Consider the following 103,740-nt stretch of genomic DNA (forward strand, 5'->3'; position numbering starts at 1 on the left):
CAAAAAAGAGTGAATAAAGTTACGGCGGCCATAGCGGCAGGGAAACGCCCGGTCCCATCCCGAACCCGGAAGCTAAGCCTACCAGCGCCGATGATACTACCCAACAGGGTGGAAAAGTAGGACACCGCCGAACACAATTTAAGTCCTGTGCCCCCTAATTTCGATTAGGGGGCACAGGCATTTTTGTATTCGTATATCAGTCGAATAGCGACAGATCGGCCGGCATTCGGCTTTTCTCCAGCGCCAATAGTGCGCGCTTGCGATCAATTCCTCCGCCATATCCGGTCAATCCCCCGGTCGAACCGATAACGCGATGACACGGCACGATGATGCCGATCGGATTTCGGCCATTCGCCAATCCCACCGCACGCGACGCCCCCGGAGATCCGATTTGCATCGCGATTTCTCCATAGGACCGTGTCTCGCCGTACGGAATGGTGCGCAGGGCTGACCAGACTTTGCGTTGGAATTCGGTTCCGCCGAGATCCAGATCGAGGTCGAATTCGGTGAGTTCGCCGGCGAAATAGGCCGCCAGCTGCTCGACGGCGTCGGCGAATATTTCATCGTCAGATTGCGCCCAGTCGGACCGATCCGGCTCGTGCGTCTGGTCCACCATCCGCAAATGCCGCAGGGTCGATCCCGTGCCGGCCAGGGTGAGTGGGCCTACCGGGCTGTCGATTATTCGGTACCGCATGGTCGTCGTCACGGTGTCTCCTTCGGTGGCCAGTGATTCACGGAATGGTCCAGAGTCGTCCACAGGTGCTGTACGGCATAGGACCGCCATGGTCGCCACTGTGCACTGTGTGCGGTCAGCGCCCGCACGTCGGCCGGCAGGCCGAGCTGTTCGGCCGCGAGTCGCACCCCGAGATCGCTGGCCGGAAAGGCGTCGGGATCACCAAGCCCCCGCATCGCGACGATCTCCGCCGTCCACGGTCCGATTCCGGGTAGCGCCAGCAGCTGCTCACGGGCCTGCTGCCAGTCGCAGCCGGGATTGAGTGTCAGCTCGCCGTCGCCCAGGGCCGCGATCAGCGCGGTCACCGAGCGCCGCCGGGCGGCCGGCACGGCAAGGTGCGCCGGGTCGATATCGGCCAGCTGAGCGGTGCTGGGAAACGTGTGCGTCAGCCCCCCGTGCGGATCGGCCGCCGGCGTGCCGTAGGCGGCGACGAGCCGCCCGGCGTGGGTGCGTGCCGCTTTGGTCGACACCTGCTGGCCGAGTACGGCCCGCACCGTCAGTTCTTCTTCGTCGACCGTGCGCGGGATCCGCTGCCCCGGCGCTTTGCTCACCACGGCACTCAGGTCGGCGTCGGCGCCCAGCACATCGAGAACGGCTTCCGGGTCGGCGTCGAGATCCAATAACCGCCGGCAGCGAGCGATCGCCGTGGCGAGGTCGCGAACGTGCTCGAGCACCAGCGTGCACCGGACGTGGTCGGGCTGCGGGGTCAGACTCACCACACCGCAACCCGACGGTAGGCGCAGTGTGCGGCGGAACGCGCCGTCGCGCACCTCTTCACAGCCTGGCACCGCACTGGCCGCCAGGTGCCCGAACACGCCCTCATAGGCGAACGGGGTGCGCACCGGCAGCCGCAGTGACAACGCTTGCCCGTCGGGTGCGCTTGCCGCCCAATCTCGGCGGGCAGCCTTGGCCCGCAATGCCGTCGGCGTGGTGTCGCAGGCGGCTCGCAGGGTGTCGTTGAACTGGCGGATGCTCGCGAAACCCGCTGCGAATGCGATATCGCTGAACGCCATGTCGGTGGTCTCGATGAGCACCCGCGCCGTCTGGACCCGCTGCGCCCGGGCCAGTGCCAGCGGCCCGGCACCGACCTCGGCCTGCAACATTCGCTCCAGCTGGCGGGCGGTATAGCCGACCCGTCTCGCCAGTCCCGTCACGCCTTCGCGGTCTACCGCACCGTCACCGATCAACCGCATCGCCCGGGCCACCGCGTCACCGCGGACGTTCCACTCCGGCGAACCCGGTGAGGCATCCGGACGGCAGCGTTTGCAGGCCCGAAAGCCCGCTCGCTGTGCAGCCGCCGAGCTGGGGTAGAAGCGCACGTTACGGGCCAGCGGCAGCCGCACGGGGCAGCTGGGCCGGCAGTAGATACCGGTGGTCTTGACAGCGGTGACGAACCAACCGTCGAACCGCGAGTCCTTGGACTGAACGGCGCGGTAGCAGCGGTCGAAATCGTCATGCACGTCTTGAACTTTTACACGTCGGCACCGACAGCACTAGCGGAAAACCGACATCGTGGTCGAGCGCTATCAGCCGACCGTCTCGGGTACCGGGCGATCGCCCCAGCCCGATGTACCGATCAGGTCGAAGAAGGTCGGTGACGGTGCCCCGTTGATCAGGTGGTGCAGGTGCGCGGGGAAGGACAGCGGCGGAGCCTTCATCGGATTGGCGCGGGTGTCGGCAGCGATCGCCTCGGCGATGGCATAGCCCAGATCATGACGCGGCCACGCGGCGTGCACCCGCTCGGCGAATCCGGCGGACAGCCGCTTCTTGTCGAACCCGTTGATGTCCAATGCGATTCCGAGATGAGAGATCGCGTGGACCGGTCCGAACCGGTGGGCCAGCCCGACGCTGGTGTGCAGCGCGATCGATTCCCACACCGTACGCACCGCAACGTCGTCGACTCCGTGGTCAGTCAAGAAGCGCGCCGCGGCGTCGGCCCCGTCGACTTCGAAGCGCTGGTCTCCGCTGCCGTACTCGGTCACGCCCAGGTCGTGCAGCAGACAGCTGAGGAAGACCAGCTCGTCGTCGTAATCGACCCCGGCCCGCAAGCCGTCGGCGGCGGCCAGTTCGCGACCGAACAGATAACCGCGGACGCAGTGGTTGGTCAGAAACGCAGGGGAGACTTCGGCCACCAATTGCAGTGCGGCTGAACAGATATCGGAGTCCGGGAAGTCCCAGGCGGCCACGTCGTCGAGGGTCATGCCGCTACCTTGCCCGACCTCGACCCGTCAGTCGAGTGGCCCGAAGGTCCGGTACCCCACAAATCAGGACATCGCGAGACCGGCCACGATGAGCCAGATTGCGACGTAATGGCATGTCGCGGCGGCGGCGGTGAACGCGTGAAAGAACTCGTGATAGCCGAAAGACGCGGGCCACGGGTTGGGCCAGCGCAGCCCGTAAAGCACTGCGCCGATGTTGTACAGCACGCCACCGGCGACGAGGAGGCCGACGACGGTCAATCCGGCGCCGTCGAGAATTGTTCGGGCGAAGGCGATTGCGGCATAGCCGAGCATCAAATACAGCGGCACGCCGATCCACCGCGGCGCCGAGGGCCACAACATCTTGAGTGCAATGCCCGCCGCCGCACCGACACAGACGATGGTCAGCACCCGGGTGGCGGTCTGCGGTGGCATCGCCAGGACGGCGATGGGGAAGTAGGTGCCGACGATGAAGACGAAGATCATCGAGTGGTCCGCGCGCTTCATCCACTTCAACGTCTTCGGTGAACGCCACCGTACGAGGTGGTATGTCGCGCTCACGCCGAACATGGCGACGATGGTGGTGGTGTAAATCGCGGTCACCCAACCCGCATTCGGGGACGCTGCCGCGAAGGCCGCCCGCACCAGCGCTGCACTGGCGACGATGGCGACAACGGCCGAGGACAGATGAATCCAGCCGCGGACCCTGGGCGTGCCGAGTACGTCGGCGATGATCTCGATTCCGGCCGGGGCTGAAGGCAGTGGTGTTGGCGAGGCTTCCTCGAATGTCACGCGGGCACGGCCAGGCGGGTCGGCTCTTCGTGGCCGCGCAGCGTCACCGGGTCGGCCAAGACCCAGTGGGCCCGCTCGGAATCGCCGGCCCGCTCGACGGTCGATGCCGTCACCAGAAGTCGGCTCGCGGTGGACTTCGCGAGCTCGGACAGGCGCGCGGCCTCATTGACCGGTGGGCCGATCACCGTGTATTCGAATCGCTCGTTGGCGCCGACGTTGCCGGCGACGACCTCACCGGCGGCGACGCCGAGGCCGGCTGGGCATTCGGGTACCTCCTGCTCGAGACGCCGCATGATCGTGCGGGCCGCGGCGAGCGCATCGTCTTCGGGATTGTCGAGCGTGACCGGCGCACCGAACACCGCGAGCGTGGCATCGCCTTCGAACTTGTTGAGCAGACCGTTGTGCCGGTTGACCTCTTCGACGATCACGGCGAAGAACCGGTTGAGCAGGTCGACCACCTCGATCGGGGGCAGGGTGCCGACCAATTGCGTGGAGCCGACGATGTCGACGAAAAGCACTGCCACGTGGCGCTCTTCGCCACCGAGCTGCGGCTTCTGCAGCTCGGCGGCTGCGGCGACCTCTCGGCCGACGTGGCGGCCGAACAAGTCGCGCACCCGTTCGCGCTCCCGCAGCCCCGCGACCATCGAGTTGAATCCCCGTTGCAACTCACCGAGTTCGGTGCCGTCGAAGACCACGACGCTGGCCTTGAGATCACCGTCCTCGACGCGTTTGAGCGCCGAGCGCACCACCCGCACGGGAGTCGCGGTGATCCAGGCCAGCACCCACATCAAGGTGAACCCGAACACCAGCGTGGCCGTCGAGGTGATCAGGACGGCCACTTCCAACTGGGTCTTGGTCATGTTGTCCAAGACCAGCGAGATCAGTGCGCTGAGCCCGATGCCGATGACCGGCACGCCCGAGCCCAGCATCCAGACCGTCATCGTGCGGCCCATGATCCCCGGCGCCAGCCGGTGCGGCGGCGGTCCGGCCGCCAGCGCCAATGCCGCGACGGGGCGCAGCGCGAACTCGGTGGCCAGGTAGGCGCCGGTGGAGACCATCACTCCGGCGAAACCCGTAACGAGCAGGATCCGCGGAATGAAGTCGGTGTCGAACAGCCCGTAGAGGACCGTGAAGACGACCGTGCCCACCACCCAGAGCGACAGCTGGGCCAGCGCGACGCGCCACGGGGTGAAGAACGCGTTGCGCTGGTCGACGCGGGTCGGCGCTCGTCCCTCGGCTGCCCACCGGAGGTCTTTGACCGTGCGGGCGGTGATCCACCAGCTGCCGAAGGCGAGCGCGGCGGCCGCATACGCGGGGGCCAAACCAAAGGTGAGCCAAGCCGGCACGTCGGTGAACACACTGGGTACCGGATAGGCCACGCTGACCAACAGGGCCGCGACCACGATGCCGAGGAGGTTCACCGCCAGCAGCGATACCGTGACCAGCGTCTGGATCCGGACCCGGCGGCGGGCCGGACTCTCGTTGACCCGCCCCAGGATCAACGAGCCGTAGGCCGGTGGGCCGGCCAACCGGCCGCTCTGCCGGGTCACCCGTTCCAGAACCCGGCCCAAGCGCTGCGCGAGGCTCGGAGGGGACGTCATGGTGGTGTCAGCCTAATTCGCCGGAGGGCGCAGACCCTAAGCTTGTGCAGTGCGCCTCGTGATCGCCCAATGCACCGTCGACTACCTCGGTCGTCTCACCGCCCACCTGCCCTCGGCTCGTCGGCTGCTGCTGATCAAGGCCGACGGCTCAGTCAGCATCCATGCCGACGACCGGGCCTACAAGCCGCTGAACTGGATGAGCCCGCCGTGCTGGCTGACCGAGGAGGCCAAGGATGACTCGTTGCCGGTGTGGGTGGTGGAGAACAAGGCCGGCGAACAGTTGCGGATCACGATCGAAAGCGTCGAGCACGACTCCAGCCACGAGCTCGGGATCGATCCCGGACTGGTGAAGGACGGTGTCGAAGCGCACCTGCAGAAGCTGCTGGCCGAGCACATCGAGCTGCTGGGCGACGGCTACACCCTGGTCCGCCGGGAGTTCATGACCGCCATCGGCCCGGTGGACATCCTCTGCCGCGATGACGAGGGCCGCACGGTCGCGGTGGAGATCAAGCGCCGCGGTGAGATCGACGGTGTGGAGCAGCTGACGCGCTACCTGGAGTTGCTCAACCGGGACAGTCTGCTGGCGCCGGTGACCGGAGTGTTCGCCGCCCAGCAGATCAAGCCGCAAGCCAGAACGCTGGCCACCGATCGCGGAATTCGTTGCCTGACTTTAGATTACGACGTCATGCGGGGGATGGATAGCGACGAGTTCCGGCTTTTCTGATGCCGCGTCGCCGGCCACCTCGCCCTAAAGGCAGCGGTGTTCCGCCGCTACCCCTGCAGCGCCGCGTCGAGTCGGGCGCCGACGGATTCGACTACGAAGTGCGATCGATACCGGCTGCGCGAGCGGTCAAGACCTACCGCTGCCCCGGCTGCGATCACGAAATCCGTTCAGGGGTGGCGCATGTCGCGGTGTGGCGCGCGGACGATGGTGACGCTGCGCTGGAGGATCGACGGCACTGGCACACCGCCTGCTGGGCGAACCGCGCCAACCGCGGGCCGACCCGGAAGTGGTCGTGAAACCTAGTGAGATGAAGCCGGCTCGACGAGTTCCACCAGGACGCCACCAGCGTCCTTCGGGTGGATGAAGTTGATCCGTGAGTTCGCGGTTCCGCGGCGCGGTGCGTCGTAGATCAACCGGACACCCTGGTTGCGCAGCTGTTCGGAGATGGCGTCCAGGTCGCTGACCCGGTAGGCCATCTGCTGGATGCCGGGGCCGCGCTTGTCGATGAACTTGGCGATCGTCGAGGTCTCATCCAACGGCGCCATCAACTGGATCTGGGCGCAATCGGGGGCCGCGTTCTTCAGCGACAACATGGCCTCACGAATGCCCTGGTCGGTGTTGATTTCCTCGTGCACCAGGATCATTCCGAGGTGCTCGTGGTACCACTGGATGGCCGCATCGAGATCCGGCACCGCGATGCCGACATGGTCTACGGCCGTGACGAGCGCACTGGCCAGAACTGGACGGGCGTCAACTTGCTCAGCGGTCATAACGCAAAGGTAACCTAACCACATCGGATTCAACACTGGGGGATCCGTGGATAGCCGCATCGGGGCGGCGTGAAACGCTCTTGGAGGTAGGTATGACGACGTCGGTGATCGTTGCTGGAGCACGGACTCCCATCGGCAAACTGATGGGTTCACTCAAAGATTTTTCCGGCAGCGATCTGGGCGCGTTGGCAATCAAGGGCGCGCTGGAGAAGGCCGGAGTCCCGGCGTCGCTGGTCGACTACGTGATCATGGGCCAGGTGCTGACCGCCGGCGCCGGCCAGATGCCGGCCCGCCAGGCCGCCGTGGCTGCCGGTATCGGGTGGGATGTGCCTGCCCTGAGCATCAACAAGATGTGCCTGTCCGGGATCGATTCGATCGCCCTGGCCGATCAGCTGATCCGTGCCGGTGAATTCGAGGTCGTGGTCGCCGGCGGCCAGGAGTCGATGACCAAGGCCCCGCACCTGCTGATCAACAGCCGCGAGGGCTACAAGTACGGCGACGTCACGGTGCTCGACTCGATGGCGTACGACGGCCTGCACGACGTTTTCACCGACCAGCCGATGGGTGCGCTCACCGAGCAGCGCAACGACACCGACAAGTTCACCCGCCAAGAGCAGGACGAGTTCGCCGCCACCTCGCATCAGAAGGCGGCCGCGGCCTGGAAGGACGGCGTGTTCGCCGACGAGGTCGTGCCGGTGAAGATCCCACAGCGCAAGGGCGACCCGATCGAGTTCAGCGAGGACGAGGGCATCCGCGCCAACACCACGGCCGAATCGCTGTCCGGACTCAAGCCCGCGTTCCGCAAGGACGGCACGATCACGGCGGGTTCGGCCTCCCAAATCTCTGACGGCGGCTGCGCCGTCGTGGTGATGAGCAAGGCCAAGGCCCAGGAGCTCGGGCTGAGCTGGCTGTGTGAGATCGGTGCCCACGGTGTGGTCGCCGGCCCGGACTCCACACTGCAGTCGCAGCCGGCCAATGCGATCAAGAAGGCCATCTCTCGCGAGGGCATCACGCTCGACGACCTGGACGTTATCGAGATCAACGAGGCGTTCTCCGCCGTCGCGCTGGCCTCGACCAAGGAACTGGGCGTGGATCCCGAGCGGGTCAACCGCAACGGCGGCGCGATCGCGGTCGGCCACCCGATCGGTATGTCGGGTGCGCGGATCACGCTGCACGCGGCGCTGGAGCTCTCGCGGCGCGGATCGGGCTACGCGGTGGCCGCGCTCTGCGGAGCGGGCGGCCAGGGCGACGCGCTGGTCCTGCGGGCGGGGTAACTCGCCGGGTAACCAGCACGGTCAACGACGAGGCGTAGTAGCTGGCGCGCCGCTGCGGCACAATGGCTGCATGACGAGCACCTTTGACATCCGAAGCACGGCCGGCCGATTCCGGTTGGTGGCGCTGGCCGAAGCGGTGACGTGGGTCGGACTGCTGGTCGGGATGTACTTCAAGTACCTGGGCAGTCCGCGCACCGAGATCGGCGTCAAGGTTTTCGGCATGGCCCACGGGCTGGTGTTCATCGCGTTTGTGATCACTGCTCTCATGGCCGGCATCGCCTACAAGTGGGGCGTCCTGACGTGGTTGCTGGCGTTGCTGGGCAGCATCGTGCCCCTCGCCAGTGTGATTTTCCTCATATGGGCTGATCGGACAGAGAAATTGGGACCGGCAGCAGCTCCTGCTGCGTCTGGTCAGCCACTCGATTCGGCGCCGTCGACGACGTGACAGACTTGGGAACGTGACGCGTCCACGCCCCCAGATCGGTCCGGCCCTGGCCGCCGGCGCCGTCGACCTGTCCGGCCTCAAGCAGCGAGCTCAGCAGCCCGCGGACGCTGCGACCGCCCCCAGCGGCGGTGTCGAGGTCACCGAGGCCAATTTCGAAGCTGAAGTCCTGGTCCGCTCCGGCCAGCTGCCGGTCGTCGTGGTGCTGTGGTCGCCGCGCAGCGACGCCTCGGTGCAATTGGGTGAAGTGCTCGCCGCGCTGGCCGCCGACGACAACGGAAAGTGGTCGTTGGCGACGGTCAACGTCGACGTGGTCCCGCGGGTCGCCCAGATGTTCGGCATCGAAGCGGTGCCGACCGTGGTGGCCTTGGCCGGCGGGCAGCCGCTGGCCAGCTTCCAGGGCATGCAACCGCCCGAGCAGTTGCGGCGGTGGGTCGATTCGTTGCTGCAGGCGACCGCTGGAAAGCTCTCCGGCTCAGGCGATTCCGAGGAAGGGGCAGCCGTCGACCCGGCCTTGGAGCAGGCACGCGAATTGTTGGAGTCCGGCGATTTCGCGGCCGCGGCCGCGGCTTACCAGGCCATTCTCGACGCCGATCCGCAGCACGCCGAAGCCAAGGGTGCGTTGCGGCAGATGACCTTCCTGCAGCGCGCCACCGAGCAGCGCCCCGACGCGGTGGCCGTAGCTGATGCCGCTCCCGACGACATCGAGGCGGCCTTTGCCGCCGCCGACGTGCAGATCCTGAATCAGGACGTCGTCCCCGCCTTCGATCGCCTGATCGCGCTGGTCCGCAAGACTTCCGACGATGAGCGCACCAAGGTGCGCACCCGCCTGATCGAACTGTTCGAACTGTTCGATCCCGCCGACCCCGATGTCATCACTGGCCGGCGCAACCTGGCCAACGCGCTCTACTAGCCGGCGGCCGGCGCGGGTTCCAGCCAGATCGCCGAGTTCGGCGGCAGCACCAGCGTCGCCGATGCCGGCCGGCCGTGCCAGGGTTCATCGGTGGCCTCGACCGCGCCGAAGTTGCCCGCCCCCGCACCGTTGTAGACCGTCGCGTCGCTGTTGAGCACCTCGCGCCAGGTGCCGGTGTGCGGCAGCCCAAGCCGATAACGGCTGTGCTCCGCGCCGGAGAAGTTGAACACGCACGCCAGCACCGAGCCGTCGCTGCCGTATCGCAAAAAGCTCAGCACGTTGTTGGCCGAGTCGTTGGCGTCGATCCAGGAGTAGCCCTCCGGCTTGGTGTCCTGGCTCCACAACGACGGGCGGCCGCGGTAGAGCTCGTTGAGATCGGCGACGAAACGCTGGATCCCGGTGGAGTAGCTGTTCTCGTCGAGCTGGTACCAGTCGACCCCGCGTTCCTCGGACCATTCCGCGCGCTGACCGAATTCCTGGCCCATGAACAACAGCTGCTTACCGGGGTGGGCCCACTGGTAGGCCAGCAGGCTGCGCAGCCCGGCCGCCTTGACGTGGTCGTTGCCCGGCATCCGGCCCCACAGCGTGCCCTTGCCGTGCACCACCTCGTCGTGGCTGATCGGCAACACGAAGTTCTCGCTGAACGCATAGAGCAACGAGAACGTCAGCTCGCCGTGGTGGTAGGTGCGGTAGATCGGATCCCGGCTGATGTAATCCAGGGTGTCGTGCATCCAGCCCATGTTCCACTTCATCGAAAAGCCAAGTCCGCCAAGGTTGGTGGCCCGGGTAACGCCCGGCCATGAGGTGGACTCCTCGGCGATCGTGACGATGCCGGGGTGGCTCTTGTGGACGGTGGCGTTCATCTCCTGCAGGAACTGCACCGCCTCGAGGTTCTCCCGGCCGCCGTAGATGTTGGGCGTCCAGCCGCCGTCGGGCCGCGAATAGTCCAGGTAGAGCATGGATGCGACGGCATCCACCCGCAGGCCGTCGATGTGGAACTCCTGCAACCAGTACAGCGCGTTGGCCACCAGGAAGTTGCGCACCTCGGCGCGGCCGAAATCGAAGACGTAGGTGCCCCAGTCGAGCTGTTCACCTCGGCGCGGGTCGGAATGCTCGTAGAGCGGGGTGCCGTCGAAGCGGCCCAGCGCCCAGGCGTCTTTGGGGAAGTGTGCGGGCACCCAGTCGACGATCACTCCGATACCGGCCCGGTGCAAGGTGTCCACCAGGAAGCGGAATTCGTCGGGGGTGCCGAACCGGGATGTCGGCGCGTAGTAGGACGTCACCTGATAGCCCCACGAGCCGCCGAACGGGTGCTCGGCGACCGGGAGGAATTCGATGTGGGTGAATCCTTGGGCCACAACGTATTCGGTGAGTTGCTCAGCCAGCTCGCGGTAGCTCAGGCCGGGCCGCCAGGAGCCCAGGTGCACCTCGAGGGTGCTCATCGGCTGGAACACCGGGTTCTGTGCGGCCCGCTGCGTCAGCCACTCGGCGTCGTCCCAGGTGTAGTCCGAGGTGAACACACGTGAGGCGGTGTGTGGCGGGACCTCGGTTGCAAACGCGAACGGGTCAGCGCGGTCGGTGACCGACCCGTCGACGCCGTGGACGCGGAACTTGTAGAGCCCGTCCGTGGGGAACCCGGGCCAGAACAGCTCCCACACGCCGGAGGAGCCCAGCACCCGCATCGGGGCGTCGTTGCCGTCCCAGTGGTTGAACTCGCCGATCAGATTGATGCCCTTGGCGTTCGGGGCCCAGACCGCGAACGACACACCCTCGACCACGCCGTCGGCGGTCTCGAACGACCGCGGATGCGCGCCCAGGATCTCCCACAACTGCTCGTGGCGTCCCTCGCCGAACAGATAGAGGTCCATCTCACCGAGCGTGGGCAGGAAGCGGTAGCCGTCGGCGACGGTGATGGTGTGTCCGCCCGGGTAGCTGACCTCGAGCCGGTAGTCGACCAAGTTGGTGAACGGCAACGCCACCGCGAACACCCCGGACTCGATGTGCTCCATCGGGTGCCGCTCGCCCCCGACGAGGGCGACCACCTGCTCCGCGTGCGGTTTGAGCACCCGGATCACCGTATGGTCGTCGTACTCGTGGGCGCCCAGGATGCTGTGCGGGCTGTGATGGACTCCGGACACCAACCGGGCCAGCTCACCAGGATCTGGCGCCAGGTGCGGGCTGGCGAGCTTCTTGGTTCTCGTCATAGCGAAGGCTCCTTCGTCGTTCCCGTCATTCCCGGCGCAGCAGAACTGCTCTCTGCTCCTGCGGGATCAACGGCATGTTCAGGACGTGCGCGACGGCCCGGGCCGGTTCCAGTCGCACGTAGTTCGACTGGCCCCATTGATATTCCTCCCCGGTGATCTCGTCGCGCACCCAGAAACGGTCATAGGGCTGCATACCCAAAGCGGCCATGTCTAGCCACAGGGTGCCTTCCTCAGGGCCGAATGGGTTCAACGTCACCACCACCAGCACGGTGTCACCGGATACCGGGTCGAACTTGCTGTATGACAGCAGCGCGTCGTTGTCGATGTGGTGGAACGTGATGGTGCGCATCTCGCACAGGGCGGGGTGGAGGTGGCGAATCTCGTTGAGCCGCCGCAGGAATGGCTCCAGGGACTGGCCCTGTGCCAGTGCGCCTTCGAAGTCGCGCGGTCGCAGCTCGTATTTCTCGGAGTCCAGGTACTCCTCGCTGCCCTCCCGCACCGGCAGATGCTCGTAGAGTTCGAAGCCGGAGTACACGCCCCACGAGCTGCCCATCGTCGACGCCAGCACGGCCCGGATTGCGAACATGCCCGGCCCGCCGTGTTGCAGGCTCTCGTGCAGGATGTCGGGCGTGTTCACGAACAGGTTCGGCCGGGTGTAGTCGGCGTGCTCCGCGATCTGGCGGCCGAACTCCTCGATCTCCCATTTGGCGGTACGCCAGGTGAAGTAGGAATACGACTGTGTGAAGCCAAGTTTCGCGAGCCCGTTCAGCCGCGCCGGGCGGGTGAACGCCTCGGCGAGGAACAGCACGTCGGGATCGACGGCCTTGACCTGGCTGATCAGCCACGCCCAGAAGTTCGGCGGCTTGGTGTGCGGGTTGTCGACCCGAAAGATCTTGATGCCGTGGTCCATCCAGTGCCGCACCACCCGCAGCACCTCGTCGTAGAGGCCGCCGGGATCGTTGTCGAAGTTCAGCGGGTAGATGTCCTGGTACTTCTTCGGCGGGTTCTCCGCGTAGGCGATGGAGCCGTCCGGCAATTCGGTGAACCATTCCCGGTGATTCTTGGCCCAGGGGTGATCCGGAGCGCATTGCAGCGCCAGGTCGAGTGCGACCTCCAGCCCGTTGTCGCGTGCCGCATCGACGAACCGGTCGAAGTCGTCGATCGTTCCGAGATCGGGGTGGACGGCGTCGTGCCCGCCCTCGTCGCTGCCGATCGCCCAGGGTGATCCGACATCGCCCGGCTCGGCCGTCACGGTGTTGTTGCGGCCCTTGCGGTGCACCTTGCCGATCGGGTGGATCGGCGGCAGGTAGACGACGTTGAAGCCCATCGATGCGACCCGCGGGAGCGCCGCGGCGGCGGTCTCGAACGTGCCGTGCACGGGCCGGCCTGCCTCGTCGCGGCCACCGGTGGATCGGGGGAACAGTTCGTACCAGGCGCTGCACCGCGCCATCGGCCGATCCACCCAGATGCCGTAGGTGCTGCCCCGGGTGACCAGCTCGCGCAGCGGGTACTGGGCGAGCAGATCAGTGACCTCGTGGGACAGCGCCAGGGCCGCTCGGGTGAGCGGATCCCCGGACTCGCGCAGTGCCGCGGCGGCCGCCAACAGCGGCGCGCGGCGGTCGCGAGGCACGCCGGTGGCGGCGCGGGCCAGCAGGTTGCCGCCGACGATCAGATCGTTGTTGAGCTCCGACTCGCCCTGTCCGGCGTTGAGTTTGACGGTGACGTTGTGCCGCCACGTGGTGAGCGGATCGCCCCAGCCGTCGATCCGGAACGTCCACAGGCCCACCCGGTCGGGCACGAACTGGCCGTGGAAGACATCGGGGGTGCGGCCCATTGCCATCGGGTACAGCTGGGGCTTCACCCGGCTCACCGCGGGGGAGGCCTCGGTCAGCTCAGCGCCCTCGAGGGCTTTGACCCGCCGGGCTGGATTCTGCCCGAGCTGGGGGTGGGCAGTTCCGAGGTAGCGCACCACCAACGTCGCCGCCACCGCGTCGTGCCCCTCGCGCCACACCGTCCCGGCAACCGGCACGACTTCGCCGACGACCGCCTTGGCCGGATAGGTACCGCAGGACACAACGGGCGCGACGTCATCGATCTCGATACGACCGGGCACCCAACCACTCCATTCCTGACCTGTGCGACGTGGTCTGCTCCGCGCCGGCTCGAGTCGGTTTCTCGTTGTCGTGGCGCAGCAACCCTGGTCGCTGCACCGGTCGTGAGTCTTCTTGACCCTCGGGGTAACCGCATCGCGCCCTCTTCACACCGTAGTGCGAAGAATGACCGGCTGGGGAAGAAGCGCACGCTCGCGCCAACCGCACCAGGGTTCTCAGTAAGGTGGGAACGCGTGAAGGCCCTCCGCAGGTTCACGGTCCGTGCCCATTTGCCCGAGCGGCTCGCAGCCCTCGGCCGGTTGTCCACCAACCTGCGTTGGTCGTGGGACAAGCCGACACAAGATCTCTTCGCCTCGATAGACCCGCGGCTGTGGCTGCAGACCGGTCAGGATCCGGTGGCGCTGCTGGGCGCGGTCGCCCCGGCGCGGCTTGACGAATTGGCCGAGGACGAGCAGTTCCTCACCGGTCTGGATCAGCTTGCGGCGGATCTGGACGACTACCTGAGCCGGCCGATGTGGTACCAGGAGCAAGACGTCGCGTCGATGCCGACGGGCATCGCGTACTTCTCGATGGAGTTCGGTGTCGCCGAAGTGCTGCCGAACTATTCGGGCGGTCTGGGCATTCTTGCCGGCGACCATTTGAAGTCGGCGTCGGATCTGGGTCTGCCGCTGATCGCTGTCGGCTTGTACTACCGGTCCGGGTATTTCCGGCAGTCGCTGACTGCCGACGGCTGGCAGCACGAGAACTATCCGTCGCTGGATCCACAGGGGCTCCCGCTTCGGCTGCTCACCGACGCCGCGGGCGCGCCGGTGCTCGTCGAGCTGGCGATGCCGGACGCGAAGGTGCTGCGCGCCCGGGTGTGGGTGGCGCAGGTCGGCCGGATCCCGCTGCTGCTCTTGGATTCTGACATCCCCGAAAACGAGCACGATTTGCGCAACGTCACCGACCGGCTCTACGGCGGCGATCAGGAGCACCGCATCAAGCAGGAGTTGCTCGCCGGGATCGGCGGCATTCGGGCGATCCGTGCGTTCACCGCCATCGAGGGTCGGCCTGCCCCGGACGTGTACCACATGAACGAGGGCCACGCGGGCTTCCTGGGGGTCGAGCGGATCCGCGAATACATCTCCGAGCAGAAGCTCGATTTCGATACCGCGCTGACGCTCGTGCGGGCCAGCACGGTGTTCACCACCCACACTCCGGTGCCGGCGGGAATCGACCGCTTCCCGGTGGACATGGTGCAGATGTATTTCGGCGATGACGGGAAAGATGGCCTGCTGCCGGAGGTTCCGGTCGGGCGGGTCTTGGCGTTCGGTGCCGAGGACGACCCGTCGAAGTTCAACATGGCGCACATGGGCCTGCGGTTGGCGCAGCGCGCGAACGGGGTGTCCCTGCTGCACGGGCGGGTCAGCCGCACGATGTTCGACGAGCTGTGGCCCGGTTTCGACCCGGCTGAGGTGCCGATCGGCTCGATCACCAACGGTGTGCACGGCCCCACCTGGGCGGCCCCGCAGTGGTTGGAGCTCGGGCGGGAACTCGCCGGTTCCACCGAGGCGCTGCGCGAACCCAACGTCTGGGCGCGGCTGCAACAGGTCGACACCGGTCACATCTGGTGGATCCGCTCGCAGCTGCGCGCGCTGCTGGTCGAGGATGTACGCCAGCGGCTACGCCGGTCGTGGCTGGAGCGCGGCGCATCCGAGGCCGAACTCGGCTGGATTGCAACGGCTTTCGACCCTGAGGTGCTGACCATAGGCTTCGCCCGCCGGGTGCCCACCTATAAGCGTCTGACGCTGATGCTGCGTGATCCGCAGCGCCTCGAGGCGCTGCTGCTCGACAAGGACAAGCCCCTGCAGCTGATCGTCGCAGGCAAGTCACACCCGGCGGACGATGCGGGCAAGGCGCTGATCCAGCAGATCGTGCGGTTCGCCGACCGGCCGGAAGTGCGCCACCGCATCGCTTTCCTGCCCGACTACGACATGTCGATGGCCCGTCAGTTGTACTGGGGCTGCGACGTGTGGCTGAACAACCCGCTGCGTCCGCTGGAGGCCTGCGGCACGTCGGGGATGAAGAGCGCGCTGAACGGCGGGCTCAACCTGTCCATCCGCGACGGCTGGTGGGACGAGTGGTACGACGGCGAAAACGGCTGGGAGATACCGACAGCCGACGGCCTGGCCGACGAGAACCGCCGCGACGACATCGAGTCGGCCGCGCTCTACAACCTGCTCGAGCAGTCGGTGACGCCGACGTTCTACGACCGCGACGACAAGGGTGTGCCGACCCGCTGGGTGGAGATGGTCCGACACACCTTGCAGGGCCTCGGGCCCAAGGTGCTGGCGTCCCGCATGGTGCGCGACTACACCGAGAAGTACTACGCGCCCGCCGCCGCGTCGTTCCGCCGCACCAGTGCGCCGATCGACGGCCTGCCGTTCGGGGCGGCACGCGATTTGTCGGCCTACCGACAGCGTGTCCGGGAGGCCTGGCCGCACATCGAGGTCACCGATGTCGACAGCACCGGGCTGCCCGACACCCCGCTGCTGGGGTCGGAGCTGACCCTCACCGCGACCGTCGCGCTGGCCGGGCTGAAACCCGATGAGGTCGACGTGCAGGCGGTGCTCGGCCGGGTCGACGCCGCCGACGCCCTGCAGGACCCCGTCACCGTCGACATGGTGCACTCGGGTTCCGGTGACGGCGGCACCGACATCTTCTCGACGACGACCCCGTTGCCGGTGGCCGGTTCGGTGGGCTACACCGTCCGGGTGCTACCGCATCATCCGCTGCTGGCCGGTGACAACGAGCTCGGTCTCGTCACGCTGGCGTAACGCCGGCAGTTGCCGAACCGGTTAGCAGGGCAGGGGAGCCACCTGTAGGTTCCCAACAGGATGTCGAGGGGTGCCGCATCGGGGCGGACCATCGGCATCCGGGAAGGTGTTCGGGGCAGTGTTTGTTCGTCGCGCAGCGCTGATGGCGCTGGTGGGCACCTTTTTGTTGGCCGCGCCGGTGCCGGCATCGGCCGATCCCGATCCCGGCGGCCCCGAGCTGGGTCAGCCCGTCGCCGCCGACCAGGCCGCCCCGCCGGTCGATGACGGGAAGGTGGCCTCGACGCCGCCGGCGATCACGACATCACCGGATGGATGGACGCTGACGATCTCGGCCAAGGACGAGGTGCAGATGCCGATCGCACCGTTGACGACCGCCATCTCCTCACGGGAGTACTCCGTCAGCGGTGTATTCAATGGTGCACTCGACGGACCCGGCGACAACCCGAGGGGTGTGTTCGAGGTGGGCTACCAGATCGGTTGCGGCATCGACATGAGCACCTCCAACGGCGTTGCCCTGGGCGGCACGATCGGGGTGAACTCGTCGATCGGAATCATCGGGCTGGACTTCCCCAACAACGCGGCCGAGGGGTTGCTGCCCGGTGTCGGCGGCAATATCGGCGGGGCGATCACCGTCGGCCTCAAGCCCGGCATCATCAACATCGTCCCGGTGACCAAGAAGCAGTACAAGGGTGACCGGCCGTGGGTGTCGATCAGCAACTTCCACGTGAAAATCGATGGCTGCGTGGGGGAGTCGTTCATCCGCTCGTACGCGACGCTGAGCAAGTCCACCGACGAAGGCGACGCGATCCTGTCCTGGTACGGGGTGACCAAAAAGATCTGAGCGTCGATCCAGAACTCAGAGCGAAGAATCCGGGAGAAATGTCGCCCTCAGTTCTGAATCGCCGGTTCACTTACGGGAAGCGCTTGATGCAGCGGTCCTGATCGCCGAGCACTCCGATGCGGAACGCGTCGATGCGATTGAAGCCGGCGGGCACCGACTCGCCGTTGACGTCGCCGGCGGCCAGGCCGTTGGTCAGCAGACCCGACACCGCCTCGTCGATGTCGCCGGCCGTCAGCGCGACGGTGTTGCCGTCGGGGGTGGTGACCTCTTTGGACAGCTTGGTGGTCGCGACGCCGGTCAGGCACGCGGTGCGCAAGCCGGCTTCGGCGTTGTCGAGGACCAGTCCGCCGCGCTCGTGCTGTAGCGCCAGCATGTAGCGCGACACCAGCACGGAGTAGGCGGTGTTGTCGCCGGTGACCAGGACGTTGTCCTGGCCTTCGTTGGAGGCGCCCATCTTCTCCAGCCCAGGCAGGTCGACCGCGATGGTGTTGGTGGCCGGGCAGTACGACACCGGCGGGCTGGGCCGGGCGTCAGGGCATTTCGACGCCGACGCGGCGTCCAGGCTCAGGGTGGGCGGGTTTTTCGGCGTGAACAGGATGTTCATCGCTTCGATGATCGAGCGGGTCGAGTCCGCGGTGACCGGCCACTCACCGGTCTGGTCGCGCTGCAGTTCGATCGGCAAGTCTCCGCGGCGCTGGCCGATCTCCTGGGCGTCGATGGCCGCACACGACGACGGTCCGTCGGTGAAGCCGGTCTGGAACGCCGAGATCCGCTCGAACGCCGACCCGTGCTCGTCGCCACTGTCGGCGTAGTCGTCCTGGCTCAGCAGCGGGTCGCGGAACGAGATCATCGCGGCCAGAAGGTTGTTCAGCCCGTCACCGGTGCTCAGCGTGAACCGTTTCGAGTTGCCTTCGGCGACCCACCGCATATAGACGCCTGCGAGGCAGTCGGCCTGCTGCTCGGCCACGAGCGTGGGGGTGCCCTTTTTGTTGAGCTTGGCCATTTTCTGAATCGCATGCCCGTATTCGTGCGCCAGCACCATCGTGATCGCCATGTCGCCGTTGGCTTGTCGCAGTGCGGGCAGCAGCACGCCGCGATCCCAGCCGATGGTGTTGTCGTCTTCGCAGAAGCCGGCGTTGATCAGGTCGGAGGTGGTGTCGCCGCAGAATTCACCGTCGTAAGAGTTGGAGTCCCAGGAGATCAGGTCCTTGACGGGTCGGAATTGCCCGTCGAAAGAGCCCGTGTAGTTGTCCTTCCAGAACTCCTCGAGATCGCTGACCGACTGGGCGCCGATCTCGTCGTCCTCGCCACCGTCACTGTGCGAGACCCTTCGCGTCGGCTTCTCCGGATCCGAGCGCAAGCCGCTGGCGCCGTCCACCGCCTGCAGGCCGCCGACCTTGAACGGATCGTCGAAGACCGACACGGCCTTTCCGGAAATCGTCGTGCCGCAGCCGGCGAGCACCACCGCGACGCTCGCGACGGCGAGCAGGCGTGCGAGGAATCGGCGCTGCATGACGGTCACTTTAGTGCCGCGCCAGGGCTCTACCGATCCCAATTCAGGAGGCCCCGTCGCGGAGCCGCTGAAGTGCCTGCTTGACGCGCTCGGGATCGGTGGTCGGCCAAAATGGCGGCAACGACGCGCGCAGGTAACCGCCGTAGCGAGCGGTCGCCATCCGGGAGTCCAGCACCGCGACGACGCCCCGGTCGTCGGCGCGACGCAGCAACCGGCCCGCTCCCTGAGCAAGGAGCAGGGCGGCATGGGCGGCGGCGACCGTCATGAATCCGTTGCCGCCGCGCGCGGCGACGGCTCGCTGGCGTGCCGTCAGCAGCGGATCGTCCGGGCGGGGGAACGGAATCCGGTCGATGAGCACCAGCGACAGTGACGGCCCTGGCACGTCGACGCCCTGCCACAGCGACAGCGTGCCGAACAGCGAGGTTTCGGGGTCGGCGGCGAACTTTTCGACCAGCGCCGCGGTGTTGTCGTCCCCCTGGCAGAGGATCGGGGTGTCGATCCGGGCGCGCAGCGCCTCGGTCGCCGCCTTGGCGGCGCGCATCGACGAGAACAGCCCCAGGGTGCGTCCGCCGGCGGCCTCGATGAGCCCGGCGATCTCGTCGACCTGTTCGGGGGAGCCTGCGGAGTCCCGGCCCGGGGGCGGCAGATGCGCGGCGACGTAGAGGATCCCGGACTTGGCGTGCTCGAACGGGGAGCCGACGTCCAATCCGGTCCACTTCGGCCCGCCGCCGAGCCCCCAGGCGCCCGCCATCGCGTCGAACGAACCGCCGACGGTCAGGGTCGCTGAGGTCAAAATCGTTGTCGCGCTGTCGAACAGGCGGGTGCGCAGCAAACCGGCGACCGACAGCGGCGCCACCCGCAACACAGGCCGTCGGTTTCCACTACCCGATCCCCGAGTCGCTGCGCTCCTGCCCGCCGATCCCTCTTCCTGATCCAGCCACACCACCTCCGTGCGGTCCGGGATGGCCGGGACGAAGGAGTCGAGCACGCGTGACGCGGCGTCGCCGATCTCGGTCAGCGCCGCGATCGCCTCGTTGCGGGCCGCGGCGGCCTTGGGGTCTTTCGGCGCCGGATCGATGTCTCCGCGGGCGGCGGTGGCCGCGTCCCGCAATGCCGTCAGGTAGGTTGCCAGCTCCTCGTCGAGGTAATCGAGTCGGCCCGGCTGCGCGTCGTGGATCGCCGAGGAGAACGTCGCCACCGCCGCCTCCATCCGCTGAACCAGCGCCGGGCTGACCAGGCGGGAGATCCGCCGGACGGCCACCCCCAGCGGGGCGGGGGTCAGTTCACCGGTCGCCACCGACGTCACCCGGTCCACCAGTTCGTGGGCCTCGTCGACCACCAGATACTCGTGTTCGGGCAGCACCGCGGCGTCGGCGATCGCGTCGATCGCCAGCAGCGCATGGTTGGTGACGATGACCTCGGCGCGGCCCGCCTCGCCGCGCGCCCGTTCGGAGAAGCAGTCGGTGCCGTACGGGCAGCGCGCCATGCCGAGGCATTCCCGGGCCGAGACGCTGACCTGCGACCAGGACCGGTCGGGCACACCCGGCGTCAGCTCGTCACGATCGCCGGTCTCGGTGGACGACGCCCACGCCGTCAACCGCGCGACGTCACGGCCCAGCGCGCTCGCCGCGACGGGCTCGAACAGTTCCTCCTGTGAAGCGTCACCGGGCTCGTCTGCGCTTCCGTTGTGGATCTTGTTCAGGCACAGATAATTTCGCCGCCCTTTCAGCAGCGCGAACTTGGGCCGCCGAGGCAGTGCGGGTGCCAGCGCGTCGACCAGCCTGGGCAGATCGCGATCGACGAGCTGGCGTTGCAGCGCGATCGTCGCGGTAGACACCACAACCGGCGACCCCTCCGACACCGCGCGGGCGATGGACGGGATCAGGTAGGCCAGCGACTTGCCGGTTCCGGTGCCGGCCTGCACAGCAAGATGCTCGCCCTCGGCAAAAGCGTTCGCGACCGCCTCGGCCATCTGCACCTGGCCGGGACGCTCGGCACCGCCCAGCGCGGACACCGCCAGCGCCAGTAATTCGGTGACCGGCGGCACGTCGCTGTCGTCGCTCACCGTGACCGCACCGGCACCTGTCGGGTCGGGATCGCCGGCTCGCCCTGCGACAGGGCCAGGCCTTCCCAGGGCAGGCTGCGCAGCCCGCGCACCACCAGCTCACGCGCGGCGGGCAGATCGGCCGGCGCCAGCGGCTGCCCGGCGCGCACCAGCGGCACGGTCAGCACCCGCGCCGGCTCGGTCACCTCGGGTGCGGCCGCCACCGGGTAGATGACCTCCTCGGTGATCGTGCCCGTGGGCCGGGACAGCCGCAGTGCCGCCTTGCGTCCGCCGTGAGATTCCTTGCGGCTGCTGCGTTTCTGAACGGGAATGCCGTCGACCTCGACGAGCTTGTAGACCATGCTCGCGGTCGGGGCGCCCGAGCCGGTGGCCACCGAGGTTCCGACACCGTAGGTGTTGACCGGGTCGGCGCGCAGCGCTGCGATCGAGAATTCGTCGAGGTCACCCGACACCACGATCTCGGTGCCGGTGGCGCCCAGGTCGTCGAGCTGGCCGCGCACCCGCCGGGCCAGCACCCCGAGGTCGCCGGAGTCGATGCGCACCGCGCCGAGGCCGGTTCCGGCGACCTCGACCGCGTTGGCAACGCCCGCCGTCACGTCGTAGGTGTCGACCAGCAGGGTTGTCCCGACGCCCAGTGCGTCGACCTGCGCACGGAAGGCCGCCTGTTCGTCTGGTCCCGCCGCGGTGGTGTGCAGCATCGTGAACGCATGCGCGCTGGTGCCCATCGCCGGGATGCCGTAGCGGCGGTTGGCTTCGAGGTTGGACGTGCCGGCAAAGCCGGCGATATAGGCCGCGCGGGCCGCCGCCACCGCCGCCTGCTCGTGGGTGCGGCGCGAGCCCATCTCGATCAGCGGCCGGCCGGCCGCCGCGCTGACCATCCGCGCGGCCGCCGAGGCGATCGCGGTGTCGTGGTTGAAGATCGACAGCGCCAGCGTCTCCAGCAACACGCACTCGGCGAAGGTGCCGGTGACCGAGAGAACCGGGGAGCCGGGGAAGTACAGCTCACCCTCGGCGTAGCCGTCGACATCACCGGTGAACCGGAAGTCACGCAGATAATCCAGCGTCGCGCGGTCGAGGAAGGACCGTAGGGGAGCCAGGGCGTCGTCGTCGAAGATGAACTCGCCCAACGCTTCCAGGAACCGCCCGGTTCCTGCTACTACACCGTAGCGGCGGCCGTCGGGCAGCCGGCGGGCAAACACCTCGAAGGTGGTCCGGCGCTCGGCGGACCCGTCACGCAGCGCGGCGGCGAGCATCGTCAACTCGTACTTGTCCGTCAGCAGGGCGGCGGTCACAGCGCAACCGTATCGGCCCCCCGGCGGGCTGGATAGCCGGATAGGCGGCTCGCTATCCTTGGTCCCATGGGTTCGCAAGCAGCTCCGACCCGCCCGGACGCCAGCGGACAGCAACGCACTGAATCCGTCGCTGCTGTCGACACCCCGTGGGTCACGATCGTGTGGGATGACCCGGTGAATCTGATGAACTACGTGACCTACGTCTTCCAGAAGCTGTTCGGCTACAGCGAACCGCATGCCACCAAGCTCATGCTGCAGGTTCACAACGAGGGCAAGGCGGTGGTCTCCGCCGGGAGCCGCGAATCCATGGAGGTCGACGTGTCCAAACTGCATGCCGCCGGTTTGTGGGCGACCATGCAGCAGGACCGCTGACCGCGTGCGCAAGTGGAAGCGGGTCGACACCGCTGAGGGTCCGCGGTTCCGCTCGGCGCTGGCCCCGCATGAGGCTGCGCTGCTGAAGAACATGGTCGCCTCGGTGCAGGGCATGCTCGACGAGCGGGAGGCTGCGACGCCGTCGGATCCGTTGGAGCAGATCACCGGGATCCGGGCCGGCAACCCGCAGGCGCCCGACGACACGACGATGCGACGCTTGCTGCCCGACTTCTTCAAGCCTCAGCGGGATCATCCGGCCGGCTCCGCGGCCGCCGAGAGCCTCAACGGTGCGCTGCGCAGTCTGCACGAGCCGGACATCATCGATGCCAAAAGGTCTGCGGCGCAACGTCTTTTGGACACCCTTCCGGATGGTGGTGGCAGGTTCGAGATCACCGAAGACGACGCCAACGCCTGGGTCTCCGCGGTGAACGACGTCCGGCTGGCGCTGGGCGCGATGCTCGAGATCGGCCCGGAGGGCCCCGACCGGCTGCCGACCGACCATCCGCTGGCGGGTCACCTCGACGTCTATCAGTGGCTGACGGTGTTGCAGGAGTATCTGGTGCTCGGCCTGATGGGCAAGCCGATCCGATGAAGACCGGGTCGATCACCGACGTCGCAGGCATCCTGGTCGGTCACCACCACCGCCTCGACGACGATGCGAGCCTCGGCTCCGGCTGGGCCTGCGGCACCACCGTGATCGTTGCGCCACCCGGCACGGTCGGCGCCGTCGACGTACGCGGCGGCGCGCCCGGCAGCCGCGAGACCGACCTGCTCGACCCGGCCAACAGCGTCCGCCACGTCGACGCCGTCGTGCTGACCGGCGGCAGTGCCTACGGCCTCGCCGCCGCCGACGGTGTGATGACCTGGCTGGAGGAGCAAGGCCGCGGGGTGGCGATGGACGGCGGCGTCGTCCCGATCGTTCCGGCCGCGGTGATCTTCGATCTGCCGGTCGGCGGCTGGGCGTGCAGACCCACTGCCGAGTTCGGCTATGTGGCGGCGAGCTCAGCCGGTGCGGAGGTGGCGGTGGGGACCGTCGGAGCCGGTGTCGGTGCCCGTGCCGCCGTCCTCAAGGGTGGCGTCGGCACCGCATCGATCACCCTCGAATCCGGGGTGACGGTCGGGGCGATCGTCGTCGTCAACAGCGCAGGCAACGTCGTCGACCCCGCCACCGGCCTGCCGTGGATGAGCCACCTCGTCGCGGAATTCGGGCTGGCCGCGCCGCCCGCCGACCAGATCGCCGCACTCACCGCGCTCGACAAGGAGTCCAGCCCGCTCAACACCACCATCGCGGTCGTCGCCACCGACGCCGCGCTGTCGCCGGCGGGGTGCCGGCGGTTCGCGGTCGCGGCCCAGGACGGCCTGGCCCACACCATCCGTCCCGCACACACCCCGCTGGACGGTGACACCGTGTTCGCGCTGGCCACCGGCGCCGTCGATCTGCAGCCCGATCCCGATACGCCGGTGGCGATGGTGCCGGAGACCAAGGCGCTCGCGGCGCTCGGCGCGGCCGGGGCGGATTGTCTGGCGCGGGCCGTACTGGTCGCGGTGCTGGCAGCGCAGTCGGCCGCCGGGGTTCCGACCTACCGGGACGTGGTTCCGGGGGCGTTCGGCGCCGGTGCCTGACCCGAGCTGGCACCCCGCCGAGGTGCTCCACCGGTAGCCTGGACGAAGCCGAGGAGGGGCTGGCAAGGCCGGCTCCGGGCGTAGAAGAGGTATGAGGCACAGATGAACCAGCCGTTGGGTTATCCGGCGACTCCGCCGCAACCCAAGAAGCCCCCGGCGTGGAAGGTCGGCGGCGCCACCATCCTGTCGTTCGTCGCGCTGCTGTACGTGATCGAGATCGTCGACCAGCTCTCGGGGCATTCGCTGGACCGCAACGGCATCCGGCCACTGGAAACCGACGGCCTGTGGGGCATCGTGTTCTCGCCGCTGCTGCACGCCAGCTGGCAGCACCTGGCCGCAAACACCGTGCCGGCCCTGGTGCTCGGCTTCCTGGTGACACTGACCGGCATGGCCCGGTTCGTCTGGGCCACCGCGATCATCTGGATCGTCGGCGGATTCGGCACCTGGCTGATCGGAAACGTCGGCTGCGGGCTTGAGACCAACCACATCGGCGCCTCCGGGCTGATCTTCGGCTGGCTGACCTTCCTGTTGGTCTTCGGCTTCTTCACCAGGCACCTCTGGTGGATCGTCACCGGGATCGTGGTGCTGTTCGTCTACGGCGGCGTGCTGTGGGGGGCCATGCCCGAACTGAGCACCTGCGGCGGGGTGTCCTGGCAAGGCCACCTGTGCGGGGCGATTGCCGGCGTGCTGGCCGCCTACTGGCTGTCCGGTCCGGAACGCAAAGCGCGGGAACGCAAGAATGCCGGCCAATTTCCCGGCCTGACGTCATGAGCGACCGCTTCGCGCCGGTCGGCATCTTCGATTCCGGCGTGGGTGGGCTGACCGTCGCCCGCTCGATCATCGACCAGCTGCCCGACGAGGACATCATCTATGTCGGCGACACCGGCAACGGACCCTACGGTCCGCTGACCATTCCCGAGGTTCGGGCGCACGCATTGGCGATCGGCGACGACCTCGTCGAGCGCGGGGTCAAAGCCCTCGTCATCGCCTGCAACACCGCGTCGTCGGCCTGCCTGCGCGATGCGCGCGAACGCTACGACGTGCCCGTCGTCGAGGTGATTCTGCCCGCCGTGCGGCGCGCGGTGGCCACCACGCGCACGGGACGCATCGGGGTCATCGGCACCCAGGCGACCATCGCGTCCGGGGCCTACCAGGACGCGTTCGCGGCGGCGCGCGACGTCGACGTCGCGGCGGTGGCATGCCCGCGGTTCGTCGACTTCGTCGAGCGCGGCGTCACCAGCGGTCGCCAGGTGCTCAATCTGGCCGAGGGGTATCTGGAGCCGCTCCAGCGTGCACAGGTCGACACTTTGGTGTTGGGCTGCACGCACTACCCGTTGCTGTCCGGGCTGATCCAGCTGGCGATGGGGGATTCGGTCACGCTGGTGTCCAGTGCCGAGGAGACGGCCAAAGACTTGCTGAAGGTTCTGACCGAGCGCGATCTGCTGCGCCCGCACGAGGCACCGGCGGCGACCCGGCTGTTCGAGGCGACGGGTGATCCCGAGGCGTTCACCGCTCTGGCGGCGCGCTTCCTGGGTCCGGCGATCACCGGCGTCCATCCTGTGCACCGTCACGTCTCGGCGACAACGTGATTCTCTCTGACAAACCCGTCATGTTTTCCTCGTGTGGCAACCGGGCATGGCAAGCTGGTGGCTGTGCGAATCACCGTTCTCGGTTGCTCCGGCAGTGTTGTCGGGCCTGATTCGCCGGCGTCCGGCTACCTGCTGACGGCACCGGATACACCGCCTCTCGTCCTCGATTTCGGTGGCGGAGTGCTCGGCGCGCTGCAGCGCTACGCCGATCCCAACGAGGTGCACGTTCTGCTGTCGCACCTGCACGCCGACCACTGCCTGGATCTGCCCGGCCTGTTCGTGTGGCGTCGCTACCACCCGAGTCCGGCTCAGGGCCGCGGCATCATGTACGGCCCCAGCGATACCTGGACTCGGCTGGCGGCGGCGTCGTCGCCGCTCGGGGGCGAGCTCGACGACTTCTCCGACATCTTCGACATCCGCCACTGGCAGGACAACCAGCCCGTGCAATTCGGTGCCCTGACCGTGCTGCCGCGGCTGGTGACCCATCCGACCGAGTCGTTCGGTATGCGCATCACCGACCCGTCCGGCGCCACCCTGGTCTACAGCGGCGACACCGGCGTGTGCGAGTCACTGGTCGAATTGGCAAGGGGTGCGGACGTTTTCCTGTGCGAGGCATCGTGGACGCACGCACCGGAGCGGCCGCCCCACCTCCATCTGTCCGGCACCGAAGCCGGCCGGATGGCCAAGCGTGCCGGCGTCGGCGAACTGTTGCTCACCCACATCCCGCCCTGGACGTCGCGGGAGGACGTGATCTCCGAGGCCAAGGCGGAGTTCGACGGTCCGGTACACGCCGTGGTGTGCGGGGAGGCCATCGAGGTGCGTCGGCACTGACGCCCTCGGGCCCGGGTCTGATTGCCCGAACTCCTCCTCGGCTCGTGCCTCGCCGCATCGTCGCTCGGCTAGTGTTTCCCACGTGTCCCGACGACAAGACGGCAGGCTTGACGACGAGCTGCGCCCGGTCACGATCACCCGTGGCTTCACCTCCCATCCGGCCGGCTCGGTGCTTGTCGCCTTCGGCGAGACCCGGGTCATGTGCACGGCGAGCGTCACCGACGGGGTGCCGCGCTGGCGCAAGGGCTCCGGACTGGGCTGGCTGACCGCCGAGTACGCGATGTTGCCCGGCGCTACGCACACCCGGTCCGATCGCGAATCGGTGAAGGGCCGCGTGGGCGGACGCACCCAGGAGATCAGCCGCCTGGTCGGGCGCTCGCTGCGGGCGTGTATCGATCTGGCCGCGCTCGGCGAGAACACCATCGCCATCGACTGCGACGTGTTGCAGGCCGACGGCGGAACCCGCACCGCCGCGATCACCGGCGCCTACGTTGCGCTCTCCGATGCCGTCACGTACCTGGCGGCGGCAGGCAAACTGTCCGACCCGCGCCCGCTGTCGTGTGCCATCGCGGCGGTCAGCGTCGGGGTGGTCGACGGCCGCGTTCGCGTCGACCTTCCCTACGAGGAGGACTCGCGCGCCGAGGTCGACATGAACATCGTCGCCACCGACACCGGAACACTGGTCGAGGTCCAGGGGACCGGCGAAGGTGCGACGTTCCCGCGCTCGACGCTCGACAAGATGCTCGATGCCGCCCTCGGTGCCTGCGAAACCTTGTTTGCCGTGCAGCGTGAAGCCTTGGCACTGCCGTATCCCGGTGTGCTGCCCGACGGTGCGCCGTCGAAGAAGGCGTTCGGGAGCTGAGCTGAACCGCGTACTCGTCGCCAGCCGCAACGCCAAGAAGCTGGCCGAACTGCGTCGCGTCCTCGACGCCGCCGGGCTGACCGGGCTGACCCTGGTCTCGCTCGACGATGTGCCGCCCTTCGACGAGGCGCCCGAAACCGGCGCCACCTTCGAGGAGAATGCGCTGGCGAAGGCCCGGGACGGCTACACGGCGACCGGGTTGCCCACCGTCGCCGACGACTCGGGGCTGGCGGTGGCCGCCCTCAACGGGATGCCGGGGGTGCTCTCGGCGCGATGGGCCGGAACGCACGGCGAGGACGCCGCGAACAACGCGTTGCTCCTGGCGCAGCTGCGTGACGTGCCCGACGAGCGGCGTTCGGCGGCGTTCGTGTCGGCGTGCGCGCTCGTGTACGGACCCGGCGACGCCGACAGTGCGGTGGTGCGCGGCGAGTGGAACGGGGCGATCGCCCGGGAGCCGCGCGGTGCGGGCGGTTTCGGTTACGACCCGCTGTTCATCCCTGAGGGGGAGAGCCGCAGCGCTGCCGAGCTCAGCCCGGCGGAGAAGGACGCGGCGTCGCATCGCGGCCGCGCGCTTTCGTTGCTGATCCCGGCACTGAGTGCGCTGCTCAGGTGAGTGGAACGAGATTTTCCTAGCGCATCTAACCTGTGTCATGATGCTCGGGTGGGTCGTCACTCGGTCCGGGCGGCGCACCCCGGTGTTCTGATCGCCGTCCTGGCGGCGGCCGGCATCAGCGTGTCGCTGACGCAGACCCTGATGATCCCGCTCATTCCCGAGCTCCCAATGCTGTTGCACACCAACCCGTCCAACGCGTCGTGGACGATCACCGTCACCTTGCTGACCGCGGCGGTGGCGACGCCGGTGTTCGGGCGCCTCGGCGATATGCACGGCCCCAAGCCGATGTTGATGATCTGCGCGGGTGCGATGGCCGTCGGCTCGCTGCTGGCCGCGGTCACCAGCTCTCTGGTGCCGTTCATCATCGGGCGTGGGCTGCAAGGGCTGGCCTTGCCGATCATTCCGCTGGCCATCAGCGTGCTGCGCTCGGCGCTGCCCGCCGAGCGGGTCGGCCCGGCGATGGGGCTGATCAGTTCGTCACTGGGTGTCGGCGGCGCGATGGGCCTTCCGCTGTCGGCGGTGATCGCGCAAAAGGCGGACTGGCACACATTGTTCTGGGGCGCAGGCGTTCTCGGCATCCTGGCGATGCTGCTGTTCGCATTCCTGGTGCCCAATGTGCCGGCCAGCTCGGCCGACCGGTTCGACCCGCTCGGCACCCTGCTGCTGGCGGCGGGGTTGGTGACCCTGCTTCTGCCGATCTCCAAGGGTTCGACGTGGGGCTGGACGAGTTCGACGACGCTGTCGCTGTTCGTGCTCTCGGTCGCGGTGTTCGCGATCTTCGCCCGCTGGCAGTTCCGGACCGCGTCCCCGATCGTGGATCTGCGCACCACGCTGCGGCGGCCGGTCCTGACCACCAACATCGCCGCGGTCCTGGTGTGCTTCTCGATGTTCGCGCTGTCGCTGGTCGGTCCCCAGGTGCTCGAGTTGCCGACGGGAACCGGGTTCGGCCTGGGGCAGTCGATGCTGCAGGCCGGTCTGTGGATGGCCCCCGGCGGGCTGGCGATGATGTTCGCGGCCCCGCTCGCCGCACGTACCGCGGGCCGCCGCGGTCCCAAGTTCACGTTGGTCTGCGGTTCGGCGATCATCGCGGCCGCCTACCTGGGTGCGCTGTGGCTACTCGGCAGCCCCGCGGCGGTGCTGGTGGTCAACATTGTCGTGAGCTTCGGTGTCGGGTTCGCGTATTCGTCGCTGCCCGCGCTCATCAACGCCGCGGTGCCGGTGTCCGAAACGGCTGCCGCCAACGGGATCAACGCGCTCGCCCGGTCGTTGGGCACCTCGGTGTCCAGCGCCGTGATCGGTGTCGTGCTCGCGACGATGACGATCACCTATGCCGGGCACGTCGTCCCGTCCGTGCACGGTCTGCGAACGGCGCTGTTGATCGCTGCGGGTGTCGCCGCGCTCGCGGCTGTTGTCGCAGTGACGATCCCGACTCGGGCGGAGATCGTCGTCGCCGAGTGGTCGGCGGACGACATCGAGCTGTCCGACGACCCGCTGATCAAAGGTTGAAGCGGGTCTTCAGCTCCCGGGTCTGCACCTGCTCGACGATGATGCCCAGCAGCGGGATGGTGCCGGCCAACAGCACACCGATGGTCTTGGCGATCGGCCAGCGCACCTTCACCGCGAGGTTCGCGGTGAAAAGCAGATAGATGAAGTACACCCAGCCGTGCACCACGCCGATCCAGGTGGGCGGGTTGTCGACCTTGACGACGTAGCGCAGCACGATCTCGTAGCACAGCGCGATCAGCCAGATGCCAGTCGTCCAGGCCAGGACGCGGTACCCGAGAAGGGCTTTGCGGATCGTCTCGTTCGGGACGCCCGTCGGGGTGTGGGCTTCGGGCGACTCGGGTGCGGTCATGCGGTGGTCCTGTTCTGATCGTCGTGGGCCTTGTCGGCCGCGGCCAGTTCGGCCAGATAGGCGTTGTATTCGCGCATTGCGGGGTCGGCCTCATCGGCCGCGGTGCCGGCCGTGGGCCGCGCGGGCAGCAGTCCGGCGGGGATCTCGGTGGCGGAGTCGGCGTCCGTCGGCGGCTCGGGCACGCCTTCTTCTTCGTAGCGGATGAACTTGCGGTAGGCGTACACGCAGAATCCGGCGAACATCGGCCACTGCAGGGCGTAACCGAGGTTCTGGAAGGTGCCCGACGTCGACTCGAATCTGCTCCACTGCCACCAGCCCAGTGCCAGGCAGCCGCACGCGGCGATGATCACCAAAAGGATCAACGCGAACCTGCGGCGGCGGGTCGTGGACACACCACGACGGTACCCTGCCAGCGGTTATGGGTTCACCGGTGAGTGGCGCTCAGCACTTCGGGCCGATGAATTCGTCGAGGCGGGCGGTTGCCGCCTTCCGATAGATCGAGACGACGTACTTGGTCGACCGTGTCCATGGAATTCCGAGGTGGTCGAGGGCGCTGGTGAATAGGCCGAGGATGTCCTCTGAGTGATTGGTGAAGTGATACCGAATGCTCTTGACGCCGCGATCGTTGGCGACGACACGGCAGCCGTCGCTGTGGATCAGACCGCGGACGAAGTCTTCGGGCGCGCGCTCGACAAGATCTTGCTGCCAAGGCTCGAGGCGGATCGGCCTGGTGTGCTTTTTACCCGGACCGTGCTGTGGAAAAAGGCACGGCCAGTGTTTGGAGTAAAGGGAGACCGATACGCACCCCTGGGGATATGTGGCGATCGAGGCGTGCTGACCCGGCATCACTGTGTCGATTGCCGCGCAACAGTTATCGATGATGCCGGGGTACTTCTTGTCCAATGCGATCCGGAGCCGCCACACGCGCCGGTCTTTCGATATGCAGCCATCCCCGAGGTAGAGGCCGAGTAGATAACAGTAGGCACTCACTGGGAGTTCGGTGAAGTCATGGACAACGCCGCACGGCGCGCCTGGAACAGGACGGCGCATCGTCGCTGGGGGCCGGCGGCGCCAGTCCTTGACGGTGGGCCGCGGTACACCCGTTCGGCGAGCGATGTCGCAGTCGTTCAGGCCAGCGGCTATCAGTCGCTGTACGTTCGCAAACTCTTCGTCGGAACGGATGGTGTCGGCCTCTCTGCGTCGAGTCGACGCTAACGCCCCCCACCGACACATCCCCGGGGGGTTTCGCCGGGTAGACTCCGGAGTTCTGCGGGCGTGGCGGAATGGAAGACGCGATGGCTTTAGGTGCCATTGCTCGAAAGAGCGTGTGGGTTCGAGTCCCTCCGCCCGCACAATTGGCCCTCGTGGCGCGCATCACAACGCCTTAAGTCTCAAACGGATCTCACGCCGGTCACAAAGCTAATCTGCTAGCTAGACTAACTTTTGAACTCTAAGCTCGGTCTCAGGTACTTGATGACGAACGGAGCTACGGTGATCGAGTTGGGCAAAGTCGGAGATGTCGTTTTCTTCGCGGCGGCGACACCGCAGCTCTGCCTGACAACCGATAAGAAAATGGCACCGAGAGTGGAGTACCGGTGAGCGATCCCATGATGACGTCTGTCGATCTGATCCGTTATGCGATCGCCGACCAGGTGCGTGAACTTGGCGGAGACACCGACAAGATCGATCAGATCGCCATGTCTGCTGCCTACGCTATTTTCATCGGCATGGCCGCCGACGCATCTCGCCAATCCCGCTGATCTGACGTTCGCCACGACCGTGGCTGACTAGGTCGCCACGTCCTTTTTCCTCCGGCCACTGATGGCCACAATTTTCGCTCCTCCGATCGCGCCGTCATCCGATCGGGAAGTGGTCTGACCCTGCATTGCCGCCCGGGATCACCGGGATGACGACAGCCGACGGATGGGCGGCGTCGTGCAGGATGGTCTGCCGTGCCTGCTGCGTCGCGGCGCTCTGCCCGAACGGCTCACCGGTGTTCGGGTTCGGTGCGAACTGCGGATAGTCGCTGCTGGAGATCTCCAGTCGGATCCGGTCGCCGGCACCGAACTCATAGCTCGTCGGCCAGATCGCGATGTGGTACTCGTAGGGCTGGTTCGCCACACCGGGTCGCGGGTCGGACAACGAGTCGCGGAACGCCGTCCGCACGATCCCGTTGTTGAGGTTGATGGCATCGCCGTCCGGCTTGACCACGATCAGCTTTGCGGTGAAGTCGGTGTCGACGGCCGACGACGACGCCCACAGGTCGACCGTCACCGGTCCGGTCACCTCGGTGTCGGCTGACAACGGATCGCTGCTGTAGACCAGCACATCGGAGCGCTGTTCGACCGGTATCTGGTCGTAGGGCCCCTGCGGTCCTGACCGCGCACCGCAACAGGAATGGCCGCCGACGCTGGGAGCCGGATCGGTCGGATCGTAGACGTAGTGGTCCGGTGTCTGACCCACGGCAGTTGCTGTCGTAGTCAATGTGCCGGTGCGCGAATCCATCTCGCCGTCGCCGGACAGGAAGTAACGGGTCCACTGGGTCTGGGGCAGCGGCCAACTCGGCGCCGACTTCCATCGGTTGGCGCCCATCAGGAAGTAGTCAACCCGCGGGGTGTCGCCAGAGGTCCCGTTGACGCCGTTGTTCATACCCTTGAGGAAATGGTCGTACCACTTCAGCATCAGCTCGTTGATCGGACTGGCGCCGACGGGCCCGATGTCCTTGAGCAGCGGCGCCGGTTCCGAACCTGGCCGGCCCCAGTCCAGATGGTCCCAGGGGCCGATGACGAGCCGTTGATTCGCCCGGGCTTCGGGCGTGGCCGCCGACTTCACCATCCCGGTGAAGTTCTCCACGCCGCCGGCGAGGAATGCGTCGTACCAGCCCTCGACGTCGAGAACCGGTACCCGAACCGACGGATAGCGATCGCGGATGCTCCACTGTCGCCAGAAGTCATCCCGAGTCGAATGCGCGATCCAGTCGAAATACCACGGCGCCACAGCAGGATTCGCGGGCTGCAGCGGCGGCAGGGCACGGTACGGCAGGAAGTTCAGCCACCGGGTCGAGTTCGCCGCCGCAGCCTTCAGGGCGGCGGCAGTCGGGTCGTCACGCCTGTTCTCGGCTGCGGTGGTGGCCAAACCGAGCGCCCAGGGCTGCACGAACGCCAGCCGGAACTCGCCACCCTCGTACATCCAGCCGTCGTAATAGTCCGATGCGGTGTTCGCCGGGACGATGGTGACCAGGTGTGGCGGCGACGCCGTGGCGGCCAGCCACTGGGTCGCGCCGACATACGATGAGCCGTACATGCCCACTTTGCCGTTCGACCCTGGCAGCGCGGCCGCCCACTCGACCGAGTCGTAGCCGTCGTCGCGATCATGGGTGAACTCGCTGAACGTGCCGCCGGACGAGCCCTGTCCCCGAACATCTTGGATGACAACGAGATAGCAGTGCGACGCGAACCAGTCGGGTGTCTGGTAGCGCGACGGCTGGACCTGGGCGCCAGACTTCCCGTACTGGGTGCGCATCAGGATCACCGGAACCGGGCCGGAATGCTCCGGCCGGTACACGTCGGCGCGCAGTACGGTTCCGTCGCGCATCCGGGCCGGCACGTCGGTCTGCTTGCTCACCGCACACGGGCCGCGGCCGGTCGAGGGCGGCCACGCCGAGTCGGTGACGCGTCGACTCGAGGCGCCGCACGCCGACAACACCAAGGCCAGCGCCAACATCACCGCGAGGGCACGCGTCGTTCGCACGTCTCCACGCTACGCAGTTGCGCTCAGATCATCTCTCGCGCGGTGAGCCACCGCATGATGGGCCAGCCCGCGAACACCGGCAGCCAGCACGTCAGAACGCGATACAGCAAAACAGCGGGCACACCGACGGCGGCGGGTACGCCGAAGGCGGCGAGTCCACCGATGAGGGCGGCCTCCACCGCGCCGACACCTCCGGGGGTGGGCGCCGCCGACGCCAGCGTGCCGCCGACCATCGTGACGATCGTGACGGTGACGAACGTGGTGTCACCGCCGAACGCCGAGATGCTGGCCCACAGCACCAGCGCCATTCCCAGAGTGGTTGTGGCACAACCGAGCACGATGATGGCCAATCGCTTGGGTTCGCGCATCAGGTCCAGCAGCTCACGGCCGACTTCTTGGAGCCGCGGCCGCAGCGCGGTGCCGAGCCACCGGCGCGCCTTGGGCACCAACAGGAATGTGCCCACGATGCCGAGCGCGACACCGCCGATCAGATACAGCAATGTGGTGCTCGGCACGAAATGGGACAGGTCGGCGGTCGCGCCGGCGGCGACGCTGAACAGAATCAGCAGGGTCACATGGGTGATCACCTGCACCGCCTGCTGAAGGGCCACCGCGGCGGTGGCACGCAGCGCGCCCAGCCCACCCTTCTGCAGGAATCGGGTGCTCAGCGCCAGCCCGCCGACACCCGCCGGGGTGGTGGTGGCGGCGAAGGTGTTGGCGAACTGCATGATGACCAGGTTCCGGAAGCTGACGAGCCCGGATGCGCACGCCCACAGCGCCGCTGCCGCACCGACATACGTCAGTGCGGAGACGGCCAGCCCGAGCAGGGCCCACCACCAGTTCGCATTGCGCAGCTCACTGAAGAAGGTGGGCACCGTGCTGATGAACGGGTAGGCGACGTAAACCAGTGCGACCAGCAGGACCAGCTGAATGACCTGCTTGCGGGTGAACCGGGTGATGGTCTCGGTCTTGATCTCGTCGGCGCCGGTCTGCCGCTTCACTTCGTCGCGGGCGGCGGCCATGACGGCCTTGGGATCGTTGACGGACTTGCGAATTCGGGCCGGGACCGCAGCTCGGGTCAGGCGCCGCGACGCCGTCAGTACGGTGTCCTTGCCCAGCGTGTGGACGGCAGCTTGCACGGCGGCTTCGGGACTGAACCGGTCGGACGTCGTCACCAGCAGTGCCGCGATGTCTGACTGGAGTTGCTCGTCGGTCGCGCCGTACTCGGAATTGCCGAATCCGCCGAACAACACCTTCCCGGAGTCGATCGTCATCTCCTTGAAACGCAAGTCGCCGTGCGCGATCTGGTGGCGGTGCAGCACTGCGAGTGAACCCCAGACCGAGGTCACCAGGGCCTCGTCACAGGCCGATTCGATCGGGGTGCCGAGCGGCGGGGTGTGGGCGTACAACGTCCACCCGCGTTCGAGCGCCGCGACCACCATCGTGGTGGTGTTGGACACCCCGAGGTCGCCGACCGCGATCGTCATCAGCGCGCGGTGCTCGACCGCGCGGCGCATCGAGGCCTGCAACGGCGCGGTTTCGGAGTCACGCAGAATGAGCCAGCGCCAGAACTGGCGCAGTGCACCGCCACTGCGCTGATTGGGCCCATACATCTCCAGGACCATCTGCGAACCGGCGTCGTCGGTCGCCGCCAACTCCAGCGGTCCGGACCCGGCCGGCCGCACCACCGTCAGGGACGTCACCAGAAATCCACGGCGGGCCAGCGCGCGCACGGTTCCATCGAGCGGCACTTCGAGTGCGGGGGTGCCGACCACCCACACTGTCAGGGCACCGACGAACCAGCCGACCGACAGTCCGAGTAGCGAGCGGGCCGGCACCACCGCGCTGACGACCAGGTGGATCGGCACGAACGCCAGGAGCAGCGTCCACCACCATCGCCGCCAGCGGCCCGGCAGCCACGGCCCGGAGACGGTCAGGACCGCGGCCAGCATGGCGATCCAGCGAGGATCGTCGAGGAATTGCGACAGGGTGGTCGACAGTCGCTCGGAAAGGTCGAAATGCCAGCGGGGCGCGGCGATCCCGTTGCCGGTGATCGACAGTGAGATCACGGCGAGGAATCCGGCGGCCACGTACGCCGCGAACAGCTTCCACTGCCGCGCACCGATCAGCCCGATCAGGATCACGAACGGCAACGCCAAGATCGCGACGCCGTAGCCCAGGTACACCAGGTTGGACTGGGTGGGGGTGAGGACACCCACGATCATCGAGACGGATTTCTCGAGTCCGACCCAGTCGTTGCGGGTGATCAGCGAGCTGGTGATCACGATCACCAGGACGACGGTCGCCACCGCGAGTCGGACGATGTCGTTGGTCCGGCGGGTCAGCGGCAGCAGTACGTCGCCGGAGATGGCAACATCGCGTCCGTCAACTCGCACCGCTGCAACCTATCCCGACTTTCACCGGGGAGGTCTCATTGACCGCCCTCAGACGAAGCCGACGTAGCCCAGCAGTGCCGCGGCACCCACCACGATCAGCGGATTGGTCTTGGTCCGAACAAAGATGAGGGTGGCGACGCCGGTGATCAGGTACGCCCGCCAGTCGTGGTCGGCGGCTCTGCTCATGACCAGCGAGCTGGCCAGGATCAGTCCCACGGTCAGCGGAGCGAAGCCCTTCTCCACCGCGTAGCGCAGCTTGGACTTCTGGGCCTTCTGCCACGAGACGGTGATCAGGTACATCAGGCCCGCCGCGGGGACCACCATCGCGATCGTGGCCAGCACGCCGCCGACGATGCCGCCGGCGACGCCGAAGGTGCCGAGACCGGCCGCGTACCCGACCAGCGCAACGATCAGGATGCTCGGGCCCGGTGCGGCTTGCGAGATCGAGAAGATGTCGGCGAACTGGGAGTTGGTCAGCCAGTGGTGCCCGGTCACCGCCTGCAGGTGCATATCGGGCAGCACCGTGTTGCCACCGCCGATCGACAGCAGCGACAGCGAGCCGAACATGCCGATCAGCGCCAGGAAGGTCTTCATGCGTCGACCGGTTCCGGCTTCTTGCGGGGCCAGGCCCAGATCAGACTGAGCGGCGCCAGGATTCCCAACGTCAGCAGCAGGGGCCAGCGGAGCACCCCGTTGAGGACGAAGCTGGCCAAGAAGAAGGCAACCGGCATCAGGCCTTTGAGGCATTTCTGACCGGTCTGGATGACCATCGCGAGGGTCAGCGCGACGGCGGCCGCCGAGGCGCCGTGCAGGGCGCCCTTGATCGCGGGCACTTCCTTGAACGTGAAGTAGACGAAGCCGAGCGTCAGCACGATCGCGACGGGCATCAGGCACAGCCCGATCACGGCCGCGACGGCGCCGGCCAGACCTTTCATCTTGGTTCCGACGAATACCGCCAGGTTCACCTGATTGGCGCCGGGAACGATCCGGCACATCGTCATCGCGCTGAGGAACTCCTCTTCACCCAGCCACTGCTTCTCGACGACGATGACCTCGCGCGACCAGGCGCCCAGGCCGCCGCCGAACGAGGCCAGCGCGATGTGGTTGAAGGTCCGCGCGACCTCGAAGAGTGAGACCTTCTCCCGGGTCGAACCGGAATCACTCATGGACCAGGTCGTGGTCGTGTGGAAACTCGTCCTCGACGGGATGGTTCTTCTCGAGCGGGTCGGGTGGCTCGTAGTGGCTGGAGACCTGCCAGTCGCTTTTGAAGACCTCTTTGAGTCGAGCCACCACGTCCGGGTCATCGGTGGTGACGCCGAGTTCGCGGCGAAGGTCGAAGGCGCTGCGATCGATGTTCATCGACCCGACCAGAACTTCTCTGCCGTCGATGATCAGCAGCTTGGCGTGCACTCTGAGGTTCTTCTGCTTGCGCACCTCGACGCCGAACCGGCGCAGCGTGCGCAGCGAGGCGAACGTGTCGAGGATGTCCCATTCGCTGATGCCGTGCTTGCCCCCGCACAGGACTCTGACCCTGACGCCGCGGTGGGCGGCCGCCGCGATGTGGTCGAGGATCACCGCGTCCACGTACTTGGGGTGCTGGATGTACAGCTTGCGCTCAGCGGAGTCGATGAACCGGGCCATGTGGTATCGGGAATTGGAGTTACTCCACAGCAGTCCTTCGTATCTGGGTGGCGTGAAGTCTCGATGTTCCCAGTCGGCGTTGAACACCTCGACGATCTGGGCGATGTGCAGAGGATCGTGGGTGATGATGCCGTAGTCGCGGGTGAGCGTGAAGTACTTGATCATGAGGTTGTAGGTCGCGACCATTGCCGCGCTCTCGTCGACGACGATTGACTTCTCGTGCGTCACATAGAATTTCGGGCTGGACCATTGCACGTCGATGCCGGCGCTCTTGAACGCCTCGTAGCTTTCGTCGTTGGCCCGGTCGCCACCCGAGCGCTGCGGGTTGAGCATGATCCGCACGTCGACCCCGGCCTTCTTCCGGTCGATGGCAGCCTCGATCAGGCTGGGCTCGGTGAAGGTGAATTGCTTTATCAGAAGCGACTTTTGCGCGCTCAGGATGAAGTCGCGGACCGGTTCCAAACCGTCGTCTGGCTCGACGATCACGCGCGGGGCGTTAGCAGGCATAGGTTTCGGATGCTAGCACCAGAACTGCCCCGGCACTTTGCCGTTGGGTGAATGTCGGGGGCGCGTCGCGCTCGGTCGGCACCGTCGTGACTCAGGGTGCGGGTGCCGGAACAGTCGGATCTGCCAGCGCAAAGCCGAGTCCGGGTGGCACGTTGACGTCCGCGCCGGGCGCGGTGCCGGGCAGCGGCTCGCCAAGTTGCTCGTAGGGGACCTGGCCGAGCAGTGCGCCGTCCAGGGCGCCCTCGGAATACATCGCGTGCAGCCGGCGCAGGAAGGCCAGTCGGCCGGTTCCGGGCTGCTCGGCAGACGGGCCGATGCCGATGTCGGGCTCGCCCTGCCCCGGCGCGGCGGGAGCGACGTTCTGCGGCAGCAGGTAGTGGTTGTTCAGGGCGTGCAGATCCGGGGGTGCTGCGGCAGCCGGCGCACCGGGTGCCGACGGAACCGGGTTCTGCCCCAGCAGAAGTCCCGGTGCGTACGCCGACAGATCGGGCAGCCCGAGTGGCCCGGCGGCGGGCTCACCGCTCTGGGCGAGAACGCTGCCCACCGACGCGTTGGGCGGCACCGGCGCCGGCACCCCAGGATCGGCCGGCACAGGATCTGCCGCTGCCGTTGGCGAACCGATGAGGATGGCACAGGCAGCGGCGGCAAGCGCCAACGTCGACACCAGCGTCCGGTCGCCCGTGCTCATCCCGCTCTGCCCTCCCGGCCTCGATCCTCGTCACACCGTAGTCGGCATTCGCCGCAACGATGCCGCGAACGGCGTCGACGACGCGATCAGGGGATCGGGGGCGGTGGGGGAGGCAGTACCGGGTCCGCCGGCGCGGGCGGAGCGACCGGGGCCGCAGGATCTCCGGGCGGCGGGGGCGCCGCCGGATCGGGCAGGAATTGTTCAGGCCCGGCCGGGATGTTGATGTCCGGTGGCGGAGCGGTTCCCGGCAGCGGTTGCCCGAGTTGGTCGGCGGGCATGCGCCCGAGCGCCCCGTGGAGGAAGGCGTGCACGCCCTTCCACTGATTGACCCGGGCGAACGGGCCGTCCGCGCCCGGTCCCAGCTGATACGGGGACTGCTGGTCCGGGGTGGGCATGCTGTTGTTCTGCGCCATCAACAACTGCGCGCCGTTGAGGATGTCGGCATTCGGCGGCGCCGCGGGTGCGGTCCCCGCCAGCGCCGGAGCGGGGGTTTGGCCGAGCAGCAACTGGTTGCCTGCCGGGCCGCCGAGGATGCCCGCGAATCCGTTGACCGAATCCTGGATGGTCCCCGGCGACGGGATGAATCCTTGCGGGGCGGGCGGTGGCGGCGGGGCCGCCGGGTCGACCGGCAACGGCTCGTCGGCGGCGGCGGTCGCCATGGGTGCGACCGCCGCTCCGACAGCGAGCGCGGCCACGACCACGCCCTTGACGAACATCCTGTGCATCTGGCGAACCGCTGTCAGAAGACTTTGGTGACGCCGTAGTAGGCGACGATGTCGTCGGCATCGGTGCCCGAGCTGGTCAGCACCGCGTACGAGCGGAGTGACGATGCGCCGACGCAGTTGTCGATCTTGATGTGAATGTCCTTCAGCGTCACTCGGGCTGAGGTGCCCTTGAAGGACTTCTTGTCGACGACGACGTTGGTGATGGTGCCCGGGCGGGGATCGACCTCGATCTGTCCCTGGACGGGGAAGCTGATGGAGCCGGGCAGCGAGAGACCGCCGGTGCCGAGGCTGGCGTTGCCCAGGCTGGCGCCGACCGAGCCGATCAGTTTGACCTTGTCCATCTCGACGCCGCAGCCGACCTGGTAGCCGGCCTCGAGTGTGCCGCCCGACACCGACCCGGTGGTGGTGCCGGTGAACGTGCCACCGACGATCCAGTCGCGCGAGGACAGCGACGTCGTCAGCGGTGCCACCGGCAGCTGCGTCTCGTCTTTGGCGACCACCGTGAGCGTGCGGCCGTCGGGCGTCTTGGCGATGCCGGGAACCTCGGAGGCGACGGCACCGTTGTCCGGTGGTGGGGGAGGAGCACCTGCGTCAGCGACGGGCGGCGCCGCCGGATCGGCCGGGTCGGCCAACGCGAGCGGGGTCGCTCCCATCGGGATCAGCATGCAAACTGCAGCCGCGGTGGCAAAGCGATGCAACATAACCTGTCGGCGCCTTCCGTCTGTCACTGGTGAATTTCTTTGGGAAATCATGGATTTGTGGGGTGTCCAGTCGGTGAACGAGGCGTCAACACTCAGCGCCCCGGATACATCTACTGGGCGTTCTCGCGGGTGGTGCCTGGTGCTGCATTTCGGCTGCCCACCACCGCGTCGTGACGGGCAGCCGAGTGCGAGAACGACAATGTGAAGTTGTTAAACGGCTTTCGTGACGCCGAGGTAGGTGACAACGTCGTCGGTGTTGTCGGTCGAGCTGGTCAGCGTGGCGTACGAGCGGATGAAGGACTGCCCTGCGCAACCGTCGATCTTGATACGGAACCCGGTGATGGAGATTCGCGGCGCGGTGCCCTTGAACGACTTCTTGCCCACCGGAACGATGTTCACGACGCCGGGCTTGAGGTCGATCTTCATCTGGTAGGCCGCCGACAGGCCGAGGGTGACGGGCAACAGCGAGCCGTTCACGATCGGAATGCCGACGCCCGGGGTGATGCCGCCGGTGGCGATCGACTCGATGTCGTCCTGGATGATGCCGCAGCCGATCTGGTAGCCGGCCTCCAGGGTGCCGCCCGAAAGCTTGGTGCTGCCGCCGCCGGTCACCGATCCGGTGAAGGTGCCGTCGACCAGGTACTCCCGGGACCACGGCGAATTGGTCAGGGAGGAAACCGGTTCCATGGACTCGTCCTTGCCCGACACGTTGAGCACCCAGCCGTCGGGCGTCTTGAGAACCCCGGGCGCGGCGGAGGGCATCGGTCCCGCGGGCCCGCCGGGCGCGGGGGCTGCGTTGGCAACAGGTGCCACGTTGGGATCGGCCGGCGGGTCGGCCAGCGCCAGCGGCGCCGCCCCGATGGGAGCCAGCAGGCAGACTCCAGCCAATGCGGCAAAGCGTTTCAACATGTCGTGTTGGCGCCTCTCGTAGTTGATAACCACTGTGTCGTTCGGAGGAATCATTGAGTTGGCGGGTGACTGGCCGGTTAACGCCGCCCCAACAATTCCCGCCCGATTACCGTCTACCGAGCGTCATTTCGGGCCGCCGATCGCCGAAGAGGTGCGATCCGGTCTCGAGGTGGTTCCAACTCGGTGTGTCGCCGGTGATGCAGACACCCGATGGATCCTTCAGCGGCCCCGGCTGTTGGTCACCTGTTAACCATCCCGACAGGTATTACGTCGATCATCGCTGTCGTCCTGACCCTACGGAACTCTGACGCAACGGATTCCGGGTTGGGCTGGTTTGGGACTTCCAGCCGGACGTTTCGGGGGAGCCCACGATCCAGGAGGAAGCAATGAGATCACCGCAATACGGCCGCATTCTGACTGCCACAGTGCTGGTGTCGGCCTCGGCGTTGTTGAATGCACCTGCCGCGCTTGCCGACCCGGATCCGCAGACCGACCAGCCGGCACCGGGGCCGGGCGTCGTCGCGGCGGTCGTCGCCGCTCCGCCTCTGGACGCACCGCCGGATGCGGCTCCGTCCAGTGCGGTACCCGACGCCTGCAAGCAGTTCGGGATGGCGCTGGACCATGCGTCGTCGTACTACGAGGACTTTGCCTACGACTCGGCGGGCGGCGGGAACAGCGTGAACTACAACGATCCGAACGTTGCCAATGCAAATGTCTACGGCCGTACCGCATTACGTGAGTCCGCCGCTGCCGCCATGTCGGCAGCGTCGGCGCCCGGTCTGCCCAATGACATCGCCGCCCCCATGCGGTCATGGTCGTTGCGGGCCACAAAGCTGTTGATAATCATGGGGATTCGTGGTGGCGGTGACTCGCTGAACTCGACCGCAAATGACATGAACACCGACGCCAACAATGTGCAGATGGCGTGTGCGATGAATGGCGCGCGCGCCTGACCCGAAAATCAAACGCGCTGAGTCGAAATCGGCCCCCTCCTCTCGGAGGGGGCCGATTTCTTGATCGTGACGGGTTATCCGCCTGCGCCGCCGCTGCCACCCTTGCCGCCGGTCGGGCCGAGGCCGCCGGAGCCGAGGTGGCCACTTGCGCCGGAGGTGGCGCCGCCCTTGCCGCCGTTGCCGCCGTTGCCACCCTTTCCGCCGGTGATCACGCTGCCACCGCCGGTGGCCCCGGTGCCGCCGGCGCCGCCGGTACCCGTGGTCGCGCCGTTACCGCCGTTGCCGCCGGCACCGCCGGAGCCACCACTGAAGCCGCCGAAGCCGCCGAGGCCGCCGTTGGCGCCCTTGCCGCCGGTGGCGCCGCCGCCGCCCTTACCGCCGGCACCGCCTGCGCCACCGTTGTTGCCGGCCATGCCGCCCTTGCCGCCGGTGCCGCCGGTGCCGCCCGCCCCCGTCGTGCTGGTGCCGCCGTCGCCGCCGGTCGCACCCGCGCCACCATTGCCGGCCACGCCACCTGCGCCACCGCTGCCACCGGTGCCGCCGTTACCGGCAGCGCCGGTTCCGCCTGCGCCGCCCGCACCGCCGGTGCCGCCGGCGCCACCGCTGCCCGACCCGAGGCCGCCGGCACCGCCGGTGCCGCCGGTGCCGCCGTTACCACCGGTCGCGGTGCCCGCACCGCCTGCGCCGCCTGCGCCGCCGGCGCCGCCGGCCGCGGAGCCGTAGAAGCCACCCTTGCCACCGTTACCGCCTGCGCCGCCGTCGGTTCCGGCCGCGCCGCCGCCGTAGCCCGCGCCACCCGCGCCGCCCGCACCCGCGGAGCCGCTGCCGAGGACGGGCATGCTCGCGGCGTTGCCGCCGTTGCCACCCTTGCCGCCGGCCACCCCGGCGGTCGTGCTGGCGCCGCCTGCGCCGCCGGTGCCGCCGCTACCGGCGAACGGGCCGGCGTTGCCGCCGTTGCCGCCCGCACCGCCGGCGATGCCCTTGCCGCCGTTGCCGCCGCCGCCGCCGAACAGCGCGCCGCTGGAGGAGCTTCCGGCGATCAGGCCGCCGTTACCACCGTTGCCGCCCGCGCCGCCGTTGATGCTGGCGCTGGTGGCGTCGCCGCCGTTGCCGCCGTTGCCGTACAGCCCGGCGCTACCGCCGTTGCCGCCGTTGTATCCATTGCCACCGTTGCCCATCAGCAGGCCGCCGCGGCCGCCATTGCAGGAGGCGCTGGCGCACTGCGTGTCGGCGGCGCTGTAGCTGTAGCCGTTACCGATGAGCAGGCCACCGTTCGGGTGCTCGGCGGTGCCGTTGCCGATGAACTGGCCGACCAGGTTGTTGGCAGCGTTCGCCGAGGCGGCGGCCGTCGGGGTGGACGCCTTGGAGTTGTTGCCGGCAAGGCTGTTACCGAACAGCAGTAGGTCCGACTCGCTTGACGTCAGTTTGTACGCCGGCGACGCCACCGTTGTGGTGGCATCGGTGGTGGCGAACAAGACGGCCGCACCCACCATCGCCGCACCGGCGACGCCCGTGGTGACGAAGGCTGGCGCAGCCACCCGGAGCGATTTCTTGCGGTGTTTGGACAAGGTCGAATTCCCTTCGAAGAAGACGTTCAGTCCGGCAAATGCGCCGAGTGGTCCCTGACAAAGGAATCCAAGGAGACAACCCTTACCTCGGACTGGACCCCACTTGGCGCGCCGCCGAACTTCGTGCAAACGCCAGCTGAACTCAACCTGTAAAAGCCGTCGTAATGGCTACTTGCAGAGTTCGGCGATCTTGCTGTTCGTCTTCTCCGCGTTGCTCAGCCGCTCGGCCTGCTTCGGGTCGGTGTTGGGCACACCGGCTAACGCGTTCATCGAAATATCCTGCAACCCGGTCGCGAAGCCGCGAATCGCATCGGCCAGATCGCCCGGGGTGGCCGGGCTCAGGTGGGCGAGAAGGTATGTCGCGCCGCCCGCCATGGCCAGCCGTGCGTTGGCGGCCACGCCCTGAACTTCGGCGCCCGGGTCGGCGTGGGTCTGCAATGACACCGCTGCGCTGACCGTGCGGTAAGCGTCGCAGGCGTTGGTCTTCGGGTCACCGGTCTGCGGTGCGGTGGCCGGCGCCGGATTCGACGGAGTCGGCCGGAACAACGCCCAACCGGCGAGTGCCACCGCGATCACTGCGATCACCAACGCGACGGGCGCGAGCCAGCCGGCCGAGGATCGGGATTGGCGGGTGGGACGGTGCGATGTTGACGTCGTGGCGTCAATATCGTCGGTCGGCTCCGGCATGCCAACGATCCTAATCACGTGCCGTGGCAGAGCCGTAAACGCGTACTCTGGCTGCGGAAAGGCGTAGGGGGTATGGCGATGACGATGCGCTGGGGGCGACGGCTCGGGTGCCTGGTGGCCGGCGCCGGTGTGGTGGCCGGTGTGGTGGCCGGGGTGCCTGCAGCGGTGGCGCAGGGCTGCCCGGCCGGGCACGTCAATAACGAGTACACCGGCCAGTGCTATCTCGAGGGCAGTGCGCCCACCATCAACGGCGTGCCGTGTGTGGCGAGCAATCTTGGTTTGTGCCAATCGTTTCGGCAGAATCAGCAGCCGCCGAAGAAGCCGTATACCGCAATCGGCTAACTGCGGGTCAACGTCTTGGTCATCAGCCGCTGCATCCAGTTCGGCGACACCTGCGACAGTGCGGCCAGCACGGTGGTCTGGCGGCCCACCGGATAGTGCACTTTGGCCAGTCGCCCGCGGCGGTGCGTGGCCGAGTAGACCGCGGCGGCGACGTCGTCGGGCTTCAGGTTGACGCCCAGCGATTTGGTGCTGCCGGTCTCGACGCCGTCGGTCATCGCGGTTTTGACGAACAGCGGCCACATCGCCAGCACCCGGATTCCGTACCGGCGCCATTCGAGTTCCAGCGCTTCGGTCAACGCACGCAGCGCGAACTTGGTTGCCGAGTAGGTGGCGAGTTCGGGCTGGCCGTACAGCGCGGAGGCCGAACACATATTGACCACCTGGGCGCCCGGGGTGTCGCGCAGGTAGGGGAATGCGGCATGCAACCCGGTCAGCGCACCGGTGAAGTTGATGTCCACCATCTGCCGGTGAACACCGAGCGGGACGTCGGCGAACGGGCCTGTGGTCAGAACTCCGGCATTGTTCACCAGGACATCGAGTTTTCCTGTGCTGCCGGTGAATTCACGCAGTCGAGCCGACCATTGATCGGCGTTCGTGACGTCGAGCTCGCCGATCTTGACGTCACCTCCGAGCGCGACGATCTCCTCGCGCAGCCCGGCGAGCCCGTCGAGGTCGATGTCGTATGCGCCCACCCGGTAGCCGTTTCGGGCGAAGGTCAGTGCGGTCGCCCGCCCGATACCCGCGGCGGCTCCGGTGATGAAGACGCCGGGTGCGCTCATGTCATACGACTTTCAGGTGTGGGATGTGTACCTCGGGTTCCGAGGCGATGCGGTCGTTGGCTGCGGCCATCGCGGTGTCGACCCGCACGGCTGCGGTCTGGCAGGCCGCGGTGGCCTTGCGGCCCAGCCCTCCCACGTCGTCGGCGGCGTTGCGCAGATACGCCGTCAGTGTGACGCGCAGCCGGTCACCGACCAGGGCCAGACGATTGCGGAACCGATCGTCGACCGTCACGGTGACGTAGGGCAGTTCGAGTTTGATCATGAGCGCCTCCAGAGCCGTTCTTGTCGAATGTAGACGACATCGGCGGCGAGTCGGCCCGTGCGGTCAGGGCCGCACGCCGATCGTCTTGGAGTTCAGGTACTCCCGGTAACCCTCATCGCCGTTGCGGTGCCCGAGACCGCTCTGTTTGGTGCCGCCGAACGGGCTGGTGATCCCGAAGAACGAGTGACCGTTGGTGGTGACGCTGCCGGTGCGCAGCCGCAGTGCGATGTTCAACGCGCGGTCGTCGTCGCCGCTGGTGACGTCGCCGGACAGTCCGTAGATGGTGTTGTTGGAGATCTCGACGGCCTCGTCATCGCTGTCGTAGGGGGTCACGGTGATCACCGGCCCGAAGATCTCGGTCTGCGCGATCTCCGACGTCGGATCGACGTCGGCGAGCAACGTCGGCTGCACGTAGTAGCCGGTCGGCAGATTCTCCGGGATCCCGCCACCGGTGATCAGCCTGGCGCCGTCGGCGATCCCGGACCGGATCAGGCGCAGCGTCTTCTGCCGCTGCATGGCGCTGATCTGTGGGCCCTGCATGATGCCCGGCGTCCACGGGTCACCGACCGGGAACTGCTCCATCATGGCCTTGAGGATCTCGAGACCTTCGTCATAGCGGCTGCGCGGCAACAGGACTCGGCTGCTCAGGATGCAGCTCTGACCGGACATCACGCAGGCGAACATCGCCGCCATCGGCAGGCAGGCGGTGAAGTCCGCGTCGTCGCAGACGATGTGAGTCGACTTGCCGCCGAGTTCCAGCAGGGTCTTCTTGACCGTCGAGGCGCCGGCGGCCAGGATCGCCCGCCCGGTGGCGGTGGACCCGGTGAAGGTGATCATGTCCACCCGCGGATCGGCCGACAGGGCCGCGCCCACCTCGTTGGCGTTGGAGGTGACGACATTGAACACCCCGGCGGGGATGTCGGTCTTCTCGGCGATGATGCGGCCGAGCTCGGTGCCTGACCACGGCGTCAGCTGCGCGGGTTTGAGGACCACGGTGTTGCCGGCCATCAGCGCCGGGACGGTCTCGGCGATGTTCAGGTAGAACGGCACGTTCCACGGGGTGATCGCGCCGACGACGCCGACCGCGTCGTACTGGATCTTGCGCCGCGCCGGGCCGAGTTGGGTCTCGTGGATGCCGGTGTCGACCAGATAGTCGAAGTTGCGGCCGTGGTCGGCCCAGTGCTTCACCTCGGCGATCGGGCTCTCGATCTGGGAGCCGCTGACCGAGACCGGACAGCCGACCTCGGTGATCACGATGCGCCGCAACCGTTCCTGTTCGTCGGTCAGCGCCTCGTGCAGCTGAGTGAGGCAGTGGTAGCGGAAGTCCAGATCGCGGGACCAGTCGCCCTCGTCGAACGCCCGGCGTGCGGCGGCGGTCGCCCGCTCGATGTCGGTGACCGTCCCGTCGGTGGCCTGGCCCACCACCTCCTCGGAGGCGGGATGCTCGACGTCGAACAAGGCCCCGGAGTCGGTGAGCCGAAGCTCCCCGTCGATGAGCATTCGCTGCTCGCCGGCCAGCACACCCGTGTCAGCGTCGACATTGGTCATTGCATTTACCCCTCGTGCCGTGGAAATCTGTCACCCGAAATACGAGAACCTGATTCTCACACGAGAGGAACGCCGTGGCTATGGCTTCTAAGGGATATGTCATCTTGACCGAGGAAATCCACGACCCGGAGGGGATGAAGGCCTACGGAAAAGCCGCGGGCGCCGCGATGGGCGGGGTCAAAGTGCTCGCCGTCGACGCCAAACCGCAAGTGCTCGAAGGTGATTGGCACGGACACCAGACCGTTGTGCTGGAATTCGAGTCAGTCGAAGCCGCGCAGTCCTGGTACGACTCGGATGCCTACCGCGCCGCGCGGGAGCTTCGGCACGCCGCCGCCACCACCAATGCGGTGATCCTGTCGGGGTTCTAACCCCAGTCGTGCTCGGCGCCCCTCTCGCGATACCAGTCGATCAGATCCGGGTCGTCGATCGAGCGCGGGTCCAGTGACACGTCGGTGTGCCCGGCCATGATCGCGGTCACCGGTACCTCCAGTTTCTTGCCGGTGCGGGTGTGCGGGATCCCGGGCGCGGAAATGATGTCGTCGGGTACGTGGCGCGGAGAGAGTTTGGTGCGGATCGCCGAACGGATGGTGTCGACCAGTTCGTCGTCGAGCACCCGCCCCGGTGCCAGCGTGACGAACAATGGCATCCAGTAGGCGCCGTCCGGTCCGTCGATGCCCAGTACGAACCCCTCGGTCACCGCGTCGATGGCCTCGACGACCTCGTAGATGTCGGCCGAGCCCATCCGTATCCCATGCCGGTTGAGGGTGGCGTCGCTGCGCCCGTGGATGATCAGTGCGCCGCTCTCGGTGACGGTCACCCAGTCGCCATGCCGCCACACGTGCGGCGCCGGTCCGTCTGCCCATTCGTGATCGAAATAGGCTGCGCGGTAACGGGACCCGTCGTCGTCGTTCCAGAATCCCACCGGCATCGACGGCATCGGCACGGTGATCACCATCTCGCCCACCTCGTTGACCAGCGGCTCTCGCTGCGGTGACCAGCTGTAGAGAGCCACCCCGAGGTAACGCGTGGTCAGCTCTCCCGGCACCACCGGCAGGCCGGCGGTGCCGCCGGCGAAGGCGGTCACCACGTCGGTGCCACCGCTGATCGAGGAGACCGCCACGTGCTCACCGACGTGCTCACGCACCCAGTCGAACAGGTCGGCCGGCAGCGGCGAGCCCGTGCTGCCGATCGTCGTCAAGAGGCGCAGATCATGTTGGGCGCCCGGATGCAGGTCGGCCTTGCGCGACGCCAGCAGATGGCCGGGGCTGGTGCCGAAGTAGGTGACCTTCTCGTCTTCGAGCAGCTGCCAGAGTCGGTCGGCGTCCGGACACAGGGGGTGTCCGCTGTAGCAGACCACGGTCGAGCCGCACAGCAGTCCGGCGATGCGGAAATTCCACATCATCCAGCTCAACGCGGTCTGCCAGAAGAAGACGTCACCGGGGCCCAGATCTCCATGTAGCGCAGCCGCTTTCAGATGTTCGAGCACCACACCGCCGTGACCGTGCACGATGCCCTTCGGGCGGCCGGTGGTGCCGGAGCTGAACAGCACCCACAGGGGGTGGGCGAACGGGACGGCGGTGACCTCGGGGTCGACCGGGTGGGCCACGAGCGCGCGGTAGTCGTCGCTGTCGAGCACCACCAGATGCGGCCGGCCGGGCAGCAGGGTCAGTAATTCGTCGGTGTCGCTGCGCTTGTCGAACCAGCGCCCGTTGAGCCGGTAGCCGTCTGCGCTGAACAACACCTTGGGTTCCAGTTGCGCCAGTCGTGATGCGGCACCCTGGGGTGCGTAGTCCTGTCCGCATGCCGACCAGACCGCCCCGAGCGTGGCGGTCGCCAGGAACGCGATCATCGCCTCGGCCACGTCGGGCAGGTATCCCGCCACGCAGTCCCCGGTTTGTACCCCGAGCCTGCGCAGTTCGGCGGCCACCGCGCCGACCCGGCCGGCAAGCTCGGCCCAGCCGATCTCGGTTCGGGTGCCGTCCTCGTCGATGCCGACGATCGCCGCACCGGGGCGCCCGGCATGCCGAAGGATCTGGTCGACGTAGTTGAGCCGGACGCCGGGAAACCAGACGGCGCCGGGCATCGTGGCGTCGGCGAGCACCGCCTCGTCACCCGACCCGGGACCAACCTCGGCGCGTATGTCACAGTGCTCCCACAGTGCGCGCCAGAACCGAGCGGGATGGTCGACCGACCACTGCCACAGGTCGGCGTAGCCGCCGCTGGGGGCGCCGTGGCGTGCCGCCGTGGTCGCGGCGAACTGCTTCCACTGGGGTTCTGGGCCCGGCATTGTGATCCTCGCGTCCGCTGGGTAAACGTCACTCGCTGTCGCGCTCACTCAACAAGTACCGCCCTGAGCAGTCAACCCTGCGACGCAAACCCTCTCGAAGGTGTTCGCAGTGCGGTAATCGGACGATCAGGTGTTCACTCATTGAACGCTAGGATCCCGATCTGTGACCGACAGACCCAATGTGGTGGCACGTGTCGCCGCGTTGCTGGGTGCGGTCGGGTCCGCGGAACCCGCCGGCGCATCGACGACGGAGGTGGGCAAGGCTGCCGCGCTTGCCCGCCCGACCGCCCATCGGCTGCTCACCTCGCTGGCCGACGTCGGGCTGATCGACCGGGACAGCAAGACCGGGCGATGGCTGCTCGGCCCGGAGATGTATCTGCTGGGCGCCGTTGCCGCCAACCGTTACGACGTCACCGACAAGGCCCGCGAGGTGGTCGCCCGCCTGGCCGCCGAGACCGGCGAGAGCGCCTTCTTCTCGGCCCGGCGCGGCGACGAGACGGTCTGCCTGCTGAGCGTCGAGGGCAGTTTCCCGCTGCGGTCCCACGTCCTGCGCGAGGGCATCAGGTTTCCCCTCGGGGTGGCCTCGGCCGGGCTGGCGATCCTGAGCCATCTGCCCGCCGACGAGGTCGACGACTACTTCTCGCGGGCGCTGCCTGCGGCCGACTGGGGTGACGAGCACACCGAGGAGTCGATCCGGGCGAGGATCGAGGCGACCCGTCTCACGGGATACGCGGTCAACCCGGCGTTGATCGTGGAGGGCAGCTGGGGGATCGCGGCGGCGGTGTTCGACCAGAACGGCCGGCCGGCGTGGGCGCTGAGCCTCACCGGGGTGGAAACCCGCTTCAAAGCCGACCGGCGCCAGGAACTCGGAACGCTGCTGCTCGAGCAGGCGCACGTGCTCTCCGGACGGCTCAGCTCGTAGAGCTGGAAGCCTCACCAGCGCTTTCGGCGGATTCTGCACACGACTTGCCCAAAGCGGTATTGGCATTCTCATAAACTGCAAGTACGGTATCCACCGATGGACCACCTATCCCACACGTCGTCGGGGATCCCACTGAACCCGGTGTACGGACCGGCCGACCGCAGTGGCGATCCTCCCGCGCCGGGCGCGTTTCCGTTTACCCGGGGCAACTTCTCCAGCGGATACCGCGGACGGTTGTGGACCTTCCGCCAGTATTCCGGCTTCGGCACCGCGGAGGAGTCGAACGAGCGCTATCGCTACCTGCTCGAGCAGGGCGGTACCGGATTGTCGGTCGCCCTGGACCTGCCGACCCAATGTGGCTACGACTCCGACGATCCGGAGTACGGGGAAGAGGTGGGCCGGGTCGGCGTCGCGGTCGACACCCTCGCCGATGCCGAGATCCTGTTCGACGGCATCCCGCTGGACAAGATCAGCACCAGCTTCACGATCAACGGGACGGCGGCGATCCTGTTGGCGTTTTATGTCGCCGCCGCGGAGAAGACGGGGGTGCCGCGCGAGAAGCTCACCGGCACCATCCAGAACGACATTCTCAAGGAGTACGCCTCCCGAGGCACCTGGATCTGGCCGCCGGAGCCGTCGCTGCGCCTGATCGCCGACACCATCGAGTTCTGTGCGGCCGAGGTGCCCCGGTTCAACGCGATCTCGGTCGCCGGAGCGCACTTCCGCGACGCCGGCGCCAACGCCGTGCAGGAGATGGCGTTCACCCTCGCCGACGGCATGACCTACTGTGACACCGTCGTCGAGCGCGGCCGAATGACCATCGACCAGTTCGCGCCGCAGATCTCCTTCTTCTTCTACACCCACGGCGACTTCTTCGAGGAGATCGCCAAATACCGTGCGGGACGCCGTCGTTGGGCGACGATCGTCCGGGAGCGGTGGGGAGCCAAGACCGACAAGGCCGCGATGTTCCGGTTCGGCTGTGTGTCCGGCGGTGCGTCGCTGTACGCGCCGCAGGCGCAGAACAACCTGGTCCGGGTGGCCTACGAGGCGTTGGCCTCGGTGCTCGGCGGCGTCCAGTCGATGTTCACCGCCGCCTGGGACGAGCCGTTCGCGCTGCCCAGCGAGGAGTCCGCGACGCTGGCACTGCGCACCCAGCAGATCCTGGCCTACGAGACCGGGGTGGCCCGGGTGGCCGACCCGCTCGGTGGCTCCTACTTCGTCGAGGCGCTCACCGATGCCACCGAGGAACGCATCATCGAGATCATGTCCGACCTCGAAAAGCACGGTGGCATGGTGCAATCCATCGAGGACGGCTACCTGCAGGGGCTGATCGCCGACGAGGCCTACAAGATCCATCAGGACGTGGAATCGGGCGTCCGCCCGGTGGTCGGGGTGAACAAATTCGTCGTCGACGAGCCTGCCCCGGACCTGGCCACGTACGAACTCGACGCCGCGGGCCGCGACAAGCAACTGCGGCGCCTGGCGAAGGTGAAGGCCGAACGCAGTGAGCTCGCCGTGAAAGAAGCGTTGGCAGCCCTTTCCAGAGCGGCGGAAGGTGATGACAATTTGATGCACAAGCTGATCGACTGCGCCAACGCGTACTGCACCGTGGGCGAGATGGTCTCCACGCTGAAGTCGGTGTGGGGCGAATTCCAGCAGCCGGTGGTCTTCTAGTGAGCGCTCGCATCCTGGTCGCCAAGCCAGGTCTGGACGGCCACGACCGCGGGGCCAAGATCGTGGCCCGCGCACTGCGTGACGCCGGCTTCGAGGTCATCTACACCGGTATCCGCCAGCGCATCGAGGACATCGTGTCGATCGCGCTGCAGGAAGATGTTGCGGTGGTGGGGCTTTCGATCCTGTCGGGTGCGCACCTGGCCCTGACCAAGCGGACGGTCGACGCGCTGCGCGACGCCGACGCCGGCGACATCGCGGTGATCGTCGGCGGCACGATCCCGCAAAGTGACGTGTCCAAGCTACTGGAAGTCGGAGCCGCGGCGGTGTTCCCGACCGGGACATCGCTGGACACCCTGGTGACCGACGTCCGCGCGCTGACTTCAGAACAGGTGGCCGACTAATGCGTCTTGGCGTGATGATCGGTGCCGAGCGGGGCGATATGGCCCGCAAGGTGAAGAAACTCCTCGAGGACATCGAATGGGCTGAGGGCGCCGGCTTCGACACCGCGTGGATGCCGCAGGTGCCCAACGACTATGACGCGCTGACGATGGTCGCGCAGATGGGTGCACGCACTTCGCGCATCGAGCTGGGCACCGCGGTGGTCCCGCTGCAGGCGCAACACCCGATCGCGCTGGCCCGCCAGGCGCTGTCGGTCCATGCCGGCAGCGGCAACCGGCTGGCGTTGGGCGTGGGACCGTCGCACCACTGGATCATCCGCGACATGCTGGGGCTGCCCTACGAGAAACCGGCGTCCTACACCCGCGACTACCTCGAGGTGCTCAACGCGGCGCTGGCCGGCCCCGGCGACGTGGACGTCGAGAACGACTCCTTCACCGTGCACAATCCGACTGTGCTGCAGGCAGATTCACCGCTTCCGGTATTGCTCGCCGCGCTGGGACCGGTGATGCTGCAGATCGCGGGTGAGCTCACCGACGGCACCGTGCTGTGGATGGCCGACGAGCGCGCGATCGGCGACCACATCGCGCCGCGGATCAACAAGGCCGCCGACAACGCCGGCCGGCCGGCCCCGCGCATCGTCGCCGGAATCCCGGTGTGCTTGTGCGCCAACTCGGAGATCGAGGCAGCCAAGGACCGGGCCAACCGGATCCTTGCCGAGGCCGAGACGTCGCCCAACTATCAGAAGCTGCTCGACCGCGGCGACGCGCGCGACGTCGGCGACCTGTGCGCGGCCGGCGACGAAGAGGCCATCCTGGCCCGGTTCCGCGCCTTCGCCGACGCCGGGGTCACCGACCTGTCGGTGCGGCTGTTGCCGATCGGGGAGACCCGTGACGAGCTGGTGGCATCGAAATACCGGACGCGCGAGGTGATTGCGCAGCTCGGCGCCGAGGTTCGATGAGCTCCGCGGCCCCACTGTCGGGCGTTCGCATCCTCGAGGTCGGCACCATGCTGGCCGGCCCGTACGCCACCATGCTGCTCGCCGATCTCGGTGCGCAGGTCATCAAGATCGAGCCGCCCGGCGGCGAGATCTCCCGACAGGTCGGGGACAGCTATTTCGCCAGCCTGAACCGCAACAAGCGCAGCATATGCCTGGACCTGGCCTCCGACGCCGGGCAGCAGCGCCTCGGTGAGCTGGTCGCGGAATCCGATGCGCTGCTGGTCAATATGAAGCCGTCGGTGATCCGGCGCTTCGGGCTCACCTATGAGGCGCTGCGAACGCACAACGAGAAGATTGTGTGTGTCGCGCTGACCGGCTACGGCCTGGACGGCGGCGACGACCCCGCCTTCGACTACGTGATCCAGGCGGCCACCGGGGTGGCCGCGATGACCGGTGACCCGGATGCGCCGCCGACGCTGCCGGGCTACTCGTCGGCCGACAACTCCACCGGGTTGACCGCGGCGCTGGGACTTCTGGCGATGATCGTCTCCGGGCAGGGTGGGCAGGTGGATGTCTCGCTGCGCGACGTGATGTTCTCGCAGCTGAACTACCGGGCCGCGGCCTATCTCAATGACGGTGTACATCCGCGCAGACATCCGTTCGGTGCGCACTCGTTTTACGTTCCCGCGCAGCTGTTTCCGACCGCGGACGGATATCTGGCGCTGTTCGTCACGCACGACGGCTTCTGGAAGATCTTCGCCGCCGAGGCCGGTATCGACGGCTTCCCGACGATGGCCGAACGATCGGCGCGCCGCGACGAGGTGCTGGCGATCGTGACCGCAGCGCTGGCCGCCGACACCGCGGTGGGCTGGGAAGAGCGGTTGCGTCCGTTGGGGATCCCGGCTGCCGCGGTGCGATCGCTACCCGACGCCCTCGAGGCGACCCCGGAGGTCATCGTCACCGCCGGGGATTACCGCCTGGTCGGCAGTCCGGTGCGGGTGGTGGGCTATGAGCCCGACTATCTGCCGCCCCCGGTGCTCGACGAGTTTCAGTCGTCGTAGGTCACGGTCACATCGGACTCGGGCACGCCCTGGCAGGTCAGGATCAGGCCGTCGTCGATCTCGCTGTCGTCGAGCACCTCGTTCACCCGCATCTTGACCTGTCCATCGGTGAGCGTGGCGATGCAGGTTCCGCAGTTGCCGGCTTCGCAGCTGTAGGGCGGGGTCAGTCCGGCGCGGCGGGCGGTTTCCAGCACCGTCTCGCCCTCGTTGACCGGCATGGTCACCGTCTTACCGTCCAGCGTGATCGTCGCCGTGCTCACTTCTCTCCTCAGCGTTTGCGCAGTATCATTCTACCCAGATGAGAATACAGTTCTCTACTGACGATAGTATGTTCTCGTTTGTTGACCTGTTGATGGGATTGTCACTGACCATGTGCGAGCGGACCGCGCCGTGAGCGACGTGCGAGTGCTTGCCTTCGAGGACCGCATCTACACACGATCTCAGGTCGATGCGCTGTCCGCCGGATTGGCCCGCACTCTCGCGAGCCGTGGCGTGCGGGCCGGTCAGCGGGTCGCGCTGATGTCGTCCAACCGGCCCGAGTTCATCTTCGCCGTGCACGCCATCTGGCGCCTCGGTGCGTCCGCGGTCCTGATCAGCCCGGCCTGGAAAGCAGCCGACATCGGCCATGCGCTCGAGGTGTCCCGCGCCGACCATGCCGTCGGGGACAGCCCGCTGCTGGCCGACCTGATGCCGATGCTCAGCCTCGACGATCCGATCAGCCCGGCGGAGCCCACCCCCGTGGAGTACGCGGCTGACTCCGATGCCGTGCTGGTGTTCAGCTCGGGGACCACGGGTATGCCCAAAGCGGTTCGGCACACTCATGGTTCGCTGGCCGCGAGCATCCGGCACTGGCGCCACGCCCTGGGCCTCACGGCCGTCGATCGCATGCAGATCGTCACACCGCCGTCGCACATCCTCGGCCTGCTCAACATCGCCACCGTGCTCGACGCGGGCGCGTGGATGCGCCTGCATCGCCGATTCGACATCGACACCATGCTGCAGTGCATCCAGGACGACCGCATCACCGTCGAAATGGCCGTCGCGCCAATCGCATTGGCAATCGCATCCCATCCGAAGCTCGACACGTTCGACCTGTCGTCGCTGCGCTACATCATGTGGTGCGCCACCCCGGTCACCACCAGCGTCGCCGAGGCCGTGACCGAACGGACCGGGATCGGGTGGATCTCGGCGTACGGCACCAGCGAGGTACCGGTGATCGCCTGTTGCCCGCGCGACGCGGCCCGACTCGACACCGTCGGGCGACCGATCCCGCCGGTGCGCATCGTGTCGACGGAGACCGGCGAACCGGTCGAGCCGGGCACGGTCGGCGAGATCCAGGTGCGCTCGGATTCGGCGATGGCCGGCTACCTGCCCGCCGACGCCACCGCCGCGGCATTCGACGACGGCTGGTATCGCACCGGGGACCTCGGCTACCTGGACGACGGCTGGCTGCGAATCACCGATCGGCTCAAGGAAATGGTCAAGGTGCGGGGCTTCCAAGTCGCTCCCGCCGAGGTCGAGTCGGTGCTGCACGGCCATCCCGCGGTGGCCGACTGCGCGGTGTTCGGTGTGCCCGACGAGGTGGACGGTGAGGCCGTGATCGCTGCGGTCGCCGTCGCCGAGCCGGTCGGCGCCGAGGAGCTGGACGGGCTGATCGCCGAGAAGCTGGCGTCCTACAAACGTCCCCGCGACATCGTTTTCGTGCCCGAAATCCCGCGCCTGCCATCGGGCAAGGCGTTGCGGCGAGTTCTCAAGGAGCAGTATGGATGCACGCCTGACCAGTGAGCAGCAGCAGCTGCGCGATGCCGCCGCCCGGCTGGCCGACGACTTCGGACCGGGCTCCGTCGCGGACCTGGACGACCAGTCGCGCCGGGCGCGGCTGGCCAAGACCGTCGACGCGACCGGCTGGCGGTCGCTTCGTTCCGACGGCGCCAGCGGCGTCGAAGTGGCCTTGGTGGCAGAGGAATTCGCGCGTGGTCTGGTCGACGTGCCGTTCCTCGGTCCGGTGCTCGCCGACGATCTGTACTGCCTGCTGGCGGCCGACCCGGTGCCGGCGACCATCGCGGTCGGTGACACCGTCATCGACGCCGACGGTTCCTCCGCTGCGCTACGACTCGCCGGAACGACCGTCGAATCGGTCGGTGTCGGCGCGGCCCGTGACGCCGCGGATCTGACCCGCATCACCGCAGCCGTCTCCGGCTCAGCGGACACCGTGGGGGAGCTGACCGCCGAGCAGACGCAGCGCTGGTACGCCCTCGCGCTGGCGGTGACGACGGCCGACCTGGTCGGCGCGGCACGCGGCACCCTCACGCTGGCAACCGAATACGCCAAGGTGCGCGAGCAGTACGGCTCGGCCATCGGTTCGTACCAGGCCGTCGCCCACATGCTGGCCGAGGGCCTGGCCCTCATCGAGGGATCGGTCAGCGTGCTGCGTCACGCCGCCTGGGCTGTCGACGAGCTGCCCGTCGAGCAGGCTGTCGAAGCCGGCCGGGTCGCCAAGATCTACTGCGCGCGAGCCGCACTGGCGGTGTGTGAGATGTCGATCCAGGTGCACGGCGGCATCGGCAATACCTGGGAGTGCCTCGCCCATGTCTATCTGCGCCGGGTGCTGGCCGCCACCGAGGCCTGGCCAGTCAAGTTGGAGGAGTTGACCATTGGACTTTCGTGATTCTCCCGATGAGGCCGCGTTCCGGGAGCGGCTGCGCGGCTGGCTGACAGAACAGAAGGGCAGGTTCCCGACGTCGGGAGACGCCTACTGGGCCAAGGCAGGGGAGTGGCACCAGGCGCTGTACGCCGCCGGGTTCTTCGGCACATCCTGGCCGAAAGAGTACGGCGGCCAGGGCTTGCCACCCGTGTTCGACGTGATCGTCGACGAGGAGATCGCCAAGGCCGGGGCGCCCGCGCGTCCGAGCCTGGGCTATCTGGTGGTCGGCCTGAGCCATCACGGCAGCGAAGAACTGCGGCAGCGCTTCCTGCCCGGGATGATCAACGGCACAGAGCGCTGGTGCCAAGGCTTTTCGGAGCCCGGGGCCGGATCGGACCTGGCCTCGCTGACCACGACCGCCACCCGCGACGGTGACGAGTACGTCATCGACGGTCACAAGATCTGGACCAGTTACTCCGACTGCGCCGACTGGTGCCTGGTCTTGGCGCGCACCGACAAAGAGGTGCCCAAACACAAGGGCATCTCGGCGTTCATCGTCACGATGCACCAGCCTGGGATCGTCCAGCGGCCGCTGAAGATGATCAGTGGTGTCACCAAGGAATTCGGTCAGGTCGAGTTCGACGGGGCGAGGGTGCCGGCCGCGAACATGGTCGGCGCGCCCGGCGACGGCTGGAAGCTCGCGATGACGGTGGTCAGCCATGAGCGCGAGCCGTCGACATTGGGCTTCTCGGCGCGCTACGGGAAGCTGGTGCGCCAGATGGCCTCCCGCGTCGAGGGACCAGCACCCGACGAACTGTCGTGGGCGTGGGTGCAGACCGAGATGTTGCGCCTGCACGTGCGTCGGCGCCTGTCCGAGCAACTCGACGGCATCACGCATGGACCGGACGGGTCGCTGGACAAACTGTTGATGACCTGGACCGAGCAGTCGGTCGGGCACGCCGCGCTGGCCACCGTCGGCACCGACGACGAGGAGTTGTTCGGTGCCTACCTCTACAGCCGTGCCCAGAGCGTGATGGGCGGGACGTCGCAAATTCAGAAGAACATCATCGCCGGACGAATTCTTGGACTGGGAGTTTAACGACATGTACGACATGCCCGACGAAATCGACGTCACCGCCGACGGTCCGCTGCGGATCATCACGCTGAATCGTCCCGACGAGCTCAACGCCGTCAACGACAATCTCCATGTCGGGCTGGCCAAGATCTGGGAGGCACTCAACGAGGATGCCTCCGCGCGGGCGGCGGTGATCACCGGTGCGGGCCGGGCTTTCTCGGCCGGCGGCGACTTCACCTACCTCGACGAGCTGCGCAGCGACGAAGCGTTGCGGCAGAAGACGATCAAGCACGGTCGCGATCTGGTGATCGGCATGGTGCGGTGCCGCATTCCGGTGATCGCGGCCGTCAACGGCCCGGCGGTCGGGCTGGGCTGCAGCCTGGCCGCACTGTCGGACGTGGTGTACATCGCCGAGAACGCGTTCTTCGCCGACCCGCACGTGTCGATCGGGCTGGTCGCCGCCGACGGCGGGCCGCTGGTGTGGGGATCGCAGATCAGCTTGCTGCAGGCCAAGGAGTTCGCCCTGACCGGCGTGCGGATCAAGGCGCAGCGCGCGGTGGAGCTCGGGCTGGCGAATCATGTTGTCGCCGATCCGGTCTCCGAGGCGATCGCCTGCGCGAAGAAGATCATCGAACTTCCGCAGCAGGCCGTCGAGGCCACCAAGCGGCTGATGAACATCCAGCTGGAGAAGTCGGTGATGGCCTCGCTGGACTACGCCAACCTCGCCGAGTACGTGTCGTTCGGTACCGCCGATTTCAACAGGATCGTCGACGGCTTGGTCGCCAAGAAGTAGACCACCGCTCGCGAAAGAGGCGCGCGCTACTTCGGCGGGAAGCGCAGCGCACCGTCCAGGCGAATGGTCTCGCCGTTGAGGTAGTCGTTCTCGGCGATCGACAGCGCCAGCTGGCCGTACTCGACCGAGCGTCCCATCCGCTTCGGGAACGGCACCTGCGGGCCCCAGTACGCCTCGAGCTGCTCGGCGGCCTTTCCGTAGGCAGGGGTGTTGATGGTCCCGGGCGCGATCGCCATCACCCGGATGCCCAACGGCGAAAGGTCGCGTGCCGCAACCAGAGTCATCGCCACCACGCCACCCTTGGCGGCCGAGTAGGGCAGCTGGCCGATCTGGCCTTCGTACGCGGCGATCGACGCGGTGTTGATGATCACGCCGCGGGCCCCGTTCTCGTCGGGCTCCTGGCGCGCCATCGCGGCCGCGACATGACGCATCACGTTGAACACCGCGGTCAGGTAGAACGTGATGGTCTTGGTGAACGCCTCCATCTCCATCGGTGCGCCGTCCTTGCCGACCAGCCGGCCACCGCCGGCCGGGCCGCCGTGGGTGTCCACCGAGATGCGCAGCGGCCCCAGCTCTTCGGCGGCCGCGATGGCAGCCAGTACATCCTCGTCGTTGGTGACGTCGGTGCGGACGTAGGGGACGGCGAGCTCGGCGGCGAGTTCCTTGCCCTTGTCGTCGGCCAGGTCGGCGATCACGACCCTGACGCCGGCCGCGTGCAGCGTGCGCACGGTCGCCTCGCCGAGGCCACCCGCGCCACCGAAGACGACGGCGGAACTTCCACTGATCTGCATAGCGTTACCCTTCTTGCAACTGACACTCTCTAGTTGAGAGAATAGTATTCTCATGCCGACCGGAATTGGTCAATCACGTAGGGACGTAGCGTTGCCCGTTATGGATGTCGCCGAGCTGATCACCGCGGCCCGCGGCGGGAACATGCGTGCGGTCGGGCGGCTGCTGAGCCTGGTCGAGAGTGATCGCCGTGACGAGGTGCTCGCCGAGATCGGCCGGGCCGTGGTTCCGGTGGTGGGGGTGACGGGCCCGCCCGGTGCGGGCAAGTCGACCACCATCGCCGTTCTTGTCGCGGCGTATCGCGAACGCGGACAACGGGTTGCGGTGCTGGCCGTGGATCCGTCGTCGCCCTATAGCGGGGGCGCGCTGTTGGGGGATCGGATCAGGATGGCGCAGCACATCAACGATGCCGACGTGCTGATCCGGTCGGTGGCCACCCGCGGCCATCTCGGCGGCCTGGCCGCCGCGGTGCCCGCCGCGATCCGACTGCTCGGTGCGCTCGGTTTCGACGTCGTCCTGCTGGAGAGCGTCGGGGTCGGACAATCCGAGATCGAGATCGCCGCCGTCGCCGACCCGACGATCGTGATCCTCAATCCGGGTGCCGGCGACGCGGTCCAGGCTGCCAAGGCGGGCCTGCTCGAGGTCGCCGATCTGGTGGTGGTGAACAAGGCCGACCGGGACGGCGCCGCCCAGACGGTGCGCGACCTCAAATTCGAGACGCACGTCCCGGTGCTGACGCTGGTCGCCGCCCGGGCCGAGGGGGTGGCGGAGCTCGTCGAGGCGATCGAGGCCCACCGGCGGGCCGACACCGCGGAGCGCCGCGCCGCGCGGGCCCGCGCACAGGTGTTGTCACTGGCGCAGAGCCGGCTGCATCGGCATCCGGATCTCGACGCACTGGCACAAGCTGTCGCCGATGGCACCCGTGATCCGTACAGCGCGGCGGAAGCCTTGATCGCTCAACCGGTTTCGCCTGCGGTCGAGTCGTGAACCGGCCTACTTGCGGGCGAATCCCTGGGAGCAGAAGGTCCACACTTCGTCACCGCTGATCGGCGTGTGGACGTTTTCGTCGTCCTCGACCCCGCTGGACTGAGCGATGAACATGATGGTCTGCATCGTCATCGCCGCCATGCGGCGAGGGTTGGCGTCTTCCCTGAGCTCACCGGCCGCCGACGCCTCGTCCATCAACTCGGCGAACAGCGCCACCAGCGGTGCGTGAGCAACCTTGACCTCGTTGGGATGTGAGATCAGCAGCTGGGGGGCGAAGTCGGTGAACAACGGCCGGCGGGCGGTCGGATCCGGCCGGGACAGTTCGAACAGCAGGGTGACGGCCACCTTGAGACGGTCCAGCGGATCGCTCTGAGCCGACGTCGCGGCCCGGATCTGATCGGCGGCCCGGCTCAGCGCATCCTCGAACAGGGCGAGCAGCAGCTCGTGCTTACCGTCGAACTGCAGATAGAAGCTGCGTAGCGACTGGCGGGACCGGTCGACGACTTCCTGCACGGTGAAGTCGGTGCTGCCCTTTTCGGTGATGATGGCCTGCGCGGCATCCAGGAACCGCTGCACGCGCTGCCCGGCGCGCACCTTGGCGGTCCGGATCGACCGCTCGACGGCGCGCTGCTTCCAGGCAGGCTCTTCGCTCGGGCTGTTCACTGCCGGGCTCGAGACGTGCGGATGCGGGTTCCGATGTTGCTCACGGTAAGAGAGTACTACTCTCAGCGGCGAGAATTATGTTCTCAATTCAATACTGACCAAAATTTTTGTTCCGGTCAGTCTAACGGGTGACCAGCGCATTCGCCGCCATGGCGTACGTCACAGATTTCCCAGCCGCGGAGCGTGCCCCAGCGACCTGATCGCCGACCCGGCTTCCCTGGTCAGATCACGTGCCGAGCCGAGCAGCCCGTCCAGCACGAAGGTGCGCTTCACGTGCCGGTGCAGGTCGTGCTCGTCGGTGAACCCGATGCCGCCGAGAACCTGCTGACAGTGCTTAGCTGCGGTCACAGCGGCCTGACCGGCAGCGGCCTTACCCAGCAGGCAGGCCAGGTCGGTGCCGTCGTCCTGGGCCACCAGCAGGGCCGCTTCGGCACCCTCGACGGCGACCAGCGTCTCGGCGAGCCGGTGGCGCACAGCCTGGAACGACCCGATCGGACGGCCGAACTGAACCCGGTCGACGGCATGCTGGCGCGCCAGCCTCAGCATCGCCCGCGCCGAACCGGTCAGCCACCAACCCAACGCCAGTCGGCCCCTGGCCAACGGCACCTCCGAGCCGGCATCGACGGTGCTGACCGGAAGTTCGGGATCCATCGCCGAACCGGGACTGTCGGTGCGCTCCCAGATCACCCAGCGGCCACCGGTGTACGGCAGTGCGATCGTCCCGCCCGGCGACCGCCCGGCCGATGCGAGCACCACGTCGTTGAGCACGCCGGCATGCGTGCCGGTCTCACCCAACAGCCGGAACACCAAGGATGTTGCCTCGGCTGGGATCTCGTCGAGCATCTCCAGCCAGCCGAGGTCGCGCAGAACGTCTTCGACATTGGGGGATCCGTCCGCGGCCGCGGCGCTCATCGACTTCTCGAGCGTGTTGGCCAGCATTCCCAGTTCGCCGTCGTCCACGTCTCACTCCTTCCCGAGGTCGAGAAGCCGGCGGGCGATGATGTTGCGCTGGATCTCCGCGGTGCCGCCGTAGATGGTGGCCGAGCGCGAGTACAGGAACTCTGAGCGCCAGGGCGTCTGGTCGAGTTCGAGCACCCCCGGCAGCACATCCCGTGCGGTGTCGTACAGACGCTGTTCGGCGCTGGCCAGCAGCACCTTGTCGACCGAGGTTTCCGGTCCCAGCTTTGCCCCCTCGGCGAAGCGATGCTGGGTCGCCGCCGACCTGCAGCGCACGGTGTGCAGCGCGAGGTAGGCCGCCCCGAGTTCGGCGTCACCCGCGTCGGTCTCGTCAGCGATCAGCCGGTCCAACCGGGTGAACAGGTAGGAGATTCGCTGCCAGAAACACGTCGACCGCTCGAATGGCAACAGGTCGTTGGCCAGCCGCCACCCATCCCCGGGATCGCCGAGCATGCGATCGGCCGGCACCACCACGTCGTCGAAGTACACCTCGCAGAATTCGTCGACGCCGTGCATGGTGTGCAGCGGTCGCACCGTGATGCCGGGGGAGTCCATGTCGATGAAGAACGCGGTGATGCCCTCGTGTTTGGGCGTTTCCGGCGTGCCGGTGCGGGTCAGCAGCACGCAGCGTTTGGAGAACTGCGCGAAGCTGGTCCACACCTTCTGGCCGTTGATCACCCACTCGTCGCCGCGCCGGGTGGCCCTGGTGCTCAGCGACGCCAGATCACTGCCCGAGCCGGGCTCGGAGAAACCCTGGCACCAGTGCTCCTCCCCGCGCAGGTAGCGCGGCACCATCTCGGCGGCCAGCTCTGGTCGCGCATACGAGATCATGGTCGGCACAAGGACTTCCATCATCGAGTACGGACCCGGCTCGGCGATGTTGCGACCGAGCACCTCCTCGGCGACGATCATCCGCATGATCACCGAGCCGCCGAGGCCGCCCACCTCTTCGGGCCAGCCGTAGCGCATCCACCCGGCGTCATAGAGGACCCGTCGTACCCGGCTCATCTGCTCGATATGGGCGGGCAGCGAATGATCCGGGCCCGGGCTCAGGTCGTTCTCGTCGAGCCAGGCTCGCAGGTCGTTGCGGAATTCGTCGGCGGTCGTGCCGGATTCGGCCACCGTGGTCATCCGCCGGCCGGCCGGCCGATCGCGTGCGGACGGCCCGAATCGTGCACACCGGTGCGCCGGATGAACGTCATCGCGCGGGTGTTCAGCCGCCAGCCCTTCTCGGTCCGCAGATAGGTGTCGCGGTAGTAGCCGATGCGCATGTCGTGCGCCGAATGCTCGATGAAGCACAGCGGTTGGGTGCCGGTGGCCTTGTCCCGGTCGTTCTCGTCGAATTCGACCAGTGACTCGCCGGTCATGAACAGCCCTTTGGGTGCCGCATCGACCAGCTCGGGAAACCGGCTCAGCGAATAGGTTTCGCCGAAGGCGCTGTAGGTGCCGTCCTCGGTGAAGACCTTGACCAGATTCTCGACGTCCAGCTGGGTGATGGTCACCGCGTAGCGGGCGAGCAGCTGCTGGATCTCGACGATGTCGTCAGTCCGCGGTGTTGACATAGACTTTCCCGCCTTTCATGACGAAGCTGACGTGCTGGGTGACGGTGATGTCGGACAACGGATCGCCGGGCACGGCGATGATGTCGGCGAGCAGCCCTTCGGCGATCCGGCCCCGATCGGTGACATTGATGAGGTCGGCGCCGACGACGGTGGCCGCCCGCAGCACGGCGGCCGGCGGCATGCCCCACTCCACCAGGGTGACGAGCTCGTCGGCGTTCTTGCCGTGCGGAATCGCGGGCGCATCGGTGCCGACCGCGATCTTCACCCCGGCCTCGTAAGCGGCCTTGATCGATGTCTCCGCCTTCGGAAACATCTCGGCCGCCTTGTCCTGCAACACCTTCGGCGCATGCGATACGTCCATCGCCTGGGCGAGCCGACGGGTGGTCACCAGGAAGCGATCGTTGTCGACCAGCATCTGGATGGCCTCGTCGTCCATCAGGAAGCCGTGCTCGATGCAGTCGATGCCGCACGCCACCGCATGCTTGACCGCCTCGGCGCCGTGGGTGTGGGCCGCTACCCGCAGGCCGCGCCGGTGCGCCTCGTCGACGATCGCCCGGAGCTCCTCGTCCGAATAGTGTTGCGCGCCTGCTTCACCGGTCAGCGACATCACGCCGCCGGAGACGCACACCTTGATCAGCTGCGCGCCGTGCTTGATCTGATAGCGCACCGCCTTGCGGATCTCGTCGACACCGTTGGCGATGCCCTCCTCGACGGTCAGCTCGAGAGCGCCCGGCATGAAGGCGGCGAACATCGTCGGGTCCAGATGTCCGCCGGTCGGCGTGATGGCATGCCCGGCAGGCACGATCCGCGGACCGTCGATCCAGCCCGCGTCGATCGCCTTACCCAGCGCGACGTCCAGCAGGTAGCCGCCGGTCTTCACGAACAGCCCGAGGTTGCGCACCGTGGTGAAACCCGCGCGCAGCGTGCGGCGGGCATTGCCGACCGCGCGCAACACCCGGGTCGGCGGATCATCCTGGACCTGGGAGAGGCCGGGGTTTTCGCCCCGGCCGCCCATCAGGAGATTGACCTCCATGTCCATCAACCCCGGAAGGAGGATGGCGTCGCCCAAATCGATGACATCGGAGCTCTCGTCAACGTCGCCCCCCACCGAGACGATTCGGTCGCCGTCGACTTTCACGATGGCGGGGCGGACGATCTCGCCCGCGTCCACGTCGACGTACCCCGCCGCCTTCAGGGTCGTTGCGCGCGGCGATGGGCCGTTTGCGCGAAGAGCAGACAACCTAGACCACCGGCTCCTTGATCAGTTCGATATACGCGGCCCCACTGTCGAGCACGCGGGGCTGCTTCCACACCTCGATCGGAAAGCTCACCTGCACGATCGACTGTCCTAGATGTACCAGAGCCTTGGCGTCTTCCGGCATGCCTTGGAGCGGGAAGCGGGCGTCGACGTAGACCATGATGTCTTCCAGCCGCGCCAATCCGGCGTCGTACAGTTCCTGCATCTCGGCCATCGTCGAGTTCAGCCGCTTCTGGTAGCGCTCCTCCTCGGTGGGCAGACACCAGTCGCTGAAGCGCTCCAGGTCGGCGAATTCCGCTGGCAACTTAGACATTTGCTGGATCCTTTTCTTCCGCCTTCGGGCTCTGCGCTGCGGCCGCCCCGTTGCCGTTGCGTGCGGCCAATGACTGTTTGTACCGGTCCACGTACTTGTGCGCGGTGTGGTGCAGGTGGCGCAACAGGATTTCCTGGTCGCACAGCGGGAAGTCCAGTACGGCGCGGGTGCCGATCTGGGTCTGCGTGGCTTCCAGAGTGTTGGCGTCCTGGAACGCGTACTCCTTGAAGGTCACCGCGGCCAGTTCCTGGGAAAGTCGTTCGCGCAGGTTCTTCGGCGGCACGAAGTACAGGTCGGCCTCGAAAATATGGGAGTCCACCGCGGTGGGCCAGTAGTTGTAGGTCAGGTACCAGCCCGGCGCCCAGAACAGCAACGTGAAGTTCGGGAAGAACTCGAACGAGTCCTGGCCCCACGTCGAGTGCCGGCCGGGATTGATCGCGGGTGGCAGCTCATCGGGCAGGATGCCTTTGATGTCGGGGCGGTCCCACGGCCCGAACAGGCCGCTGTGCAGGATCCGTTCGATGGGCTTGACCATCTTCAGGTCCTTCGGCGGACTCATGCCGCCCCAGGACGAGATCATCGAGTGGTCGCCCTTGATGTCGTAGTGCAGCGCCTCGAAGCCGAACTTGGCGAGCTTCTCGGCCTCCTCCTTCTCCGCCTGCTTCATGTGCAGGATCGGCGCGTGGTAGAACTCGACGAAGGCGTCGATGAACAACTTCCAGTTGGAGCCGACCGTCGCGCGATAGCTGTAGTGCTCGGTCATCTCGTGGAACGGATAGCCCTTCAGGCCTTGACCGAACTCGCCGAGGTACTCCTCGAGCGAGACCGCGTCATCGTCGAAGTTGACGAAGATGAAGCCTTCCCACACCTCGCAGCGCACCGGCTTGAGCGGGTAGTCGGCCTTGTCGACGTCGAAGAACTCCTGCTCCTGCTGGATGAAGGTCAGGTCGCCCTTCAGCGAGTACCGCCAGGCGTGGTACTTGCAGACGAATTGGCGGCAGCTGCCCGAAACCTCTTCGCCGGGATAGTCATTCCACACCAGCTTGTTGCCGCGATGGCGGCACAGGTTGTAGAAGGCGCGGACCTCGTCACCGTCGTTGACGATGATGATCGACGTACCCGGCCCGACTGACGGCAGCTCGCGGGTGATGTAGTTGCCCTTCTTGGGGACCAGCTCCACGCGGCCCATTTGCAGCCAGGTCTTGCGGAAGATGGCCTGCTGCTCCAGCTTCCAGTGCTCGGGATCAATCGAGTCCTCGTAGTTGACCGGACCGGTGCCGAGTTCCGGCCAGTTCTCGGTCCAGCTGCCGACATCCGGCTTCTTGAAAAATGCCACGTACTTACCTTTCGTTCTCGAGCTGTACGCCGAAAGTGTTGAACGCCATGGCCAACATGCCGTAGGCGCCGACGGTGAAGACGAAGTCCATGCGCTGGCGCTCGGTGAGATGCTCGCCGAGCGCGGCCCAGGTCTCGTCGGTGAGATTGGATTTCTCCTCGAGCTCGTCGGTGGCCCGTACGACAAGCCCGTCGAGCTCGTTGTTGGCCTCGCCGGTGCGGATGGCCTCGACGTCGTCGTCGGTCAGCCCTTCCGCCTTGGCCATCTCGACGTGGTGCTCCCACTCGTAGGTGCAGTCCCGGCGATGCGCCACCCGCAGCACCGCGACCTCCCGCAGCCGGGCCGGCAGCGTGGAGCGGAACAGCAGATAGACGTTGAAGCCGAGGTAGGCCTTGGTCAGGTCGGGGTGACGAACGAGGGTCGACAGCGCCGTTCCGGCGCCCTCGGGGTTCTGCCGGTCGCGCGGCAACATGCCCTTGAGCGCGACCTGGACCTCGTCGTCCCACTGCTCCGCAGGTAGCGGTGTCAGGCGCATCGGTAACCCCCTCTCGCGATGGAGAATCACATTCTCAATTCCGAATAACAGGTTTCCATGAACTTGCCGGAAGGTCAATCCCCGCGCCTGAACAGGGCGGAAAAACCAGGGCCGACCAGGTGTGTCGGAAGGTCAGCCTACGGGCCGCACGCACCGGTAAGCCGATTACCGGATGTTGATTCTCGCGGAATGAGAAGCTAGTTTTCAGTGGAGAGGTCAGCGACGGAAGGAACCGGTATGCGCAAAGAGGACATGATCCTGATCAGCGTCGACGACCACATCGTGGAACCGCCCGACATGTTCGCCAATCATCTGCCGAAGAAATACGCCGACGACGCTCCCCGGTTGGTGCACAATCCCGACGGCTCCGACATGTGGCGGTTCCGCGACATCACGATTCCCAACGTCGCGCTCAATGCGGTGGCGGGGCGGCCCAAGGAGGAATACGGCCTGGAGCCGCAAGGGCTCGATGAGATCCGGCCCGGCTGCTACAACGTCGACGAGCGGGTCAAGGACATGAACGCCGGCGGCATCCTGGGCTCGATGTGTTTCCCGTCGTTCCCCGGTTTCGCGGGCCGGTTGTTCGCCACCGAGGATGCCGAGTTCTCGCTGGCGCTGGTGCAGGCCTACAACGATTGGCATGTCGAGGAGTGGTGCGGTGCCTATCCGGCACGGTTCATCCCGATGACGTTGCCGGTGATCTGGGACCCGGTCGCCTGTGCGGCCGAGATCCGCCGCAATGCCGCGCGCGGAGTGCACTCGCTGACGTTCACCGAAAACCCCGCTGCGATGGGCTATCCCAGTTTCCACGACTTCGAGCACTGGAAGCCGATGTGGGACGCCCTGGTCGACACCGACACCGTGCTCAACGTGCACATCGGCTCCTCGGGCCGGCTCGCGATCACCGCCCCCGACGCGCCGATGGACGTGATGATCACCCTGCAGCCGATGAACATCGTCCAGGCCGCCGCGGACCTGTTGTGGTCACGGCCGGTCAAGGAGTACCCGGACCTCAAGATCGCCCTGAGTGAGGGTGGCACCGGGTGGATTCCCTACTTCCTGGAACGCGCCGATCGCACCTATGAGATGCACTCGACCTGGACCGGGCAGGACTTCGGGAAGAAGAAGCCCTCGGAGGTGTTCCGCGACCACTTCCTGACCTGCTTCATCTCCGACCACGTCGGGGTACAACTGCGCAACGACGTCGGCATCGACAACATCTGCTGGGAAGCCGACTACCCGCATTCGGACTCGATGTGGCCCGGCGCCCCCGAACAACTCGACGAGGTCCTGCGCGAACACCACGTGCCCGACGACGAGATCAACAAGATGACCTACCAGAACGCCATGCGCTGGTACCACTGGGACCCGTTCACGCATATCTCCAAGGAGCAGGCCACGATCGGCGCGCTGCGCAAGGCCGCCGAAGGCCACGACGTCTCCATCCAGGCCTTGTCGAAGAAGGAGAAGACCGGCGCCAACTTCGCCGACTTCGCGGCGAACGCCAAAGAGCTGTCCGGCAATACGGACTGACATCGTCCGCGGGGGACAGGGCGCCGGTGCGCAGAAAGAAGATCGCGCCGGCGCGCCGTCCTGCGTGCGGACCGTTGAGTAGAGGAGTGTGGGTGTGTCTTCAGGTATGAGCTTCGAACTGACCGAAGATCAGGAGCTGATCCGTAAGTCGGTGCGGGAGCTGGCATCACGCTTCGACGACCACTACTGGCTGGAGAAAGACCAGGGGCACGAGTTCCCGCAGGAGTTCTACGACGCCATCGCAGGTGGCGGCTGGCTCGGGATGACCATCCCGGAGGAGTACGGCGGCCATGGCCTGGGCATCACCGAGGCGACGATCTTGGCCGAGGAAGTGGCCCGCTCCGGCGGCGGCATGAACGCGGCGAGCTCCATCCACATGTCGATCTTCGGCATGCAACCGGTGGTGGTGTTCGGTTCCGACGAGATGAAGGCCGCGACGCTTCCGCGCATCGTCAACGGCGACCTGCACGTGTGCTTCGGCGTCACCGAACCCGGTGCCGGACTGGATACTTCGCGCATCACGACGTTCGCCAAGCGAGACGGCGACAGCTATGTCGTCAACGGCCGCAAGGTGTGGATCTCAAAGGCGCTGGAATCCGAGAAGATCCTGCTGCTGACCCGCACCGAGAGCCGCGAGGACGTGGAAAGGCGGGGCGGCAAGCCGACCGAGGGACTCTCGCTGTTCCTCACCGACATCGACCGCGATCACGTCGACATCCGGCCCATCAAGAAGATGGGCCGCAACGCCGTCAGCTCGAACGAGGTGTTCATCGACGATCTGCGGGTCCCGGTCGCCGACCGCATCGGCGAGGAGGGCAAGGGTTTCTCCTACATCCTGCACGGGCTGAACCCGGAGCGGATGCTGATCGCCGCCGAGGCGCTGGGCATCGGTCGGGTGGCGCTGGACCGCGCGGTCAAGTACGCCAACGAGCGCGTGGTGTTCGACCGGCCGATCGGGATGAACCAGGGCATCCAGTTCCCGTTGGCCGACTCGCTTGCTCGCCTCGATGCCGCCGAACTGATCCTGCGCAAGGCGACCTGGCTCTACGACAACGGAAAGTCGTGCGGCCGCGAAGCCAATATGGCCAAGTACCTGTGCGCGGATGCGGGTTTCGCGGCAGCCGACCGAGCGCTGCAGACCCACGGTGGCATGGGGTATTCCGAGGAGTACCACATCTCCCGGTTCTTCCGGGAAGCGCGCCTGATGAAGATCGCGCCCGTCAGCCAGGAGATGATCCTGAACTTCCTCGGCGCCAATGTGCTCGGCCTGCCCAAGAGCTACTAGTATCCGGCGATCTGGCCGACCGTATGGTGATCTGATGACTTCTGCGCAAGGACCGGCAGCTCCGCTGGCCGGTATCACTGTCGTGGCGTTGGAGCAGGCGGTGGCGGCACCGATGTGCACGCGGGTCCTGGCTGACTTCGGTGCCCGGGTTATCAAGGTGGAGAACCCGGCCGGCGGGGATTTCGCCAGGCATTACGACGATGTCGTCAACGGCCCGGGTGGCCTTGCGGCTCACTTCGTCTGGGCCAACCGCAACAAGGAATCGATTGCGTTGGACCTGAAGTCGGCCGAGGGTCTTGAGATCCTGCACCGGTTACTCGACCGCGCCGATGCGTTGGTGTCCAATCTCGCGCCGGGTTCCACCGCCCGGCTCGGCATCTCAGCCGACCAGCTGCGTGAGCGCCACCCCGATGTGATCGCCGTCGAGATCGACGGGTACGGGGCCGGCGGCCCGCTGTCGAACAAGCGCGCCTACGACCTGCTGGCGCAGTCGGAGTCGGGATCGTGTGCGGTGACGGGTTATCCCGGGATGCCGGCCAAGCCCGGACCGCCGATCGCCGACATCTCCACCGGGCTGTACTCGGCGTTGTCGATCATGGCGCTGCTGATCTCGCGGGATAAACGGACGCGTCCAGGCTCAGCCGTTTCTGTGAGCCTGTTCGACACGATGATGGACCTGATGGGATATCCGCTGACCTACGCCCAGCATTCCGGAATCGACCAGCAGCCGCTGGGAATGAACTCCCCGGCGGTCGCGCCGTACGGCTCCTTCGAAACAGCGGACAATCAGACGGTGGTGCTCGGCACCACCAACGACCGGGAATGGCAACGGCTGGCGCGCGAGATCATCGACCGGCCCGACTTGGCCGACGACCCGCGGTACGCCAGCAATTCCGATCGGTGCGCCCACCGCGACGAACTCAACTCGTCCATTCAAACCTGGTGTGCGCAACACGATCTCGCGCACATCCAGAAGACGGCTGATGCGGCGGGTATCGGCAACGCCCGCTACAATCTGCCCAGCGAGGTGCTCGCGCACCCGCAGTTGTCCGATCGTGACCGCTGGCGAACAGTGCAAACGACCGCTGGTCCGATCCAGGCAATCCTGCCGCCGCCGATCATCGAAGACTACGAGCAGCCGATGGGCCCGGTACCCGGCCTCGGTGAGCACACCGACGCGCTGCTGGCCGAGTTGGGCTTGTCGGACAGCGACATCGGCAGACTGCGTGAGCAGGGTGCCGTCGCATGAACAATCATCAGAACTAAGGAGAAGCCATGCGGGAAACGGTGATCGTCGAGGCGGTCCGCACCCCCGTCGGTAAGCGAAACGGCGGGCTGTCCGGCATGCATGCCGCCGACCTGTCGGGGGTGGTGCTGAACGCACTCGCCGAGCGCACCGGCTTGGACCCGGCGACGGTCGACGACGTGGTGTGGGGTTGCGTGTCCCAGGTCGGTGACCAGTCGAGCAATATCGGCCGGTTCTCGGTCCTGGCGGCCGGCTGGCCGGAATCCATTCCCGGCACGACCGTGAACCGGGCCTGCGGATCCAGCCAGCAGGCACTGGATTTCGCCGCGCAGGCGGTGATGTCCGGTCAGCAGGACGTGGTGGTCGCCGGCGGAGTCGAGGTGATGAGCCGTGTTCCGCTCGGCTCGGCGCGTGCCACCGGTATGCCGTATGGCCCCAAAGTGCTCGAGCGTTATGACGACTTCTCGTTCAATCAAGGCATTTCCGCGGAGATGATCGCGCAGAAATGGGGACTGTCCCGCACCGACCTCGATGAGTTCTCGGCGCGCAGCCACGAACTGGCCGCTGCGGCACAGGATCGCGGGGCGTTCAACGACCAGATCGTGCCGGTGGCGACCGACGGCGGTGTGATCAGCGCCGACGAAGGCATCCGCCGCGGGACCACCGTCGAGAAGCTGGCCGGGCTCAAGCCGGCGTTCACCGAGGACGGCGTCATCCACGCCGGCAACTCATCGCAGATCTCCGACGGCGCCGCCGCGCTGCTGGTCACCACCGCGGAATACGCTGCCGCACAGGGCTGGACACCGCTGGCGCGCTATGTCGCGGGGGCCGTCGCCGGCGCCAACCCGGTGATGATGCTGACCGGTCCGATCCCGGCGACGGAGAAGGTGCTGGGCAAGACCGGCCTTGGCATCGACGACATCGGGGTGTTCGAGGTCAACGAGGCGTTCGCGCCGGTGCCGCTGGCGTGGCAGGCCGACACCGGCGCCAAGGCCGAGCGGCTCAACCCCCTCGGCGGCGCGATCGCGCTGGGCCACCCGTTGGGCGGCTCGGGCGCGGTGCTGATGACACGCATGCTGTACCACATGCGCGACAACGGAATTCGCTACGGATTGCAGACGATGTGTGAGGGCGGCGGCACCGCCAACGCGACCGTCGTCGAGCTGATCGGCTGAGCGGCCTGATGCGCCGCGATCTTTTCACCGCCGATCACGAGGCGTTTCGCGAACTCGCTCGGGACTTCATCGAGAAGGAGGTCGTGCCCGCCTACCCGCAGTGGGAGAAGGCGGGCCGGATGCCACGCGAGACGTTCGCGAGGCTCGGGGAGACCGGGATCATGGGCGTCACGCTGCCCGAGGAATACGGCGGCGGCGGCCAGGATGACTACCGCTACAACGTGGTCCTGCAGGAAGAAGCCGCCCGAGCACTGGTCACCTTGTCGACGGTCCGCACCCAGCTCGAGGTGATCCTGCCGTACTTCCTGCACTACGCCAACGACGAACAGCGGGCCCGCTGGTTCCCCGGGCTTGCGGCCGGGACGCTGCTGACCGCGGTCGCGATGACCGAGCCGGGCACCGGGTCGGACCTGGCCGGGGTGCGCACGACGGCGGTACGAGATGGCGACCACTACATCGTCAACGGCGCAAAGACTTTCATCACCGGTGGCATGCAGGCCGATCTGGTGGTCGTGGTGGCCCGCACCTCCACCGACCCCGACAACCGTCGCGCCGGCCTGACGCTGTTGGTCGTTGAGGACGGCATGGCGGGCTTCACCCGTGGGCGCGAGCTCGAGAAGATGGGCTGCAAGGTGCAGGACACCGCCGAGCTGTCCTTCGTCGACGTCCGGGTGCCGGCGGCCAACGTGCTGGGGGAGGAAGGCCACGCCTTCAGCTACCTCGGGCACAACCTCGCGCAGGAACGGCTCACCGTCGCGGTGGGTTCTGTCGCCCAAGCCCGCTCGGCGATCGCGGCAGCGATCGACTACACGCAGAGCCGCAAGGCCTTCGGCACGCCTGTCGCGTCGTTTCAGAACACCAAGTTCGAACTCGCCGCCTGCTCGACGGAGGTGGAGGCCGCCCAGGCCATGCTCGACCGGGCGGTGAGCCTGCACGTCGAGGGTGAGCTCAGTGGAGCCGACGCCGCCCGGGTGAAGCTGTTCTGCACCGAGATGCAGCAGCGGGTGATCGACCGCTGCCTGCAGCTGTTCGGCGGGTACGGCTACATGATGGAGTATCCGATCGCGCGCCTCTATACCGATGCGCGAGTGGCCCGGATCTACGCCGGGACCAGTGAGGTGATGAAAGTGATCATCGCCAAGTCGCTGGGTTTGTAGCCGGCCCGCCGTCGCGCTGGACCCGTCGCGAGATCGACTTCATGGCTGCTGATGGCGCCATTTCACAGCCCTGACGTCGATGTCGGGACAAGCGATTCGCTTACCTGAAACTTTTTCCGCTGAGACCCTTGTCACATCCGCACAAACCAACCTACTGTGTGTTCACTAGGTTGGTCTGGCGGAAAGGAGTGCGGTGACGACGACGACTCGCCCCTACGCCACCCTCCTCGCCAAAGGGGAGGACCGTAAGCAGCGCATCCTCGACGTCGCGCAGCGGCTCCTGGCCCGCAATGGCTGGCGCAACACCACCCTCGCGCAGATCGCCAAGGAGGCCGGCGTCACCGCCGCGGGGCTGCTGCATCACTTCGAGTCCAAGGAGCAACTGCTGCACGCGGTGCTCGACGCCCGGGATGCCGACGACAGCGAGCATGCCGACTACCTGACCGGCGACCTGGTCGAGGGCATCGCCAATGCCGCCGACCGGTTCGACCGCTCGCCCCAGCTCGTCGGCACCTTCGCGGTGCTGATGGTGGAGAACATCGCCCCCGACGCTCCGCTGCACGACCGGCTGGTCGATCGCTATCGGCAGGCGGTCGACATCATCGCCGACCGGATCCGCAGCGGTCAGGCCGAAGGCCGATACCGATCAGACGTGAACCCGGCCCGAAAGGCCGTGGAAATCCTGGCATTTGTGAACGGAATGGAGACCTCATGGCTGCTCGACCCGTCGATACCGCTGATCGATGTGTTCCGGGAGTACTCCAGGTCGCTGGCGAGCCAGCTGATGGCGCCCGCCGGATCATGAGGTACCGGCTCGACATCGTCGCGCCCAGCGTCGCCGAGGCGGTGCGGTACGCCGGCGGCTGGATCTTCGACCGCGTGATGGCGGGCTGGGATGTCAACGTTCTGCTCGCGCAGCCCGGCGACACCCGGCCCCTGACGATCCTGGGCGCCCAGACCTCCGACTTCGAATCGATGATCGCGGCCGGCGACGATCAGCCGCACCCGCAGGCGCTGGCGGTCGCCGCCGACCTCCTCGATACCGACGCACGGGTCCGCGAGGGCGTGCTGCGCGCACTGGACTACGGCATGACCGAGGTGGCGTTGTGGGGTGAAGCGCAGTCCGGTGGTCTCGACCGCGATATCGACTCCGTCGAGCACCGCCTGAGCTCGGCGGCGCGGGTGTTCAAGGCTCAGGCGCTGGCCGCGGCCGATGTCGACGACGTGTCGGTCGCCGCGACCGAGACCTTCCGCAGCGGCGCGATGAGCTGCCCGCCGATCGGCGCCGACCTGGTCCCGGCCGGCTGAGGGCGGACGGAAACCTACTCCTTGATGGAGATGGCCTGCCGGGGGCACTGACGCACCGCGTCGCGAATCTGTGCCTCGTTCTCCGGGGTCACCTCGTCGGACAGGACGTGCAGGTAATCCTGGTCGTCGACCTGGAACACCTCCGGGATGATCCCCATACAGATCGCGTTGGCCTCACACAGGCCGAAGTCCACTTCAATCTTCATCGCAGCACCTTCACCGGTACGTGGGAGTAACCCGCCACATTCTGCATCTGTACGCGGCGCAGCCCATCCCACTGGACTTCGTAGCGCGGCATGAAGTCCAGCAGTTTCTCCAGCGCCAGGGCGCTTTCCATGCGGGCCAGGGCGGCGCCGAGGCAGCTGTGGATGCCGTACCCCAGGCCCAGGTTCTGCGCCTCGGTGCGGTCGCGGTCGATGTCGAAGGCGTCGGCGTCGGTGAAGGCGGCCGAGTCCCGGTTGGCCGACGCCAGCAGGAGGAACACCGGCTTGCCTGCCGGGATCTTGCCGCTGGGCACCTCGGTGTCCTTGAGGGTGTAGCGCACGTTGTACTGCACCGGCCCCTCGTAGCGCAGCAGTTCCTCCACCGCCGCGGGAATCTTGGACCGGTCGTCGAGCAGCTTGCGCCACTGGTCGGGGAAGCGGGCGAAGTTGACCGCGGCAGTCCCCATCAGCTTGGTCACGGTCTCGGCACCCGCACCGCCGAGAAGCGTTGCGAAACCGCAGATTTCGATGTCATCCAACCGACGCATGTGGCCGTCGTCATCGGGGATCTCGGCGGCGATCAGGCGACTGATCATGTCATCCTGCGGGTTCTCGCGCCGCTCCTGCACCAGGCCGTAGTAGTACATCGCGGTCTCGATATTGGCCTGCATGCCGGCCTCGCTGGTCCCCATCTGCCCGGGCTCACGACTGAGGCTGGTGTCGATCCAGTGCCGAACCTGTTGCCGGTATTCCTCCGGCACGCCGGCCATCCGGGTGATGACCTCGACCGGGAACGGCCCGGAGAAGTCCTGGACCACGTCGAAGTTGTCCGGGTCGGCCGCCGCCAGATACTTGTCCGCCAGTTCGATGACCACATCACGCTGCGACTGCACCGCGCGGGGGGTGAAGGCTTTGTTCAGCAGACTGCGCATGTGCCGGTGCTCGGGCGGGTCCATGAAGATGATCGACTTCTGCGGCGGCTCGTCCGCTTTCACCATGGCCAGATCGCAACCGCGGGTCGACGAGAAGCTCTCATGATCCTTCAGCGCAGCCGCGACATCCTCGTGCCGGGAGATCGCGTAGAAGTCCTCGCCTGTGTCGTAATACAGCGGGGCCTCGGCCCGCATGCGTTCGTAGATGTCGAACGGGTTGTTGAAGTACTCCTGCGAGAACGGATCGAAGACGAGTTCGGCCTGAGTCATTGCGTTCTCCTCCGAGGCGAGAGCTGGGCCTTGAGCGTTACGGAAGGTTGGTTGAGTGTAACGCTAACAGTGGGTCTGACGGGAGAGCGGAAAATGGCTAATTCCCCTCACCTTTCGCGCTCGGAAGGCCGGCGTCGACGGCCGCCCCCAGCAGTCCGAGGTCGGTCCCCAGATCGGCTGCGGTCGCGCGGACGACGGCGACGTCCTTGCCGATGAATTCACCGACTGCAGCGATGAATCCGCTCGCCGAGCCGACGCGCGCGATCGAATCCAGAGCTCGGCTGGTGCCGCTGCCGTGGGGGAGTGCGCCGAGCAGGGTGGTCTCGTCGACACCGAGGCGACCGGCCAGCGCGACCGCCTCCGCCACGATGCCGATCTGCGCGGCGAACAGCGCGTTGTTGATCAACTTGACCCGCTGACCGAACCCCGTCGGTCCGACGTGCAGCACCGGATCGGCGTAGCTGGACAGCACCGGCCGCGCCAGCGCATACGCGTCGTCGCCGCCGCCGACGAACACCGTCACCGTTCCTGCGGCGATGTCATGCGGTCCGCCGCTCACCGGTGCGTCGAGCACGCCGATGCCGAGTTCGTCGGCGTGCGCGGCGATCGCTTCGGCGGTGCGCGGATTGCCTGTGGTGTGCAGGATCAGCACCGCGCCCTGGCGCATGGCGCCCAGCAGGTCGTCGGCCAGGACGATCTGGCGCACCTGCTCGTCGGTGAAGACGCAGAGAACCACCGCGTCGGCCTCACGGGCCACATCGGCGGCGCTCCCGGCCGCGGTCGCACCCAATTCGCCTGCTGCGATGAGCTTCTCGGGAGTCCTACCGAGCACGGTGACGTCGTGGCCGGCGCCGGCCAGCCGCTGCACCATGGGTGCGCCCATCCGGCCCGCCCCGATGAAGCCGACTTTCACCGTGGGTTGTCCATCAACCTCAGTGCGGCGTCGGCGGCGTCCAGCACCGCACCGGGCTGTGCGCCTGCCTTGTCGGCGATCCCCGCGATCAGGCTGACGTCCTTGTGCAGCAGCCCCGCGGCGACCTGCTTGAGGATGTCGAGGTTGCCGCCGAATCGGGCCACGCTGCCCAGCGCGAAGCTGTTGGCCGATCCCCGGGTGATGACCTCTGACAGGTTCTCGGGTGTGATACCCAGCGCCGCACCGAGATCCAGCGCGGTCTTGGCGGTCGCGATGTTCGCGGTGAACAACAGGTTGTTCAGCAGTTTGGTGACCTGTCCAGAGCCGACGTCACCCAGGTGCACGATCGGATCGGCGTAGGTGGCGAACACCGGGCGGACCCTCTCCACCACGGCATCCTGACCGCCGACCATCACCAGAAGCTTTCCCTCCTCTGCGGCCGGGCCACCACCGCTGACCGGAGCGTCGACGACGGCGACCCCCTGAGCGGCGGCCTGCTCGGCCAACTGTCGGCAGGTGTCCGGGTGCACGGTGGCGTGCACGGCGATGATGCCGCCGGGCTGCAGTCCGGACAGCACGCCGCCGTCGCCGGTCGCCACCTCGAGCACGTCGGCGTCACCGACCACACACAGGCACACCAGGTCGCTGTTGGCGGCCAGCTCCTGCGGCGTGGCCGCGACCGTGGCCGCGGTGTCGGCGAAGGGTTCCACCGATGCCGCGCGCCGGGCCCACAGTGTGAGCGGGTAGCCGCCCTCGACGATCCGGCGTGCCATGGGCGCGCCTTGGCTGCCCAGCCCGATGAATCCGACGCGCATTAGCCGGCCTCTCTGTCCATGTCGGCGGTGATGCAGTTCGTGAAGAACGACACGACACTCGAGTGATACTGCGCCGCAGCGACACCCAGGCTCAGATTGTGTCCTGCGCCGTCCTGGTGGTGGATCTCCACCTGCGCCGACGTGCCGAACAGTGCCGCGATGTCAGCCAGTGCTTCCGGCGTGGAGTCCCACACTCGTTCGTGCTCGGCGGCGGTGAAACGTACCGGCGCGGTGACATGGCCGGCGAGCGCCGGGAAATCCCGCCCGGCCCAGTGGGTCGAGATCTCCGCTTCTTGCGGCGGTGCGCCGGCGGAGCCGACGGCGTTGATCACGTCGGCGGGATAGAGCTCTTCGGGCGCCCAGATCAACTCGCGCAGGCCGGCGGGCCGGTGGGTCGGCGTCGCCTGCTTGAGAATGGCTCTGGCAGAGGGGTATTGGCGCAAGCCGGTGCCGGCCAGCTCGATACCCAGCAGGTCGCGGCCCCGCTCGGCGACGGCCATCCGCAACGCGAGTTCGCAGCCGTTGGAATGCGCCAGGATGAACAGGCCGGCGCCGCGGTCTCGCTTGCCGAGCATCGCGTCGGCGGCGCCGTAGGCCAACTCGACCCGGCGTTGCGGCTCCCACATCGAATCGGAGTAGGGCGCCGATGCTCCGTAGCCCGGCCGGTCGAGTGCCACCGCGCTGAAACCCGCTGCGGCCGCGGCCCGTAAGAACGACAGCTCAGGGTGGTTGGGGCAGTCGAAGTAGGCCGCTGAGGACGCCCCGCCGTGCAGGGCGATGATGACTCCCTTCGGATCTGCCGCCTCGGCGAACAAGCCCGACATCGGGATCCCGTCGACCGGAACCATCCGGCGCACCGGGGTGCCGGTGCTCATCCGCGATCCGCCTTCGGATTCTCGCTCATCCGTCGACCCGCATCAGCAGAACCCCGCTCGGCGTCAGCCCTCCGCTGCTCGCCACCGCGACGCGGGCGCCCGCGACCTGCCGATCGCCGGCCTCGCCGCGCAGCTGGCTGACCGCCTCGTGGATCAGGCCCATACCGTGGGTTCGGCCGTGGGAGAGCTGACCGCCGTGGGTATTCAACGGGAGTACACCGTCGCGGGCGATGTTGGCGCCCCCGTCCAGAAAGTCCTTCGCCTCGCCGATGCCGCAGAAGCCGAGCGCCTCCAGCCACGACAAGCAGTTGAAGGTGAACCCGTCGTAGAGCTCGGCGACGTCGACATCGCTGGGACGCAACGAGGTTCGCGTCCACAGATGCGCCGACTGGCCCAGCACCTGCGGCTCGTGGGTCATGGTCGTCTGATCCCAGTCGGTGCGTTCGACGATCTGGGTGCCGACGGCCTCGAACAACACCGGCGGCTTGGGCAGGTCGCGGGCGGCTTCCACCGCGGAGACGATCACGGCGACCGCGCCGTCACAGGGCACGTCGCAGTCGTAGAGCCCGAACGGCGTGGTGATCGGCCGCGCCGACAGGTAGTCCTCCATTGTCATCGGGTCGCGGTAGATGGCGGTCGGATTCAGCGCGGCGTTGGCCCGCTGGTTGATCGCGATCCAGCCCAGTGTCTCGCGGGTGGTGCCGTAGCGGGCGAAGTGCCGTTGGGCGTTGAGCGCCAACGTGTGTGCGGCGGAGGTCGCGCCGAACGGCATCTGCCAGCTGCTGGTGCGCGCCCCGCCGGGCGGCGCCATCTTGCCCTGCTTGAGCAGCTCCTGGAAGGTCGACTCCCACAGCGTGCGGAAGCACAGCACGTGGCGGGCCATCCCGGTGGCGACGGCCATCATCGCCGCGATGATGGATCCACCCGGCCCGAAGGTGTCCATCCCGCCGTTGATCCACGTGGGCCGCAACCCCAGCGCGCCCTCCAGTGCGGTCACGCCGCCTTCGCCCATGCCGGCGATGTCGAGGCCGGGATAGGTGGACAAGCCGTCGATATCGGCGAACGTGAGCCCGGCATCGGCCACCGCGGCTTCGCAGGCCTCGACGGTCAGCGACAACGGGTTCACCATCAGGCGGCGCCCCAGCCGTGACGCGCCGATTCCGGTGATCGCCGACCGCTCCTCGAACTTCGTGGCGGTCAGCGGCGGCCGGACATGCTTGGCGAAGTCCTGCGGGGCGATCTCGTCGGTCGGTTGCTCGGCGATCTGTTTCGGTGTCACCGGGCGGAACAGCGGCAGATACACGTCGTCGTTCTGCTCGAAGACGACTTCGACAAGCTGGCCGAGTTCCAGATCGGCGGGGTCGGCGTCGATGATGTTGGTGGTCAACCGGACTCGCGGATCCTCCTGGATCGCCACCTGGGCCACCACATAGGGCGCAGGCAAGCCCGGAATGCTGAACCGCTCGTTGACGGTGAACGCCGACAGCACGGCTACGCCACTGACCGGCTTGGCCTTGAGGTCGTGGCTTCCGCAGTACCGGCACACCGGCTGCGGCGGATGGATCAGGGAGCTGCACCCCTGGCACTCCTGGATGCGCAGGGTGTCGTCGGCTCCCGAGGTCCAGAAGAACTCGTTCTCGCCGGTGACCTGAGGCAGCGGGGCGCGGGTCACTGGGCGTAGCCCCAGCGGGCCTCGAAGACCGGTGATTCGTCGGCCGGTGTGTCCACAGGTCCGGTCTCGCCGTCGAACTCGTTGTCGCTGATCTCGATGATCGCGTGCACCGGGCAGTCGAACAGCGCCCGCAGGACATCGTCGCGGTCGGCCTCGGCCACCCTGCCATCCCCGATCAGGGACGCATAGCCCCAGTCGTCGAGCGAAAAGTGCTTCGGCGCGTGCTTGGCGCAGGCACCGAAACCGTCACAGAGCGTCCGGTCCAGCCGAATTCGGATCTCACCGCTCATGGCTGCGTCACCGCCTCCACCTCGTAGGGACGCTGGGCGCTGAATCGGCCTGCCCCGCATGCATCACAAGCGCCGGCCAGATGCTGTTCGACAACCGCGGGGAACTGCTTGAGCAGGCTGCCCGCCACATTGGCCGCCCCGTCGAGGGTGGCGCAGGCACCCCGGCCGCGCAGCACGACTGACCAGCGCTCCAGACGGGCCACGTCGTCGGCGGTGGCCGCACCGTCGCGCAGCGCGCCTGCGGCCGCGGCCATCGCCGCCGTGCCGTTGAAGCACGACCCGCACTGCCCGGCGTTCTCCCGGTCGAAGTAGGCCAGCACCGATGCCGCCACCGCCACCGGACAATCGTCGGTGAGAATCGCCACCGCGCCGCAGCCGAGGCCGCATCCGAGCTCGCGGAACGTCTCGTGATCAAGGGTGGTGTCGAGCACATCGCGGTTCAGCAACCCGGCGAAGTATCCGCCCATCAGGGCGCCCTGCACCGAGTCCGGCGAAACACCGTGTACGGCAAGTAGATCGCGGAACGGCATGCCGTGCGGCACCTCGTAGAGGGCCGGTGGCCGTCCCGCGCCGGTGATCGTCATCAGGAAGGTGCCCGGCGAGGCCGCCGTGCCGGCCGAGCGGAAGGCCGTGGCGCCGTTGCGTTGGAGATACGGCAGGTTCGCCAGCGTCTCGACGTTACTGACCAGAGTGGGATGTCCTGCGACGCCGTGCTGGAACGGCCGTGGCGGCTTGTCGGTCGGCTTGGCCGGTCCGCCGTTGACGGCGCGTACCGCGGCGGTTTCCTCACCGGCCACGTAGCCGGCGGTCACAGTGACGATCGAAATCTGGAGGCCGCCAAGCGTATCGAAACCCACCTCGTTGAGCGCGGCGTCGACGGCGCGTGCCGCATCGAGGTCGGAGACGTAAACGTAGGCATGTTGGGCGCCGACCAGGCGGGCCGCCAGTCGCACACCGTCGAGCACCAGGTGCGGACGGTGGCGCAGCAGCCACCGGTCCTTCACCGAGGCGGGCTCGCCCTCTTCGCCGTTGGCCAGCACCACGGTCTCATGGCCGCGGGTGTGCGCGGTGCGCACCGTACGCAGTTTGACCGCCAGCGGAAAGGCGGCGCCGCCGCGGCCGAGTAGGCCCGAGCCTTCCACCTCGGCGAGCAGACCCTCGGCGCTGTCCAGCGGCGAGTATCCGCCCACGGACACATACGCGCTCATGCTCTCCACCGTTGCCGGCAGTCGCAACAACCGCGGGGTGACTCCCGGTGCACAGGCGACGGTCAAGGCCGTGTCTGCGGCTGCGGTGGCATTCATCGGTCACCTCTTCTGATTCGGGCACCCGGCGCGCGATCGCTAGGCTGAGGCCCATGAGAACGGCGGTGGTGCGTGTCGATGTGGACCCGGCCGGCGAGTTGACGCCCGCTGAGCTCACCGCGGGTGTTGCGGCGCTGCGCGCGCTCGCCGACGACAGCGGCGTGACCGTGCTCGACAACAACCTCGCCGCGATGCCGCGCGGGCGGCGTGTTGCCGAACTGCTGATCAGCAACACCGCGGTCGACGATCTGACGCGCATCGGAGTCGCCTTGTGCGCCAAGGCGTTCGGTACCGCACCGGTGATCGGTGTGGTGACCTACGTCAGCCGCGGGACCGACGAAGATGCGCACGGCGTGCTGGCAGGGTTCGGTCTGCACGGCGAGATCGCCCGAACCGCAGGCGACGACGGCTACGACATTCTGGACGTCACGCTCAGCAAGGCCGACATGGCGCGCATCCCGGAGAGTCGGGTGCACACCGCGTTGGAGGCGTCGACCAACTGCGAGATTCGCATTCGCCTGGTCTGAGGACAACCGGATGGTCATCGGCCCAAGAAGTCCAGAATGGCCGGGGCCGCCTGCACCCAGGTGTCGAACATGTTGAAGTGCTTGACTCTTCCGGATGCGCGGTCCTCGCCCGCGCGCTCCCAGGCATCCTCCGGCCACGGTGGGTCGATCAGCGTGGAGCCCTTGATGAGGCAGTTCACCTCGAGCGAGGTGCGCTTGGGGTGGTCCCAGTCGTTCTCGCCGCCGCGGATGATCAGGGTGGGCACCGTGATGTCGCCGAAGAACTCGTCGTCGACGCCGGGGATTGCCTGACCGGGCTTGGGCACGAACGCATTGAGCCAGCGCAGCATGACCCGCAGGAACTCGTCGGGATCCATAGCCAGGATTCGCTCTTTGTTCGCCGGGTTCTCGGCGATACGTTCCTTCCATTCATCCACGTGCAGAAGGCCTTTGATGCCGAGGCCACGCACCGCGAGGATGCTGGGAACCAGATAGTAGGAGCCCAGCACGAAGCTACCGTAGACGCCGCCGACGATGTTCCACGTCACCAGCTTGGTGGCGATCTCGGGGTACAGGATCGTGGTAAGGATCGAGTCGCGGGCGCCACCGGAGCCGCCGGCGATGATGCACGGACCGATCCCCAGACCGGTGATCAACCCGTGCAATGTCTCGGCGCGCATGTGGGATTCGCTCTGCCCGTAGAACTGGAGGTCGGACTTCCCGCAGTTGGGCCGGTCCCACAGCAGCACCCGGTAGCCGCCCTTGACCAGTTCCTCGGCCAACGGTCGCAAGCCCTCGATGTCCTTGCTGTACCGGCCGCCGGGTGTCAGGGCGATGAAATCACCTGTTTCGCCGAGGATCTCGTAGACGACGTTTCCGCCGTTGATCTCCATGACCTGCTCGCCGTCACGCAGTTGCGGACCGGCGGTCACCGGGGCGCTCATGCCATCACCAGAACGTCGTCGCCCACCACGCGTACCGGGTAGGTGCGGATGCTCCACTCCGGCTTGACCGCCGTCGTGCCGGTCGCCAGCTCGAATCCCCACTGGTGCCAGGGGCAGTAGATGTACTCCAGATCGCGCACCATCACCGCATCGCCCGGGACGCTCTCGTCGACGATGTTTCGTCCACGCGGGCGTCCCGAGCATAACGGGCCGCCTTCGTGCGGGCAGTAGTTGGCGATCGCGTAGAACGTGCCGTTGACGTTGTACACCCCGACACCATGTCGGCCGATCGGCACCAATTTGTGTGTGCCGGGCGGAATTTCGTCCACGCTCGCGACAACGTGCTCTCGGCCCTGCGCCAGGCGGGGCTGCTTCTCGGGTTTGGTCATCTGCTCAGAACACCCGCGTCTGACCCTCGAGGGCCGGGACGGTGTCGGGCAGGCCGTACGTCTCGATCCCGTTGCGGAACATCACCGCTTCTCGCGCATGCTCGGGCAGGTGTTTGACCAGCCAGCGCGGGTCGTCGTAGGTCCAGTGCGGATAGTCCGAGGAGAACAGCAGGATCTTCTCGCATTCCATCCATTCGAAGGCCCGCAACAGTTCGGTCTTGTCCTCGGGATAGTCCAGCGGCTGGGTGGTGAACTTGATGTGGTCCTTGACGTACTCGCTGGGCTTGCGCGTGATGTCCAGCCAGGACTTGCGGGCCTCGTAGATGGCGTCCATCCGCCACATCAGCGGCAGGATCCAGCTGAAGGCGTGCTCCACGAACACGATCCGCAAGGTGGGGAACCGGTCGAAGAGCCCGTCGAAGATCATGCTCATCACCTGATTGGCGGCCAGCAGCGAGTAGCTGACCATGAAATCGTGGTTATAGCTGGGGAACCCGACCGGCGGAATCGGCAGGGTCTCGAAGAAGCCCCGCGACAGGTGGCAGCTGACCGGTTTGTTGGCTTTGACGGCCGCCGCCCAGATCGGATCGTATTTCGGGTCACCCCACGACGGTCGCGGCTCGGCCTTGATCATGACCTGGGCCATGTACGGATGCTCGGCCCACTTCTCGATCTCGCGGGCGCCGCCTTCGGGGTCTTCGATGGCGACCAGGATCGAGCCGCGCCAGCGTTCGTGCCAGTTTGTCTTGCTGTCCAGCCAGTGCTCGGCCTGCCAGGTGTTATGCGCGTAGGACAACGCCGCGGTGGCTTCGGGTATCCGGCAGGGCGCGTGCGCGGGTTCGAGGATGCAGACGTCGGCACCGGCCTCCATGATGGCCTGGCGTAGCGCGAGGTCGGGGTCGCTGCAGGCGAATTCGCCGTCATCGGGGAAGGTGTCCACTCGCATCGCGTAGGCATGCGCATAGTCGGGAGCGTCATAGTAGATCGTCTCGCCGACCCGGTGGTTCCTGAAGTACTTGGTGCGTATCGGCTCAGGGATGTACTCCTGCAGCACCCCACGCTTGGGCACCGGGTGGACATCGGAGTCGACGCACCGGATCGCGATGCGTTCGGCGGGAGCGACTCGCTCCTGGCTGTGGGTGAGAGTCATCGTGATCTCCTTAGCTCTCTATGCGAGTCAGTGTGTTCCGACGCCGGCCGGGATGTCTATGCCGTAGAGCGTCGCGGCGTTGCGCCAGCAGACTTTCTCGCGCTGCTCAGGGCTCCACGCGCTGGGCAGCGCCTGGATATCGCCGCAATGCCAGTGCGGATAGCTCGAGCCGAACATCAGCATGTCCTCCTTGCCGGTGAAGGACAGCCATTCGTCGGCGAACTCGGCGTCGCCCGGCCCGTCGAGGCTGTTGTGGATGAAGTGGACGTGGCCCGGCAGATAGTCACTCGGCATCTTCGGCGCCCACGGGGTTTGTTCCAGGTGTGGCCGTCCGAAGCAGTCCATCCGCCACATGAACGGTGTCAGCATGTCGCCGGCGCCGTCGGCGAAGACGAACTTCAGGTCCGGCATGCGTTCGAACACGCCCTCGGCGATCAGGTTCAGCAGGTGATAGATGTAGCTCAGGGAACTGAAGCCCAGGTACTGCTCGAAGGTCCTGGTGTGCCCGGACGGCGTCGGGGGGAATGCGATGCCCTCACCGGTTTCGATATGGGTGGCCACCGGCAGGCCCGCGTCGACGGCCGCCTCCCAGAGATCCCAGAACTGCGGCTTGCCGTAGAGCTCGCGGGACTGCAGCGGGATACCGATCTGGACGACTCGCGGGTGATCCTTGTACTTCTCGATCTCTCGCAGCGCGCCGCGGATGTCATCGGGGTTGACCCGGATGGTGCCGCGGAATCGCCCACCGAATTCGGGATGATCCAGCCAGCGCGACACCATCATCTCGTTGTGGGCGGCCAGGATCGCCGTGCCCAGGTGCCGGTCGGGCATGATGCCGCGGCCCATCGGATGCAACACCGCGACGTCGACTCCGCGATCGTCGAACAGCTGCTGGGCGACGAAGGCCGGGTCGGAACCCGGATACTGCCGGTCCGGCCCGCGCGTGCCCTCGAGGTATTCGCCGCCAGGTGCGCCGTACCAGTCCATTTCGTAGTCGGGGAAGCCGCGGCTCTTGAACGGCTCCCGCATCACGCCGCGCAACTCAGGCGTGGACCCGAAGAAAATGTGCACGCTCGCGTCGATGACGGGAGTCGTCGTCCCGTCGCGGTGCTCTATCACCAAAGCCGCCTTCCGGAGGTGCGTCTGCGAGTAACCCGAGTTCTTCAACGGCAAGAATACTGTTCTCGCGTATGAGAGTAGAACCTCATTACCACTTTGCCTCAACCGACCGTAGGCAGCAAGCAAATCAGCCGGTAGAGTGCGATACCGTCTTAGGAGAACCTATGGTTCACGAATAGAGAATTAGATTTCCATTCGGGTGCTCTGACCCCGGGTAGGAGGCGGCGGGTGCTACTGGAATTCGATGCTGATCAGCGGTTGTGGCAGGACACCGTGCGTGACGCGGTGGCCAAGCAGTGCCCTGCGTCGTTGATCCGCGGGATCGCCGAGGATGGCGTCGACCCGACTCCGCTCTGGGAGTCCTACGTGGACGCCGGTTGGACGGAGCTGGCCGACCCGGAGAACGCAGTTGAGTTGGCGATCGTGCTGGAGGAGTTCGGCCGGGCGACGGACCCGACGCCGTTCTTGGCCACCCTCACCCAGTTCGCGCCGCTGGCCGGTGATCGCTACGACCCGCGCGAGGCCGGGACCGCCGTCTTCGAGGGCATCACCGCTCATCGCGACAGCACCGGGTGGGTGCTATCCGGAACCTCCCGGTACGTCCTGGACGCCGACCGGGCGCAGAAGCTCGCGGTGGTGACCGACGCCGGCGTGTTCCTCGTCGACGCCGCCGTCGCCACCGTCACCCGGGTCTCGGTGTTCGATCCGGTCATGCACGTCGCCGACGTCGCCTTCCCCGGTGTGGTGGTGTCCGACGACGATCGGGTGCACGCCGACCCCGAGCGGGCCCGCCACGTCGCACTGACCGGAGTCGCGATCACGACGGTCGGGGCGTGTCAGCGGATCCTCGACCTGGCTTTGCAGCATGTCCGGGACCGCCACCAGTTCGGAGTGCCGATCGGCTCTTTCCAAGCGGTGCAACACAAAGCGGTCGACATGCACGTCGCGATCGAACGGGCCCGCGCCCTGGCCTACTTCGCCGCATTGACCATCAGCGCCGACGATCCGCGCCGCCGGCTGGCCGCAGCGATGGCGAAGGCTGCCGCCGGCGACTGCCAGTCGGTGGTGTTCCGGCACGGCCTGCAACTGTTCGGCGCCATGGGGTTCACGTGGGAGAACGACGTTCAATTCGCGCTCAAGCGGGCCAAGTCCGGTGAGCTCATGCTGGGCGGCGCCGCCGAACATCGCGCCGTGATCGCCGACGAGTACAGGGAACTGTAGATGCAACTTTCGTTCGATCCCGATGTCGAGTCATTCCGCGACGAGTTCAGTGCGTTCCTGGACGCCAACCTGCCCAGCGAAGCCGAGACCCAGGAGCGGCCGCGGTCGGTATCCCACATGCCGCCCTGGGCGCGGCGCTGGCAGCGGCTGCTGTTCGACAATGGGTGGCTCCTGCCCGGTCAGCCGCCGGAGTTCGGCGGCCGCAACGCCTCGATCCTGCAGCAGTTCGTCCATCTCGAGGAGCTCTGCCGCCGCAGGATCTATCACAGCTTCAACCCGCAGGGCGTGAATATCATTGCCGCGTCGCTGATTTCGTTCGGATCCGACGAGCAGAGGCACCACTGGGCGGTGCCCGTGCTCAAGGGTGAGAAGACCGCATCGTTGGGAATGAGTGAGCCGAGTGCGGGGTCGGACCTGGCCTCCCTGCGCACCCGCGCAGTCCTGGACGGCGACCACTTCGTGGTGAATGGCCAGAAGGTGTGGACCTCCGGCGCCCACGATGCCGACTTCCTGCTGACGTTCGTCCGGACCGACCCGGACGCCCCCAAGCACAAGGGCATCAGTGTGCTGCTGATCCCGACCGACCTGCCCGGGGTCGTTTGCCGGCCGTTCGCGTCTATCTGCGGGATCGACGACAAGGACTTCAACGAGGTGTTCTTCACCGATGTCCGGGTCCCGGTCGAGAACCTGGTCGGTCCGCTCAACGGTGGGTGGGGGGTGGCCAACGGATCGCTGGGCCACGAACGCACGATGATGTGGCTGGGGTTCGCCGACCGGATCGCAAACATGATCGGGGACTTCGAGCCGAAGACGCCGCTGGAGAAAGACCAGTACGCCTCGATGATCATGGACTACCAGGCATTGCGACTGATGGGTTCGGAAGGATTGGCCAAGGCTGCACGCGGAGAAACCGACGTGGCCTCGGTGTCGGTGGTCAAGCTGTTCGGTTCCGAGGCCGAGCTGCGAGCGTCCGAATACGCGCTCACGGCAAGCGGATCCGATGGGTTGGTACACCCGTCCAGCACCGGGCCCTACGCGCACCTCAACCTGGACCACTACTTCGCCAGCTGGTTCGAGCGTCATGCCCGCAGTTTCTCCGGAACGATTGCCGGGGGTACCTCGGAGATCCAGCGCAACATCATCGCTGCGCAGGTGCTGAGCCTGCCCCGGTCCAAGTAGACCGCCCGACCCGATCCAACCCTGCCCGCGCGCCGCGGGGTCACGCGAGGCTCCGTGTCGGCGATCCTGGCGTGCCGGTCGCGCGCCTGGTGAGAGCAGCTTTCTGCCCTGGGGTTAATTCGGGCGCGCAGCGGGTATAGAGCTCTCACTTGAACGGATGCAGGTGTCGGAAGCCTGTCGGCACCGCATCGTGAATCGTTTGCTGACTGATTTGTGGCGTCGTCAAGAGGCTCTCAGTAATTCTCAGGTTATTCCGAGTTGCGCAGGGCGATAAATTGCCTCAGTTAACTCACATTGCAAGCAAAACAGCGATAATCGAGCCGTCCCAGCGAATAGTTATCGCGCGGCGACCCACCTGCGTTACCTCGGTCGCAGAACTCGTCATCTGGGCACTCCCTGACTGGTCCCGCCCGTAGTTCACACTGAACTGCGTAGCCCGCGATGTTCCCCATCGCGGCGCGGTTCAAACCGTTTTCTGCAAACTGGTCGACGTGCTGGACAAGCATCGCGGTGAGCGCCTCATCGACCGGACTCAGGCTGCCCTAGCGGCGTGTCGCGCGGGCGATTCGCGGTGAATTTTTCCGGAGTGCCGGAACGCCCGCTTGCCAGCAGCAGCGAATGAGACCGTTGGCCACAGCCGCCACACAACTCCTTGCTGAACCTTCGCTTAGCTCACGATCTCAAGGGGTCGGGCGAGCGCCGTCCCGGTGGTCGCCGTGGCGCGGCTCGGGCCGGCCCGGCTACGTCATTAGGCGTGCTTAGGCCTTATCTGGGCCGTGACAGCCCCACGCCGCCGGGGGCGGCTTCCGTCGCAATGCCAGCTGACGCACAAATCTTTGCTGTATCTATATATGCGTACACGTTAAATAAGACGGGCTAATTTCGATCTAGCTAACTCGAATCGAATTGATCACGGATTCGGCACAGCAACGCCAAAAAACTGAGAGCAAACACTTGGCTACTTAGCTTCTTCTCAGGTATGTTCGCGGCTGTCGGGGCACAGCCATTTTGAAGGGGTAGTCATGGACGTTGCTGTTCGGTCGTATCTGACCGCGGGGGTGGCAGTCTTCGGGGCCAGCGCGATTGTGCTGGCGCCGATCCAGGTAACACCGCCAGATCTCCATCTGGTGCGTGATCGCGCGATGTCGGCTCTTGCCGATGTCTCACTGTCCTCTTTGGAAGACGTGATCCAAGCCATCAACAACGGGTGGAACGGTGTGAAGGGCGGACTCAACGCCCTCAACAGCGCCGCTGACACCGCGATCACCCAGTTCGGTGATGCGCTGCAGTCGACCCTGATCGCCGGTATCGGTTCGGGTAACACCGCTCTGCAGTCCGTGGTCGACGGCCTGCTCGACGGCGGGAGCACGCTGGCCCGTGCGGTCGACAACGCCATCGCCGCATTCCCGAATCCGCAGGCGTTCATCGACGCGGTGGTTCAGGCCTTCTCCAACATCGATGTCAATCTCGGGCTGGCGCTCCAGGCCGCGCTGAATGCGGCATTGAACCTGAACCTGGCGCTTGACCTGAACGCGGAGGCGTTGGCCAACGCCTTGATCGCCGGCGGTGCCGCTCTTGCCGCGGCATTCAACGCCGCGGTCGCGGGCTTCCCGACGCCGGCCGACTTCGCGGCGGCATTCGAAGCTGCGCTGTCCGCCGTCAATCCCACGCTCGGCATCGTCGCCAACGTGATCACCAACCTCACCGGCGCGCTCGGTGATGTCGTGCGCGCCGCGATCACCGCCAAGGTCGACATGTTCCAGGCGGTGCTCACCGCCCTCGCTGACAGCGGCAGCGCCCTGTATGCCGCCTTCCAGGCGGCGCTGACGGCGTTCCCGAACCCGGCGGCGTTCATCACCACGCTGGTTCAGGCGTTCAACAACATCAACGCCAACCTGGGCCTGCAGCTGATGCTCGCGCTCCAGGGCGAGATCGGCAGCGTGGGTGACCTCCTCCAGGCTCTGGTCAACGGTGGCGTCACCCTGGCTGCGGCGTTCAACGCAGCCCTGGGTGATTTCCCGAGCCCGGAGGCGTTCGTCAACGCGCTCACCGGTGCGCTGGCAGCGCTGAACCCGACGCTGGGTGTGCTCGCGAACGCGTTCACCACGTTCACCGGTCAGTTGGCGACCACGATCCAGGCCGGAATTGCGGCTGGGCTCACCGGTTTCCAGGCGCTGCTCGATGCACTGGGCAACCCGCTGAGTGCGCTCTCGGCAGCGTTCCAGGCGGCGTTGGCCGCGTTCCCGAACCCGCAGGCGTTCTTCAACGCTCTGGTTCAGGCGCTGAGCAACATCGACGTGAACCTGGGTCTGGCGCTGCAGGCCGTGATCAATGCGTCGATCGACGGGCCGCAGGCCTTCCTCGAAGCGCTCATCTCGGGTGGCGCGGCACTGGCGGCAGCGTTCAACGCCGCACTGGCCAACTTCCCGAGCCCGCAGGCCTTCGTCGACGCCTTGGTCGGCGCGTTCGCAGCGCTCAACCCCACGCTGGGCATCCTGGCCGACGCGTTCACCACGTTCACCGGTCAGCTGGCCACCACGATCCAGGCCGGAATTGCGGCTGGGCTCACCGGTTTCCAGGCTCTGCTCGATGCACTGGGTAACCCGCTGAGCGCATTGTCGGCGGCCTTCCAGGCGGCGCTGGAGCTGTTCCCGAACCCGCAGGCGTTCTTCAACGCTCTGGTTCAGGCGTTCGGCAACATCGACGTCAACCTGGGTCTGGCGCTGCAGGCCATCATCAACGCGTCGATCGACGGCCCGCAGGCCTTCCTCGAAGCGCTGGTGAACGGCGGGGCGGCACTGGCCGCGGCGTTCAACGCCGCACTGGCCAACTTCCCGACCCCGCAGGCCTTCGTCGACGCGCTCACCGGCGCGCTGGCGGCGATCAACCCGACCTTGGGTGTACTCGCCAATGCGCTGACCACGTTCACCGGTCAGCTGGCGACCACGATCCAGGCCGGAATTGCGGCCGGGCTCACCGGTTTCCAGGCTCTGCTCGATGCGCTGGGTAACCCGCTGAGTGCACTGTCGGCGGCCTTCCAGGCGGCGCTGGCCGCGTTCCCGAACCCGCAGGCGTTCATCAACGCTCTGGTTCAGGCGTTCAGCAACATCGACGTCAACCTGGGTCTGGCCCTGCAGGCCGCGCTCAACATCGGCGTCGACGGGCTGCAGGGCTTCGTGGATGCTCTGGTCAACGGGGGTGCACAGCTGGCCGCGGCGTTCAACGCCGCACTGGCCAACTTCCCGAGCCCGCAGGCGTTCGTCGACGCGCTCACCGGCGCGCTGGCGTCGATCAACCCGGCGTTGGGCGTGCTCGCGAATGCGTTCACCACGTTCACAGGTCAGCTGAATGCGACCATCCAGGCCGGAATTGCGGCCGGGCTCACCGGTTTCCAGGCGCTGCTCGATGCCCTGGGCAACCCGCTGAGTGCACTGTCGGCGGCCTTCCAGGCGGCGCTGGATGCGTTCCCGAACCCGCAGGCGTTCATCAACGCTCTGGTTCAGGCGTTCAGCAACATCGACGTCAACCTGGGCCTGGCTCTGCAGGCCGTGATCAACGCCTCGATCGAGGGCCCGCAGGCCTTCCTCGAAGCGCTGGTGTCGGGTGGGGCAGCACTGGCGGCGGCGTTCAACGCGGCGCTGGCCAACTTCCCGAGCCCGCAGGCGTTCGTGCAGGCGTTCGCCAACGCGTTGGCAGCGCTCAACCCGACGCTGGGCATCCTGGCCAACGCGTTCACCACGTTCACCGGTCAGTTGGCAACCACCATCCAGGCCGGCATTGCAGCCGGCGGGACCGCCTTCCAGGCGGTGCTCGACGCGTTGAGCAATGGCGCCACCGCCCTGTCGGCGGCCTTCCAGGCGGCTCTGGCTGCGTTCCCGAACCCGCAGGCGTTCGTCAACGCGCTCGTCAACGCCCTGGGCAACATCAATGTCGACCTGGCACTGGCCTTGCAGGCAGCGCTCAACGTCAACCTTGATGGGGCACAGGCGATCATCGACGCGCTCGCCAACGGCGGCGCGCAGCTCGCAGCGGCCTTCAACGCGGCTTTGGGCGACCTCCCGAGTCCGGCGGCGTTCGTCAATGCCGTCACCGGAGCGCTTGGCGGTGGCCTCGAGGTCGCCCAGCAGGTGTTCAACCAGGGTGCAGCAGCACTCCAGGCTGGAATCGACGCCGGTGTGCAGGTGGGCAACCAGCTCCTCAACGCACTCGGCAACGGGCTGGTCCAGGGCGGTGCGGCTCTGAACGCGGCGATCAACGCCGCGCTGGCTGCCTTCCCGAACCCGGAGATCGTGGTCAACGCGCTTGCGACCGCGGGCGCACAGATCGCCGCAGGGCTGAACACCCTGGTCAAGGGGATCAATGCGAGCCTGGGGATCAACATCAGCTTCGACATCGGTGGCATTCACATCGGTGGTGGCATCAACGCCGGAGCAGGGGCTGCGGCCCTCGCTGCGGCTGGTGCCGCAGGGGCCGCCACGGTGACGAGCATCAACGACAAGGTGACGGGCATCGCAGGCAACGCGCCGACGGTCTCGCTGAAGGTTGCGGACTCCACACCCGCGCCGACGGCGAACAAGGCCGCCGACACGACGCCGTCGACGACGGCTCCGAGCACGAAGGTTTCGGCTCCCAAGCTGAATCTTCCGGCGCCGCCGAAGATCTCGTTGCCTGCACCGCCGAAGATCTCGCTGCCCGCGCCGCCGAAGATCTCGCTGCCTGCGCCGCCGAAGGTGTCGCTGCCGTCGCTGCCGAAGCCGTCGACCAAGGGATCCTCGGATACCAAGGCCGGCACCAAGGCAGACAGCTCGGCCAATGGTTCGAGCTCGGCCAAGGGTTCGAGCTCGGCCAAGGGCTCGGGTTCGGGTTCGGCCAAGAGCTCGGCCAAGAGCGGATCCGCCGGCAGTGCGAAGAAGGGCGCTGCCTAACCAGCACGAGCCTAACCAGCACGAAACGAACTGTGGCCCTCTCCGAAAGGAGGGGGCCACAGTCGTTGGTTTTTTCAACCGTTCACCAATCGATGACGGCGGCTTCCTTGCGCTCGGTGATGGGGCGAGCCAGACCCTGCTCCTCGCAGATCCGCTGCAGGTTGGCCAGCGTCTCGTCGAGCCCGGGGCCGAGGCGAGGCCCGGGCGTGAAATCGGCAGGCAGGTGCTTCATCCCCTGGATGACGCCGATCGTCTCGTAGTGGACGGTGCCTTCCTGGTCGCAGACGTAGTCCGGCATCCGGTCGAGCACGGCGGTGACCATCGACTTGAACACCGTCCGCGCCACGTTCGACCCGACGCAGCGGTGCACGCCGATGCCGAAACTGAAGTGGCGGTTACCTTTTCGGTCCAGAACGACCTCGTTGGGCTTGTCGAAGACGGACGGATCGCGATTGGCCATCGCCCACGACAGCCACAGCCGCTCACCCTCCTTGAAGCGATGGCCATCGACCTCGACGTCCCCGGAGAACGTGCGGCCGTCACCGGGCGCGGGGGTGTAGTACCGCAGGAACTCCTCGGTGGCGGGGTCCAGCAGCGCATCCCGTTCGCGACTGAGCCGATCCCGCTCGGCGGGATGCTCGCTCAGCCATTCCAGTGAATGGGCGGTCAGGGCGGTGGTGGTGTCGAAGCCGCCGCCGATGATCAGCCCGAGGTTGCCCAGTATTTCCAGATCGGGGGCGGGCTCGCCGTCAATCCGTAGTTGCAGCAACGCGTTCACCAGGCCGGGCCGCGGATTTTCGCGGACCTCCATCATGGTGGTGACCATGTCGAGGCCCATCTGCCGGTTCATCTCGGCCACGCGCGCGGCGTCCGGCGAGTGTTCCGGAGTGGACACCGACAGGTGGGCGGGCTCGCTGTAGACCGGCCACTTCTGCAGCTCGATACCCATCATGGCGAGGGTGAGCACCGCGGGCACGATATTGGCGAGGTCATCGACGAAGTCGATGTGCCCCGACTCGATCTTCTCGTCGAGCGACGCACGGACGATCTCGTCGACGAACGGCACCCAGCGCTTGACCGCAGCGGGGGACAGGTACGGGTTCAGCGCCCCGCGGTACGAGCTGTGTTCGGGCTCGTCCATCTCCAGGATGCCCCCACGAACCACCGTGGCTCGCTGAGCCTTGGGGATCGTGATGCCTTTGTAGGGTGTCTCGCCGGTGAGATCGTGGTGGTTGGAGACCACCGGACAGCGCGCGAGCTCGAAGACCTCCTTGCTGCCGGCGGCCACCCAGTGACCGTCGTAGACGTCGGTCCATGCCATCGGGCAGCGGGACTGCATCTCCTCGGTGATCTTCTCGAACTGCTGCCGATATTCCGGCGTGTGCCGATCGAAGTGATAGGTCGGCTGCTTTCGTTCGGTGTCGTCGTTGACGTCATCGATACTCAAGGCATTGTCTCCCTTGATATTTGGCTGGAAAACTGGAGGTCAATCCTCTTCGATGAGGATGGCCTGTTCAGGGCAGGAGTGCGCGGCTTCGCGCACGAGCTCGATCTGGTCGGCCGGGACCTCCTCGGTCACCGGCGACGAGCTGCCGTCGATATCGCTGAGCTCGAACATGTCTGGAGCGATCATGGCGCACAGTGTGTGCCCCTGGCACCGGTCCTGGTCGACCCGAACCTTCACGGATTCCCTCTCAAATCTCTTGGTAGTTCCGGTGTTCAGACGTGGTAGTCGTACCACTTGAGGTAGCCGCCGGCGTCCACGCGCAGCTGCATACCGGTGACGTAGCGGGCCTCGTCGGACGCCAGCCACAGCACTGCGTTGCTGATGTCCAGCGGCTCGACGAAATTGACCTTCATCGCCTGCTGGATGCCGAACACCGGCTCGGCGTCGGCGCGGGTCGGGTTTTCGAGATCGGGCCGGAACGAGCGGTACATCGGGTCGCTCTGCAGCATGTCGGTGTTGCAGTTGGTCGGGTGAACGACGTTGGCCCGGATGCCCCGCACGGCGAGTTCGGTGGCGAGGTCGTGGACATAGTTGGACAGCAGGCGTTTGGCGACCATGTAGGACATCCCGCCCGGGTCCGCGCCGGGGTTGTCCTTCTGGTGTGCGTCCATCAGGGCCGCGGTGGAACCGGTCGCGATGATCGAGGCGCCCTCCTCCAGATGGGGGAGCGCCACCTGGATCGCATTGATGGTTCCGATCAGGTTGGTGTTGATGACATCGCACCATGCCTGCAGTGGCGGCTGCCCTTTCATCCCGGCGATGCCGGCCTGGGCGACGACGATGTCGACCTTGCCGAACTCGGCGAGCCCCTGGTCGAGAGCCGCCTTGAGTTCGGCGGCCTCGCGAACGTCGGCCTGCGCGGTGACGATGCCGCGCCCGGTCTTCTTGACCAGTTCGGCGGTCTCCTCGAGATCCTCGGGGGTCGCCATTTTGTAGCCGATGGTGTCGATGTCCTTGCACAGGTCGACAGCGATGATGTCGGCGCCTTCTTCGGCCAGCCGTAGGGCATGGCTGCGGCCCTGCCCGCGCGCGGCACCGGTGATGAAGGCAACTCTGCCCTGGACTCGTCCCACAGGTATTCCTCTCTCTGACTGCTGTCTGGTTGTGTTGAAAAGTCTTGTGGTGCCTCTACTCAGGCATTGCGTCCGCCGGTCACCCCGTGGCTGCGATGTCGACGATCTTCTTCCAGTCATCGAGGGTCTTGTCGAGGAATCGCCGAAACAAGGTGCGGCCCGAACCGACACCGGTCGCCAACGCCGTCGTCACCAGCGATCTCCGTCGCGGTCGGGACAGGGCAGGCGCGCTTCACCACGGCGTGCACATCCGGTCGTGTCGCCGATCCAGCGGATCTCGTAGTTCAAGAATCGCCCTTTCTGATATGAGAACGCTACTCTCGGTGTGATCCATTTCGCAAGACACTTCGGTGCAATGTGTCTAACTGCGGAGATGCGGCGACGGACCACATTGCGAGGGTGCGTCCTGGATGTGACGTGTTCGGTGAACGCGGCTTGAGTTCTCTCGCGCCGAATGTATGATTCGCCGGAGATGAGAACCGAGTTATCCGACGACTGGAGGAGTTGCTGATGTCGGTCCAGGACACGACGGCCACCATCGCGAGCGGCGAGCAAGCGGGGCAGAGCCAGGTGTCCGAGCGGCACATGCTGATCGACGGTCAGCTGGTCGGCGCGAAGCACACCTACCCGTCGATCAATCCCGCCACCGGACATGTGGTGGGCCATGCGCCCAACGCGGACGTGGCCGACGCCGAGCGCGCGATCGCCGCGGCCCGGTCGGCCTTCGACACGACCGACTGGTCCACCAACGTCGAGCTGCGCATCCGGTGTCTCGAGCAGCTGTATACCGCGCTCGTCGAGCACAGCGACGAACTGCGCGCGCTGACGATCGCCGAGGTGGGCGCCACCAAAGCGTTGACCGAGAGTGCCCAGCTCGATGACCCGATCCGGATCGTCGGCTACTACGCGAACCTGCTGAAGAGTTACGAGATGTCCGAAGACCTCGGCGAGATCGAGAGCCGCGGGCAGCGCCACCACCGCTGGGTGGAAAAGGAAGCCGCCGGGGTGGTGGCCGCGATCATCGCCTACAACTATCCGAACCAGTTGGCGCTGGCAAAACTGGGTCCGTCGTTGGCCGCCGGATGCACGGTCGTCCTCAAGGCCGCGCCGGACACCCCGCTCACCACGCTCGCGCTCGGTGAGGTGATCGCCAAGTACACCGACATCCCGGCGGGCGTCATCAACGTCATCAGCTCCACCGATCCCGCGGTCGGTGCCGCACTGACCACCAGCCCCGACGTCGACGTCGTGACCTTCACCGGGTCGACGGCAACCGGGCGCAAGATCATGGCGGCGGCCAGCGACACCATCAAGAAGGTCTTCCTCGAGCTCGGCGGCAAGTCGGCCATGATCGTGCTCGACGACGCCGACTTCAACAACTGCGCGATGATGGCGGCGTTCATGATCTGCTCGCACGCCGGCCAGGGCTGCGCGATCACGACGCGGCTGCTGGTTCCCCGCGCACATCACGACGAGATCGTCGAGTTGGTGAAGAACTTCATGGGCATGGTGCGCTACGGCGATCCGGCCGACCCGTCCACGTATATGGGACCGCTGATCAACGACACCCAGCGCGACAAGGTCGACGGCATGGTCCAGCGCGCGGTCGCCGCCGGCGCGACCGTCGTCACCGGCGGCAAGAAGGTGGACGGCCCCGGCTTCTTCTACGAGCCGACGCTGATCACCGGAGTCGACCCCGACAGCGAACTCGCCCAGGAGGAGATCTTCGGACCGGTCTTGGCCGTCCTGGCGTACGAGGACGACGACGACGCGGTGCGGATCGCCAACAACTCCATCTACGGACTCTCGGGTGGGGTGTTCGGCGGCCACGACCGCGCGCTGGCGATCGCCCGCCGAATCCGCACCGGCACGATGGGCATCAACGGCGGCAACTACTTTGGTCCGGATAGTCCGTTCGGCGGCTACAAGCAGTCCGGCGTCGGCCGCGAGATGGGTGTGGCCGGCCTGGAAGAATTCCTCGAGCGTAAGACGCTCGCGGCGGTGGTGTCGTGAGGCCGCTCGACGGGGTCCGCGTCCTCGAGGTGGCGATGTACGGCTTCGTGCCGTCGTGCGGTGCGGTGTTGGGTGAGTGGGGCGCCGAAGTCATCAAGGTCGAGCATGCGGTCACCGGTGATCCGCAACGCGGCCTGCGGCAGACGGGTCCGCTGCGGGTCGAGGGTGATCCGAATCCCAATGTGGAGCACGCCAATCGGGGCAAGCGCAGCATCGGACTGGACATGTCGGTGCCGGAGGGCAAAGAGGTTCTCTACGAACTCGCCCGCCGCTCCGACGTGTTCCTGACCAGCTTCCTGCCCGGGCATCGCACCAAGTTCGGCATCGACGTCGACGACATCCGCGCGGTGAATCCGAGCATCATCTACGCGCGCGGCAGCGCCTTCGGTCCGCGTGGCCAGGAGTCGGAAAAGGGCGGTTATGACATGACCGCCTTCTGGTGCCGGGCCGGCACGGCGGCGACGATCACGCCGCCGGGAACCGAGGGCATGATCGCCCCGCCCGGTCCGGCGTACGGCGACACCATCTCCGGCACCAACCTCGCAGGCGGAATCGCGGCAGCGTTGTTCAAGCGCGAACGCACCGGCGAAGCGTCGGTGGTCGACGTGTCACTGCTCGGCAGCGGCTTGTGGGCGATGGGCCACACCATCGCGTTGACTCAGCATCTCGGTGAGCAGCTGGTGGCACCCGTGCCGGGCGTGCACGGCTCACCGATAAATCCGCTGGTGGGCCTCTACGAGACTGCCGACGGCCGCTACATCTCGTTCGTGATGATGCAGCCGACCAAGTTCTGGGCCGACGTCTGCCGCCACATGGATATCACCGAGTACATCGACGATCCGAGGTTCGCCGGCGTCGAGCAGATCGCCGCCAACACCGCCGACGCCGTCGAGATTCTCGGCAGGGAGATGGCCACCCGGACCCTGTCGGAATGGTCGACGCGGTTCGCCACGCTGGCCGGACCATGGGCGCCGGTGCAGGACACGCTGCAGGCCGCCGCTGATGCGCAGGTACGGGCCAACGAATACCTGGTGAAGGCAGGGGAATTGGAGCTGGTCGCCAACCCGGTGCAGTTCGACGTCGCCGCGCCGAAGAGCGGCCCGGCGCCGGGATTCGCCGAGCAGACCGACGAGATCCTCACCGAGCTCGGCCTGGACTGGGACCGCATCATCGAACTCAAGACCGCTGGCGCGGTCACCTAGGTCGCGCCGGAGACTCCATGCCCTACATCGTCGCCATTGGCACCTACCTACCCTCCTGGGGGTGTGACGCGCATCGCATTGTCGGCGATGACGAGGACGCCATCACACTCGCTGTTGAAGCGGGCCGCGCGGCGCTGTCCGAGGGCGGTGCCGTCGAGCGGGTGGTGCTGGTCAGCCGTGACCTGCCGCTGGTGGAGAGCAGCAATGCCGCCGTGCTGCTGGCGGGTCTCGGTCTGGATCCCGAGCTCGAGGTCGACGAGCGGCTCGGCGGTGCGCCGGCCACTCTCGACGCGGTCAGCTCGGCTCGCCCGCGGACGCTGGTCATCGGCTCCGACTTGGATCCGGCTGGGGCAGCGGCGATCCTGACCGGCGAGGACGGCTTACAGGTTCGTACCGCCGCGCGGGTGGCACGCAGTCTCCCGGTCCGCACCCGCAATGCCGACGGGGTGGTGCACGACTACGGCGACCCGCGGCTGTTGCACGAGCGCGGGCTGGTCGCCTCGCTGGCTGCGGCGTGGCTCGACACTCCGGTCGCGCTGGCCGGCGTCGACCATGACCGCGCGATCGAACTGTGCGGCGGCGAGGCGCCCGTCGTGCCGACAGCGGGTGCCAGTGCCGGGCTGTTCGCCTTGGCCGCCCTCGCCGAGTCGACTGTCAACGGCCCATTGGTAGCCGTCGAACAGGCCAGCCTGTCCGGCGTGACGGTGGCCGGCGGCGGAGCTGCCGTCTACCGGCGGGAGCCGACGGCGCGGCCGCGACCGCAGACCAGGGTGGCCGCCGGCCCTGACATCCCGATCTCCCTGGCTGCCTACGAGCGTGCCTTCGAAGCCAAGGTGCGGTGGGAGGCCGGCCGGCACAGCGGCAGCGAGGAATTGGACTTCCCGCCCCGCTACCGGCTCGACGATGCCGGCCGGCTGGCCACCGACTACGAACTGGTGCCGCTGCCCCGGGTGGGAAGCGTCTACACCGAAGTCACGGTTCACATTCCGGTACCGGGCCTGCGGACTCCCTACTCGTTGGTGATCGTCGAGCTCGACGACGTCGCGGTGCGCGCACTGGTCAAGGTCACCGGCGTCGAGGCGGGCGCGGTGCGGATCGGCGATCGTGGCCGGCTCACGCTGCGCCGGGTGGCCGTGCGATCGGGTGTACCCGACTACGGGTACGCGTTCGAGCCGTATGCACCCGCGACTCCGCGGGAAACGTCCGTCCGGTCGTGGGGTGCGGCATGAGGCGGGTCGCGATCGTCGGTGCCGGCATGACGGCGTTCGGCGAGCACTTCGCCCTCGGGCTCAAGGACCTGCTCCCGATGGCGTTCGCCGAGTGCGCCGCTCGGGTTGACAAGGGCGTCAACAAGTCTGAGATCGACGCCGCCTGGTTCGGTGCGATGGGAACCGCCGACGGCTTCCCGGCGGGGATCCTCGCCGACTCGCTCGGACTGCCCGACCTGCCGGTGACCCGGATCGAGAACTCCTGCGCGACCGGCAACGACGCGGTCCGCAACGCCCTCTACGGCATCGCCTCCGGTGCGGCCGATGTCGCGTTGGTGATGGGTGCGGACAAACTGCGGGAGACCACTTCCAAGCAACTGCTGTGGGAGTGGGAGGCGATGGCCCGCGACATGGCGTGGGACTATCCGCTGGGATTGGTTGCGCCCGCAGGATTTGCCCTTCATGTTGCGCGTTATTTGCATGAAACCCCGGCCACCCGTGAACACATGGCGATGGTGGCGGTCAAGAATCATCGGCACGGCCTGTCGAATCCGAAGGCGCGACTCCGTTTCGAGGTGACCATCGACGAGGTTCTCGCCGCGCCGATGGTGGTCACGCCGTTCGGCGTCTATGACTGCGCTCCCCAAAGCGACGGCGCGGCAGCAGTTTTGTTGGCCGCAGAGGATGTGGTCGACCGTTTCACCGACCGACCGGTCTGGATCCGCGGGGTGGGGTTGGGGCTGGATTCCGTGATGCATCAGCACAAAGCGGATATGACGACGTTCCCGGCGACGACCCGTGCGGCGAAAAGAGCCTTCAGAATGGCAAATTTGACGCCCGCCGATATCGATGTGGCGGAAGTTCACGATTTCTTCACCGGCATCGAATTGATCAGCTATGAAGATCTCGGCTTCGCCGAACCCGCGGAGGCCTACAAGTTAATGGAGGCCGAGGTGACTTGTGTGGGTGGAGCTTTGCCGGTGAACCCCAGCGGCGGCCTGAAGGCCAAGGGCCACCCACCGGGCGCCACCGGAGTGGCCCAGTGCGTGGAACTTTTCGACCAGTTGCGCGGGGAAGCCGGCAATCAGGTGGACGGCGCCCGAATCGGACTGGCTCACAACATCGGTGGTCCGACAGCAGTCGCTGCGGTGACGATTCTGGAAGGACCGGGTGGCCATGGCGGGTAAGGGGGCCGATCGTTGGTCGCCGGGCATTGCGTTGAGCAGTGCTGCGGGTCCGATGCAGGCTATTGGTGGCTTGTTTGCAATGTCAGCAGACGCCGTGCGGTTCATCTTCCGGAAGCCGTTTCAGTGGCGGGAGTTTTTGGAGCAGGCGTGGTTTGTGGCGCGGGTGTCGTTGGCGCCGACGTTGTTGGTGGCGATTCCGTTCACGGTGTTGGTGTCGTTCACGCTGAATATTTTGTTGCGGGAGTTGGGTGCTGCTGATCTGAGTGGTGCGGGGGCGGCGTTTGGTGCGGTGACTCAGGTGGGCCCGTTGGTGACGGTGTTGATCGTGGCGGGTGCCGGGGCGACGGCGATGTGTGCGGATTTGGGGTCGCGGACGATCCGTGAGGAGATCGACGCGATGGAGGTGTTGGGGATCAATCCGGTGCAGCGGTTGGTGACTCCGCGGATGTTGGCGTCGGGTTTGGTTGCGCTTCTGTTGAATTCGTTGGTGGTGATCATCGGGATTTTGGGTGGTTATGTGTTCTCGGTGTTCGTTCAGGATGTCAATCCCGGGGCGTTCGCGGCGGGGATCACGTTGTTGACCGGGGTGCCGGAGGTGATCATCTCGTGTGTCAAGGCGGCGTTGTTCGGTCTTATTGCGGGGTTGGTGGCCTGTTATCGGGGGTTGACGATCACCGGGGGTGGCGCCAAGGCGGTGGGTAATGCGGTCAATGAGACGGTGGTGTACGCGTTTATGGCGTTGTTCGTGGTCAACGTGGTGGTGACCGCGATCGGTATCCGGATGAGTGCCCGGTAGAGATGGCGTCGTTACAGGCTTTGTATCCGCGGATCGCCCGTCAGGTGCGTCGCCCGTTGGGCACGATCGGCCGGATTGGGGATCACACGATCTTCTATGGTCGCGCGATCGCGGGCACGCCGCATGCGGCGTTGCATTTCCGTAAAGAGATCATCCGGTTGATCGCGGAGATCAGCATGGGTGCGGGCACGTTGGCGATGATCGGCGGCACCGTGGTGATCGTCGGGTTCCTCACCCTGGCCGCCGGTGGCACGTTGGCGGTGCAGGGCTATTCCTCGCTGGGCAATATCGGGATCGAAGCGTTGACCGGGTTTTTGGCGGCGTTCATCAACGTCCGGATCAGCGCGCCGGTGGTGGCCGGGATCGGGTTGGCCGCCACCTTCGGCGCCGGGGTCACCGCCCAGTTGGGGGCGATGCGGATCAACGAGGAGATCGACGCCCTGGAATCGATGGGTATCCCGCCGGTGGAGTATTTGGTATCCACCCGGATTGTGGCGGGCATGGTGGCCATCACCCCGCTGTACTCGATCGCGGTCATCTTGAGCTTTGTGGCGTCCCAGTTCACCACCGTGGTGCTGTTCGGCCAGTCCGGTGGCTTGTATGACCACTACTTCAACACGTTTTTGAACCCCATCGACTTGTTGTGGTCCTTCCTGCAAGC

101 protein-coding genes, 1 tRNA gene, 1 rRNA gene and 1 pseudogene are annotated in these 103,740 nt (G+C 66.9%); 49 read left to right on the forward strand and 55 right to left on the reverse strand.

All coding sequences use genetic code 11. The annotated features are described in order from the left end of the window. The first annotated feature begins 20 nt into the window (after positions 1–20). Positions 21–133: ribosomal RNA gene (rrf, locus tag AB4879_RS01550) — 5S ribosomal RNA — on the forward strand. A gap of 63 nt (positions 134–196) precedes the next feature. On the opposite strand, the gene AB4879_RS01555 is transcribed toward rrf, so the two are convergent. The 5 genes from AB4879_RS01555 to AB4879_RS01575 all read right to left on the reverse strand — a co-directional run bounded on the left by AB4879_RS01555 (position 197) and on the right by AB4879_RS01575 (position 5,324). After that, positions 197–694 carry a methylated-DNA--[protein]-cysteine S-methyltransferase gene (locus AB4879_RS01555; RefSeq protein WP_083122144.1) on the reverse strand — a complete coding sequence of 166 codons (498 nt, stop codon included), beginning with the start codon at positions 692–694 and terminating at the stop codon, positions 197–199. A gap of 8 nt (positions 695–702) precedes the next feature. Then, the gene (locus AB4879_RS01560) at positions 703–2,193 is read right to left on the reverse strand and encodes an AlkA N-terminal domain-containing protein (protein ID WP_370506147.1); all 1,491 of its coding nucleotides are present in this window, start codon (positions 2,191–2,193) and stop codon (positions 703–705) included. A gap of 66 nt (positions 2,194–2,259) precedes the next feature. Then, positions 2,260–2,934 (reverse strand): HD domain-containing protein, encoded by a 675-nt coding sequence (locus tag AB4879_RS01565; protein ID WP_370506148.1) that lies wholly within the window; start codon positions 2,932–2,934, stop codon positions 2,260–2,262. Positions 2,935–2,997: 63 nt separating this feature from the next. After that, positions 2,998–3,723, reverse strand: coding sequence for a hemolysin III family protein (locus AB4879_RS01570; protein WP_370506149.1), 726 nt, complete (start codon positions 3,721–3,723; stop codon positions 2,998–3,000). Further along, positions 3,720–5,324, reverse strand: a complete 1,605-nt coding sequence (locus tag AB4879_RS01575; protein WP_370506150.1) for an adenylate/guanylate cyclase domain-containing protein — start codon at positions 5,322–5,324, stop codon at positions 3,720–3,722. The genes AB4879_RS01570 and AB4879_RS01575 overlap by 4 nt, the downstream gene beginning before the upstream one ends. Before the next feature lie 49 nt (positions 5,325–5,373). On the opposite strand from AB4879_RS01575, the gene nucS reads away from it, so the two are divergent. Both nucS and AB4879_RS01585 read left to right on the forward strand, forming a co-directional pair. After that, positions 5,374–6,048: an endonuclease NucS gene (gene nucS, locus AB4879_RS01580; RefSeq protein WP_102809920.1), complete on the forward strand. Its 675-nt coding sequence runs from the start codon at positions 5,374–5,376 to the stop codon at positions 6,046–6,048. Next, positions 6,048–6,344, forward strand: coding sequence for a hypothetical protein (locus tag AB4879_RS01585; protein ID WP_370506151.1), 297 nt, complete (start codon positions 6,048–6,050; stop codon positions 6,342–6,344). Before nucS ends, AB4879_RS01585 begins: the two co-directional genes overlap by 1 nt. A gap of 3 nt (positions 6,345–6,347) precedes the next feature. Here the strand turns inward: AB4879_RS01585 and mce are convergent, their stop codons facing one another. Further along, a complete protein-coding gene (gene mce / locus AB4879_RS01590) occupies positions 6,348–6,842 on the reverse strand; it encodes a methylmalonyl-CoA epimerase (RefSeq protein ID WP_370506152.1) in 495 nt (164 codons plus the stop codon). Between the two features lie 68 nt (positions 6,843–6,910). Here mce and AB4879_RS01595 point away from each other — a divergent pair, with 68 nt between their 5' ends. The 3 genes from AB4879_RS01595 to AB4879_RS01605 all read left to right on the forward strand — a co-directional run bounded on the left by AB4879_RS01595 (position 6,911) and on the right by AB4879_RS01605 (position 9,447). Beyond that, on the forward strand, positions 6,911–8,092 hold the full coding sequence (locus AB4879_RS01595; RefSeq protein WP_370506153.1) for an acetyl-CoA C-acetyltransferase: 1,182 nt from the start codon (positions 6,911–6,913) through the stop codon (positions 8,090–8,092). Positions 8,093–8,162: 70 nt separating this feature from the next. Further along, positions 8,163–8,537 carry a DUF3817 domain-containing protein gene (locus AB4879_RS01600; RefSeq protein WP_370506154.1) on the forward strand — a complete coding sequence of 125 codons (375 nt, stop codon included), beginning with the start codon at positions 8,163–8,165 and terminating at the stop codon, positions 8,535–8,537. Positions 8,538–8,550: 13 nt separating this feature from the next. Further along, a complete protein-coding gene (locus AB4879_RS01605) occupies positions 8,551–9,447 on the forward strand; it encodes a co-chaperone YbbN (protein WP_370506155.1) in 897 nt (298 codons plus the stop codon). Here AB4879_RS01605 and glgB read toward each other — a convergent pair. Both glgB and AB4879_RS01615 read right to left on the reverse strand, forming a co-directional pair. Next, positions 9,444–11,651, reverse strand: a complete 2,208-nt coding sequence (gene glgB / locus AB4879_RS01610; protein ID WP_370506156.1) for a 1,4-alpha-glucan branching protein GlgB — start codon at positions 11,649–11,651, stop codon at positions 9,444–9,446. The two genes, AB4879_RS01605 and glgB, sit on opposite strands and share 4 nt — an antisense overlap. 25 nt (positions 11,652–11,676) lie before the next feature. Further along, positions 11,677–13,764: an alpha-1,4-glucan--maltose-1-phosphate maltosyltransferase gene (locus AB4879_RS01615; protein ID WP_370506157.1), complete on the reverse strand. Its 2,088-nt coding sequence runs from the start codon at positions 13,762–13,764 to the stop codon at positions 11,677–11,679. A 231-nt stretch (positions 13,765–13,995) separates the two neighbouring features. On the opposite strand from AB4879_RS01615, the gene AB4879_RS01620 reads away from it, so the two are divergent. Both AB4879_RS01620 and AB4879_RS01625 read left to right on the forward strand, forming a co-directional pair. Next, entirely contained in the window at positions 13,996–16,578 is a 2,583-nt protein-coding gene (locus AB4879_RS01620; protein ID WP_370506158.1) for a glycosyltransferase family 1 protein, read from the forward strand. 118 nt (positions 16,579–16,696) lie between these two features. Further along, complete coding sequence (locus AB4879_RS01625) at positions 16,697–17,419, forward strand: MspA family porin (RefSeq protein WP_233209528.1); 723 nt, start codon at positions 16,697–16,699, stop codon at positions 17,417–17,419. A 70-nt stretch (positions 17,420–17,489) separates the two neighbouring features. Here AB4879_RS01625 and AB4879_RS01630 read toward each other — a convergent pair whose 3' ends face one another. The 3 genes from AB4879_RS01630 to AB4879_RS01640 are packed head-to-tail and all read right to left on the reverse strand — an operon-like array spanning position 17,490 to position 22,331. Then, the gene (locus AB4879_RS01630) at positions 17,490–18,932 is read right to left on the reverse strand and encodes a neutral zinc metallopeptidase (protein ID WP_370506159.1); all 1,443 of its coding nucleotides are present in this window, start codon (positions 18,930–18,932) and stop codon (positions 17,490–17,492) included. A gap of 43 nt (positions 18,933–18,975) precedes the next feature. Then, complete coding sequence (locus AB4879_RS01635) at positions 18,976–20,979, reverse strand: ATP-dependent DNA helicase (RefSeq protein ID WP_370506207.1); 2,004 nt, start codon at positions 20,977–20,979, stop codon at positions 18,976–18,978. Between the two features lie 14 nt (positions 20,980–20,993). After that, positions 20,994–22,331, reverse strand: a complete 1,338-nt coding sequence (locus tag AB4879_RS01640; protein WP_370506208.1) for a nicotinate phosphoribosyltransferase — start codon at positions 22,329–22,331, stop codon at positions 20,994–20,996. A gap of 24 nt (positions 22,332–22,355) precedes the next feature. Here AB4879_RS01640 and clpS point away from each other — a divergent pair, with 24 nt between their 5' ends. The 9 genes from clpS (at position 22,356) to AB4879_RS01685 (ending at position 29,685) form a co-directional block, all read left to right on the forward strand. Beyond that, a complete protein-coding gene (clpS, locus tag AB4879_RS01645; RefSeq protein WP_036344021.1) occupies positions 22,356–22,661 on the forward strand; it encodes an ATP-dependent Clp protease adapter ClpS in 306 nt (101 codons plus the stop codon). A gap of 4 nt (positions 22,662–22,665) precedes the next feature. Further along, positions 22,666–23,253 carry a DUF2017 domain-containing protein gene (locus AB4879_RS01650; protein ID WP_083121991.1) on the forward strand — a complete coding sequence of 196 codons (588 nt, stop codon included), beginning with the start codon at positions 22,666–22,668 and terminating at the stop codon, positions 23,251–23,253. Beyond that, positions 23,250–24,284: a P1 family peptidase gene (locus AB4879_RS01655; RefSeq protein ID WP_370506160.1), complete on the forward strand. Its 1,035-nt coding sequence runs from the start codon at positions 23,250–23,252 to the stop codon at positions 24,282–24,284. The genes AB4879_RS01650 and AB4879_RS01655 overlap by 4 nt, the downstream gene beginning before the upstream one ends. Positions 24,285–24,386: 102 nt before the next feature. Continuing rightward, positions 24,387–25,055 (forward strand): rhomboid family intramembrane serine protease, encoded by a 669-nt coding sequence (locus AB4879_RS01660; RefSeq protein ID WP_370506161.1) that lies wholly within the window; start codon positions 24,387–24,389, stop codon positions 25,053–25,055. Further along, positions 25,052–25,873 (forward strand): glutamate racemase, encoded by an 822-nt coding sequence (gene murI, locus AB4879_RS01665; protein WP_149378688.1) that lies wholly within the window; start codon positions 25,052–25,054, stop codon positions 25,871–25,873. The genes AB4879_RS01660 and murI overlap by 4 nt, the downstream gene beginning before the upstream one ends. Positions 25,874–25,930: 57 nt before the next feature. Beyond that, entirely contained in the window at positions 25,931–26,704 is a 774-nt protein-coding gene (locus AB4879_RS01670; RefSeq protein ID WP_083122159.1) for a cyclic nucleotide-degrading phosphodiesterase, read from the forward strand. An 82-nt stretch (positions 26,705–26,786) separates the two neighbouring features. Further along, positions 26,787–27,566: a ribonuclease PH gene (gene rph, locus AB4879_RS01675; RefSeq protein ID WP_102809934.1), complete on the forward strand. Its 780-nt coding sequence runs from the start codon at positions 26,787–26,789 to the stop codon at positions 27,564–27,566. Position 27,567: 1 nt separating this feature from the next. Beyond that, positions 27,568–28,179 (forward strand): RdgB/HAM1 family non-canonical purine NTP pyrophosphatase, encoded by a 612-nt coding sequence (gene rdgB / locus AB4879_RS01680; protein ID WP_370506209.1) that lies wholly within the window; start codon positions 27,568–27,570, stop codon positions 28,177–28,179. Positions 28,180–28,227: 48 nt separating this feature from the next. Further along, positions 28,228–29,685, forward strand: coding sequence for an MFS transporter (locus AB4879_RS01685; protein ID WP_370506162.1), 1,458 nt, complete (start codon positions 28,228–28,230; stop codon positions 29,683–29,685). Here the strand turns inward: AB4879_RS01685 and AB4879_RS01690 are convergent. The 4 genes and pseudogenes from AB4879_RS01690 to AB4879_RS01705 form a co-directional block, all read right to left on the reverse strand. After that, complete coding sequence (locus AB4879_RS01690) at positions 29,675–30,034, reverse strand: DUF3817 domain-containing protein (RefSeq protein WP_083122001.1); 360 nt, start codon at positions 30,032–30,034, stop codon at positions 29,675–29,677. The genes AB4879_RS01685 and AB4879_RS01690 overlap by 11 nt on opposite strands. After that, complete coding sequence (locus tag AB4879_RS01695; RefSeq protein ID WP_370506163.1) at positions 30,031–30,426, reverse strand: hypothetical protein; 396 nt, start codon at positions 30,424–30,426, stop codon at positions 30,031–30,033. Before AB4879_RS01695 ends, AB4879_RS01690 begins: the two co-directional genes overlap by 4 nt. A 49-nt stretch (positions 30,427–30,475) precedes the next feature. Then, a complete protein-coding gene (locus AB4879_RS01700) occupies positions 30,476–30,958 on the reverse strand; it encodes an LAGLIDADG family homing endonuclease (protein WP_370506210.1) in 483 nt (160 codons plus the stop codon). Positions 30,959–31,108: 150 nt separating this feature from the next. Next, a pseudogene (locus AB4879_RS01705) lies at positions 31,109–31,267 on the reverse strand (hypothetical protein); the annotation flags it as partial. 36 nt (positions 31,268–31,303) lie between these two features. Here AB4879_RS01705 and AB4879_RS01710 point away from each other — a divergent pair. Both AB4879_RS01710 and AB4879_RS01715 read left to right on the forward strand, forming a co-directional pair. Next, positions 31,304–31,386: transfer RNA gene (locus tag AB4879_RS01710), tRNA-Leu, on the forward strand. A gap of 243 nt (positions 31,387–31,629) precedes the next feature. Further along, a complete protein-coding gene (locus AB4879_RS01715; protein WP_168214817.1) occupies positions 31,630–31,794 on the forward strand; it encodes a hypothetical protein in 165 nt (54 codons plus the stop codon). A gap of 94 nt (positions 31,795–31,888) precedes the next feature. Here the strand turns inward: AB4879_RS01715 and AB4879_RS01720 are convergent, their stop codons facing one another. The 9 genes from AB4879_RS01720 to AB4879_RS01760 form a co-directional block, all read right to left on the reverse strand. After that, entirely contained in the window at positions 31,889–33,757 is a 1,869-nt protein-coding gene (locus AB4879_RS01720) for a CocE/NonD family hydrolase (protein ID WP_370506211.1), read from the reverse strand. A 50-nt stretch (positions 33,758–33,807) separates the two neighbouring features. Continuing rightward, the gene (locus tag AB4879_RS01725; RefSeq protein ID WP_370506164.1) at positions 33,808–36,180 is read right to left on the reverse strand and encodes a lysylphosphatidylglycerol synthase domain-containing protein; all 2,373 of its coding nucleotides are present in this window, start codon (positions 36,178–36,180) and stop codon (positions 33,808–33,810) included. Between the two features lie 48 nt (positions 36,181–36,228). After that, complete coding sequence (locus AB4879_RS01730; protein WP_102809653.1) at positions 36,229–36,774, reverse strand: chromate transporter; 546 nt, start codon at positions 36,772–36,774, stop codon at positions 36,229–36,231. After that, on the reverse strand, positions 36,771–37,346 hold the full coding sequence (locus AB4879_RS01735; RefSeq protein WP_102809652.1) for a chromate transporter: 576 nt from the start codon (positions 37,344–37,346) through the stop codon (positions 36,771–36,773). Before AB4879_RS01735 ends, AB4879_RS01730 begins: the two co-directional genes overlap by 4 nt. Then, positions 37,339–38,328: a phosphatidylserine/phosphatidylglycerophosphate/cardiolipin synthase family protein gene (locus AB4879_RS01740; RefSeq protein ID WP_370506165.1), complete on the reverse strand. Its 990-nt coding sequence runs from the start codon at positions 38,326–38,328 to the stop codon at positions 37,339–37,341. Before AB4879_RS01740 ends, AB4879_RS01735 begins: the two co-directional genes overlap by 8 nt. A 91-nt stretch (positions 38,329–38,419) precedes the next feature. Further along, positions 38,420–39,016: a hypothetical protein gene (locus tag AB4879_RS01745; RefSeq protein WP_370506166.1), complete on the reverse strand. Its 597-nt coding sequence runs from the start codon at positions 39,014–39,016 to the stop codon at positions 38,420–38,422. Positions 39,017–39,102: 86 nt separating this feature from the next. Continuing rightward, positions 39,103–39,741, reverse strand: a complete 639-nt coding sequence (locus tag AB4879_RS01750; RefSeq protein WP_370506167.1) for a hypothetical protein — start codon at positions 39,739–39,741, stop codon at positions 39,103–39,105. Positions 39,742–39,755: 14 nt separating this feature from the next. Then, positions 39,756–40,442 carry an MspA family porin gene (locus AB4879_RS01755; RefSeq protein WP_102809648.1) on the reverse strand — a complete coding sequence of 229 codons (687 nt, stop codon included), beginning with the start codon at positions 40,440–40,442 and terminating at the stop codon, positions 39,756–39,758. Positions 40,443–40,652: 210 nt separating this feature from the next. Next, entirely contained in the window at positions 40,653–41,351 is a 699-nt protein-coding gene (locus tag AB4879_RS01760; protein ID WP_199190050.1) for an MspA family porin, read from the reverse strand. A 386-nt stretch (positions 41,352–41,737) separates the two neighbouring features. Between AB4879_RS01760 and AB4879_RS01765 the strand changes: the two genes are divergently transcribed. Further along, positions 41,738–42,304: a hypothetical protein gene (locus AB4879_RS01765; RefSeq protein WP_102809646.1), complete on the forward strand. Its 567-nt coding sequence runs from the start codon at positions 41,738–41,740 to the stop codon at positions 42,302–42,304. A 74-nt stretch (positions 42,305–42,378) separates the two neighbouring features. On the opposite strand, the gene AB4879_RS01770 is transcribed toward AB4879_RS01765, so the two are convergent. Together AB4879_RS01770 and AB4879_RS01775 are read right to left on the reverse strand one after the other, a co-directional pair. Then, positions 42,379–43,797 (reverse strand): hypothetical protein, encoded by a 1,419-nt coding sequence (locus AB4879_RS01770; protein WP_370506212.1) that lies wholly within the window; start codon positions 43,795–43,797, stop codon positions 42,379–42,381. A 243-nt stretch (positions 43,798–44,040) separates the two neighbouring features. After that, on the reverse strand, positions 44,041–44,559 hold the full coding sequence (locus AB4879_RS01775) for a hypothetical protein (RefSeq protein ID WP_370506168.1): 519 nt from the start codon (positions 44,557–44,559) through the stop codon (positions 44,041–44,043). 78 nt (positions 44,560–44,637) lie between these two features. Between AB4879_RS01775 and AB4879_RS01780 the strand changes: the two genes are divergently transcribed. Continuing rightward, a complete protein-coding gene (locus AB4879_RS01780) occupies positions 44,638–44,901 on the forward strand; it encodes a hypothetical protein (protein ID WP_370506169.1) in 264 nt (87 codons plus the stop codon). Here the strand turns inward: AB4879_RS01780 and AB4879_RS01785 are convergent. The 3 genes from AB4879_RS01785 to AB4879_RS01795 all read right to left on the reverse strand — a co-directional run bounded on the left by AB4879_RS01785 (position 44,898) and on the right by AB4879_RS01795 (position 47,490). After that, positions 44,898–45,680 carry an SDR family oxidoreductase gene (locus AB4879_RS01785; protein WP_370506170.1) on the reverse strand — a complete coding sequence of 261 codons (783 nt, stop codon included), beginning with the start codon at positions 45,678–45,680 and terminating at the stop codon, positions 44,898–44,900. The genes AB4879_RS01780 and AB4879_RS01785 overlap by 4 nt on opposite strands. A gap of 1 nt (position 45,681) precedes the next feature. Further along, entirely contained in the window at positions 45,682–45,942 is a 261-nt protein-coding gene (locus AB4879_RS01790) for a hypothetical protein (protein WP_083122032.1), read from the reverse strand. 63 nt (positions 45,943–46,005) lie between these two features. Next, positions 46,006–47,490 (reverse strand): aldehyde dehydrogenase family protein, encoded by a 1,485-nt coding sequence (locus AB4879_RS01795; RefSeq protein ID WP_370506171.1) that lies wholly within the window; start codon positions 47,488–47,490, stop codon positions 46,006–46,008. Positions 47,491–47,564: 74 nt separating this feature from the next. Here AB4879_RS01795 and AB4879_RS01800 point away from each other — a divergent pair, with 74 nt between their 5' ends. Continuing rightward, a complete protein-coding gene (locus AB4879_RS01800) occupies positions 47,565–47,858 on the forward strand; it encodes a DUF1330 domain-containing protein (protein ID WP_199190049.1) in 294 nt (97 codons plus the stop codon). Here the strand turns inward: AB4879_RS01800 and AB4879_RS01805 are convergent. Then, the gene (locus tag AB4879_RS01805; RefSeq protein ID WP_370506172.1) at positions 47,855–49,777 is read right to left on the reverse strand and encodes an acetoacetate--CoA ligase; all 1,923 of its coding nucleotides are present in this window, start codon (positions 49,775–49,777) and stop codon (positions 47,855–47,857) included. The genes AB4879_RS01800 and AB4879_RS01805 overlap by 4 nt on opposite strands. 163 nt (positions 49,778–49,940) lie before the next feature. Here AB4879_RS01805 and AB4879_RS01810 point away from each other — a divergent pair, with 163 nt between their 5' ends. From AB4879_RS01810 to AB4879_RS01830, 5 genes are all read left to right on the forward strand, one after another. Continuing rightward, the gene (locus AB4879_RS01810) at positions 49,941–50,699 is read left to right on the forward strand and encodes an IclR family transcriptional regulator (protein ID WP_102809639.1); all 759 of its coding nucleotides are present in this window, start codon (positions 49,941–49,943) and stop codon (positions 50,697–50,699) included. A 96-nt stretch (positions 50,700–50,795) separates the two neighbouring features. Further along, positions 50,796–52,373 (forward strand): methylmalonyl-CoA mutase family protein, encoded by a 1,578-nt coding sequence (locus AB4879_RS01815; protein ID WP_370506173.1) that lies wholly within the window; start codon positions 50,796–50,798, stop codon positions 52,371–52,373. After that, positions 52,373–52,774: a cobalamin B12-binding domain-containing protein gene (locus AB4879_RS01820; RefSeq protein WP_370506174.1), complete on the forward strand. Its 402-nt coding sequence runs from the start codon at positions 52,373–52,375 to the stop codon at positions 52,772–52,774. The genes AB4879_RS01815 and AB4879_RS01820 overlap by 1 nt, the downstream gene beginning before the upstream one ends. Further along, positions 52,774–53,730, forward strand: a complete 957-nt coding sequence (locus AB4879_RS01825; protein ID WP_102809636.1) for an LLM class F420-dependent oxidoreductase — start codon at positions 52,774–52,776, stop codon at positions 53,728–53,730. The genes AB4879_RS01820 and AB4879_RS01825 overlap by 1 nt, the downstream gene beginning before the upstream one ends. Beyond that, entirely contained in the window at positions 53,727–54,770 is a 1,044-nt protein-coding gene (locus AB4879_RS01830) for a CaiB/BaiF CoA transferase family protein (protein WP_370506175.1), read from the forward strand. Before AB4879_RS01825 ends, AB4879_RS01830 begins: the two co-directional genes overlap by 4 nt. On the opposite strand, the gene AB4879_RS01835 is transcribed toward AB4879_RS01830, so the two are convergent. Then, complete coding sequence (locus AB4879_RS01835; RefSeq protein ID WP_081845173.1) at positions 54,758–55,030, reverse strand: 2Fe-2S iron-sulfur cluster binding domain-containing protein; 273 nt, start codon at positions 55,028–55,030, stop codon at positions 54,758–54,760. The two genes, AB4879_RS01830 and AB4879_RS01835, sit on opposite strands and share 13 nt — an antisense overlap. Positions 55,031–55,160: 130 nt before the next feature. On the opposite strand from AB4879_RS01835, the gene AB4879_RS01840 reads away from it, so the two are divergent. The 4 genes from AB4879_RS01840 to AB4879_RS01855 are packed head-to-tail and all read left to right on the forward strand — an operon-like array spanning position 55,161 to position 59,282. Next, the gene (locus tag AB4879_RS01840; RefSeq protein ID WP_370506176.1) at positions 55,161–56,555 is read left to right on the forward strand and encodes a class I adenylate-forming enzyme family protein; all 1,395 of its coding nucleotides are present in this window, start codon (positions 55,161–55,163) and stop codon (positions 56,553–56,555) included. Next, the gene (locus tag AB4879_RS01845) at positions 56,533–57,438 is read left to right on the forward strand and encodes an acyl-CoA dehydrogenase family protein (protein WP_370506177.1); all 906 of its coding nucleotides are present in this window, start codon (positions 56,533–56,535) and stop codon (positions 57,436–57,438) included. The genes AB4879_RS01840 and AB4879_RS01845 overlap by 23 nt, the downstream gene beginning before the upstream one ends. Further along, complete coding sequence (locus AB4879_RS01850) at positions 57,425–58,513, forward strand: acyl-CoA dehydrogenase family protein (protein ID WP_370506178.1); 1,089 nt, start codon at positions 57,425–57,427, stop codon at positions 58,511–58,513. The genes AB4879_RS01845 and AB4879_RS01850 overlap by 14 nt, the downstream gene beginning before the upstream one ends. A gap of 4 nt (positions 58,514–58,517) precedes the next feature. Next, positions 58,518–59,282, forward strand: coding sequence for an enoyl-CoA hydratase/isomerase family protein (locus tag AB4879_RS01855; protein ID WP_102809632.1), 765 nt, complete (start codon positions 58,518–58,520; stop codon positions 59,280–59,282). A gap of 26 nt (positions 59,283–59,308) precedes the next feature. Here AB4879_RS01855 and AB4879_RS01860 read toward each other — a convergent pair whose 3' ends face one another. Then, complete coding sequence (locus tag AB4879_RS01860) at positions 59,309–60,073, reverse strand: SDR family NAD(P)-dependent oxidoreductase (protein ID WP_370506179.1); 765 nt, start codon at positions 60,071–60,073, stop codon at positions 59,309–59,311. 100 nt (positions 60,074–60,173) lie between these two features. On the opposite strand from AB4879_RS01860, the gene meaB reads away from it, so the two are divergent. Then, the gene (meaB, locus tag AB4879_RS01865) at positions 60,174–61,058 is read left to right on the forward strand and encodes a methylmalonyl Co-A mutase-associated GTPase MeaB (protein WP_370506180.1); all 885 of its coding nucleotides are present in this window, start codon (positions 60,174–60,176) and stop codon (positions 61,056–61,058) included. Between the two features lie 6 nt (positions 61,059–61,064). Here the strand turns inward: meaB and AB4879_RS01870 are convergent, their stop codons facing one another. The 8 genes from AB4879_RS01870 to AB4879_RS01905 form a co-directional block, all read right to left on the reverse strand. Continuing rightward, positions 61,065–61,721, reverse strand: coding sequence for a TetR/AcrR family transcriptional regulator (locus tag AB4879_RS01870; protein WP_036344069.1), 657 nt, complete (start codon positions 61,719–61,721; stop codon positions 61,065–61,067). Between the two features lie 159 nt (positions 61,722–61,880). Beyond that, positions 61,881–62,660, reverse strand: coding sequence for an acyl-CoA dehydrogenase family protein (locus AB4879_RS01875; protein ID WP_370506213.1), 780 nt, complete (start codon positions 62,658–62,660; stop codon positions 61,881–61,883). 24 nt (positions 62,661–62,684) lie between these two features. Then, positions 62,685–63,800 (reverse strand): acyl-CoA dehydrogenase family protein, encoded by a 1,116-nt coding sequence (locus AB4879_RS01880; RefSeq protein ID WP_370506181.1) that lies wholly within the window; start codon positions 63,798–63,800, stop codon positions 62,685–62,687. A gap of 5 nt (positions 63,801–63,805) precedes the next feature. After that, positions 63,806–64,240: a nuclear transport factor 2 family protein gene (locus AB4879_RS01885; RefSeq protein ID WP_102809628.1), complete on the reverse strand. Its 435-nt coding sequence runs from the start codon at positions 64,238–64,240 to the stop codon at positions 63,806–63,808. Beyond that, complete coding sequence (locus AB4879_RS01890) at positions 64,221–65,480, reverse strand: amidohydrolase family protein (protein WP_370506182.1); 1,260 nt, start codon at positions 65,478–65,480, stop codon at positions 64,221–64,223. Before AB4879_RS01890 ends, AB4879_RS01885 begins: the two co-directional genes overlap by 20 nt. 1 nt (position 65,481) lies before the next feature. Further along, positions 65,482–65,811 (reverse strand): hypothetical protein, encoded by a 330-nt coding sequence (locus tag AB4879_RS01895; protein WP_036344076.1) that lies wholly within the window; start codon positions 65,809–65,811, stop codon positions 65,482–65,484. After that, the gene (locus tag AB4879_RS01900) at positions 65,804–67,147 is read right to left on the reverse strand and encodes an aromatic ring-hydroxylating dioxygenase subunit alpha (protein ID WP_370506183.1); all 1,344 of its coding nucleotides are present in this window, start codon (positions 67,145–67,147) and stop codon (positions 65,804–65,806) included. Before AB4879_RS01900 ends, AB4879_RS01895 begins: the two co-directional genes overlap by 8 nt. 4 nt (positions 67,148–67,151) lie before the next feature. Then, positions 67,152–67,682, reverse strand: coding sequence for a carboxymuconolactone decarboxylase family protein (locus tag AB4879_RS01905; RefSeq protein WP_370506184.1), 531 nt, complete (start codon positions 67,680–67,682; stop codon positions 67,152–67,154). 237 nt (positions 67,683–67,919) lie between these two features. On the opposite strand from AB4879_RS01905, the gene AB4879_RS01910 reads away from it, so the two are divergent. The 7 genes from AB4879_RS01910 to AB4879_RS01940 all read left to right on the forward strand — a co-directional run bounded on the left by AB4879_RS01910 (position 67,920) and on the right by AB4879_RS01940 (position 75,386). After that, positions 67,920–69,215, forward strand: a complete 1,296-nt coding sequence (locus tag AB4879_RS01910; RefSeq protein ID WP_370506185.1) for an amidohydrolase family protein — start codon at positions 67,920–67,922, stop codon at positions 69,213–69,215. A gap of 106 nt (positions 69,216–69,321) precedes the next feature. Beyond that, positions 69,322–70,500: an acyl-CoA dehydrogenase family protein gene (locus AB4879_RS01915; RefSeq protein WP_370506214.1), complete on the forward strand. Its 1,179-nt coding sequence runs from the start codon at positions 69,322–69,324 to the stop codon at positions 70,498–70,500. 34 nt (positions 70,501–70,534) lie between these two features. Next, the gene (locus tag AB4879_RS01920; RefSeq protein ID WP_370506186.1) at positions 70,535–71,749 is read left to right on the forward strand and encodes a CaiB/BaiF CoA transferase family protein; all 1,215 of its coding nucleotides are present in this window, start codon (positions 70,535–70,537) and stop codon (positions 71,747–71,749) included. A 26-nt stretch (positions 71,750–71,775) separates the two neighbouring features. Then, positions 71,776–72,921 (forward strand): acetyl-CoA C-acyltransferase, encoded by a 1,146-nt coding sequence (locus tag AB4879_RS01925; RefSeq protein WP_370506187.1) that lies wholly within the window; start codon positions 71,776–71,778, stop codon positions 72,919–72,921. A gap of 8 nt (positions 72,922–72,929) precedes the next feature. After that, positions 72,930–74,078 carry an acyl-CoA dehydrogenase family protein gene (locus AB4879_RS01930; RefSeq protein WP_370506188.1) on the forward strand — a complete coding sequence of 383 codons (1,149 nt, stop codon included), beginning with the start codon at positions 72,930–72,932 and terminating at the stop codon, positions 74,076–74,078. A 193-nt stretch (positions 74,079–74,271) separates the two neighbouring features. Continuing rightward, a complete protein-coding gene (locus tag AB4879_RS01935) occupies positions 74,272–74,883 on the forward strand; it encodes a TetR/AcrR family transcriptional regulator (protein WP_036344085.1) in 612 nt (203 codons plus the stop codon). After that, complete coding sequence (locus AB4879_RS01940; protein ID WP_370506189.1) at positions 74,880–75,386, forward strand: hypothetical protein; 507 nt, start codon at positions 74,880–74,882, stop codon at positions 75,384–75,386. The genes AB4879_RS01935 and AB4879_RS01940 overlap by 4 nt, the downstream gene beginning before the upstream one ends. Before the next feature lie 14 nt (positions 75,387–75,400). Here the strand turns inward: AB4879_RS01940 and AB4879_RS01945 are convergent, their stop codons facing one another. The 8 genes from AB4879_RS01945 to AB4879_RS01980 form a co-directional block, all read right to left on the reverse strand. After that, positions 75,401–75,592, reverse strand: a complete 192-nt coding sequence (locus AB4879_RS01945) for a ferredoxin (protein WP_102809617.1) — start codon at positions 75,590–75,592, stop codon at positions 75,401–75,403. Next, positions 75,589–76,791: a cytochrome P450 gene (locus AB4879_RS01950; protein ID WP_370506190.1), complete on the reverse strand. Its 1,203-nt coding sequence runs from the start codon at positions 76,789–76,791 to the stop codon at positions 75,589–75,591. The genes AB4879_RS01945 and AB4879_RS01950 overlap by 4 nt, the downstream gene beginning before the upstream one ends. A gap of 97 nt (positions 76,792–76,888) precedes the next feature. Then, positions 76,889–77,704: an NAD(P)-dependent oxidoreductase gene (locus tag AB4879_RS01955; RefSeq protein ID WP_370506191.1), complete on the reverse strand. Its 816-nt coding sequence runs from the start codon at positions 77,702–77,704 to the stop codon at positions 76,889–76,891. Beyond that, complete coding sequence (locus AB4879_RS01960; RefSeq protein ID WP_370506192.1) at positions 77,701–78,519, reverse strand: NAD(P)-dependent oxidoreductase; 819 nt, start codon at positions 78,517–78,519, stop codon at positions 77,701–77,703. The genes AB4879_RS01955 and AB4879_RS01960 overlap by 4 nt, the downstream gene beginning before the upstream one ends. Beyond that, entirely contained in the window at positions 78,519–79,394 is an 876-nt protein-coding gene (locus AB4879_RS01965; protein ID WP_370506193.1) for an alpha/beta fold hydrolase, read from the reverse strand. Before AB4879_RS01965 ends, AB4879_RS01960 begins: the two co-directional genes overlap by 1 nt. Positions 79,395–79,419: 25 nt before the next feature. Beyond that, positions 79,420–81,066, reverse strand: a complete 1,647-nt coding sequence (locus AB4879_RS01970; protein ID WP_102809612.1) for an OB-fold domain-containing protein — start codon at positions 81,064–81,066, stop codon at positions 79,420–79,422. Then, complete coding sequence (locus AB4879_RS01975; RefSeq protein ID WP_370506215.1) at positions 81,063–81,344, reverse strand: ferredoxin; 282 nt, start codon at positions 81,342–81,344, stop codon at positions 81,063–81,065. The genes AB4879_RS01970 and AB4879_RS01975 overlap by 4 nt, the downstream gene beginning before the upstream one ends. An 8-nt stretch (positions 81,345–81,352) precedes the next feature. Then, on the reverse strand, positions 81,353–82,660 hold the full coding sequence (locus AB4879_RS01980; protein WP_370506194.1) for an NADH-ubiquinone oxidoreductase-F iron-sulfur binding region domain-containing protein: 1,308 nt from the start codon (positions 82,658–82,660) through the stop codon (positions 81,353–81,355). A 53-nt stretch (positions 82,661–82,713) separates the two neighbouring features. On the opposite strand from AB4879_RS01980, the gene AB4879_RS01985 reads away from it, so the two are divergent. Continuing rightward, positions 82,714–83,187, forward strand: coding sequence for a hypothetical protein (locus AB4879_RS01985; RefSeq protein WP_370506195.1), 474 nt, complete (start codon positions 82,714–82,716; stop codon positions 83,185–83,187). A gap of 14 nt (positions 83,188–83,201) precedes the next feature. Here AB4879_RS01985 and AB4879_RS01990 read toward each other — a convergent pair whose 3' ends face one another. From AB4879_RS01990 to AB4879_RS02005, 4 genes are read right to left on the reverse strand one after another with little or no spacing between them, the layout of a single operon-like run. Next, positions 83,202–84,110 carry an alpha/beta fold hydrolase gene (locus AB4879_RS01990; protein ID WP_370506196.1) on the reverse strand — a complete coding sequence of 303 codons (909 nt, stop codon included), beginning with the start codon at positions 84,108–84,110 and terminating at the stop codon, positions 83,202–83,204. Then, the gene (locus AB4879_RS01995) at positions 84,107–84,499 is read right to left on the reverse strand and encodes a Rieske (2Fe-2S) protein (protein ID WP_036344104.1); all 393 of its coding nucleotides are present in this window, start codon (positions 84,497–84,499) and stop codon (positions 84,107–84,109) included. The genes AB4879_RS01990 and AB4879_RS01995 overlap by 4 nt, the downstream gene beginning before the upstream one ends. A 4-nt stretch (positions 84,500–84,503) precedes the next feature. Next, positions 84,504–85,649, reverse strand: a complete 1,146-nt coding sequence (locus AB4879_RS02000; RefSeq protein ID WP_102809607.1) for an amidohydrolase family protein — start codon at positions 85,647–85,649, stop codon at positions 84,504–84,506. A 27-nt stretch (positions 85,650–85,676) separates the two neighbouring features. Continuing rightward, a complete protein-coding gene (locus tag AB4879_RS02005; protein WP_370506197.1) occupies positions 85,677–86,768 on the reverse strand; it encodes an amidohydrolase family protein in 1,092 nt (363 codons plus the stop codon). Positions 86,769–86,996: 228 nt separating this feature from the next. Between AB4879_RS02005 and AB4879_RS02010 the strand changes: the two genes are divergently transcribed. The 3 genes from AB4879_RS02010 (at position 86,997) to AB4879_RS02020 (ending at position 94,093) form a co-directional block, all read left to right on the forward strand. Beyond that, a complete protein-coding gene (locus AB4879_RS02010) occupies positions 86,997–87,989 on the forward strand; it encodes an acyl-CoA dehydrogenase family protein (protein ID WP_370506198.1) in 993 nt (330 codons plus the stop codon). Continuing rightward, positions 87,990–89,168 carry an acyl-CoA dehydrogenase family protein gene (locus tag AB4879_RS02015; protein WP_370506199.1) on the forward strand — a complete coding sequence of 393 codons (1,179 nt, stop codon included), beginning with the start codon at positions 87,990–87,992 and terminating at the stop codon, positions 89,166–89,168. Between the two features lie 1,022 nt (positions 89,169–90,190). Beyond that, entirely contained in the window at positions 90,191–94,093 is a 3,903-nt protein-coding gene (locus AB4879_RS02020) for a beta strand repeat-containing protein (protein ID WP_370506200.1), read from the forward strand. Positions 94,094–94,175: 82 nt separating this feature from the next. Here the strand turns inward: AB4879_RS02020 and AB4879_RS02025 are convergent, their stop codons facing one another. From AB4879_RS02025 to AB4879_RS02035, 3 genes are read right to left on the reverse strand one after another with little or no spacing between them, the layout of a single operon-like run. After that, positions 94,176–95,540, reverse strand: a complete 1,365-nt coding sequence (locus AB4879_RS02025) for a cytochrome P450 (protein ID WP_370506201.1) — start codon at positions 95,538–95,540, stop codon at positions 94,176–94,178. A 39-nt stretch (positions 95,541–95,579) separates the two neighbouring features. After that, positions 95,580–95,777, reverse strand: coding sequence for a ferredoxin (locus AB4879_RS02030; RefSeq protein ID WP_036344115.1), 198 nt, complete (start codon positions 95,775–95,777; stop codon positions 95,580–95,582). A 35-nt stretch (positions 95,778–95,812) separates the two neighbouring features. Further along, the gene (locus AB4879_RS02035) at positions 95,813–96,673 is read right to left on the reverse strand and encodes a mycofactocin-coupled SDR family oxidoreductase (protein ID WP_036344117.1); all 861 of its coding nucleotides are present in this window, start codon (positions 96,671–96,673) and stop codon (positions 95,813–95,815) included. A gap of 510 nt (positions 96,674–97,183) precedes the next feature. Here AB4879_RS02035 and AB4879_RS02040 point away from each other — a divergent pair. The 6 genes from AB4879_RS02040 to AB4879_RS02065 all read left to right on the forward strand — a co-directional run. Next, on the forward strand, positions 97,184–98,686 hold the full coding sequence (locus AB4879_RS02040) for an aldehyde dehydrogenase family protein (protein ID WP_370506202.1): 1,503 nt from the start codon (positions 97,184–97,186) through the stop codon (positions 98,684–98,686). After that, positions 98,683–99,888 carry a CaiB/BaiF CoA transferase family protein gene (locus tag AB4879_RS02045; protein ID WP_370506203.1) on the forward strand — a complete coding sequence of 402 codons (1,206 nt, stop codon included), beginning with the start codon at positions 98,683–98,685 and terminating at the stop codon, positions 99,886–99,888. Before AB4879_RS02040 ends, AB4879_RS02045 begins: the two co-directional genes overlap by 4 nt. A gap of 17 nt (positions 99,889–99,905) precedes the next feature. Beyond that, positions 99,906–101,117: an OB-fold domain-containing protein gene (locus AB4879_RS02050; RefSeq protein ID WP_370506204.1), complete on the forward strand. Its 1,212-nt coding sequence runs from the start codon at positions 99,906–99,908 to the stop codon at positions 101,115–101,117. After that, complete coding sequence (locus tag AB4879_RS02055) at positions 101,114–102,283, forward strand: thiolase family protein (RefSeq protein ID WP_370506205.1); 1,170 nt, start codon at positions 101,114–101,116, stop codon at positions 102,281–102,283. The genes AB4879_RS02050 and AB4879_RS02055 overlap by 4 nt, the downstream gene beginning before the upstream one ends. Further along, a complete protein-coding gene (locus AB4879_RS02060) occupies positions 102,273–103,079 on the forward strand; it encodes an ABC transporter permease (protein WP_036347332.1) in 807 nt (268 codons plus the stop codon). Before AB4879_RS02055 ends, AB4879_RS02060 begins: the two co-directional genes overlap by 11 nt. A gap of 2 nt (positions 103,080–103,081) precedes the next feature. Continuing rightward, positions 103,082–103,740 (forward strand): MlaE family ABC transporter permease (locus AB4879_RS02065; protein ID WP_370506206.1); only part of this gene is annotated, 659 nt, incomplete at its 3' end.

Source organism: Mycobacterium sp. SA01 (genome assembly GCF_041287105.1).
In the GTDB taxonomy this organism is placed as follows: Bacteria; Actinomycetota; Actinomycetes; order Mycobacteriales; family Mycobacteriaceae; genus Mycobacterium.

What these genes read in the sequence shown, in the direction of transcription:
- AB4879_RS01555 (WP_083122144.1), bottom strand. Translation starts at nt 694, where the DNA reads ATGCGGTACCGAATAATCGACAGCCCGGTAGGCCCACTCACCCTGGCC.
- AB4879_RS01565 (WP_370506148.1), bottom strand. Translation starts at nt 2,934, where the DNA reads ATGACCCTCGACGACGTGGCCGCCTGGGACTTCCCGGACTCCGATATC.
- AB4879_RS01575 (WP_370506150.1), bottom strand. Translation starts at nt 5,324, where the DNA reads ATGACGTCCCCTCCGAGCCTCGCGCAGCGCTTGGGCCGGGTTCTGGAA.
- AB4879_RS01585 (WP_370506151.1), top strand. Translation starts at nt 6,048, where the DNA reads ATGCCGCGTCGCCGGCCACCTCGCCCTAAAGGCAGCGGTGTTCCGCCG.
- mce (WP_370506152.1), bottom strand. Translation starts at nt 6,842, where the DNA reads ATGTGGTTAGGTTACCTTTGCGTTATGACCGCTGAGCAAGTTGACGCC.
- AB4879_RS01595 (WP_370506153.1), top strand. Translation starts at nt 6,911, where the DNA reads ATGACGACGTCGGTGATCGTTGCTGGAGCACGGACTCCCATCGGCAAA.
- AB4879_RS01600 (WP_370506154.1), top strand. Translation starts at nt 8,163, where the DNA reads ATGACGAGCACCTTTGACATCCGAAGCACGGCCGGCCGATTCCGGTTG.
- glgB (WP_370506156.1), bottom strand. Translation starts at nt 11,651, where the DNA reads ATGACGAGAACCAAGAAGCTCGCCAGCCCGCACCTGGCGCCAGATCCT.
- AB4879_RS01630 (WP_370506159.1), bottom strand. Translation starts at nt 18,932, where the DNA reads ATGCAGCGCCGATTCCTCGCACGCCTGCTCGCCGTCGCGAGCGTCGCG.
- clpS (WP_036344021.1), top strand. Translation starts at nt 22,356, where the DNA reads ATGGGTTCGCAAGCAGCTCCGACCCGCCCGGACGCCAGCGGACAGCAA.
- AB4879_RS01655 (WP_370506160.1), top strand. Translation starts at nt 23,250, where the DNA reads ATGAAGACCGGGTCGATCACCGACGTCGCAGGCATCCTGGTCGGTCAC.
- AB4879_RS01660 (WP_370506161.1), top strand. Translation starts at nt 24,387, where the DNA reads ATGAACCAGCCGTTGGGTTATCCGGCGACTCCGCCGCAACCCAAGAAG.
- murI (WP_149378688.1), top strand. Translation starts at nt 25,052, where the DNA reads ATGAGCGACCGCTTCGCGCCGGTCGGCATCTTCGATTCCGGCGTGGGT.
- AB4879_RS01690 (WP_083122001.1), bottom strand. Translation starts at nt 30,034, where the DNA reads ATGACCGCACCCGAGTCGCCCGAAGCCCACACCCCGACGGGCGTCCCG.
- AB4879_RS01720 (WP_370506211.1), bottom strand. Translation starts at nt 33,757, where the DNA reads ATGTTGGCGCTGGCCTTGGTGTTGTCGGCGTGCGGCGCCTCGAGTCGA.
- AB4879_RS01730 (WP_102809653.1), bottom strand. Translation starts at nt 36,774, where the DNA reads ATGAAGACCTTCCTGGCGCTGATCGGCATGTTCGGCTCGCTGTCGCTG.
- AB4879_RS01735 (WP_102809652.1), bottom strand. Translation starts at nt 37,346, where the DNA reads ATGAGTGATTCCGGTTCGACCCGGGAGAAGGTCTCACTCTTCGAGGTC.
- AB4879_RS01740 (WP_370506165.1), bottom strand. Translation starts at nt 38,328, where the DNA reads ATGCCTGCTAACGCCCCGCGCGTGATCGTCGAGCCAGACGACGGTTTG.
- AB4879_RS01745 (WP_370506166.1), bottom strand. Translation starts at nt 39,016, where the DNA reads ATGAGCACGGGCGACCGGACGCTGGTGTCGACGTTGGCGCTTGCCGCC.
- AB4879_RS01750 (WP_370506167.1), bottom strand. Translation starts at nt 39,741, where the DNA reads ATGCACAGGATGTTCGTCAAGGGCGTGGTCGTGGCCGCGCTCGCTGTC.
- AB4879_RS01755 (WP_102809648.1), bottom strand. Translation starts at nt 40,442, where the DNA reads ATGTTGCATCGCTTTGCCACCGCGGCTGCAGTTTGCATGCTGATCCCG.
- AB4879_RS01760 (WP_199190050.1), bottom strand. Translation starts at nt 41,351, where the DNA reads ATGTTGAAACGCTTTGCCGCATTGGCTGGAGTCTGCCTGCTGGCTCCC.
- AB4879_RS01765 (WP_102809646.1), top strand. Translation starts at nt 41,738, where the DNA reads ATGAGATCACCGCAATACGGCCGCATTCTGACTGCCACAGTGCTGGTG.
- AB4879_RS01770 (WP_370506212.1), bottom strand. Translation starts at nt 43,797, where the DNA reads ATGGTGGGTGCGGCCGTCTTGTTCGCCACCACCGATGCCACCACAACG.
- AB4879_RS01775 (WP_370506168.1), bottom strand. Translation starts at nt 44,559, where the DNA reads ATGCCGGAGCCGACCGACGATATTGACGCCACGACGTCAACATCGCAC.
- AB4879_RS01780 (WP_370506169.1), top strand. Translation starts at nt 44,638, where the DNA reads ATGACGATGCGCTGGGGGCGACGGCTCGGGTGCCTGGTGGCCGGCGCC.
- AB4879_RS01785 (WP_370506170.1), bottom strand. Translation starts at nt 45,680, where the DNA reads ATGAGCGCACCCGGCGTCTTCATCACCGGAGCCGCCGCGGGTATCGGG.
- AB4879_RS01790 (WP_083122032.1), bottom strand. Translation starts at nt 45,942, where the DNA reads ATGATCAAACTCGAACTGCCCTACGTCACCGTGACGGTCGACGATCGG.
- AB4879_RS01795 (WP_370506171.1), bottom strand. Translation starts at nt 47,490, where the DNA reads ATGACCAATGTCGACGCTGACACGGGTGTGCTGGCCGGCGAGCAGCGA.
- AB4879_RS01805 (WP_370506172.1), bottom strand. Translation starts at nt 49,777, where the DNA reads ATGCCGGGCCCAGAACCCCAGTGGAAGCAGTTCGCCGCGACCACGGCG.
- AB4879_RS01815 (WP_370506173.1), top strand. Translation starts at nt 50,796, where the DNA reads ATGGACCACCTATCCCACACGTCGTCGGGGATCCCACTGAACCCGGTG.
- AB4879_RS01825 (WP_102809636.1), top strand. Translation starts at nt 52,774, where the DNA reads ATGCGTCTTGGCGTGATGATCGGTGCCGAGCGGGGCGATATGGCCCGC.
- AB4879_RS01830 (WP_370506175.1), top strand. Translation starts at nt 53,727, where the DNA reads ATGAGCTCCGCGGCCCCACTGTCGGGCGTTCGCATCCTCGAGGTCGGC.
- AB4879_RS01845 (WP_370506177.1), top strand. Translation starts at nt 56,533, where the DNA reads ATGGATGCACGCCTGACCAGTGAGCAGCAGCAGCTGCGCGATGCCGCC.
- AB4879_RS01855 (WP_102809632.1), top strand. Translation starts at nt 58,518, where the DNA reads ATGTACGACATGCCCGACGAAATCGACGTCACCGCCGACGGTCCGCTG.
- AB4879_RS01860 (WP_370506179.1), bottom strand. Translation starts at nt 60,073, where the DNA reads ATGCAGATCAGTGGAAGTTCCGCCGTCGTCTTCGGTGGCGCGGGTGGC.
- meaB (WP_370506180.1), top strand. Translation starts at nt 60,174, where the DNA reads ATGGATGTCGCCGAGCTGATCACCGCGGCCCGCGGCGGGAACATGCGT.
- AB4879_RS01875 (WP_370506213.1), bottom strand. Translation starts at nt 62,660, where the DNA reads ATGCTGGCCAACACGCTCGAGAAGTCGATGAGCGCCGCGGCCGCGGAC.
- AB4879_RS01885 (WP_102809628.1), bottom strand. Translation starts at nt 64,240, where the DNA reads ATGTCAACACCGCGGACTGACGACATCGTCGAGATCCAGCAGCTGCTC.
- AB4879_RS01895 (WP_036344076.1), bottom strand. Translation starts at nt 65,811, where the DNA reads ATGTCTAAGTTGCCAGCGGAATTCGCCGACCTGGAGCGCTTCAGCGAC.
- AB4879_RS01905 (WP_370506184.1), bottom strand. Translation starts at nt 67,682, where the DNA reads ATGCGCCTGACACCGCTACCTGCGGAGCAGTGGGACGACGAGGTCCAG.
- AB4879_RS01910 (WP_370506185.1), top strand. Translation starts at nt 67,920, where the DNA reads ATGCGCAAAGAGGACATGATCCTGATCAGCGTCGACGACCACATCGTG.
- AB4879_RS01915 (WP_370506214.1), top strand. Translation starts at nt 69,322, where the DNA reads ATGAGCTTCGAACTGACCGAAGATCAGGAGCTGATCCGTAAGTCGGTG.
- AB4879_RS01920 (WP_370506186.1), top strand. Translation starts at nt 70,535, where the DNA reads ATGACTTCTGCGCAAGGACCGGCAGCTCCGCTGGCCGGTATCACTGTC.
- AB4879_RS01925 (WP_370506187.1), top strand. Translation starts at nt 71,776, where the DNA reads ATGCGGGAAACGGTGATCGTCGAGGCGGTCCGCACCCCCGTCGGTAAG.
- AB4879_RS01930 (WP_370506188.1), top strand. Translation starts at nt 72,930, where the DNA reads ATGCGCCGCGATCTTTTCACCGCCGATCACGAGGCGTTTCGCGAACTC.
- AB4879_RS01940 (WP_370506189.1), top strand. Translation starts at nt 74,880, where the DNA reads ATGAGGTACCGGCTCGACATCGTCGCGCCCAGCGTCGCCGAGGCGGTG.
- AB4879_RS01945 (WP_102809617.1), bottom strand. Translation starts at nt 75,592, where the DNA reads ATGAAGATTGAAGTGGACTTCGGCCTGTGTGAGGCCAACGCGATCTGT.
- AB4879_RS01950 (WP_370506190.1), bottom strand. Translation starts at nt 76,791, where the DNA reads ATGACTCAGGCCGAACTCGTCTTCGATCCGTTCTCGCAGGAGTACTTC.
- AB4879_RS01960 (WP_370506192.1), bottom strand. Translation starts at nt 78,519, where the DNA reads ATGCGCGTCGGATTCATCGGGCTGGGCAGCCAAGGCGCGCCCATGGCA.
- AB4879_RS01965 (WP_370506193.1), bottom strand. Translation starts at nt 79,394, where the DNA reads ATGAGCACCGGCACCCCGGTGCGCCGGATGGTTCCGGTCGACGGGATC.
- AB4879_RS01980 (WP_370506194.1), bottom strand. Translation starts at nt 82,660, where the DNA reads ATGAATGCCACCGCAGCCGCAGACACGGCCTTGACCGTCGCCTGTGCA.
- AB4879_RS01985 (WP_370506195.1), top strand. Translation starts at nt 82,714, where the DNA reads ATGAGAACGGCGGTGGTGCGTGTCGATGTGGACCCGGCCGGCGAGTTG.
- AB4879_RS01990 (WP_370506196.1), bottom strand. Translation starts at nt 84,110, where the DNA reads ATGAGCGCCCCGGTGACCGCCGGTCCGCAACTGCGTGACGGCGAGCAG.
- AB4879_RS01995 (WP_036344104.1), bottom strand. Translation starts at nt 84,499, where the DNA reads ATGACCAAACCCGAGAAGCAGCCCCGCCTGGCGCAGGGCCGAGAGCAC.
- AB4879_RS02000 (WP_102809607.1), bottom strand. Translation starts at nt 85,649, where the DNA reads ATGACTCTCACCCACAGCCAGGAGCGAGTCGCTCCCGCCGAACGCATC.
- AB4879_RS02015 (WP_370506199.1), top strand. Translation starts at nt 87,990, where the DNA reads ATGCAACTTTCGTTCGATCCCGATGTCGAGTCATTCCGCGACGAGTTC.
- AB4879_RS02020 (WP_370506200.1), top strand. Translation starts at nt 90,191, where the DNA reads ATGGACGTTGCTGTTCGGTCGTATCTGACCGCGGGGGTGGCAGTCTTC.
- AB4879_RS02040 (WP_370506202.1), top strand. Translation starts at nt 97,184, where the DNA reads ATGTCGGTCCAGGACACGACGGCCACCATCGCGAGCGGCGAGCAAGCG.
- AB4879_RS02050 (WP_370506204.1), top strand. Translation starts at nt 99,906, where the DNA reads ATGCCCTACATCGTCGCCATTGGCACCTACCTACCCTCCTGGGGGTGT.
- AB4879_RS02055 (WP_370506205.1), top strand. Translation starts at nt 101,114, where the DNA reads ATGAGGCGGGTCGCGATCGTCGGTGCCGGCATGACGGCGTTCGGCGAG.
- AB4879_RS02060 (WP_036347332.1), top strand. Translation starts at nt 102,273, where the DNA reads ATGGCGGGTAAGGGGGCCGATCGTTGGTCGCCGGGCATTGCGTTGAGC.